The sequence below is a fragment of the Streptomyces sp. NPDC050264 genome, from assembly GCF_040655895.1.
Classification (GTDB): domain Bacteria; phylum Actinomycetota; class Actinomycetes; order Streptomycetales; family Streptomycetaceae; genus Streptomyces.
On sequence record NZ_JBFAKV010000003.1, the window covers coordinates 197,175 to 311,388 of the forward strand.

The 114,214-nt window shown below is 71.6% G+C and carries 95 protein-coding genes, 1 tRNA gene, 6 pseudogenes and 1 riboswitch (1 of these 103 running past the window's edge); of the genes and pseudogenes, 52 read left to right on the forward strand and 50 right to left on the reverse strand.

The features are described from left to right. Positions 1–73, reverse strand: partial view of a hypothetical protein gene (locus AB0J02_RS06060; RefSeq protein ID WP_363192364.1) — the 5' end (the start) only. It extends 254 nt beyond the left edge of the window; only the first 73 of its 327 coding nucleotides appear in the window; it begins with the start codon at positions 71–73; the stop codon falls past the left edge of the window. Between the two features lie 124 nt (positions 74–197). On the opposite strand from AB0J02_RS06060, the gene AB0J02_RS06065 reads away from it, so the two are divergent. Beyond that, a complete protein-coding gene (locus AB0J02_RS06065) occupies positions 198–1,382 on the forward strand; it encodes a pyridoxal phosphate-dependent aminotransferase (RefSeq protein ID WP_363192365.1) in 1,185 nt (394 codons plus the stop codon). Positions 1,383–1,451: 69 nt separating this feature from the next. Next, complete coding sequence (locus tag AB0J02_RS06070) at positions 1,452–2,645, forward strand: hypothetical protein (RefSeq protein ID WP_363192366.1); 1,194 nt, start codon at positions 1,452–1,454, stop codon at positions 2,643–2,645. Positions 2,646–2,655: 10 nt separating this feature from the next. Here AB0J02_RS06070 and AB0J02_RS06075 read toward each other — a convergent pair whose 3' ends face one another. Further along, entirely contained in the window at positions 2,656–3,195 is a 540-nt protein-coding gene (locus tag AB0J02_RS06075) for a YbjN domain-containing protein (protein WP_363192367.1), read from the reverse strand. Positions 3,196–3,331: 136 nt separating this feature from the next. Continuing rightward, positions 3,332–5,938, reverse strand: coding sequence for an ATP-dependent chaperone ClpB (gene clpB, locus AB0J02_RS06080; RefSeq protein ID WP_363192368.1), 2,607 nt, complete (start codon positions 5,936–5,938; stop codon positions 3,332–3,334). Between the two features lie 106 nt (positions 5,939–6,044). Between clpB and AB0J02_RS06085 the strand changes: the two genes are divergently transcribed. Further along, positions 6,045–6,464 (forward strand): TIGR03618 family F420-dependent PPOX class oxidoreductase, encoded by a 420-nt coding sequence (locus AB0J02_RS06085; protein WP_363192369.1) that lies wholly within the window; start codon positions 6,045–6,047, stop codon positions 6,462–6,464. 125 nt (positions 6,465–6,589) lie between these two features. Here AB0J02_RS06085 and AB0J02_RS06090 read toward each other — a convergent pair whose 3' ends face one another. Further along, positions 6,590–6,934, reverse strand: a complete 345-nt coding sequence (locus AB0J02_RS06090) for a hypothetical protein (protein ID WP_363192370.1) — start codon at positions 6,932–6,934, stop codon at positions 6,590–6,592. Next, entirely contained in the window at positions 6,931–7,524 is a 594-nt protein-coding gene (locus tag AB0J02_RS06095) for a hypothetical protein (protein ID WP_363192371.1), read from the reverse strand. Before AB0J02_RS06095 ends, AB0J02_RS06090 begins: the two co-directional genes overlap by 4 nt. Before the next feature lie 107 nt (positions 7,525–7,631). Here AB0J02_RS06095 and AB0J02_RS06100 point away from each other — a divergent pair, with 107 nt between their 5' ends. Next, positions 7,632–8,615: a helix-turn-helix transcriptional regulator gene (locus tag AB0J02_RS06100; RefSeq protein ID WP_363192372.1), complete on the forward strand. Its 984-nt coding sequence runs from the start codon at positions 7,632–7,634 to the stop codon at positions 8,613–8,615. Between the two features lie 46 nt (positions 8,616–8,661). Further along, positions 8,662–9,636, forward strand: coding sequence for a LuxR C-terminal-related transcriptional regulator (locus tag AB0J02_RS06105; RefSeq protein ID WP_363192618.1), 975 nt, complete (start codon positions 8,662–8,664; stop codon positions 9,634–9,636). Positions 9,637–9,686: 50 nt separating this feature from the next. Here the strand turns inward: AB0J02_RS06105 and AB0J02_RS06110 are convergent, their stop codons facing one another. The 3 genes from AB0J02_RS06110 to AB0J02_RS06120 form a co-directional block, all read right to left on the reverse strand. After that, positions 9,687–10,808 carry a substrate-binding domain-containing protein gene (locus AB0J02_RS06110; RefSeq protein ID WP_363192373.1) on the reverse strand — a complete coding sequence of 374 codons (1,122 nt, stop codon included), beginning with the start codon at positions 10,806–10,808 and terminating at the stop codon, positions 9,687–9,689. 182 nt (positions 10,809–10,990) lie between these two features. Further along, positions 10,991–11,380, reverse strand: coding sequence for a nuclear transport factor 2 family protein (locus AB0J02_RS06115; protein ID WP_363192374.1), 390 nt, complete (start codon positions 11,378–11,380; stop codon positions 10,991–10,993). Between the two features lie 139 nt (positions 11,381–11,519). After that, complete coding sequence (locus AB0J02_RS06120; RefSeq protein ID WP_363192375.1) at positions 11,520–12,245, reverse strand: alpha/beta hydrolase family protein; 726 nt, start codon at positions 12,243–12,245, stop codon at positions 11,520–11,522. A gap of 114 nt (positions 12,246–12,359) precedes the next feature. On the opposite strand from AB0J02_RS06120, the gene AB0J02_RS06125 reads away from it, so the two are divergent. Continuing rightward, entirely contained in the window at positions 12,360–12,713 is a 354-nt protein-coding gene (locus AB0J02_RS06125; protein ID WP_363192376.1) for a helix-turn-helix domain-containing protein, read from the forward strand. 8 nt (positions 12,714–12,721) lie between these two features. Here the strand turns inward: AB0J02_RS06125 and AB0J02_RS06130 are convergent. Continuing rightward, positions 12,722–13,550 (reverse strand): annotated as a pseudogene (locus AB0J02_RS06130) (helix-turn-helix domain-containing protein). A gap of 151 nt (positions 13,551–13,701) precedes the next feature. Beyond that, a pseudogene (locus tag AB0J02_RS06135) lies at positions 13,702–14,039 on the reverse strand (ATP-binding protein); the annotation flags it as partial. Between the two features lie 13 nt (positions 14,040–14,052). Between AB0J02_RS06135 and AB0J02_RS06140 the strand changes: the two are divergent. Beyond that, the gene (locus AB0J02_RS06140; protein ID WP_363192377.1) at positions 14,053–14,142 is read left to right on the forward strand and encodes a DUF397 domain-containing protein; all 90 of its coding nucleotides are present in this window, start codon (positions 14,053–14,055) and stop codon (positions 14,140–14,142) included. Positions 14,143–14,145: 3 nt separating this feature from the next. On the opposite strand, the gene AB0J02_RS06145 is transcribed toward AB0J02_RS06140, so the two are convergent. The 5 genes from AB0J02_RS06145 to dnaK all read right to left on the reverse strand — a co-directional run bounded on the left by AB0J02_RS06145 (position 14,146) and on the right by dnaK (position 19,038). Next, on the reverse strand, positions 14,146–14,670 hold the full coding sequence (locus AB0J02_RS06145) for a GNAT family N-acetyltransferase (protein WP_363192378.1): 525 nt from the start codon (positions 14,668–14,670) through the stop codon (positions 14,146–14,148). 107 nt (positions 14,671–14,777) lie between these two features. After that, a complete protein-coding gene (locus AB0J02_RS06150) occupies positions 14,778–15,227 on the reverse strand; it encodes a helix-turn-helix domain-containing protein (RefSeq protein ID WP_363192379.1) in 450 nt (149 codons plus the stop codon). Between the two features lie 5 nt (positions 15,228–15,232). After that, positions 15,233–16,435, reverse strand: a complete 1,203-nt coding sequence (gene dnaJ, locus AB0J02_RS06155; protein WP_363192380.1) for a molecular chaperone DnaJ — start codon at positions 16,433–16,435, stop codon at positions 15,233–15,235. A gap of 48 nt (positions 16,436–16,483) precedes the next feature. Continuing rightward, positions 16,484–17,173: a nucleotide exchange factor GrpE gene (gene grpE / locus AB0J02_RS06160; protein WP_363192381.1), complete on the reverse strand. Its 690-nt coding sequence runs from the start codon at positions 17,171–17,173 to the stop codon at positions 16,484–16,486. Next, positions 17,173–19,038 (reverse strand): molecular chaperone DnaK, encoded by a 1,866-nt coding sequence (dnaK, locus tag AB0J02_RS06165; protein WP_363192382.1) that lies wholly within the window; start codon positions 19,036–19,038, stop codon positions 17,173–17,175. The genes grpE and dnaK overlap by 1 nt, the downstream gene beginning before the upstream one ends. Positions 19,039–19,255: 217 nt before the next feature. Between dnaK and AB0J02_RS06170 the strand changes: the two genes are divergently transcribed. Further along, entirely contained in the window at positions 19,256–20,080 is an 825-nt protein-coding gene (locus AB0J02_RS06170) for a glycosyltransferase (RefSeq protein WP_363192619.1), read from the forward strand. A gap of 19 nt (positions 20,081–20,099) precedes the next feature. Here the strand turns inward: AB0J02_RS06170 and AB0J02_RS06175 are convergent, their stop codons facing one another. From AB0J02_RS06175 to AB0J02_RS06195, 5 genes are all read right to left on the reverse strand, one after another. Continuing rightward, complete coding sequence (locus AB0J02_RS06175) at positions 20,100–21,155, reverse strand: LCP family protein (RefSeq protein ID WP_363192383.1); 1,056 nt, start codon at positions 21,153–21,155, stop codon at positions 20,100–20,102. After that, complete coding sequence (locus AB0J02_RS06180; protein ID WP_363192384.1) at positions 21,142–22,296, reverse strand: glycosyltransferase family 4 protein; 1,155 nt, start codon at positions 22,294–22,296, stop codon at positions 21,142–21,144. The genes AB0J02_RS06175 and AB0J02_RS06180 overlap by 14 nt, the downstream gene beginning before the upstream one ends. Before the next feature lie 11 nt (positions 22,297–22,307). After that, a complete protein-coding gene (locus AB0J02_RS06185; protein WP_363192385.1) occupies positions 22,308–22,724 on the reverse strand; it encodes a hypothetical protein in 417 nt (138 codons plus the stop codon). A gap of 76 nt (positions 22,725–22,800) precedes the next feature. Further along, entirely contained in the window at positions 22,801–23,874 is a 1,074-nt protein-coding gene (locus AB0J02_RS06190) for an MraY family glycosyltransferase (protein WP_363192386.1), read from the reverse strand. Continuing rightward, entirely contained in the window at positions 23,844–24,626 is a 783-nt protein-coding gene (locus AB0J02_RS06195) for an NAD-dependent epimerase/dehydratase family protein (protein WP_363192387.1), read from the reverse strand. Before AB0J02_RS06195 ends, AB0J02_RS06190 begins: the two co-directional genes overlap by 31 nt. Positions 24,627–24,920: 294 nt before the next feature. Here AB0J02_RS06195 and AB0J02_RS06200 point away from each other — a divergent pair, with 294 nt between their 5' ends. From AB0J02_RS06200 to AB0J02_RS06220, 5 genes are all read left to right on the forward strand, one after another. Beyond that, complete coding sequence (locus AB0J02_RS06200; protein ID WP_363192388.1) at positions 24,921–27,203, forward strand: (Fe-S)-binding protein; 2,283 nt, start codon at positions 24,921–24,923, stop codon at positions 27,201–27,203. Positions 27,204–27,834: 631 nt separating this feature from the next. Beyond that, positions 27,835–29,121, forward strand: a complete 1,287-nt coding sequence (locus tag AB0J02_RS06205; RefSeq protein WP_363192389.1) for a VCBS repeat-containing protein — start codon at positions 27,835–27,837, stop codon at positions 29,119–29,121. Between the two features lie 224 nt (positions 29,122–29,345). Then, on the forward strand, positions 29,346–30,812 hold the full coding sequence (locus AB0J02_RS06210; RefSeq protein ID WP_363192390.1) for an FG-GAP-like repeat-containing protein: 1,467 nt from the start codon (positions 29,346–29,348) through the stop codon (positions 30,810–30,812). 85 nt (positions 30,813–30,897) lie between these two features. Then, entirely contained in the window at positions 30,898–32,412 is a 1,515-nt protein-coding gene (locus AB0J02_RS06215; protein WP_363192391.1) for an FG-GAP and VCBS repeat-containing protein, read from the forward strand. Between the two features lie 145 nt (positions 32,413–32,557). Continuing rightward, a complete protein-coding gene (locus AB0J02_RS06220) occupies positions 32,558–33,409 on the forward strand; it encodes a Yip1 family protein (protein ID WP_363192392.1) in 852 nt (283 codons plus the stop codon). Between the two features lie 78 nt (positions 33,410–33,487). Here the strand turns inward: AB0J02_RS06220 and AB0J02_RS06225 are convergent, their stop codons facing one another. Next, positions 33,488–33,985 carry a phosphoribosyltransferase gene (locus tag AB0J02_RS06225; RefSeq protein WP_363192393.1) on the reverse strand — a complete coding sequence of 166 codons (498 nt, stop codon included), beginning with the start codon at positions 33,983–33,985 and terminating at the stop codon, positions 33,488–33,490. 11 nt (positions 33,986–33,996) lie between these two features. Next, a complete protein-coding gene (gene dcd, locus AB0J02_RS06230; RefSeq protein ID WP_363192394.1) occupies positions 33,997–34,572 on the reverse strand; it encodes a dCTP deaminase in 576 nt (191 codons plus the stop codon). 513 nt (positions 34,573–35,085) lie between these two features. On the opposite strand from dcd, the gene AB0J02_RS06235 reads away from it, so the two are divergent. Beyond that, positions 35,086–35,159 (forward strand) — tRNA-Gly (locus tag AB0J02_RS06235). Between the two features lie 55 nt (positions 35,160–35,214). Here AB0J02_RS06235 and AB0J02_RS06240 read toward each other — a convergent pair. Next, complete coding sequence (locus AB0J02_RS06240) at positions 35,215–36,084, reverse strand: LysR family transcriptional regulator (protein WP_363192395.1); 870 nt, start codon at positions 36,082–36,084, stop codon at positions 35,215–35,217. A 90-nt stretch (positions 36,085–36,174) separates the two neighbouring features. Between AB0J02_RS06240 and AB0J02_RS06245 the strand changes: the two genes are divergently transcribed. After that, positions 36,175–37,386, forward strand: a complete 1,212-nt coding sequence (locus tag AB0J02_RS06245) for an MFS transporter (RefSeq protein WP_363192396.1) — start codon at positions 36,175–36,177, stop codon at positions 37,384–37,386. A gap of 149 nt (positions 37,387–37,535) precedes the next feature. Here the strand turns inward: AB0J02_RS06245 and AB0J02_RS06250 are convergent, their stop codons facing one another. Further along, entirely contained in the window at positions 37,536–37,763 is a 228-nt protein-coding gene (locus AB0J02_RS06250) for a hypothetical protein (protein WP_363192397.1), read from the reverse strand. 660 nt (positions 37,764–38,423) lie between these two features. Here AB0J02_RS06250 and AB0J02_RS06255 point away from each other — a divergent pair. The 4 genes and pseudogenes from AB0J02_RS06255 to AB0J02_RS06270 all read left to right on the forward strand — a co-directional run bounded on the left by AB0J02_RS06255 (position 38,424) and on the right by AB0J02_RS06270 (position 44,765). Next, positions 38,424–39,197, forward strand: coding sequence for a polysaccharide deacetylase family protein (locus tag AB0J02_RS06255; protein ID WP_363192398.1), 774 nt, complete (start codon positions 38,424–38,426; stop codon positions 39,195–39,197). A gap of 19 nt (positions 39,198–39,216) precedes the next feature. Further along, positions 39,217–40,695 (forward strand): annotated as a pseudogene (locus AB0J02_RS06260) (PTS ascorbate transporter subunit IIC); the annotation flags it as partial. A gap of 358 nt (positions 40,696–41,053) precedes the next feature. After that, positions 41,054–42,139 (forward strand): annotated as a pseudogene (locus AB0J02_RS06265) (silent information regulator protein Sir2); the annotation flags it as partial. A 133-nt stretch (positions 42,140–42,272) separates the two neighbouring features. After that, complete coding sequence (locus tag AB0J02_RS06270) at positions 42,273–44,765, forward strand: polysaccharide lyase family 8 super-sandwich domain-containing protein (RefSeq protein WP_363192399.1); 2,493 nt, start codon at positions 42,273–42,275, stop codon at positions 44,763–44,765. Here the strand turns inward: AB0J02_RS06270 and AB0J02_RS06275 are convergent. Continuing rightward, positions 44,750–46,732, reverse strand: a complete 1,983-nt coding sequence (locus AB0J02_RS06275) for an Ig-like domain repeat protein (RefSeq protein WP_363192400.1) — start codon at positions 46,730–46,732, stop codon at positions 44,750–44,752. The two genes, AB0J02_RS06270 and AB0J02_RS06275, sit on opposite strands and share 16 nt — an antisense overlap. Positions 46,733–46,955: 223 nt before the next feature. After that, positions 46,956–50,621 (reverse strand): cobaltochelatase subunit CobN, encoded by a 3,666-nt coding sequence (cobN, locus tag AB0J02_RS06280; RefSeq protein WP_363192401.1) that lies wholly within the window; start codon positions 50,619–50,621, stop codon positions 46,956–46,958. 32 nt (positions 50,622–50,653) lie between these two features. After that, positions 50,654–50,812: riboswitch (cobalamin riboswitch) on the reverse strand. Positions 50,813–50,871: 59 nt separating this feature from the next. Here cobN and AB0J02_RS06285 point away from each other — a divergent pair. Genes AB0J02_RS06285 through AB0J02_RS06295 form a run of 3 tightly spaced genes read left to right on the forward strand, consistent with a single transcriptional unit; the run spans position 50,872 to position 54,642 of the window. After that, on the forward strand, positions 50,872–52,467 hold the full coding sequence (locus AB0J02_RS06285; RefSeq protein ID WP_363192402.1) for a cobalamin biosynthesis protein CobG: 1,596 nt from the start codon (positions 50,872–50,874) through the stop codon (positions 52,465–52,467). Between the two features lie 13 nt (positions 52,468–52,480). Further along, positions 52,481–53,122 (forward strand): precorrin-8X methylmutase, encoded by a 642-nt coding sequence (locus tag AB0J02_RS06290; protein ID WP_363192403.1) that lies wholly within the window; start codon positions 52,481–52,483, stop codon positions 53,120–53,122. Beyond that, positions 53,119–54,642: a precorrin-2 C(20)-methyltransferase gene (locus AB0J02_RS06295; protein WP_363192404.1), complete on the forward strand. Its 1,524-nt coding sequence runs from the start codon at positions 53,119–53,121 to the stop codon at positions 54,640–54,642. The genes AB0J02_RS06290 and AB0J02_RS06295 overlap by 4 nt, the downstream gene beginning before the upstream one ends. On the opposite strand, the gene AB0J02_RS06300 is transcribed toward AB0J02_RS06295, so the two are convergent. Continuing rightward, positions 54,612–55,364: a cobalt-precorrin-6A reductase gene (locus AB0J02_RS06300; protein WP_363192405.1), complete on the reverse strand. Its 753-nt coding sequence runs from the start codon at positions 55,362–55,364 to the stop codon at positions 54,612–54,614. The two genes, AB0J02_RS06295 and AB0J02_RS06300, sit on opposite strands and share 31 nt — an antisense overlap. Positions 55,365–55,375: 11 nt before the next feature. Here AB0J02_RS06300 and AB0J02_RS06305 point away from each other — a divergent pair, with 11 nt between their 5' ends. Beyond that, positions 55,376–56,509 (forward strand): cobalt-precorrin-5B (C(1))-methyltransferase, encoded by a 1,134-nt coding sequence (locus tag AB0J02_RS06305; protein WP_363192406.1) that lies wholly within the window; start codon positions 55,376–55,378, stop codon positions 56,507–56,509. Between the two features lie 9 nt (positions 56,510–56,518). Here AB0J02_RS06305 and AB0J02_RS06310 read toward each other — a convergent pair whose 3' ends face one another. Both AB0J02_RS06310 and AB0J02_RS06315 read right to left on the reverse strand, forming a co-directional pair. Further along, entirely contained in the window at positions 56,519–56,806 is a 288-nt protein-coding gene (locus tag AB0J02_RS06310; RefSeq protein WP_363192407.1) for a hypothetical protein, read from the reverse strand. Further along, positions 56,803–57,084 carry a hypothetical protein gene (locus AB0J02_RS06315; RefSeq protein WP_363192408.1) on the reverse strand — a complete coding sequence of 94 codons (282 nt, stop codon included), beginning with the start codon at positions 57,082–57,084 and terminating at the stop codon, positions 56,803–56,805. Before AB0J02_RS06315 ends, AB0J02_RS06310 begins: the two co-directional genes overlap by 4 nt. Positions 57,085–57,275: 191 nt before the next feature. On the opposite strand from AB0J02_RS06315, the gene AB0J02_RS06320 reads away from it, so the two are divergent. Beyond that, on the forward strand, positions 57,276–57,566 hold the full coding sequence (locus tag AB0J02_RS06320; protein ID WP_363192409.1) for a GntR family transcriptional regulator: 291 nt from the start codon (positions 57,276–57,278) through the stop codon (positions 57,564–57,566). A 15-nt stretch (positions 57,567–57,581) separates the two neighbouring features. On the opposite strand, the gene cobM is transcribed toward AB0J02_RS06320, so the two are convergent. Further along, positions 57,582–58,331 carry a precorrin-4 C(11)-methyltransferase gene (gene cobM / locus AB0J02_RS06325; protein ID WP_363192410.1) on the reverse strand — a complete coding sequence of 250 codons (750 nt, stop codon included), beginning with the start codon at positions 58,329–58,331 and terminating at the stop codon, positions 57,582–57,584. 13 nt (positions 58,332–58,344) lie between these two features. Next, on the reverse strand, positions 58,345–59,595 hold the full coding sequence (cbiE, locus tag AB0J02_RS06330; protein WP_363192411.1) for a precorrin-6y C5,15-methyltransferase (decarboxylating) subunit CbiE: 1,251 nt from the start codon (positions 59,593–59,595) through the stop codon (positions 58,345–58,347). Positions 59,596–59,706: 111 nt separating this feature from the next. Here cbiE and AB0J02_RS06335 point away from each other — a divergent pair, with 111 nt between their 5' ends. After that, complete coding sequence (locus tag AB0J02_RS06335; RefSeq protein ID WP_363192412.1) at positions 59,707–60,117, forward strand: VOC family protein; 411 nt, start codon at positions 59,707–59,709, stop codon at positions 60,115–60,117. Between the two features lie 118 nt (positions 60,118–60,235). Next, complete coding sequence (locus AB0J02_RS06340; protein WP_363192413.1) at positions 60,236–62,083, forward strand: DUF6049 family protein; 1,848 nt, start codon at positions 60,236–60,238, stop codon at positions 62,081–62,083. A 17-nt stretch (positions 62,084–62,100) separates the two neighbouring features. Here the strand turns inward: AB0J02_RS06340 and AB0J02_RS06345 are convergent, their stop codons facing one another. From AB0J02_RS06345 to AB0J02_RS06355, 3 genes are all read right to left on the reverse strand, one after another. After that, positions 62,101–62,541, reverse strand: a complete 441-nt coding sequence (locus AB0J02_RS06345) for a hypothetical protein (RefSeq protein WP_363192414.1) — start codon at positions 62,539–62,541, stop codon at positions 62,101–62,103. 149 nt (positions 62,542–62,690) lie between these two features. Continuing rightward, positions 62,691–63,593: an alpha/beta hydrolase gene (locus tag AB0J02_RS06350; protein WP_363192415.1), complete on the reverse strand. Its 903-nt coding sequence runs from the start codon at positions 63,591–63,593 to the stop codon at positions 62,691–62,693. Positions 63,594–63,653: 60 nt separating this feature from the next. Beyond that, a complete protein-coding gene (locus tag AB0J02_RS06355) occupies positions 63,654–64,427 on the reverse strand; it encodes an SDR family oxidoreductase (RefSeq protein WP_363192416.1) in 774 nt (257 codons plus the stop codon). Between the two features lie 110 nt (positions 64,428–64,537). On the opposite strand from AB0J02_RS06355, the gene AB0J02_RS06360 reads away from it, so the two are divergent. Continuing rightward, positions 64,538–65,467 (forward strand): LysR family transcriptional regulator, encoded by a 930-nt coding sequence (locus AB0J02_RS06360; RefSeq protein WP_363192417.1) that lies wholly within the window; start codon positions 64,538–64,540, stop codon positions 65,465–65,467. Here the strand turns inward: AB0J02_RS06360 and AB0J02_RS06365 are convergent. After that, positions 65,457–66,425 carry a LysR family transcriptional regulator gene (locus tag AB0J02_RS06365; protein ID WP_363192418.1) on the reverse strand — a complete coding sequence of 323 codons (969 nt, stop codon included), beginning with the start codon at positions 66,423–66,425 and terminating at the stop codon, positions 65,457–65,459. The two genes, AB0J02_RS06360 and AB0J02_RS06365, sit on opposite strands and share 11 nt — an antisense overlap. An 82-nt stretch (positions 66,426–66,507) precedes the next feature. Between AB0J02_RS06365 and AB0J02_RS06370 the strand changes: the two genes are divergently transcribed. After that, positions 66,508–67,734, forward strand: coding sequence for an MFS transporter (locus tag AB0J02_RS06370; RefSeq protein ID WP_363192419.1), 1,227 nt, complete (start codon positions 66,508–66,510; stop codon positions 67,732–67,734). Here AB0J02_RS06370 and AB0J02_RS06375 read toward each other — a convergent pair. Together AB0J02_RS06375 and AB0J02_RS06380 are read right to left on the reverse strand one after the other, a co-directional pair. Next, complete coding sequence (locus AB0J02_RS06375) at positions 67,703–67,984, reverse strand: DUF397 domain-containing protein (protein ID WP_363192420.1); 282 nt, start codon at positions 67,982–67,984, stop codon at positions 67,703–67,705. The two genes, AB0J02_RS06370 and AB0J02_RS06375, sit on opposite strands and share 32 nt — an antisense overlap. Further along, a pseudogene (locus tag AB0J02_RS06380) lies at positions 67,944–68,791 on the reverse strand (helix-turn-helix transcriptional regulator). Before AB0J02_RS06380 ends, AB0J02_RS06375 begins: the two are co-directional and overlap by 41 nt. Before the next feature lie 112 nt (positions 68,792–68,903). On the opposite strand from AB0J02_RS06380, the gene AB0J02_RS06385 reads away from it, so the two are divergent. The 7 genes from AB0J02_RS06385 (at position 68,904) to AB0J02_RS06415 (ending at position 75,141) form a co-directional block, all read left to right on the forward strand. Beyond that, a complete protein-coding gene (locus AB0J02_RS06385) occupies positions 68,904–69,287 on the forward strand; it encodes an ATP-binding protein (RefSeq protein WP_363192421.1) in 384 nt (127 codons plus the stop codon). A 62-nt stretch (positions 69,288–69,349) separates the two neighbouring features. After that, positions 69,350–70,156, forward strand: coding sequence for a DUF4389 domain-containing protein (locus AB0J02_RS06390; protein ID WP_363192422.1), 807 nt, complete (start codon positions 69,350–69,352; stop codon positions 70,154–70,156). A 99-nt stretch (positions 70,157–70,255) separates the two neighbouring features. Continuing rightward, complete coding sequence (locus tag AB0J02_RS06395) at positions 70,256–71,047, forward strand: ParA family protein (protein ID WP_363192423.1); 792 nt, start codon at positions 70,256–70,258, stop codon at positions 71,045–71,047. Then, a complete protein-coding gene (locus AB0J02_RS06400) occupies positions 71,047–71,862 on the forward strand; it encodes a ParB/RepB/Spo0J family partition protein (RefSeq protein WP_363192424.1) in 816 nt (271 codons plus the stop codon). The genes AB0J02_RS06395 and AB0J02_RS06400 overlap by 1 nt, the downstream gene beginning before the upstream one ends. 28 nt (positions 71,863–71,890) lie before the next feature. Beyond that, complete coding sequence (locus AB0J02_RS06405; protein WP_363192425.1) at positions 71,891–73,282, forward strand: helix-turn-helix domain-containing protein; 1,392 nt, start codon at positions 71,891–71,893, stop codon at positions 73,280–73,282. Positions 73,283–73,382: 100 nt separating this feature from the next. Further along, positions 73,383–74,615, forward strand: a complete 1,233-nt coding sequence (locus AB0J02_RS06410) for a PP2C family protein-serine/threonine phosphatase (protein ID WP_363192426.1) — start codon at positions 73,383–73,385, stop codon at positions 74,613–74,615. A gap of 85 nt (positions 74,616–74,700) precedes the next feature. Further along, positions 74,701–75,141 (forward strand): hypothetical protein, encoded by a 441-nt coding sequence (locus AB0J02_RS06415; protein WP_363192427.1) that lies wholly within the window; start codon positions 74,701–74,703, stop codon positions 75,139–75,141. Between the two features lie 87 nt (positions 75,142–75,228). Here AB0J02_RS06415 and AB0J02_RS06420 read toward each other — a convergent pair whose 3' ends face one another. Continuing rightward, a complete protein-coding gene (locus tag AB0J02_RS06420; RefSeq protein WP_363192428.1) occupies positions 75,229–75,663 on the reverse strand; it encodes an SH3 domain-containing protein in 435 nt (144 codons plus the stop codon). A gap of 148 nt (positions 75,664–75,811) precedes the next feature. Here AB0J02_RS06420 and AB0J02_RS06425 point away from each other — a divergent pair, with 148 nt between their 5' ends. From AB0J02_RS06425 to AB0J02_RS06440, 4 genes are all read left to right on the forward strand, one after another. Then, positions 75,812–76,783, forward strand: coding sequence for a hypothetical protein (locus AB0J02_RS06425; protein WP_363192429.1), 972 nt, complete (start codon positions 75,812–75,814; stop codon positions 76,781–76,783). 16 nt (positions 76,784–76,799) lie between these two features. Next, positions 76,800–77,327, forward strand: coding sequence for a hypothetical protein (locus AB0J02_RS06430; protein WP_363192430.1), 528 nt, complete (start codon positions 76,800–76,802; stop codon positions 77,325–77,327). Between the two features lie 83 nt (positions 77,328–77,410). Then, positions 77,411–78,451: an endonuclease/exonuclease/phosphatase family protein gene (locus AB0J02_RS06435; RefSeq protein WP_363192431.1), complete on the forward strand. Its 1,041-nt coding sequence runs from the start codon at positions 77,411–77,413 to the stop codon at positions 78,449–78,451. 58 nt (positions 78,452–78,509) lie between these two features. Continuing rightward, positions 78,510–80,486 carry an FUSC family protein gene (locus AB0J02_RS06440; protein WP_363192432.1) on the forward strand — a complete coding sequence of 659 codons (1,977 nt, stop codon included), beginning with the start codon at positions 78,510–78,512 and terminating at the stop codon, positions 80,484–80,486. A gap of 107 nt (positions 80,487–80,593) precedes the next feature. On the opposite strand, the gene snpA is transcribed toward AB0J02_RS06440, so the two are convergent. Continuing rightward, positions 80,594–81,259, reverse strand: coding sequence for a snapalysin (gene snpA / locus AB0J02_RS06445; RefSeq protein ID WP_363192620.1), 666 nt, complete (start codon positions 81,257–81,259; stop codon positions 80,594–80,596). A gap of 171 nt (positions 81,260–81,430) precedes the next feature. On the opposite strand from snpA, the gene AB0J02_RS06450 reads away from it, so the two are divergent. Next, complete coding sequence (locus AB0J02_RS06450) at positions 81,431–82,381, forward strand: LysR family transcriptional regulator (protein ID WP_363192621.1); 951 nt, start codon at positions 81,431–81,433, stop codon at positions 82,379–82,381. Positions 82,382–82,403: 22 nt separating this feature from the next. Here AB0J02_RS06450 and AB0J02_RS06455 read toward each other — a convergent pair whose 3' ends face one another. Beyond that, a complete protein-coding gene (locus tag AB0J02_RS06455) occupies positions 82,404–84,500 on the reverse strand; it encodes a PhoX family phosphatase (protein WP_363192433.1) in 2,097 nt (698 codons plus the stop codon). Positions 84,501–84,735: 235 nt separating this feature from the next. Here AB0J02_RS06455 and AB0J02_RS06460 point away from each other — a divergent pair, with 235 nt between their 5' ends. From AB0J02_RS06460 to AB0J02_RS06470, 3 genes and pseudogenes are all read left to right on the forward strand, one after another. Next, positions 84,736–87,297, forward strand: coding sequence for a VWA domain-containing protein (locus tag AB0J02_RS06460; protein WP_363192434.1), 2,562 nt, complete (start codon positions 84,736–84,738; stop codon positions 87,295–87,297). Positions 87,298–87,451: 154 nt separating this feature from the next. After that, positions 87,452–89,176 (forward strand): methionine--tRNA ligase, encoded by a 1,725-nt coding sequence (metG, locus tag AB0J02_RS06465; RefSeq protein WP_363192435.1) that lies wholly within the window; start codon positions 87,452–87,454, stop codon positions 89,174–89,176. Between the two features lie 127 nt (positions 89,177–89,303). After that, a pseudogene (locus AB0J02_RS06470) lies at positions 89,304–89,828 on the forward strand (response regulator transcription factor); the annotation flags it as partial. On the opposite strand, the gene AB0J02_RS06475 reads toward AB0J02_RS06470, so the two are convergent. Together AB0J02_RS06475 and aspS are read right to left on the reverse strand one after the other, a co-directional pair. Further along, a complete protein-coding gene (locus tag AB0J02_RS06475) occupies positions 89,825–90,778 on the reverse strand; it encodes an intradiol ring-cleavage dioxygenase (RefSeq protein ID WP_363192436.1) in 954 nt (317 codons plus the stop codon). The pseudogene AB0J02_RS06470 and the gene AB0J02_RS06475 sit on opposite strands and share 4 nt — an antisense overlap. Positions 90,779–90,925: 147 nt before the next feature. After that, complete coding sequence (aspS, locus tag AB0J02_RS06480; protein WP_363192437.1) at positions 90,926–92,692, reverse strand: aspartate--tRNA ligase; 1,767 nt, start codon at positions 92,690–92,692, stop codon at positions 90,926–90,928. A 137-nt stretch (positions 92,693–92,829) separates the two neighbouring features. Here aspS and AB0J02_RS06485 point away from each other — a divergent pair, with 137 nt between their 5' ends. Further along, positions 92,830–95,022: a SpoIIE family protein phosphatase gene (locus AB0J02_RS06485; RefSeq protein ID WP_363192438.1), complete on the forward strand. Its 2,193-nt coding sequence runs from the start codon at positions 92,830–92,832 to the stop codon at positions 95,020–95,022. Here the strand turns inward: AB0J02_RS06485 and AB0J02_RS06490 are convergent. The 3 genes from AB0J02_RS06490 to AB0J02_RS06500 all read right to left on the reverse strand — a co-directional run bounded on the left by AB0J02_RS06490 (position 94,926) and on the right by AB0J02_RS06500 (position 97,741). Next, on the reverse strand, positions 94,926–96,047 hold the full coding sequence (locus AB0J02_RS06490) for an AI-2E family transporter (RefSeq protein ID WP_363192439.1): 1,122 nt from the start codon (positions 96,045–96,047) through the stop codon (positions 94,926–94,928). The two genes, AB0J02_RS06485 and AB0J02_RS06490, sit on opposite strands and share 97 nt — an antisense overlap. A gap of 132 nt (positions 96,048–96,179) precedes the next feature. Beyond that, positions 96,180–97,145, reverse strand: coding sequence for a pirin family protein (locus AB0J02_RS06495; protein WP_363192440.1), 966 nt, complete (start codon positions 97,143–97,145; stop codon positions 96,180–96,182). A 128-nt stretch (positions 97,146–97,273) separates the two neighbouring features. Beyond that, the gene (locus AB0J02_RS06500) at positions 97,274–97,741 is read right to left on the reverse strand and encodes an SseB family protein (protein WP_363192441.1); all 468 of its coding nucleotides are present in this window, start codon (positions 97,739–97,741) and stop codon (positions 97,274–97,276) included. A 305-nt stretch (positions 97,742–98,046) separates the two neighbouring features. Between AB0J02_RS06500 and AB0J02_RS06505 the strand changes: the two genes are divergently transcribed. The 5 genes from AB0J02_RS06505 to AB0J02_RS06525 all read left to right on the forward strand — a co-directional run bounded on the left by AB0J02_RS06505 (position 98,047) and on the right by AB0J02_RS06525 (position 105,696). Then, positions 98,047–99,885 (forward strand): acyl-CoA dehydrogenase, encoded by a 1,839-nt coding sequence (locus AB0J02_RS06505; RefSeq protein WP_363192442.1) that lies wholly within the window; start codon positions 98,047–98,049, stop codon positions 99,883–99,885. Between the two features lie 454 nt (positions 99,886–100,339). Further along, positions 100,340–101,641: a M18 family aminopeptidase gene (locus tag AB0J02_RS06510; protein WP_363192443.1), complete on the forward strand. Its 1,302-nt coding sequence runs from the start codon at positions 100,340–100,342 to the stop codon at positions 101,639–101,641. 100 nt (positions 101,642–101,741) lie between these two features. Further along, positions 101,742–101,966: a DUF6458 family protein gene (locus AB0J02_RS06515; protein WP_363192444.1), complete on the forward strand. Its 225-nt coding sequence runs from the start codon at positions 101,742–101,744 to the stop codon at positions 101,964–101,966. A gap of 126 nt (positions 101,967–102,092) precedes the next feature. Further along, positions 102,093–104,891, forward strand: coding sequence for a BTAD domain-containing putative transcriptional regulator (locus AB0J02_RS06520; RefSeq protein WP_363192445.1), 2,799 nt, complete (start codon positions 102,093–102,095; stop codon positions 104,889–104,891). Positions 104,892–105,006: 115 nt separating this feature from the next. After that, on the forward strand, positions 105,007–105,696 hold the full coding sequence (locus AB0J02_RS06525; protein ID WP_363192446.1) for a DUF4232 domain-containing protein: 690 nt from the start codon (positions 105,007–105,009) through the stop codon (positions 105,694–105,696). A gap of 29 nt (positions 105,697–105,725) precedes the next feature. Here the strand turns inward: AB0J02_RS06525 and AB0J02_RS06530 are convergent, their stop codons facing one another. Both AB0J02_RS06530 and AB0J02_RS06535 read right to left on the reverse strand, forming a co-directional pair. Further along, entirely contained in the window at positions 105,726–107,552 is a 1,827-nt protein-coding gene (locus AB0J02_RS06530) for an NHL domain-containing thioredoxin family protein (RefSeq protein ID WP_363192447.1), read from the reverse strand. A 3-nt stretch (positions 107,553–107,555) separates the two neighbouring features. Then, positions 107,556–107,963: a cupin domain-containing protein gene (locus AB0J02_RS06535; RefSeq protein WP_363192448.1), complete on the reverse strand. Its 408-nt coding sequence runs from the start codon at positions 107,961–107,963 to the stop codon at positions 107,556–107,558. A 52-nt stretch (positions 107,964–108,015) separates the two neighbouring features. Here AB0J02_RS06535 and AB0J02_RS06540 point away from each other — a divergent pair, with 52 nt between their 5' ends. Next, positions 108,016–109,104, forward strand: coding sequence for a helix-turn-helix domain-containing protein (locus AB0J02_RS06540; RefSeq protein ID WP_363192449.1), 1,089 nt, complete (start codon positions 108,016–108,018; stop codon positions 109,102–109,104). Here AB0J02_RS06540 and AB0J02_RS06545 read toward each other — a convergent pair. Continuing rightward, a complete protein-coding gene (locus AB0J02_RS06545) occupies positions 109,101–110,609 on the reverse strand; it encodes an FG-GAP-like repeat-containing protein (protein WP_363192450.1) in 1,509 nt (502 codons plus the stop codon). The two genes, AB0J02_RS06540 and AB0J02_RS06545, sit on opposite strands and share 4 nt — an antisense overlap. A gap of 84 nt (positions 110,610–110,693) precedes the next feature. After that, complete coding sequence (locus AB0J02_RS06550) at positions 110,694–111,644, reverse strand: SGNH/GDSL hydrolase family protein (RefSeq protein ID WP_363192451.1); 951 nt, start codon at positions 111,642–111,644, stop codon at positions 110,694–110,696. Positions 111,645–111,788: 144 nt separating this feature from the next. On the opposite strand from AB0J02_RS06550, the gene AB0J02_RS06555 reads away from it, so the two are divergent. Then, the gene (locus AB0J02_RS06555) at positions 111,789–112,286 is read left to right on the forward strand and encodes an LURP-one-related family protein (RefSeq protein WP_363192452.1); all 498 of its coding nucleotides are present in this window, start codon (positions 111,789–111,791) and stop codon (positions 112,284–112,286) included. 37 nt (positions 112,287–112,323) lie between these two features. Here the strand turns inward: AB0J02_RS06555 and AB0J02_RS06560 are convergent, their stop codons facing one another. Further along, positions 112,324–113,130 (reverse strand): carbon-nitrogen family hydrolase, encoded by an 807-nt coding sequence (locus tag AB0J02_RS06560; RefSeq protein ID WP_363192453.1) that lies wholly within the window; start codon positions 113,128–113,130, stop codon positions 112,324–112,326. Between the two features lie 169 nt (positions 113,131–113,299). On the opposite strand from AB0J02_RS06560, the gene AB0J02_RS06565 reads away from it, so the two are divergent. Beyond that, a complete protein-coding gene (locus AB0J02_RS06565; RefSeq protein WP_363192454.1) occupies positions 113,300–114,124 on the forward strand; it encodes a maleylpyruvate isomerase family mycothiol-dependent enzyme in 825 nt (274 codons plus the stop codon). Positions 114,125–114,214 lie beyond the last annotated feature (90 nt).

Below are 114,214 nucleotides of genomic sequence, written 5' to 3' on the forward strand. Positions count from 1 at the left end.
CCGCCTTCGCCGTCCCGACGACGATGGCGGCGACCAGTACCACGAAGACCACTGTGATGATCACTGCTCCCATCACCGGCCCTCCTCTCTCTTCCCCCGTATCCCCCGAGGGGCGCCCCGAGCGGGCGTGACAGGGGGATGCCCGGGCCCATACGCGGCCAAAGCAGAGTTGAGCAACTCCAGAGGTTGGGCGCAGGATGGCCGCCATGACCTCCAGCGCGCGCCCTCTGCTCAACCGCCGGCTCGCCGAGTTCGGGACGACGATCTTCGCGGAGATGTCCGCGCTCGCCCTGCGGACCGGCGCCGTCAACCTCGGCCAGGGCTTCCCCGACACCGACGGCCCCGAGCAGGTGCGCGAGGCGGCGGTGCGGGCGCTGCGCGACGGGCGCGGCAACCAGTACCCGCCGGGCCCCGGCGTCCCCGAGCTGCGCACCGCGATCGCCGCGCACCAGGAGCGCCGCTACGGCATCACGCTCGACCCCGACCGCGAGGTGCTGGTCACGGCGGGCGCGACGGAGGCCATCGCCGCCTCGCTGCTCGCGCTGGTCGAGCCGGGCGACGAGGTCGTCGCGTTCGAGCCGTACTACGACTCGTACGCGGCCTCCATCGCGATGGCGGGCGGCACCCGGGTCCCCGTGACGCTGCGCCCGCACGACGGGGCGTTCCGCCTCGACCTCGACGAACTGCGCGCCGCGATCACCCCCCGCACCCGGCTCCTCCTGATCAACACCCCGCACAACCCGACCGGCACCGTCCTGACCCGCGCCGAGCTCACCGCCATCGCCGGGCTCGCCGTCGAACACGACCTGCTCGTCGTCACCGACGAGGTCTACGAGCACCTCACCTACGACGACGCCGAGCACGTGCCGCTCGCCACGCTGCCCGGGATGCGCGAGCGGACCGTCTCCATCTCCTCAAGCGGAAAGACATTCTCGTTCACCGGCTGGAAGGTCGGCTGGGTGACGGCGGCGCCCGACCTCGTGGGCGCCGTCCGCTCGGCCAAGCAGTTCCTCACCTACGTCTCCTCCGGCCCCTTCCAGTACGCGGTCGCCGAGGCCCTCGCCCTCCCCGACGCCTACTTCGACGGCTTCCGCGCCGACATGACGGCCAAGCGCGACCTGCTCGCGGCGGGCCTGGCGGACGCCGGGTTCACGGTCTTCCGCCCCCGGGGCACGTACTTCGTGACGACCGACATCCGCCCGCTGGGCTTCGACGACGGCTTCGCGTTCTGCCGGGCGCTGCCCGAGCGCTGCGGAGTGGTCGCGATCCCCAACGCCGTCTTCTACGACGATCGGGAGGCCGGCGCCCCCTTCGTCCGGTTCGCGTTCTGCAAGCGGGACGACGTGCTGGCCGACGCCGTCGGACGGCTCAAGCGGCTGTAACGCCCGGGGCGCCGCCCGTCTGGCCGCACCCGGCTCGCGGGCACGGCACGGGCACCGCAAGGTTCGGTTGTGACCGAGCCCTCCGCCGCCGTCCTCGACGCCCCCTCAGCCACCGCCGCCGGACCCCGGACCCTGCCGCGCCTGCCCGCGTCCGGGGCGGTCCGCGCCCTTGGTCTCTTCGCCGCCGCCCGGCTCACCGGGATGCTCGCCGTCGCCGTCATGGCCTGGCTGAGCGGGCGGCTGCCCCTCGGGCTGCTCGGCCGGTCCTGGGACTCCCGCTGGTACCTCCACATCGCCGCGCACGGTTACGGTGCCCGCACCCTGCACTTCAGGCCCGGCATCGTCTACAGCGACCTGGCCTTCTTCCCGCTGTACCCGGGGCTGATCCACGCGCTGCACGCGGTCCTCCCGTTCAGCGCCGGGGCCTGCGCCCTGCTCCTGGCGTGGACCGCGACGCTCGCCGCCGCCCTCGGCATCTACCGGATCGGCGAGCACCTGCACGGCCGCGGCGTCGCCACCCTCCTGGTCGTCCTGTGGGGCCTGCTGCCGCACTCGGTCGTGCTGTCCATGGCGTACACGGAACCGGTGCTCACCGCGCTGGCCGCGTGGTCCCTGTACGCGGTGCTGAAGGGGCACTGGATGTGGGCGGGCTCGCTCGCCGCGCTCGCCGGACTGTCCCGGCCGAACGGATTCGCGGTCGCCGCGGCCGTCCTGGTCACCGCCGTGTGCGAGATCGTGCGGCGGCGCGGCCGGGTTCCCCACAGGCTGTGGACGGGCGCGCTGCTCGCGCCGGCCGGCTGGGCCGGGTACGTGCTCTGGGTCGGCATCAGGAAGGGCGATCCGCTCGGCGGCTACTTCACGGTGCAGCGCGGCTGGGGGTCGACGTTCGACCTCGGGGTCGGCGCGGCCCGGTTCACGCGGAAGATGCTGCTGCACGGGGACCGCTTCGTGTTCTCGATGGCGCTGGTGATCGTCGCGGTGGCGGTGCTGCTCTTCGCGCTGCTGCTCCTGGACCGGGCGCCGCTGCCGCTCCTCGTCTACAGCGGCGTGCTGCTCCTCGTCGCCCTCGGCGGCTCCGGCTTCTTCGAGTCCAAGCCGCGCTTCCTGCTGCCCGCGTTCCCGCTGCTGCTGCCGCTGGCGTGCGCCCTGGCCAGAACGGCGAGAGCCCGGCCTGTGCACGCCCTCCTGGTGGTGGGCGTACTGGCCGGGCTCTCGGTGTCGTACGGGACGTATCTGATCGTCTACGCCCGCATGCCGCTGTAGGCGGCCGGACTCACTCGGAGTCGTCGCCCTCGGGCTTCTCCTCGGCCGAGTCGACCTCGGACTCCAGGCCGAGCTGCTCCACGAGCCAGCGGTCGAACTCGATCGCGGCGCGCACCCAGCTGACGGTCGACGACACGAAGTGCTCCAGGGAGACACCGGTGCCGATCAGCATCTGGGCCTCGCCGATGAGGCGGACCGTGCCGTCGTCGTGCGTGTGGCTGTAGACCTTGGGCCACAGCGTCCGCCGGTTCCAGTCGTCGATGGACTCCAGGAGCTGCGGCTTCACCTCGATGCCGTGCGGTCGGTCGTAGAACGTCCGCACCGAGAAGACCTGCTGGTCACCCTCGCCGCGGAACATGAAGTACGTACGGAACTCTTCCCACGGCGCGGCGAGGTCACCCTCGTCGTCGAGGACGTACTTGAGCTCCATCTGCTCCAGGAGCTGCTTCACCAGGTCCTGGTCGGGGATGACGGGGCCTGCCGGTCCTGCCCCCTCCTGCGGTTCGGGCTGTCCCCCGAAATTGGGGATCGAGGACGGATCGATGCTCACGTGCGTGGTCCCTTCGTATGGCTGAGGCCCATCCTCTCCCACGGGGCCCCCCGGGGGGCAAGCCCGGAACCGCTCCTGCCAAGTTTCGGCCGTTCGCCGACTGCGGACAGCCGGCGAACGTCCACTACGGCGCCCGCTACAGCGTCTTGCCGGTGGCGGGTCCCACGATCAGGCCGTCGCCGAACGCGTCCACCCGCACCGTGTCGCCGTCCTTGACCTCACCCGAGAGGATCTCCTTGGCGAGGCGGTCGCCGATGGCCGACTGCACGAGGCGGCGCAGGGGGCGCGCCCCGTAGGCCGGGTCGTTGCCCTCGTCCGCGAGCCAGGTGAGCGCCGCGTCGCTGACTTCCAGGGTGAGGCGCCGCTCGGCGAGGCGCTTGGCCAGCCGGTCGAGCTGCAGCCCCGCGATGCGACGCAGCTCGTCCTTGTCCAGGGCGGAGAAGACCACCAGGTCGTCGAGCCGGTTGAGGAACTCCGGCTTGAAGGACGTCCGTACGAGGTCGAGGACCTGCTGCTTCTTCTCCTCGGGCGTCGTCAGCGGGTCCACCAGGTACTGGGAGCCCAGGTTCGACGTGAGGACGAGGATGGTGTTGCGGAAGTCGACGGTGCGGCCCTGGCCGTCGGTGAGACGCCCGTCGTCGAGCACCTGGAGCAGGATGTCGAAGACCTCGGGGTGCGCCTTCTCGACCTCGTCGAGCAGCACGACCGAGTACGGCCGGCGGCGCACCGCCTCGGTGAGCTGGCCGCCCTCCTCGTAGCCGACGTAGCCGGGCGGGGCTCCGACGAGCCGCGCGACGCTGTGCTTCTCGCCGTACTCGCTCATGTCGATGCGGATCATGGCCCGCTCGTCGTCGAAGAGGAAGTCGGCGAGCGCCTTGGCCAGCTCGGTCTTGCCGACGCCGGTCGGGCCGAGGAAGAGGAAGGAGCCGGTGGGACGGTCGGGGTCGGCGATCCCGGCGCGGGTGCGGCGCACGGCGTCGGAGACGGCGCGGACCGCCTCGGTCTGGCCGATGAGCCGCTTGCCCAGCTCGTCCTCCATGCGCAGCAGCTTCTGCGTCTCGCCTTCGAGGAGGCGTCCGGCGGGGATGCCGGTCCAGGACGCGACGACGTCGGCGATGTCGTCCGGGCCGACCTCCTCCTTGACCATGGTGTCCCTGGAGACTTCCTCCTCGGCCTCGGAGGCTTCCTCCAAGTCCCGCTCCAGTGAGGGGATTTCACCGTAGAGAAGCTTGCTCGCGGTGTCGAAGTCGCCGTCGCGCTGGGCCCGCTCGGCCTGCCCGCGCAGCTCGTCGAGCTTCTCCTTGAGTTCACCGACGCGGTTGAGGGACTGCTTCTCCTTGTCCCAGCGGGCGGTGAGCCCCCTCAACTCCTCTTCCTTGTCGGCGAGATCGCGGCGCAGCTTCTCCAGGCGCTGCCTGCTGGCCGGGTCGGTCTCCTTGCCGATCGCCAGCTCCTCCATCTTCAACCGGTCGACGGCGCGCTGGAGTTCGTCGATCTCGACCGGGGACGAGTCGATCTCCATCCGCAGCCGGGACGCGGACTCGTCGACGAGGTCGATGGCCTTGTCGGGGAGGAAGCGGGAGGTGATGTAGCGGTCGGAGAGCGTGGCGGCCGCGACGAGCGCGCTGTCCGCGATCTGGACCTTGTGATGGGCCTCGTACCGGCCCTTGAGGCCGCGCAGGATCGCGATCGAGTCCTCGACGCTCGGCTCGGCGACCAGTACCTGCTGGAAGCGCCGCTCCAGGGCGGGGTCCTTCTCGATCCGCTCGCGGTACTCGTCGAGGGTCGTGGCGCCGACCATGCGCAGCTCACCGCGGGCGAGCATGGGCTTCAGCATGTTCCCCGCGTCCATGGCGGAGTCGCCGCCGGCGCCCGCGCCGACGACGGTGTGCAGCTCGTCGATGAACGTGATGATCTGCCCGTCGCTCTCCTTGATCTCGGAGAGGACGGTCTTGAGCCGCTCCTCGAACTCCCCGCGGTACTTCGCCCCGGCGACCATCGCGCCGAGGTCGAGGGAGACGAGCCGCTTGTTCTTCAGGCTCTCCGGCACGTCTCCCTTCACGATGCGCTGGGCGAGCCCCTCGACGACGGCGGTCTTGCCGACGCCGGGTTCGCCGATGAGTACGGGGTTGTTCTTGGTGCGGCGGCTGAGCACCTGCACGACGCGGCGGATCTCCTGGTCGCGCCCGATGACGGGGTCGAGCCGTCCCTCGCGCGCGGCATCGGTGAAATCGGTGCCGAACTTCTCCAGGGCCTTGTACGAACCCTCGGGGTCGGGTGTGGTCACCCGGCGCCCTCCCCTGCTCTTCGTGAATGCCTCGGACAGCTTCTTCGTACTGGCCCCATTCTCGGCCAGTACGTCGCCCGCGGCCCCGCCCTTGGCGGCGATACCGATCAGCAGATGCTCGGTGGAGAGGAACTCGTCGCCCAGCGCCTTGGCCCGCTCGGCGGCGTCGGCGACGACGGCGAGCAGCTCACGGTTGGGCTGGGGCGGCGCCACGGTCGACCCGGTGACGCTGGGCAGGGAGTCGACCACGCGCTCGGCGCCGGCCCTGACCTGCGCCTGGTCGGCGCCGACGGCGGCCAGCAGGTCGGTGATGTTCTCGTTCTCTTTTCGGCCTCGCCCCTCCAGCAGAGCCAGCAGCAGGTGCGCCGGGGTCAGATCCGGGTGCCCCCCGGACACGGCCCGGCTGGTGGCCGCGTTGATCGCGTCGCGGCTCCGGTTCGTCAGCTCGGCGTCCACGTAACTGTCTCCTTCTCCTCCACGTCACGGACAACTCTGACCTTTAAAGCGTACACAAAGTTGAGTCTATTCCGCTCAAGGTTGTGGAGGGGATAGGTTTCGGGCCATGGCCAAGCAGATCGACCTGGACGCCCCCGGCACCACCTTTCTCGACTTCTGGCGGGAACGGCACCTGTGCACGCTGACGACGCTGCGCCCGGACGGCACGCCGCACGTCGTCCCGGTCGGCGTGACCTACGACGCCACGGAACGGGTGGCCCGGGTCATCACGGACAAGGCCAGCCGTAAGGTCGCCCACATCCTCGCCGCGCCGGCCGCGGCCCGGGTCGCGGTCTGCCAGGTCGACGGCCGGCGCTGGTCGACCCTGGAGGGCACGGCGACCGTCCGCACGGACCCGGCGCTGATCGCGGACGCCGAACGCCGCTACGCCGAGCGCTACTCCCGCCCTCCGCGCCTCAACCCGAACCGGGTGGTGATCGAGATCGCGGTGGGCCGGGGCACGGGCAACGCGGTCTTCGACGAGTAGCCCGCTTCCGCGCCCCTACACGGATCCCGCACACAAAACTGCAGCGGCGCCACCGTGTTCAGGTTCACGGTGACGCCGCTGCGGGGGGAAGCACCTGCGCGATCTACTACGACGGGGGAATCGCGTCAGGCACTGCGGGGGGTGGCAGAGGTGGTACTGGTGTGCGGGGCCTCGGGCCCCGCGTCCCCGACCAGCTGGTGATCACGCTGGTCGAGATTGACGAAGATCATCCCGTACCGGACGACGGTCCGCACCGGCTGCGGGGCGCCGCGCGGGCGACGCAGACACCGGTAGGCCCGGAGGTCGTCGTCGTCGTCCCGCACCACGATGATCGGCTCCCCGAACAGGGTGACCATGAGCGAGTCACCCGGGTTCGGGACGGCGGTCACGAGGTCGATCGTGTGCCAGCCGGACCGGTAGGCGATCGCCATCTCGCGGCGCAGGGTCCTGTCGTCGGGCGGGGTGATCATGCGTCTGCGTCCGTGGGTGTGGAAGTCCAGATCGGGTCGTCACTCGCCGTCTGCGCCGTGGGTGTGGAAGTCCAGATCGGGTCATTACTCGCCGTCTGCGCCGTGGGGGCGGCAGTCCAGATCGGGTCATTACTCGCCGTCTGTGCCGTGGGGGCGGCAGTCCAGATCGGGTCATTACTCGCCGTCTGTGCCGTGGGGGCGGCAGTCCAGATCGGGTCATTGCTCGCCGTCCGCGTCACCTGCACTGCCGGGGCGGCGTTCCAGATCGCATCGCCGGGCGCTGCCTGCGCTGCCGGTGCAACGTTCCAAATCGCGTCACCCGGCGCTGCCGGGGCAAGGTTCCAGATCGCGTCGGCGGGAGCCGCGTGCGCCGTCGGCGCCGAGTTCCAGATCGCGTCGGCGGGCTTCGCCTGTGCGGTGGGCGCAAAGTTCCAGATCGCATCACCCGGTGCCGCCTGCACCGTCGGCGCCGAGTTCCAGATCGCGTCCGCCGGGCCAACCGCACCGAAGACCAACCCGGCGGAGAAGGCGCCGGCAAGTGCGACACCAAGTATTCCCTTACGCATAGTGGGTTTTGTCCTCACTTCCATGGCTACTCTCCCCCGGCTCTCCATGACGATGGCTCATTCAGCCACGCAAACACCACAGGGTCGATGCATCATGTTCCTGCACGTTCAGGACCCTGGGGGGTGGAGCAATGCCATCAACGAGCTCAAACCGGGCACATCCACACGCCGCTACCGAGTTGTGTGACGCGGGAAAACGGTTGTACGCGGCCGCACTCCGGTCAGGACGTGTAGCCCGCACCGAAGTAACCGCAGCTCCCTGTCTCCTGGACCTCGCGCTCCTGCACCCCGACGCGGAGGATCCCGCGTGGCTCCTCCCGGTGCCACCTTCCGCGGCGCTTTCACAGCGGCTCCAGCCCCTTGAACGTGAAATCCGGGAGCGGCGCCTCCTCACGGTCGAGCTGACCGACACCTTCGAGCCATTCTTGGCCATCAGCGCCCAGGCACAACCCACCACCCAGACGGTCACCGTCCTCGAAGGCAAGGACCGGATCAACGCGGCCATCGAAATGGCCCTCGCGGACTGCACCTCCGAGCTGCTCACGGTCCAGCCCGGCGGCGGCCGGGACGAGCACACTCTCACCAAAGCCCTGCAGATGGGCAAGGAGATCACCGACCGCGGCATCACCATGCGTACGCTCTACCAGCACACCGCCAGGCACAGTCACGGCACCCTCGCCTACGCGGAGGCGCTGGCCCAGGGCAACGTCGAGATACGCACGCTGGAGGAGCTGATCGAGCGGCTGATCATCATCGACCGCTCGGTGGCGTTCATTCCCGCACGCGAAGACCGGCACGCCGCGCTGGAACTGCGGCACGCCGGCCTCGTCGAGTATCTGGCCAGTGTCTTCGAGCAGCTCTGGCAACGGGCGGTACCGCTGCTCGACGAAGCTCCCTACGCCCCGCCGACCGATGGCATCACCGGGGTACAACGTTCCATCGCCAAGCTCCTCATCGAAGGCCACGTCGACGAAGCCATCGCTCGCCGCCTGGGCATGAACGTACGTACCTGCCGTGCACATATAGCCAAACTGGCCGCCGCCCTCGGCAGCGGCAGCCGCGCTCAGCTCGGCTATCTGATAGCCAGGTCAGGAATTCTCGAACGGGAGAACTGACGCTCCTGCCAGGAACCCCACAGCCGGTCGAAGAGAGTCACACGTGATCCCAGTCGCCCATCAGCACGGACCCGAAGAGCTCTGCGAGGCCGGATCGAGTCTGTATGCACGGACACTGCGTGAGGGGCGTGTACGACGCGACGAAGTCGAGCCCGTCCCGTGCCTGGAGGAATTCGGCCTGCTGCGCCAGGATGCCGACGACCCGCAGTGGCTGCGCCCGGTCCCGCCGGCGGTCGTGCTCCCGGATCTGCTGAAGGCCGTCGAGGACAGCATCGCGCAGCAACGCCGCAAAGAGGCGCGGCTGGCGGAGACGTTCGCCCCGCTGATCGACCTCGCCGCGCAGCGCGCCGCGATACCGAGCACCCCGATGATCGACGTCCTGCTCGGCTTCCAGCGGATCAACGACGCCATCGGGGACGCCGCGGCCGCCTCCTCCAAGGAGCTCCTGACCATTCAGCCCGGCGGGTCCCGGCCGCCCGATCTGCTGGCCGCGTCACTGCCGCGCGAGCAGGGGCTGCTGGCGCGCGGCTGTCGCATGCGCACCCTCTACCAGCACCCGACACGGCACTCGCCGGCCGTGCTCGCGCACTTCGAACAACTCGTGGGTGACGTGGAGGTCCGCACTCTCGACGAGGTCACGGAACGCCTCGTCATGCTGGACCGGACGGTGGCCTTCATCCCCGCCAACCCCGACCGCACCGTCGCCCTGGAGATCCGCCACCCGGCCCTGATCTCCTACCTCGGCACCACCTTCGAGCGGCTGTGGCGGCTGGCCACGCCCATGTTCCCGACGGACAATCAGCCCGCGCCGCAGCAGAACGAGGTGTCCGACCGGCAGCGCACCATCGCGGGCATGCTGATCGAGGGGCACACCGACGCCGTCATCGCCGAGCGCCTCGGCATGAACATCCGCACCGTCCGCGTCCACATCGCCAAGCTCGCCGCGACGCTCGGCAGCGACAGCCGGGCCCAACTCGGCTATCTCATCGGGCAGTCGGGGATTCTGACGCAGGAGGACTGACCGGGCGGGATGGTCGGGTCCCGCACCGGCCGAGGGTGATGGAGGGAGGGCTACTTCAGGCCCGCCTCCGCGCACGCCTGGGCGTACTTCGTCGTGCAGATCTCCTTCACCTTGAAGATCCCGTCCTTCACCACGGTCTGCTTGATGTTGTCGCGCGTCAGCGCGACGACACTCACGCTCGCCGTGCGGACCTGCTTGGTCGTCGGGCTGTCGGTCCGGCCCATCGCGAGGGCCTCGAACTCGATGGTCCGGCCCTGCGAGACCCGTACCGCCATCTCGGCGGCCGTCGCGGCCTCCTGCGGGTACGGCTTGTAGACGCTCATGTACTGATCGCCCGTCAGAATGCGCTGCACGGCGGCGAGTTCGGCGTCCTGGCCGGTGATCGGCGGCATCTTGGTGATCCCGGCCTCCTTGAGCGCGGCGACCACACCGGCCGCCATACCGTCGTTCGCCGAGTAGACCCCGGCGATGTTGGAGGCGCCGAGCGCCGCGATGGCCTGCTCCATGTTGGCCTTGGCGTTCTGCGGCTTCCAGGCCACCGTGTCGTACGACTTCGCGATCGTCACGGCGTCGGCGAGCTCCGCGCGGGCGGCTTCCTTGAAGTCGGCCGCGTTCGGGTCGGTCGGCGAACCGTTGATCATGACGATCTTGCTGTCCTTGGTCGCCTTGTCGCCGAGCGCCTGGACGAGTTCCTTGCCCTGGGTCTGGCCGACGAGCCCGTTGTCGAAGCCGACGTACGCGTCCACGGGACCCTGGGCGAGACGGTCGTACGCGATGACGTGGATGCCGGCGTCCTTCGCCTTCTGCACCGAGGCGGCGATCACCTTCGCGTCGACGGCGTCGACGATCAGCGTGTCCACCTTCTTGGCGATCATCTGCGCCACCTGCTGGTTCTGCAGCTCGGCATCCTGCCCGGCATTGGCGTAGACCAATTGCCCCTCACCGTCGGTGAGCTTCGCTATCTGTCTCTTGATGATGGGGTAGTCGAATTTTTCGTAGCGTGCCGCCTCCTTCTCCGGCAGCAGCAGACCGATCTTGACGTCGTTGCCCTTGCGCACGGCCGTGCTGGTGTCGCTGTCCCCCCCGGGCAGCACACCACCGCAGGCCGAGAGCGAGACCACTAGGACGGATGCGACTCCGGCCAGACCGGCGCATCGCATACGCGTGTTCATTCCGGATACCTCCCTGACGTGGCCGCAACGTTGCGGCCGAGGTGGCTCGAAGCCAACTCGGCCGCCCAAGTCGCGTCAAGAGGTGAAGCAACACCGCAACGAAACCGCATCCGTTACTTCCCCACATGAAGCCAGATACGACGAATACCGGACATCTGTACCCGGCGGTAACACCCCTGGTGTCAGGCTCCGTCGGGCACCCGGTCGAGGAACCCGTGCACGGCCCGGATCCGGCCGTCCTCGGCGAGCTCGATCACGTCGAACCCGGCCACGGGCGCCGAACCGTCCGCCTCCGACACCAGCTCCCAGCCGAACCGGGCGATCCCGTGATGCCCGTCGACCGCCCCGAGCGGCCGGAAGAAGAACCCGGGGAACCGCTCGTGCGCGGCGCCGATGACGGCCGCGATCCCCTCGTGCCCCGCGACCTCGGCCAGCGGGTCGGTGTACGTGCCGCCCTCGGCCCAGGCGGCGGCGACGGCCTCGCCCCGCTCCTCGGCGTCCGCCGCGTTCCAGGCCTCGAAGTAGCGGGCGACGGCGGTCTCGTGGCTGGTGTTCTGTGCCGTGGCGGTCATATCTCTCGGCCTCCTGAAGCCCGTGTCGGTCAACACTTGGACCCGGAGCCCGAGCGGAGTGCGCCGCCCGGGTTCCGGTGACCTCAGGGTGCCGGGAGGCGCTCACCCGGTCGATTACGTCGGAGGTAAGGGCGCCGGCCTACGAGAGCTTCAAAAGCAGGTCGCTGAGCTCGTCCGGCATGGTGATCATGCAGTCGTGGCCGGTCGGCAGCTCCCAGATCTGGGCCGCGGCGCCGTTGGGCTGGACCGGGGGGACGGGGCGCCGGGTGACGCCCTCCGGCGCGGCGCCGACATTGTGGATGTGCGTGCGCGGGATCGCGTGCGCGGCCGGGTTGTCCAGGCGCACCGGCTGCTGCAGACAGCGCACCGGCTGGTCGGAGAGCATCCCGCGCAGCCACGCGACGTCCGCCGGGTCCGTGACGCCGAACAGGCCGAAGGGCGCGGGCTGCTCGGGCATCGGCGGCACGCGCCAGCCGCTCCCGGACTTCTCGGCAAGCTCGATCAGGTGCCGCGTCACGGGCATGACGTCGACCGCCGATTCGCCGTCCTCCGGGACCATCGCGTCGAGGTAGACGAGGTGCGCGATGCGTTCCGGGACCCGGTGGGCCGCGGAGGAGATCACCAGCCCCGCGTAGCTGTGGCCGACGAGTACGACGTCGTCGAGATCTTCCTCGGTGATCAGCCCGACCACGTCGTCGACGTGCGTATCGAGCCCCACCTCAGGACCGGCCAACTGCACCTTGTCGCCATAACCGGTCAGGGACGGCGCGAACACACGGTGCCCGGCGGCCTCCAGTAGCGGCACCACGCGCTCCCAGCACTGTCCGCTGTGCCAGGCGCCGTGTATCAGCAGGAATGTGGCCATGGTTGGTTCCCTTTCGTGCCTCGGTACTCTTTGAGTACTAAGAACACGCTGGTGCATACCGTGCGCCGAAGGCAATAAGGCACTTTTCAGTGCCTCGGTTCTCTGGAGGTAACCATGGAGAGCACGGGCGACGCGTGCCGGACCCGGGTGGTGCTCGACATCGTCGGCGACAAGTGGTCGCTGCTGGTCGTGCGCAATCTCAGAGACGGACCGCGCCGTTTCACCGAGCTCAAGAGGTCCATCGACGGGATCAGCCAGCGCATGCTCACCGTGAAGCTGCGCAGCCTGGAGCGGGACGGGATCCTCACCCGCACCGTCCACGAGGTGATGCCGCCGCACGTCAGCTACGAGCTGACCGGGATGGGCATCACCCTGCGCGAAGCCACCGCGCCCCTGCTCGAATGGAGCGTCGCGCACCTCACCCGCATCGACGAAGCCCGCGGGGCGTATGACGCCCGGCAGGACTGACGCGCGGGTCAGTGCGGTGTGGGGCGGCAGCCCGGGCAGTGGTGGGGGTCGGGGCCCCGGTAGGCGCGGTCGCAGGTGTCGCAGTTGCGGAGGGGTGCCGGACGGGCGGCGGCGCGAGAGGTGCTCTGAACGCGGCGCCCCGAGGCGGCAGTTGGGCCGTCAGCCGGTGCGCGAGGAGGGCCGTCGGGCTGTGGATCGGGCGGTCCTGGGGCAGGTCGCGGATGAGGGCGTGGCGGACGGCGGCGGGGGTCAGGTCGCGTTCCAGCCAGGCGGCGACTCCGGGCGTGAGGCGTTCGGCGTCGCGGGTGGAGAGGGCGAGGCGGGCGTCCACGCGGTGCAGGCCGGCGAGGAGGTCGGTCGCCGCCTGGAGAAGGGCGGGCGGCACGGGGTGCTCCGGGTGGGGGACGGCGAGGGGCCGCGGCTTCTTCGGCGGCGGCGGTCGGCGCCTCGCGGGGGCTTCGGGGGCGGTGCCCGGCTGGTTGCAGGAGACCGTGCGCGTACGGACCCGTCCGTCGGGGGTGCGTCGGCGCTCGCGCCGCAGGTAACCGTGGTGTTCCAGCTCGCGCAGGGCGGCGGCGATACGGGTGGTGCCTCCGGGAAGCGGGCCGCGAGCGTTCTGACGTCGGCGCGGGCTCCTGCCGGGAGGGACTGGATGTGGACGGCGAGGCCGATCGCGAGGCCGGAGAGTTCGCTGTGCTGGGCCAGGTGGTTGCCGACGACCGTGAAACGGGTGTGGTGCCGGGTGTTCTCGTGAGCGATGCCGTACCCGTCCGTGGGGGCGTTTGTGGCAACTCCGGACTGGGCGGGCGGGGGCGCGCTAGGGTGCTCGGTATCCATCAGGAAGGTCTCTTCTTCCTCGGCGGTCAGGCCCTCGCACTGGGATTGCAGTCCCAGCGGGGGCCGTCGCATGTCTGATGTTGTGGTCGGTGCTGCTGGGCGTGAGCGTAGAGGTCGCAACCGGGCGCGGCGCAAGCCGAGTTGATGATGTTCACCCGACCGTGTCGCGGGAGGTGGGGTGGGGCTTGGTCTGGTTTCTTTCCCTCTCGACCGTTCCTTTGGTGTTGTCGTCCCCGCCACCGGAGTACGGGTTTCCGTGCCCCGGCCGTCGCCCGAGATCGAGGTCGGCCCAGACCGTTTCACGGGGGCTCGGACCTGCGGTGACGCCCCAGCGGTCGGTGAGGGCCACTACGAGGACGAGGCCGCGCCCCGACTCGGCTTCGGCGGGCGGCAGTTGAGGTTTCGGGACGGCTTCACCCCGCGCGTCGGTGACTTCGACGCGCAGGGCGCCCCAGTGACGTACAGGCTGAGGCGGAAGTCGCGGCCGGGCGCACCGGCGTGCGTGACGTCCAAGGACCCCGGGCGCCGCCACCTCACGGTCACCGACACCGCCTGGGCCGGGTTCGTCGGCTACGCCGCTCGCGAGAGCTGAAGCTCAGCCCTCGAACTCGGTCAGGTCGATCGCGTACAGCAGGGCCCTCCCGTCCTGCGCGGAGCCCGTGGCGGCCATACCGAGCTTGTCCAGTACCTTCGCGGAGGACGTGTCGTCCGGGGCGGTGATCGCCACGACCCGGTCGATGCCGCGGTCCTGGAGGGCGAACTCCAGGGTGGCGTGGGCCGCCTCCGAGGCGTACCCCTGGCCCCAGAACTGACGCCCGAGCCGCCACTGGATGCCGATGTGGCCCGCGATCTGCGCCGGGGCGTCGGGCACGTACAGACCCACCGCACCCGCCAGCTCTCCGGAGCCGAGGAGTTCGACGGCGAAGAGGCCGAAGCCCTCCTCGTCCCACTCCTCCTCCCAGCGCTCGATGTCCTCGGCGGTCTCGTCGAGGGAGCGCGGGGCGCCGTCGCCGATGGTGCGCATCACGGACGGGTCGGCCTGGATCTCGGCCAGCGCGGCCAGGTCGTCGTCGGGCAGCCAGCGGCGCAGGAGGAGCCGGGGGGTATGGATCTCGGTCATGGGTCCATCCTGCGGCATGGGCGGGAACGGGCACGTGATGGGGCCCCGGCGGTGATCGACTCACCTCCGGGGCCCCATCAGCACGGATCAGTACGGATCAGTACGGGTCAGTCCTGCGACCGCTTGGGCCGCCACACCACCAGCGCGCTGGTGTGCTGCACCTCCTGGTACGGGACCAGGTCGCGGCGGTACGAGGCGTGTACCGCCGCCTCACGTTGCTGCATGGTCGCGGCGGCTCCCTCCACGGCGGCGGAGAGTTCCGCCACGCGGGACTGGAGTGCCGCTACCTGGTTCTCCAGCTCGATGATGCGTTTGATGCCGGCGAGGTTGATGCCCTCGTCCTGCGACAACTGCTGGACGGTGCGCAGCAGTTCGATGTCGCGGGCCGAGTAGCGCCGGCCACGCCCGGCCGTGCGGTCGGGCGAGACCAGGCCGAGGCGGTCGTACTGGCGAAGGGTCTGCGGATGCAGGCCGGATAGCTGGGCCGCCACCGAAATGACGTACACCGGGGTTTCTTCGGTGAGTTCGTACGGGTTGGTGCGACGCCGGCCGTCCATCTCGCTCAAGCTCCCTTCGCGGCCTGAAACAGTTCTGCCCGCACATCGGTGTCCTCAGTCGCCTTGCGGAACGACTCGAGGGCCGAACGGGCCTCGTCGGTCAGGTCCTCCTCCTTGGGGACGGCCACCTCGACCGTCACCAGGAGGTCGCCACGCGTGCCGTCCTTGCGGACGGCGCCCTTGCCGCGGGCCCGCATCGTCCGCCCGTTCGGCGTGCCCGGGGGCAGCTTCAGGGTGACGGACGGGCCGCCGAGCGTGGGCACCTTGACCTCGCCGCCGAGCGTCGCCTCGGTGAACGTGACGGGCACGGTCACCGTGAGGTTGTCGCCCTTGCGGCCGAAGACGGGGTGCGTGTCGACGTGGACCACTACGTACAAGTCGCCCGCGGGACCGCCCCGTTCACCGGGAGCGCCCTTGCCGCGCAGGCGGATGCGCTGCCCGTCCGAGACACCGGCCGGGATGCGGACCTGCATGGTGCGGGACGACTTGGCACGGCCCGAGCCCTTGCAGACGTCGCAGGGGGTCTCGGCGATCAGGCCGCGGCCCTTGCAGTCCACGCACGGGTCGGTGAGGGAGAAGCCGCCACCGCCGCCGCGCGAGACCTGCCCGGTGCCGACGCAGGTCGGGCACACGCGCGGTGTGCCGTTCTTGTCGCCGGTGCCGGAGCACGCCTTGCAGGGGGACTGGGACGACATGCGCAGGGGAACCGTCGCGCCGTCCACGGCCTCGGTGAAGCTGAGCGACACCTCGGACTCGATGTCCTGGCCGCGGCGCGGCTGGACACGGGTGCCCGCGCCGGCGCCGCCCCGGTTGAACAGGCCGCCGAAGACATCGCCGATGCCGCCGCCGAACCCGCCGGAGCCGCCCTGCCCCTGGCTCTGGCCCTGGGCGCCGCCTCCGAAGAGGTCGCCCAGGTCGAAGTTGAACGTGCCGCCGCCGCCCCCGCCGGGTCCCGGACGGAACCCGCCGTTGCCGAACAGGGCGCGCGCCTCGTCGTACTCCTTGCGCTTCTTGGGGTCCCCGAGGACGTCGTTCGCCTCCGAGATCTCCTTGAAGCGCTCCTCCGCCTTCTCGTTGCCCTTGTTGGCGTCGGGGTGGTTCTCCCGGGCGAGCTTGCGGTACGCCTTCTTGATCTCGGCGTCGGTGGCGTCCTTGGGGACGCCGAGGACCTTGTAGTAGTCCTTCTCGATGAAGTCCTTGGTGCTCATCGGCCTCGACGTCCCTCCTCACTCACATCGGTTGTCACGCGGATGACGTCAGCCCTCGTCCGGGCCACCGCTCTCCTTCTCCGCGTCCGCCTCGGGGGCGTCGGCGGCGTCGGACGTGCCCGCCTGCGCGCCGGGCTGCGGCTCGGCCACCGCCACGCGCGCGGGACGGATGGTCCGCTCGCCGATCCGGTAGCCGGGCTGCAGGATCGCCACGCAGGTCGTCTCGGTGACGTCCGGCGCGTACGAGTGCATCAGGGCCTCGTGGATCGTCGGGTCGAAGGGCTCGCCCTCCTTGCCGAACTGCTGGAGTCCCAGCTTGGCCGAGACCGTCTCCAGCGATTCCGCGACGGACTTGAAGCCGCCGACGAGCTCGCCGTGCTCACGGGCCCGGCCCACGTCGTCGAGGATCGGGAGCAGCTCGGTCAGGAGGCTCGCGACCGCGATCTCCTTGACCGTGACCCGGTCCCGCTCCACACGGCGCCGGTAGTTCTGGTACTCGGCCTGCAGGCGCTGGAGGTCCGCGGTGCGCTCGTTGAGCGCGGTGCGCACCTGGTCCAGCTGGGCCGTCAGGCCCACGTCCTGCGCGGATACCTTGCTTGCGTCCCCGGCCGGGGACGCCGGGGACTCCTGGGCGGAGTCCTCGGCGGCCTGCGGCGCGGCGTCATCGGGGGTGGCGCCGGAGGGGACGTCGGGCTGCTCGGCGTTCTCGCCGCCGAGACCCGGGGTCTCCTCTGTCATCAGGCGGCGCCGCCCTTCGCGTCGGGCTTCTCGTCGTCGACGATCTCGGCGTCGACGACGTCGTCGTCCTTGGACATGTTCGGCGACTCGGCGCCGGGCGCGGCACCCTCGGCGCCGGCGGCCTGCGCGCCCTGGGCGTCGGCGTACATGGCCTGGCCCAGCTTCTGCGAGACGGCGGCGACCTTCTCGGTGGCGGTGCGGATCTCGGCCGAGTCGTCGCCCTTGAGCTTTTCCTTCAGCTCGGTGACGGCTTCCTCGACCTCGGTCTTGACGTCACCGGGGACCTTGTCGGCGTTGTCGGCGAGGAACTTCTCCGTCTGGTAGACGAGCTGCTCGCCCTGGTTGCGCGACTCGGCGGCCTCGCGGCGGGCGTGGTCCTCCTCCGCGTACTTCTCGGCCTCTTCGCGCATCCGGTTGACCTCGTCCTTCGGCAGCGAGGAGCCACCGGTGACGGTCATCTTCTGCTCCTTGCCCGTGCCGAGGTCCTTGGCCGTGACGTGCATGATGCCGTTGGCGTCGATGTCGAAGGCGACCTCGATCTGCGGGACACCGCGCGGGGCCGGCGGCAGACCGGTCAGCTCGAACATTCCGAGCTTCTTGTTGTACGCCGCGATCTCGCGCTCGCCCTGGTAGACCTGGATCTGCACGGACGGCTGGTTGTCCTCGGCCGTCGTGAAGATCTCGGACCGCTTGGTCGGGATCGTGGTGTTGCGCTCGATGAGCTTGGTCATGATCCCTCCCTTGGTCTCGATGCCGAGGGAGAGCGGGGTGACGTCGAGGAGCAGGACGTCCTTGACCTCGCCCTTGAGGACACCGGCCTGCAGGGCGGCGCCGATGGCGACGACCTCGTCCGGGTTCACGCCCTTGTTGGCCTCGTTGCCGCCGGTCAGCTCCTTGACGAGCTCGGCGACGGCCGGCATACGGGTCGAGCCACCGACGAGAACGACGTGGTCGATCTCGGAGAGCTGGATGCCCGCGTCCTTGATGACGTTGTGGAACGGCGTCTTGCAGCGCTCCAGAAGGTCGGACGTGAGCTGCTGGAACTGGGCGCGCGTGAGCTTCTCGTCCAGGTGCAGCGGGCCCTCGGCGGACGCCGTGATGTAGGGCAGGTTGATCGTGGTCTCGGTCGAGGACGAGAGCTCGATCTTCGCCTTCTCGGCGGCCTCGCGCAGGCGCTGGAGCGCCATCTTGTCCTTGGCGAGGTCCACGCCGTGGCCGTTGTTGAACTGCTTGACCAGGTAGTCGACGACGCGCTGGTCCCAGTCGTCACCACCGAGGTGGTTGTCGCCGTTCGTGGCCTTCACCTCGACGACGCCGTCGCCGATCTCCAGGAGGGACACGTCGAAGGTGCCGCCACCGAGGTCGAAGACGAGGATCGTCTGGTCGTCCTTGTCGAGGCCGTACGCCAGGGCGGCGGCCGTCGGCTCGTTCACGATGCGCAGGACGTTCAGGCCCGCGATCTCGCCGGCCTCCTTCGTCGCCTGGCGCTCCGAGTCGTTGAAGTACGCCGGGACGGTGATGACCGCGTCGGTCACCTTCTCGCCCAGGTAGGACTCCGCGTCGCGCTTCAGCTTCTGCAGGATGAAGGCGCTCATCTGCTGCGGGTTGAAGTCCTTGCCATCCAGGTTGACCTTCCAGTCAGTGCCCATGTGGCGCTTGACGGAGCGGATGGTCCGGTCCACGTTCGTGACCGCCTGGCGCTTGGCGACCTCGCCGACGAGCACCTCGCCGTTCTTGGCGAAGGCGACGACGGACGGCGTGGTCCTGGCGCCCTCGGCGTTGGTGATGACGGTGGGCTCGCCGCCTTCGAGAACGCTGACGACGGAGTTAGTCGTGCCCAGGTCGATGCCGACCGCACGTGCCATTTCGATTCCTCCAGCTGATACTTGAGTGGAACTGACTCAAGACTGCAACACCACCCCCCTCCCCGTCAACAGACATGAGTCCACCACACTCAACTTTTATCCTGCGCTTATGGGCAGTCCTCTCGGACACCAGCCCTGACCAGCCTCTTTTACGAAGCTGTCAGCGGCCCGTACGACGGAAGGAGCCCCCGTGGAGCCGCCCCGGGTAGCCGTTCTGATGACCGGCCACAACCGCCGAGTCACCACACTCGCCACTCTCGACACCCTGGCCACGCAGCGCGGCCTGCCGCCCGGCACCCGGATACGGGTCCATCTGGTCGACGCGGGCTCGACGGACGGCACCGCACGGACGGTGCGCCGCGCCCACCCCGACGTCCAGGTGACGGTCGTGGGGTCCGACGTCTACTGGGGGCACGGCATGCGCCTCGCCAGCCGCAACAGCCGCGCGGCGGGCAGCCCCGAACCCACGCACCAGCTGTGGCTGCACGACGGCGTCCGGCTCGCCCCGGACGCGGTGGCCCGGCTCCTGGGCGTATCCCGGGAACTCGACGATCAGGCGGTCGTCGTGGGCGCCGTCCGGCACCGCGGTGTCACCACCCACTCGGGGCGCCGCCGGCACGGCCGCGCCCTCGCCCTCGTCGAACCGGCCGACGGGCCCGAGCCCTGCGACACGTACGACGGCCACGTGGTCCTGCTCCCCTGGGCCGTACGCGAGCGGGTCGGCGACATCGACAAGGTCTTCCGGCACGGCATGGGCGACCACGACCACGGCTTCCGGGCCCGGCACGCGGGCGTCGCCGCGTACGTCGCCCCGCACCACGTCGGCGACGGCCCGGCCGAACCGGTGCGGCGCGGCTCCCGCGAACCCGGCATCGGGGTACGCGAGGCGCTGCGGCGCAGGGCCTCGCAGCCCGAACTGCCGGTGTGGCAGTGGTGGGTGTACTGCTGGCGGCATACGGGGGTGCGGGCCCCGGTGCTGATGGTGTCGCCGTACGTGGTGACCGTGGCACGCGCCCTCGCGGCCAGCCGCGCCACCCCGTGAAGGTTCCGGTGGCCCGCCGTCAGAGCTCGTCGTTGGCCGGGTCGTACGCGTTGTAGAGGCGCTTCGGCAGTGCCCTGTCCTGGCGCAGCGCCTCGAACAGCTTGTCCGTCTGGTCCTCGACCGGCATGTAGCGCCCCCAGTAGTCGGGGTGCTCCACGCTCGGCACGGTGACCATGGCCGTACGGCCGTCCGGCACCTTCGCCGCGCCCTCCGCCAGCCCGTACAGCTCGCTCAGCGAGTCGAGGCCCTTGTCGGCGGTGAGCGAGGAGGTCACCGCGTGCAGGACCGGGTACAGGCGCGTCGTGTGGTCGAGCAGCCCCGCACCCCGGACCTTGGCCATCAGCTCGCGCACGAACTCCTTCTGGCGCTCGATGCGTTGCAGGTCGCTGCCGTCTCCGACGCCCGTGCGGCCGCGCACGAAGACCAGGGCCTGGGCGCCGTTGAGGTGCTGCTCGCCCTTGTGCAGGACGACTTTGCCGTGGGGCACCCGCATCCGCTCGTGCACCTCGACGTCCACGCCGCCGAGCGCGTTCACGACCTTCTTGAACCCGGTGAAGTCCAGGACCAGATGGTGGTCGACGCGGACACCGCTCAGATCCTCGAAGGTGCGGACCGCGCAGGCCGCGCCCCCGCGCTCGAAGGCCCAGTTGAACTGCGCGTACTCCGGCTCGCTGCGCTCCCCGTCCGGCAGCCGGCAGGCCGGGATGTCCACCATCAGATCGCGCGGCACGCTCACGAGCGCGGCCCGCTTCCGGTCCGCGGACAGGTGCAGCAGCATCGTCGTGTCGGAGCGCTGGCTGTCCTTGGTCGCCTCGATGTCCGAGCCCATGACCAGGATGTTCCGCGCGCCGGGCCGCAGCGCCACGGGCCGCTTTCCGTGGTCGGCGTCGAGGGCCCGGTCGGCGTCCGAGTCGGTGCGGATGTTGCCGTTCAGGAGCGCGTACGCGAGACCGCCCGCACAGACGGCGGCCACCAGGAGCGCCCCGGCGCCCAGGGTGCTCCAGCGCATCCAGCGGCGCGTGAGCAGCTTCCTGAAGAAGAGCCGCGGTCGGCGGAGAACATCACGCGGTGCCATGCGAGGCCCCTTCCGCGGACCGGACGACGGAGTCGTACAGCTCCTCGGACCGTTCGACCCACACCGCCTCCCCGTACCGCTTCGCGTAGATCCCGCGGCAGTGCTCGCGCAGCGTGGGGAAGATCCGCTCGGCGGCGGCCAGCGCCGCGGGCAGCGGGGCGTCCCAGGCGGTGACGGTGCCGGTGCCGTCGGCGCGTACGGCACGCGGCGCGGCCGACCCCTCGAAGGCGAGCACGGGGAGCCCCGCCGCCAGGGCCTCCAGGTAGCCGGGGGGCAGCGCGCCCTCCGGCCGGCGGCCGGGCAGCACGAGCCCACGGTAGCCGGACAGCGTGCGGCGCAGCGCGGTGCGCTCGACGGTGCCGAGGAACCGCACGGACGCGGGCGCCGCCGCCCGGCACGCGCGCTCCAGCGGGCCCTCGCCGACGACGTCCAGGCGTTGTCCCGCGGGCCAGCGGCGCAGCAGGTCGAGGATGCCCTCCTCCGAGGTGAGCCGGCCGTCGAAGACCCAGACGTGCCCGTCGTCGTGCGTCTCCGCAGCGGCCGAACTCCGCGCCACCGGAACGAAGTTGGGTACCACGGCGAGCCGCTCGGCCGGCAGACCGGCCCGCGCGTACGTGTCCCGGCTCAGCTCCGAGAGGACGACCACGCGATCGGCGCGCCGCAGCAGCGGGTCCTCCCTGACCCCGCCGCGGGAGGCCCACGCGAGCGGCAGCGTGGCGAGCCGCGAGCCGCGGTAGCACCCGTGCCGCACCCCCGCCCACCGGTCGCCGTCCACGCAGCGGGTGCACGGCGCGCCGTCCCGGTACAGGTCGGCCGCCGCGCACAGCGGGCGGTAGTTGTGCAGGGTCGCCACCAGGGGGCGGGTCCACTCGGCGGCCCAGGAGCGGCCGAAGTCGGGGAACAGGTTGTGCACGTGGACCACGTCCGGCGCGAAGGCGCACAGCGCGGGCAGCGGGCTGCGGCCGTGCCCGGTGGCGACGGTGAACGCGCAACGGGCCGCGTACCAGGGCGGGTTCCGCAGGCCGTCGGTGCGGGTGGCGACGAGGCGCACCTCGTGGCCGGCGCGGCCGAGGGCGGCGGCCTGGTCGAGGACGGCCTCGTTCTCGCCGCCGAGCACGGCCGGGCCGTGGAAAGCGTGCACGAGCGCGATCCTCACGCGAGCACCGCCCCGTGCGACACACCGGACCGTACGAGGGCCAGGTCGCGGCCGAACTCCCCGGCCCCGGCGAGCACCTGAGGCAGTTCAGGCGCCGAGTCGACCTGTAGCAGCACCCGTTCCCCGGGCGCCACCACGTCCTCCCACACCCCGTCCAGGCGCCGCACCCACGCGCGGTCCCGGTCGCCGAGCGCGTACGGCAGCACGTGCCAGTCCACGTCGCGGGCGGCGACCCTGCGCACGGGGGCGCGGGCTCCGCCGAACGGCTCGAAGGAGACGATCCGCCCCCGGTAGCCGCGGCGCCGCAGCGCCCGCCCGAAGGCGCCGTCCTGCCCGCCGGCGTCCAGCACCAGGTCGATCTCACGGTGGGCGAGTTGCCGCACCAGCTCCCGCATCCGGCCGAGGCTCGTCATGCGTCTGCTCCCTTGCGTGTACGTGGACCTGTACGTGGCGTTCACGTGGACGGGGCCGGCCCGGGCTCCGTCCACGTCAGGCGTCGGCCCGCACCAGGTCGACCGTTTCGACCCGCGCCGCCCGCGCCCGTCTGCGTCCCCCGTAGACCGGCACCCGCAGCAGCAGCACCACCGCCACCAGCGCCGCCCCGCCCAGCCACCACACGACCGACGCCCCTACGGCCCCGCGGTGCAGCAGCACCCCGGTGGCCGCGCCGAGCCCGGCGGCGGCACCGAGCACCACCGCCACCCCGGGCACGGTGATCCCGAGCCGGCGCAGGCGGTGCGCGATGTGGTCCGGGCCGCCGCGCAGCACCCCGCGCCCGGCCCGGCGCCGCGACACCACGATCAGCACCGTGTCGGCGCTCGCCACGACGGTGACCGCGAACAGCGCGGCCGGGGACGCGGGGGCCTGGTGCCCGGCGTGCGCGAGCAGGGCCGCGCACGCCACGAGGAAGCCGGTGAACAACGAGCCGCAGCCGCCCAGGACGACCCGGGCCGGATGCCAGTTGTGCACCAGGAATCCTGCGAGCGAGGCGGCGAGCAGGCCGAGGAGGACGGCGAGGGAGCCGAGCCCCTCCGCTCCCGCGCTCACGCACAGGCCGAGCGCGGTGACGACGGCCACCACGCCCATCGCCCCGTCGGAGTGGTCGAGGAGCTTGAAGGCGTTCGTCACGAACACGATCCACAGCACCGCCAACGCACCGGTGCTGAAGCCGAGTTGGGTGCCGTGCACCACCACACTGGCCGCCCCCGCCTCCACGATGACCTGCGCCCGCGCCCCCATCGGCCGCAGGTCGTGGAGGAACCCGAGCAGGGCGACGGCGCCCGCCGCGAGCAGCAGGGTGCCCGTGGTGGAGCCCAGCGGGACGAATCCGGTGACGGCCCCCGTCCCCGCGACGAGGCCGGTGGCGCCGGCCACGGCGACCCCGCCGAGGTGCGGCACGGTCCGGCCGCGCGCCGTGCGCCCGGCGGGTCCGATGCCGAACGAGGTGCGCAGCGCCAGGGCCCGCAGCGCCGCGGTCAGTGCGGCGGCGAGCAGCAGCGCGGTCGCCGCGGCGGCGATCCCGTACAGCACGCTCAGACCCGCGCCGCGGCGACGGGCGCGCACAGCGCCGGGCCCGCTTCGCAGAGGGCCGCGTCGGAGAGGGCCGCGTCGACGATGTCCGTGATCCCGAGCGCGGGTTCCCAGCCGGTGGCTTCGCGGAGCCTGCACGGATCGGGGAAGCCGTGGTCGCCGGCGCCCTCATCCTCGTAATCCTCGTAATCCTCGTACGGGAGGAAGCGCACCGGTGCACCGGAGCCGGAGCGCTCCGCGACGAGGGCCGCCAGAGCTCCGACGGTGATCTCCTCGGCGCCGCCGATGTCGAAGGCCGCGCCGCTCGCGCCCGGGTGGTCGAGCAGCCGGACCAGCGCGTCGACGACATCCGTGACGTGCGTGAGGGCCCGGCGCTCGGCGCCGTCCCCGTGGACGGTGAGCGGCTGCCCGGCGACGGCCTGTGCGGCGAGGCGCGGCAGGAGGGTGCCGGAGGCGGGCGACTGGCGCGGCCCGACGGTGTCGGAGAAGCGGACGGCGGTGGTCCGGCCGGTTCCCACGGCGAGGCGGGTGTCGCTGCCCGCGGCCAGGTGGACCACCGCGTCGCAGCGGCCGGTCAGCTCGTCGAGCAGGCGCGTGTCGCGGGCCGAGCCGCGCACGAAGCGCAGTCCCGGGTCGGGCCAGGCGGCGGCGAGGTGGTCGCGGCGGCCGGTGGACAGGTCGTCGAGGACGACGACGGTGTGGCCCCGGGCGAGCAGCGCGTCGGTCAGGTGCGAGCCGATGAAGCCCGCGCCTCCGGTGACCAGGTACGTCAGGGGTGCGGTCATCGTGTGGGCCCCTCGGTGAGTTGCGGTATCGGGGTGACACCGGCGGGTATCGGGGTGACACCGGTGGGGCACGCCCGTCCGGAGCCCTACATAAGCTATTCCGTTATGTCCAAATATGGCGTGAATAACACGATCTGCTTTGGCGAGGGCACCCTCAGCGACGCAGATCACGACCCGGGCGACTACATTGCGATCGCGTAAGTGGGTAGTCTCAAACGGACTGCATAAGTTACCGCTTAGTAATCACTAGTACGTCAACGAAGAGACCACCTCGCAGGCCCGAGGAGCCCCCAAATGCAACTCGCCGCGATCATCGTGTCGCTGGTTCTGATCGTGGTCGGCGTGGCCCTGTTCGCCCGCGCCCTCCTGCAGATCTACAACTTCATGCGGCTCGGCCAGAACGTGCCCGCGGGCACCCGCACCGACGAGCCCGGCCGGCGCACCGTCACTGTGGCCAAGGAGTTCCTCGGCCACACCCGGATGAACCGCTGGGGCATCGTCGGTGTCGCGCACTGGTTCGTGGCGGTGGGCTTCTTCTCGCTGCTGCTGACGATCGTCAACGCCATCGGCCAGCTGTTCCAGGCCGACTGGCTGCTGCCGGTCATCGGCGAATGGGCGCCGTACAACATCTTCGTCGAGTTCATCGGCACGATGACGATCCTCGGCATCGCCGTCCTGATCGTGATCCGCCAGCTGAGCCGGCCGGACAAGCCGGGCCGCAAGTCCCGCTTCGCCGGCTCCAACTTCGGCCAGGCGTACTTCGTCGAGGCCGTCATCCTCATCGTCGGCGTCTGCATCTTCATGCTGCACGCCCTCGAAGGCGCCCAGCACCACGTGGACAGCTACGAGGCCTCGTTCTTCATCTCGTACCCGGTGATCAACTGGCTCGAGGGCATGGACGTCTCCACGCTCCAGAACCTCACCTACTTCTTCGCCGGCCTGAAGATCGCGACCTCGTTCATCTGGATGATCACGGTCGCCCTGAAGACCGACATGGGCGTCGCCTGGCACCGCTTCCTCGCGTTCCCCAACATCTGGTTCAAGCGCAACGCCGACGGCGACACGTCGCTGGGCGCGCTGCTCCCGATGACCTCGAAGGGCGAGGCGATCGACTGGGAGGACCCGGCCGAGGACGCCGTCTTCGGTGTCTCCCAGGTCGAGCAGTTCTCCTGGAAGGGCCTGCTCGACTTCTCCACCTGCACCGAGTGCGGCCGCTGCCAGTCGCAGTGCCCCGCCTGGAACACCGGCAAGCCGCTCTCCCCCAAGCTCCTCATCATGTCGCTGCGCGACCACGCGCACGCCAAGGCGCCGTACCTGCTCGCCGGTGGCGGCAAGGACATGGAGGGCAACGAGAAGGCCACCGAGGAGCAGCTCAAGGACGTCCCGGCGGCGGCCGTCGCCGAGGCCGAGCGCCCGCTGATCGGCACCCTCGAAGAGAACGGCGTCATCGACCCGGACGTCCTGTGGTCCTGCACCACCTGCGGCGCCTGCGTCGAGCAGTGCCCGGTCGACATCGAGCACATCGACCACATCGTCGACATGCGCCGCTACCAGGTGATGATCGAGAGCGCGTTCCCGTCCGAGGCGGGCACGATGCTCAAGAACCTGGAGAAGAAGGGCAACCCCTGGGGCCTGGCGAAGAAGCAGCGCCTGGCCTGGCTGGGCGAGCTCGACTTCGAGGTGCCGGTCGTCGGCAAGGACATCGAGGACCTCACCGAGGTCGAGTACCTCTACTGGGTCGGCTGCGCCGGTTCGCTGGAGGACCGGGCCAAGAAGACCACCAAGGCCTTCGCCGAGCTGCTGCACATCGCGGGCGTCAAGTTCGCGATCATGGGCGGCGACGAGAAGTGCACCGGTGACTCCGCCCGCCGCCTCGGCAACGAGCCGCTGTTCCAGCAGCTCGGCCAGGAGAACGTCATGGCGCTGAACATGGCGTTCGGCGAGGAGCTCGACGACGACGGCAAGGTCACGCCCGAGTCGGCCAAGCCGAAGACGGCGAAGAAGATCGTCGCGACCTGCCCGCACTGCCTGAACACGATCGGCAACGAGTACCCGCAGCTCGGCGGCGACTACGAGGTCATCCACCACACGCAGCTGCTGCAGCACCTCGTCGACGACGGCAAGCTCGTCCCGGTCACCCCGGTCGAGGGCCTCATCACGTACCACGACCCGTGCTACCTGGGCCGCCACAACAAGATCTACTCCCCGCCGCGCGAGATCATCGGCAAGGTCCCCGGTCTGCGCAACGAGGAAATGCACCGCCACAAGGAGCGCGGCTTCTGCTGCGGCGCCGGCGGCGCGCGGATGTGGATGGAGGAGCGGATCGGCAAGCGCATCAACAACGAACGTGTTGATGAGGCGCTGTCGTTGAACCCCGACATCGTCTCCACCGCCTGCCCGTTCTGCCTCGTCATGCTGACCGACTCGGTCAACGGCAAGAAGAACGACGGCAAGGCCAAGGAGTCCGTCCAGGTCGTGGACGTGGCCCAGCTGCTGCTCGACTCCGTCAAGACCCCGGCCGACCCGGCGGGCGAGGCGGAACCGACGGACGCGCCGGAGCCTGAACCCGTGAAGTAGCCCGCCCAGTACGCCACTTGGGGCGCCCCGTGCTTACCGGCAGGGGCGCCCTTCGTGCGTTTCGGCCGGGGCCGCGCCCGAGTGGGCCTGGTCCCGGCGACGCACCGAGCGCGCTTCAGCCCGGCGACGCGTCGGGTGCGCCTGGGCCCGGCGACGCACCGAGCACGCCTGAGCCCGGTGTCGCACCCAGCGCGCTTCAGCCCGGCGACGCACCGAGCACGCCTGAGCCCGGCGTCGTACCCAGCGCGCGCTTCAGCCCTACGACGTACCAAGTGCGCCTGCCCCGGCGACGCACCGAGCACGCCTGAGCCCGGCGACGCACCGAGTGGTGCTTCGGTCCGGCGACGCACCGAGCACGCCTGGGCCCGGTGTCGTACCCAGCGCGCGCTTCAGCCCTATGACGTACCAAGTGCGCCTGAGCCCGGCGACGCACCGAGCGCGCCTGAGCCCGGTCGCGCACCGAGTGCGCTTGGGCCCGGTGAGGCATCGGGCGCGCTTCAGCCCGGTGACACCGAACGTGACCAACCCGGCACTCCCCGCCCCTTAACGAGCCCTCGTCCCGTCGGCATCATGAAGCGGACGGACTCTCACGACACACACGGCCGGTACACGGCGGGGCGGGGCATCGCGGATGACGGGCACACGCAGACACGGCTGCCGCGGCGGAGCGACGGGCGCACTGTTGCTCGCCGGAACGCTGTCCGCCGCGCTCACCGCCTGCGGCGGCACGGGCGGCAGCGACGCCACCGCCTCCCATCACCCGGTGGCCATGGCGGGCAAGGAGAAGAGCGCGGCCCGGCCCGTCCCCCGCGGCGCCGGCAGCAAGGTGCCGTCCGATTTCAACGGTGACGGCGCCCCCGACCTCGTACTCGACGAGCTGGCGCACGAGGGGCTCGGCGACGACGCCGGGATCGGCATCGTGTACGGGCGCAAGGGGCATGGACTCGACGCGGGGACACGGCAGTTGCTGTCGCCCGCGAAGTACGCGGCGCCGACGAAGGGGCAGGTCCCGGCGGCGTTCGGCTCCGAGGCGACGTGCGATCTCGACCGGGACGGGTTCGCGGACCTCGTCGTGTCGACGGACCCGCCCTACGACGGGCAGGGGCAGCCGCCCGTCCCGCTGCAGATCCTCTTCGGCTCGCCCACCGGCATCTCCGGCAAGGGCGTCAAGCTGCGCATCCCCGCGCAGGCACGTTTCGGCAATGATTGGCCTGACCAGCCGGTGTGCGGCGACTTCGACGGCGACGGCACGAACGACCTCGTGGTGCACGCGAGCGACGGCCGACTGACCTTCCTGCCGGGCCCGTTCACCCGCACCGGCGCCGCGCGCGGCACACCCCGCGTCGCGCAGGCCGCGGGCAACGTCCCGGCGGGCCCGGCCGCCGACCTCGACGGCGACGGGACCGACGACGTCCTGGTCCGCGCCCACAACGGCACCGCCCGTTCGGCCCTCGTCCTCGGCGGTCCGCAGGGCCCGGACCGGCCCGGCGCGGCCTACCCGGCGGGCTCGGACGTGGCGTTCGGCCGGTTCGGCGCCGCGAAGACGCGGGGCGCCGCCGTGCTGACCACGTCGGGGCTGCGCACGGCAACGGGCGCCGCCCTGAAGGTCGCCGGCACCGCGCTCGACGCCGGCGACCTCGACGGCGACGGCCGCACCGACCTGGTCGTCTCGGGCGGCGCGACCGTACGTCTGGTGCGCGACGGCTCCCGGATCGTGCCCGGGACGCTCGGCGCGGGCCGGGTCGTGGCGGTCGCGGACTTCGACGGCGACGGCCGCGACGACGTGGTGCTCCAGCGCACCTCCGGGGCGGGGGCGGGGGACGGCAAGGACACGGTCGTGGTGCTACGGGGCGCGCGCGCCGCGGGCCTGGTGACGAAGCGGCCCGCGCTCAGCTTCTCGACGACCGAGTTCAGCTGACGCCTCGCACCCCGCACACCCCACACGCCCCAAGAGTCCAAATCCCCCTCTCCCGCTGCTGATTACTCTCCGATCCCGTACAACCCTTGCACCCCCCAACGAGTCTCCTGTTCGCCAACCGACGGGTCATGTCCGGGACAACTCCCGGCAAACGCCCGCGGAACGGCACCTCATCGACGCGGATGTCCGCCAGACATCCCCTTCCCGCCGCAGGAGCCCACCGCATGCCCCAGCACAGACGCACCCCCGCCCCGTCCCCGGCCCGCATCCGCCTCGCCACGGCGACGGCGGCCGCGGCCGCGCTGACCGGGGGCCTGCTCGTCGCGTCCGTCGCTCCGGTCTCCGCGGCCACCGCCACCGAACGCCCCGCCACGGACTTCAACGGCGACGGGTACGCCGACCTGGTCTCCACGGCCCCGGCCGCCACCGTCGGCTCCGCGAGCCGCGCGGGCGCCGTGGTCGTCCTGTACGGCTCCGCCTCCGGCGTCGGCACGAGCCACCGCAAGGTGATCAGCCAGAACACCTCCGGTGTGCCCGGCGCGGCGGAGAAGAACGATGTCTTCGGCGATGCCGTCGCCACCGGCGACTTCAACCGCGACGGGTACACCGACCTCGCCGTGGGCGCCCGGGGAGAGGACGTCGGCTCCGACGCCGACGGCGGCACGGTCGCCCTCGTGTGGGGCTCGGCGAGCGGCCTCGGCAGCGCCACCACCGTCTCCGATCCGTCCCCCTCCTCGCACGACGGTTACGGCCAGGCCCTGGCCGCCGGTGACTTCGACGGCGACGGCGACACCGACCTGGCCGTGGGCAGCAGCGCCACCTCCGTGACGATCCGCAAGGGCCCCTTCACCAAGTCGGGCTCCACAGGCGGAACTTCGACCCGGAGCACCGCGGTTCAGGGCAACGGCCACGGGGTCTACGACCTGGCGGCCGGCGACGTGAACGGCGACGGCACCGCGGATCTCGCCGTCGGCGGCATGTTCACCGGCTTCGTGTACCAGAGCGGCCCGGACGGACTCGCCCTCGCGGCCACGCTGAACGACGGGGACCAGTCGGACCGCCGCGGCTTCGCCTTCGGCGACGTCACCGGCGACGGCTACGACGACTTCGTCTTCGGCGACCCGTACGACCTCAACGACTCACCCGAGGGCGGCGGCAGCGTGAGCCTCTACCGCGGTGGCGCCGACGGCATCTCCGCCGACCCCGACCAGCACGTGGACCAGGGCACGGCCGGGGTCCCGGGCGCCGACGAGTACGAGGACGCGTTCGGCGGTGCCGTCTCGGTCGGGGACATCGACGGCGACGGGTACGCCGACGTGGCGGTCGGCTCCTCCGACGAGTCCATCGGCGCCGCCGCGACCACGGGCCAGGTCCTCGTCCTCAAGGGCGCCCCGGCCGGCCTCGCCACATCCGGCATCCAGGTCGTCCACCAGAACACGTCGGGTGTCCCTGACACCAACGACGACCTCGACCGCTTCGGCTGGGCCGTCTCCCTCACCGACGTGAACGCCGACGGCCACGCCGACCTGTTCGTCGGCGCCCAGCACGAGAACGCGGGCAACGGCGCCCTCTGGTACCTCAAGGGCCGCTCCTCCGGCATCACGACGAGCGGCGCCGTCAGCTACGGCCCGTCCACCGTCGGCGTCTCCACGGCGGGCACCCCCGCCTTCGGATCGGGCCTCACGGACTGACCCGGGGACGCCCCCGTCACACATCGCAGAGCCACCTCTCGCACCTCCCTCACACTTCACACTCACGACCGCAGGAGCCCACCGCATGCTCAAGCACAGACGCTTCTCCGCCTCCTCCGGCGCCCGCCTCCGCCTCGCCACGGCGACGGCGGTGGCCGCGGCGCTGACCGGCGGTCTTCTCGCCGTGTCCGCCGGTACGGCAGGGGCGGCCGACTCCGTCACGCACCACGAGGCGGACTTCAACGGGGACGGCTACGGGGACGTCGCGTTCGCCGCCGGCTTCGCCACCGTCGCCGGGCAGAAGCAGGCCGGTGAGATCGTCGCCCTGTACGGCTCGGCGACCGGCATCACCTCCACCAAGCGGGCCACCATCAGCCAGAACACCTCCGGCGTTCCGGGCAGCGCCGAAGCGGGCGACTACTTCGGCTGGGTCAGCGCCTACGGCGACTTCAACCACGACGGCTACGACGACCTGGCCGTCGCCGCCGAGCACGAGAAGGTCGGCACCGACGTCAACGGCGGCACCGTCGCCATCCTGTGGGGCTCGGCGTCCGGCCTGTCCGGCGGCACCACCATCGCCGACCCGGCCGTCTCCTCCCACGACCGCTGGGGCCGGACCCTCGCCGCGGGCGACTTCGACGCCGACGGCGTCGAGGACCTGGCCATCGGCTCGTCCACCAGCACCCTCTACGTCTACAAGGGCGGGATCTCCAAGTCCGGTACGGCGGGCGGCCGTTACACCGTGAAGCCGAACATCATGAGCGGCGGCGACGCGGGCCCGATCAACCTCGTCGCCGGTGACGTCAACGGCGACGACAAGACCGACCTCGTCGTCAACGGCTACGAGAACGACGGCGAGTACGGCTGGAACACCAACTACTACGTCCCCGGCTCCGCCTCCGGCCTGACCACGAGCGGCGCCAAGCAGCTCAAGCGCGGCGTCATCACCGGCATCGGCGACATCAACGGCGACGGCTACGGCGACATCGTCACCGGCCAGGACTGGGACCCGGCCAAGTCCGGCGCCTCGGAGCCGTCCGTGCCCGAGTCCGTCACCGGTGGCCAGGTCCACATCCTCTACGGCTCGCCCTCCGGCCCCGCCGCGGGCGTCAACGTCACCCAGAACACCGGCAACGTCCCCGGCTCCTCCGAGCGCGGCGACTTCTTCGGCGGCGAGGTCTCCCTCGGCGACATCAACGGCGACGGCTTCCAGGACCTGGTCGCGGGCGCGTCCGGCGAGAACCTGGGCAGCCCCTCCGTCGTCAACGCCGGTTCCGTCACGGTCCTCTACGGCTCGGCGAACGGCATCGACACCGCGTCCGGCGCCCAGTTCCTCGCCCAGTCCACGCCCGGCGTCCCCGGCGACGACGAGGCGTACGACTACTTCGGCGGCGAGGTCAAGCTCACCGACGTCAACAAGGACGGCAAGTCCGACCTCACCGTCGGCGCCTTCGGCGAGAACGACGGCAACGGCGCGCTGACCTACCTGCCGTCCGACGGCACGAAGATCACCACGACCGGCTCGCGCGGCATCTCCGCGACGGCGGCCGGCGTACCGACGGCCGACTACCCGGAGTTCGGCGCCAACGCGGCCAACTGACGTACGCGGGTACGCGACAGCACCCGCGCGTCCTGCGGTCCCCCTAAGGGTCCGCCCCGTAAGGGATGTCACAGGTCAGCCGCAATGCCGGGCCCGACCCCCCGGGCCCGGCCACCCGCCCGGCGAAACCAGGTACGTTCGACGCGTGGCTGGATTCAGGAACGGACGCGGCCGGGACAACCGCGAAGCGCCGCAGGGGCGACCTCAGGGTCAGCCCCAAGGGCAACCGCAGTACTACGGGGGACAGCAGCAGTGGCCCCAGAACGGCAGCGGGCACGGGAACGGGCACGGTGAGCCGGAGTACTTCGGTGACCCCGGCACGCCCCCGCCCCCGCAGGGCGGCTACGACCCCTACGCGGCGAACAACCCGGGCCACACCCAGGCGTTCTCGGTGAACGAGGACGCGTACACCCAGGGCGCCGTCTACCAGGCGGGCGCGGCCCCGGGCCCCGTCGGCCCCCGCCTGCACTGGAAGCAGCTGCTCAGCGGGGTCATCCTGCGCCCCGCCCCCACCTACCTCCAGATGCGCGACTACGCGATGTGGGGCCCGGCCCTCGTCGTCACGTTCCTCTACGGCCTGCTGGCGATCTTCGGTTTCGACGGCGCGCGCGAGGACGTGATCAACGCCACGCTCTCCTCGGCGATCCCCTACGTCCTGACCACGGGCATCGCGATCACGCTCAGCTTCTTCGTGCTCGGCGTGGTCACCCACACCCTGGCCCGCCAGCTCGGCGGCAACGGCGCCTGGCAGCCCACGGTCGGCCTGTCCATGCTGATCGCGTCCCTCACGGACACCCCGCGCCTGATCGTCGGCATGTTCCTCGGCGGCGACGAGGGCTTCGTACAACTCCTCGGCTGGGCGACCTGGCTGGCCGCGGGCGCCCTGCTCACCACCATGGTCGCCAAGTCGCACGACCTGCCGTGGCCGAAGGCCCTCGCGGCCTCGGCGATCCAGCTGGCCGCCCTGCTGTCGATCATCAAGCTGGGCACGTTCTGACCCTGCGGTCCCGATACGTGAAGGAGGGGCCCCGAGGGGCCCCTCCTTCACGTACATACGGCAGCTACTGCCCGCCGCTCAGGCGTCGAGCACCTGCCCGGCCCGCTTCACGACAGGCTCCTCGACACTCCACGGGAAGTTGATCCAGTCATCGGTCCGCTTCCACACGTACTCGCACTTCACGAGCGAGTGGGACTTCTCATAGACGACGGCGGACCGCACCTCGGCCACCGTGTCGAGGCAGAAGTCGTGCACGAGCTTCAGCGTCTTGCCGGTGTCGGCGACGTCGTCGGTGATGAGCACCTTCTTGTCGCTGAAGTCGATGGCGTTGGGGACGGGAGCGAGCATGACGGGCATCTCCAGCGTCGTCCCCACCCCCGTGTAGAACTCGACGTTCACCAGGTGGATGTTCTTGCAGTCGAGGGCGTACGCGAGCCCGCCGGCCACGAACACCCCGCCCCGCGCGATGCTCAGCACGACGTCGGGCTCGTAGCCGTCGTCGGCGATGGTCTGGGCGAGTTCGCGCACGGCGACGCCGAACTTCTCGTACGTAAGGTTCTCGCGCACGTCACTCATGTCGCTGCTGCTCACACCTGTGTCCGATGGAAATTGAGGAAGGAACGGGAGGCGGTGGGACCGCGCTGCCCTTGGTAACGCGACCCGTACCGCTCGCTCCCGTACGGGAACTCGGCGGGCGAGGACAGCCGGAACATGCACAGCTGCCCGATCTTCATGCCGGGCCACAGCTTGATGGGGAGCGTGGCGAGATTCGACAGCTCCAGCGTCACGTGGCCGTTGAACCCCGGGTCGATGAACCCGGCGGTGGAGTGCGTGACAAGCCCCAGCCGCCCCAGCGAACTCTTTCCCTCGAGCCGCGACGCGAGATCGTCCGGCAGCCCGATGACCTCGTACGTCGACGCGAGCACGAACTCACCCGGGTGCAGGATGAACGGCTCGTCGCCCTCCGGCTCCACGAGCCGCGTGAGGTCGGCCTGCTCCACACTCGGGTCGATGTGCGGGTACTTGTGATTCTCGAACACCCGGAAGTAGCGGTCGAGTCGTACGTCGATGCTCGACGGCTGCACCATGGATTCGTCGTAGGGATCGATCCGGACCCGCCCGGCGTCGATCTCGGCCCGGATGTCCTTGTCTGAGAGAAGCACGTAGCGAGGATACGCAGAGCGCGCGGGCCCACCACAATCGGCGGCCCCGCGCGCTTCACGTGCTCTTACTTCTTTTACCGCTCCCCAGGTCCCACAGGAACGGCATGTCGCAGTCGAGCACAGCGCGGACACCGAATGAGCCGACTGGGACCGAGACGGTCCGCCTGCTGCATCGGGAACGAAGCGGTGCTGAACACGTGCCCTTCGGCACAGCGGACGACGGTGCGTTCCATCGAGTCCATCAAAGTCCCGGGATCCCTTCCCCACGAGCCATTGGGCCAGTTTCCTGGCCGACGACGAAAGCCACATTACGGGATGAAAGGGACGGCATTCCAGGCGGCACTCCGACCCTGGACAACCCTCTGGCGGTGTCTCCACCGTACGCCTCAACTCCCTTTACCCGCAGTCACATCCACGCCCCACAACGCAGCCGGGCCCCACGGCGCAAGCGCCCGGGACCCGGTATGAGGTAGAGTGACCGCCAGTACAGAGCCACTTCAGCGGCCGTACTGTGCGGGTGTAGTTTAGTGGTAGAACATCAGCTTCCCAAGCTGAGAGTGCGAGTTCGATTCTCGTCACCCGCTCCATGGCCAAGGCCCAGGTCCTCGTCGACCGGGGCCTTTTTGCTGCCGGGAACAGGGGTCAGTAGGCCGCGAGCAACTGCTCGAGCAGAGCCGCGGTGGCTTCGCCGGTCGAGGTGCGCGTGACGACGTTGAACTCCCAGGTGATGTGCTCGTTCAGTGGGACGACTGCGATGCCTTCGCTTGGCGGGATCAGCAGTTCGGGAAGCAGCGCGATGCCGAGGCCGTTGGCGACGAAGACCGGGATGGAGCTGGTCTCGGTCACCTCGGCTCTGACGTGGCGCACGACCCCGCGTGCGCTGAGCGCGGCGTCGAGGACGTCCCGGTTGCCGAAACCGGCAGGCGCGTCCACGAAGCGCTCACCCGCGAGGTCCTTCAGCGACAGTCCCTCGCGCGATGCGAGTTCATGGTCGGTCGCGAGGACGACCGCGTAGGGCGTTGTGGCGAGCCGGTGCACGGCAAGGCCGGGGGCGCTGGCCGCCGGGAGCCCGTACAGGCTGAGATCGAGCCGCCCCCGCCGCACGGCGTCGGCGAGCTCCGCCGAGCCGGACGGAGACGCGCGCAGTTGGAGGTCGACGAGCGGGTGTTCGCGGTGGAAGGCGCCGATGACGCGCGGGATCGCGAGGTAACTCACGCTGGAGAACACCCCGATGCGCAGCTCGCCCCGCAGTTCACCCCGCGGGTCGGCCGCGGTGCGGGCGCGTGCCTCGGCGTCGGCGAGCGCGCGAAGCGCAGGCAGCACCGCCTGTCCGGCGGCGGTGATCCGCACCCCTCGCTGGTCTCGCTCGAAGAGCGCAGTGCCGAGCTCTCGTTCCAGCGCCCGAACACCGGCGGAGACGGTCGACTGTGCTGCGTAGACCCGTTGCGCGGCACGGGTGAAGCTCAGCTCGTCGGCGACCGCGATCGCGTACTCGATCAGTCGGGTTTCCATCTCTCCGCCTCTTGCTCCATCGCTCACGTCGATAACTGTGACCAAGAGTATGCGTTGGACACGATGACAGGAGGCGCCGAGCATTCAGGAATGACGACAACCACGGCTCCCGCCCGCCCTCCAGCCACCGAACGAATGCCGCACGGGGCGGGGTTCTGGATCATCGCGCTCGCCTTCGCCACCGAGCTCGCGTTCTGCGCCGTCCCGACGCCCCTCTACGCGATCTACCAGCAGCGCGACGGCTTCCCGACGATCGTCCTCACCGTCATCTTCGCCTCGTACGCGGTCGGGGTCATGCTGAGCCTGTATCTCGCGGGCCATGTCTCCGACTGGCTCGGACGCCGACGCGTGATCCTCGGCTCGCTCCTCATCAATCTGCTGGCCGCGATCCTCTTCCTCTTCTGGAACGACGTCGCCGGCCTCATCGTCGCCCGCTTCATCAGCGGACTCGGCATCGGCATCCTCACCGCCACGGCGACCGCACACCTCTCCGAGCTCGGCGCGGCGGCCGACCACGCCAAAGGCCGCGTCGCCCTCGTGTCGACCTTCGCCAACCTCGGCGGCATCGGCCTCGGCCCTCTGATCGGCGGCTTCATCGCGACATGGTCCACGCGACCGCTCATCACGCCCTACGTGGCCTTCGCCATCCTCCTGGTCGTCGAGGGGATCCTGGTCGCCTTCGTTCCCGAGACGGTCGAGCGCCGTGAGGAGCGCCCTGCCTACCGGCCGCAGCGCGTCGCGGTGCCGGCGGCGGGGAGGAGCGCGTTCTGGGCGGCCGGAGCGGCGGCGTTCGGGGCGTTCGCAGTGTTCGGCACATTCATGGGACTGTCCTCGACCTTCCTCGTCGGTCTCCTCGGGCTGCATTCGCACCTGCTCGCCGGCCTGGCGCCATTCGTCGTCTTCATGGCGGCGGCCCTCGCGCAGATCGTCACGGTGCGGCTGGCGACGCGCCCTCAGATCGGGTACGCCATCGCGCTCGCCGCGCTCGGGCTCGGGAGCATCGGTGTTGCCGCCGTCGTCGCCTCGCTGCCGCTCTTCCTCATCGGCGGCGGGGTCGCGGGCGCGGGGATCGGCATCCTGTTCCGAGCCGCCCTCGGCACCGTCGCCGCGGTCGCGGACGCGGAGCGTCGAGGCGAGGCGCTCTCCGGCATCTTCCTCATCGCCTACGCCGGCATGACCATCCCGCCGCTGCTCACCGCCGCCGCGCTCAGGGTCTGGCCCACCGTCGCCGTGCTTGTCGGCCTTGTCACCCTCGCCGCGATCCTCGTCGCGACCTCCGGCTCCCGGATGCTTCGCCGCTGAACAGAGAGTGCGGGGTCCGGCCTGTGAAACGGATTGACTGTGTTGACCCTCCAACGGTGCTTCCACCGTCACGGTTCCTGCCGGCGTGCCGGTCGGGCATCCGCGAGGTTCACGCCCTTGGGCCGACAATCGCCTTCGTGGTCGCGCCGTCAGGCGAGGGACGACCGGATCCGGTCGATGGCGCGCAGCACCTCATCCCTGTTCTTCGCGCTCTTGATCCAGGTCGGTAGCCGCGCGACGAGCGTCATCTTTTTCACCTGCGCGTCCCATGGGGCTCTCTCGCGCAACGGTGCCTGTACGAACTTCCCGATCAGTTCCAGGTGTTCTGGGTTGTAGGCCCACAGCCAGCCGAGTCGCATCTCTGTCTGCAACCACAACGGCAGACCAAAGTAGGGATCTGCCGCTTCGCCTCGCCCTCGGAAGAGGCCGAACCCTTTCCCCGCAGCATCTCGCGACAGACCGCACGCCCTACAGACGAGACGGCGGCGCGCGAACATTGAGGGAGCGGCGCCCTCAACCGCAGGCGCCACCGGGGCAACGTGTGCAATCCGCGCGCACCTCGGGCAGCTCACCAGCACGTGATCGATGAAGTGGTACTTCGTGTGCTGGGCGTCTCGGAACCGCTGGGGCGGGAGCATGACGCCAGTATGCGATCCCTCTGCTCGACCGTGCTCGTGCACGGAAGGGCCGCGCCCCTTCCGTGCACGATCAGGCGGGGTCCTCAACCTGGCCAATGGGTGCGGAAGGTGAACCCGCGGTGGCTCTCGCCACACGCTTCGCCTTCAGTCCGCCGGGCACAGAGCTGGGTCGGCCCCGGGAAGCGCGGGTGCCGAGGCAGTTGTTCCGATGTGCGCCGATGTTCCCGGACAGCGTCTGTGGTGGCCCCTTTCCGGGTGCGTTCGGTGAGTGTCCGCGATCTTCGCCGGGAACGTCCGCGATCAGTAACAGACGCATCCAACAGGCACCGTTCCTCGTCCTGTCAGGTGGTCGCACGGTGACCGGGGATCTGTGGAGCACGGCGGGAGAGCGGGGCGGACATGACGCGGCACGGTGGCGGTCGGGGCTGGTACGGCAAGGTGATCGGGGCGGCTCTCGGGGTGACGGTGCTCGCCGCCGGCGTCGGGGCGTGGAGTGCGCAGGCCGGTGGTGTGGGTGCTTCGGCGCCCAAGGCGAGCGCGTCGGCCGGGGCGGGCGGTGACATCAGGCCGGTCGCGGTGAGCATCGCGCACGCCTCGGACAAGGGGGCGAAGGGCGTCAACATCACCATCGACGACGGCCCCGACCCCGTGTGGACCCCCCAAGTGCTGGATGTGCTGCGGGAGTACGGGGTGAAGGCGACGTTCTGCATGGTGGGGACGGCGGCGAAGGCCCACCCCGACCTCGTGAAGAAGGTCGTCGCGGACGGGCACCGGCTGTGCGACCACACGGTGTCGCACGACACCGCCATGGACAAGAAGTCCCCGGCCTACCAGTCGCGGCAGATACTCGACGCCGAGCGCATGATCACCGAGGCGTCCGGCGGCGTACGGCCGATGTACTACCGGGCCCCCGGTGGCGCCTTCACCCCCTCCAGCCGCAAGCTCGCCGCCTCCCGCGGGATGCGTCCGCTGGGCTGGAACGTGGACACGAAGGACTTCGAACGGCCGGGCGCGGACGCCATCGTCGCCACCGTCGAGCAGGAGCTGTCCAACGGGCCGACCGTCCTCTTCCACGACGCGGGCGGCGACCGCTCCCAGACCCTCGAAGCCCTGCGCCGGATCCTTCCCCGGCTCGAAGAGCAGGGCCGCACCTTCGGCTTCCCGGTGCGCTGACCCCGACCGGCGGCACATCGCCCTGAAGAAGAGCGCGGGCCAGATCATCGGCGGCGCCATCAAGGCGACGCTCGGCTTCCTGCTGATCGGCGCCGGCGCGACGCTGGTCACCAACTCACTCGCCCCGCTGGGCACGATGATCACCGGCGCGACCGGTTCGCACGGGGTGATCCCCACCAACGAGGCCATCGTCGGCATCGCGCAGGCCGAGTACGGCTCGCGCGTGGCCTGGCTGATGATCCTCGGATTTCTGATCAGTCTGCTGCTCGCGCGCTTCACACCGTTGTCGTACGTGTTCCTGACCGGGCATCACATGCTGTTCATGGCAACGCTGTTGACCATGGTGCTGGCCACCGCGGGCCAGGACTCGTGGGTGGTCGTGGTGGTCGGCGCCGTGCTGCTCGGCACCATGCTCGTCGCCATGCCCGCCTTCGCGCATCCCTGGACCAAACGCGTGACCGGCAACAACACCGTCGCCGTCGGGCACTTCGGGACCGCCGGGTACATCGTGTCCGGCGCGACCGGGCAGGCCGTCGCCAAGAAGAGCCGCTCGACCGAGGAGATGAACCTGCCCGAAGGGCTGCGGTTCCTGCGGGACTCGATGGTCGCCACCGCCCTCTCGATGGTCCTCATCTACATGATCATGGCGATCGTGTTCCTCGCGAAGGCGGGGAAGGCGGAGGCGTTCAAGGCGTTCGACACGGGTGGCGGCGGCGCCTCCACAGGCGTGGGCAACTACCTGATGGCGTCCCTCGGGCAGGGCCTGCAGTTCGGTATCGCCGTCGCCGTGATCCTGTTCGGCGTGCGGACCATCCTGGGTGAGCTGGTGCCCGCCTTCCAGGGCATCGCGCAGAAGGTCGTGCCCGGCGCGATCCCCGCTCTGGACGCGCCGATCGTCTTCCCGTACGCGCAGAACGCCGTGCTCGTCGGCTTCATCTGCTCCTTCATCGGCGGCCTCGTTGGCCTGGGCGTGATCGCGGGGGTCTTCAACCCGGCGTTCGGCACCGCGCTCGTCCTGCCCGGCCTGGTCCCGCACTTCTTCACCGGCGGCGCGGCGGGCGTCTTCGGCAACGCCACCGGCGGCCGGCGCGGGGCCGCGATCGGCGCCTTCCTCAACGGCGTACTGATCACCTTCCTGCCCGCGTTCCTGCTGGGCGTGCTCGGCTCGTTCGGGACGGCCGACACCACTTTCGGCGACGTCGACTTCGGCTGGTTCGGACTGCTCATCGGCAACGCCGCGAAGGCCGGGAAGGCGGGCGGGATCGTCCTCATGCTGCTCATCGGGCTCGCCGTGCTCGCCGCGGCCATCGTGTGGCAGAAGCGGGTCGTCGAGACGGGCTGGGACCCGGGCGCCAAGAGGGCCGCGCTGTTGCCCCCGGAGGACCGGCCCGAGCAGCACGACGAGGCCGCGGCCGGGGAGACGCCGGTCTCCCGTACGTACGCGAGGATCGCGCCGCCCGCGGGCGCGCCGGTGCCGCCGCCTCCGCCGGAGAGCTGAGAAGCCTGCGCCGGAGAGCCTAAACGCCTCGTCACCTCGACGGGCCCCGGGTCCCCCTGCGGGACGCGGGGCCCGTTTCGTCGCGTTCGTCACGCCCACAGCACAGGGAAAGGTTCATGTATTTGATTAACAGATACATACATGAACCTTGACGCGTACACGCCACAGCTCTACCTTCCAGCGGAGAGAGCGCTTTCTACCGTAGGCCCATCGGTGCCATCGAGCACCCCACCCGCGCCCCACACATGGAGACCGAACCATGGAACTGAGACCTCTCGTCGCCTCCCTCGGCCTGCTGGCCGGCACCCTCGCCACCGTCGCGTCCGGCACCACGGCCCAGGCCTCCGCACAGGCACTGACGACGGTGTACGTGGCACCGTCCGGGACCGACTCCGCCGCCGGCACCCAGTCCGCCCCCACGACGCTGGCCTCGGCGATCAGCCGCGTCGCCGCCGGCGGCACCATCTATCTGCGCGGCGGGACGTACGCGTACGCGCAGACCGTCACCGTGCCCGACGCCGCCGACGGCACCTCCGCCGCGCGCACCAACCTCATCGCCTACCCGGGCGAGAAGCCCGTCCTCAACTTCTCGGCGCAGAGCGAGAGTTCGACCAACCGGGGGCTCCAGCTCTTCGCCTCGTACTGGCGCGTCGCGGGCATCGTCGTGGAGCACGCCGGGGACAACGGCATCTACGTCGGCGGCAGCGACAACGTCATCGAGAAGACCGTCACCCGCTTCAACCACGACACCGGGCTTCAGCTGGGCCGGATAGCCTCCAGCACGCCCAAGAGCGCGTGGCCGGCGAACAACCTGATCGTGAGCGCCGAGTCGCACGACAACGCCGATTCCGACGGTGAGGACGCCGACGGGTTCGCCGCGAAGCTCACCACCGGGACCGGCAACGTCTTCCGGTACGCCGTCTCGCACAACAACATCGACGACGGCTGGGACCTCTACACCAAGACCGACACCGGGGCCATCGGTCCGGTCACCGTCGAGGACTCGCTGTCGTACACCAACGGGACCCTCTCCGACGGGACCGTGAACACCAACGGCGACCGCAACGGCTACAAGCTCGGCGGCGACGACATCGCCGTCAACCACGTCGTGCGGCGCTCCATCGCCTACGGCAACGGCCACCACGGGTTCACGTACAACTCCAACCCGGGCACGATGGCCATCTCCAACAACCTCAGCATCGACAACGCGGAGCGCAACTACTCGTTCGACAAGGGCACTTCGGTGTTCAAGAGCAACACCTCGTGCCGCTTCTCCGTCGACGGGTCGAACGACAAGACCGTGGGCACCGCCGACAGCACGAACCAGTTCTGGACGGGCACGAACGGCTCCCGCTGCTCCTCCTACAGCGGCGCCCTCAAGTGGTCGTACGCCGCGGACGGCAAGCTCGTCGTGACGCTCGGCGGCAAGACCGTGACCCTCTAGTCCCGGCGCTTCCACACGGAGGCGGTGGAGGCGGCGGGGGCGACCGCCTCCGCCGCCTCTTGTCGGCGATCAGCCCGTCTGCTTGACTCCGGCGGCGCGCCCGTCAGTCGTCCACCCAGGCGGAGGTAGCCCGATGGAGATCACTCGCAGACGTCTGCTCGGCGCGCTGGGCGCCGCCGGAATCCTGGCCGCCGTGCCCGTCGAGTGGGCGAGCGCCGCCGACGCGGCGGACGGGGCGGCCCGGCTGATCGCCAACACCGTCGACATATTCGCGGGGACGGCGGACTCCAACTCCCGTACGGAGACGGCCGCGAAGCTCGCCGCCGTCGAGAGGACGGCCCGCGCGAACCTGGCGTCGATGGACGCGGCGGCCGGTGACGGCGAACTGTTCGCCGGGGTGCCGCTCGGGACCAGCGACCCCAACCTCAACACCAGCTACCAGCGACTGTACGAGATCGCCCTCGCCACCCGTACGGAAGGCATCTCCCTTGATCTGTATGGGAGTTCAGCGGTCCAGGACCGCGTACTCGACGGCCTTTCGTGGCTGCACGCGCACTACTACGGCGACCAGTCCACCGGCTACTACGGCAACTGGTTCCACTGGGAGATCGGCCTCTCGCAGCACATCAGCAAGACGCTGGTGCTGCTCGCCGACCGCGCGCCGGCCGCACTGGTCACCACGTACATCGCCTCCATGGACGCCTACCTGCGCAACGGCAAGGACAGCGACGTCGACCTCGACTCCCGCTTCCACACCGGCGCCAACCTCGCCGACATCACCACCAACCGCATCCTCCAGGGCGCCCTCACCGCCGACGAGGCACGCATCCGCAAGGCGCTGACCGACCAGCTGACCGTCTTCGCGACCATCGACCCGTACGCGCTGGAGCACGGGGTGACGGACGGGTACTACGCCGACGGGTCCTTCATCCAGCACGCCTCCGTCGCGTACACGGGCTCGTACGGGAAGGGGCTGCTGAGCCGGGTCGTGCAGACCCTGAAGCTGCTCGACGGGACCGGGTTCGCGCACGGCGAGGAGCTGGTGCCGACCGTGCACGGGTGGGTGCGGGACGGGTTCGCGCCGCTGATCTTCGAGGGCTGGATGATGGAGGCGGTGAAGGGGCGGGCGGTCTCGCGCACCGGCACCGGGTACGCGGACGTCGCCACGATCGTCGAGGCCGTCGTCGACCTCGCGTCGCTGGCCGACGGGGACACGGCGGCCGCCCTCGCCTCGTACGTGAAGCACATACGTGCCACGTCGCGGGCCGCGCTCGACCCGGCCGGCTTCGTCTCCCCGCTCAGCATCGTGCGCTACGCCGATCTCCTCGCCGACGCGTCCGTGCCCGCCGCCGATCTCAACCCGGCGGCCCGTTCGGTCGCGTTCCACGCCATGGACCGCACGGTGCACCGGCGCCCCGGCTACGCGTTCGCGCTGGCCCGCAGCTCGCGGCGGATCAGCAAGTACGAGTACATGAGCGGCGAGAACCTGATGCCCTGGTTCCAGGGCGACGGCGCGCACCACCTGTATCTCTCCGGGCAGGACCAGACGCAGGCGTACGGCGTCGATTACTTCACGACCGTGTCGCCGTACGGCCTCGCGGGCGTGACCGCGCCGGCCGAAGTACACGGCACCGTACCGGAGTTGTACGACGGCAAGCTGTTCTACGACAATCCGGGCCATCCGCTGGGCTTCACGGCGTCGAGCGAGTCCCAGAACACCTACGTCTACTTCCCGACGGCGACCCAGGACCACTCGGGCGGCGCCGTGCTCGGCGCGTACGGGGCGGTGGGCTGGGTGCTCTCCGACGACGTGCCGTGGCGGGACAAGCGGGCGGGGATCCTGCCGGACGACTTCGTGGTGTACCGGAGTGCGCGGGCCACGAAGTCCTGGTTCCTGTTCGACGACGAGATCGTGGTGGTCTCGGCGGGCGTCGGGGACGCGCCGGGCGGCGGCCGCGCCGTGACGACGACGGTCGACGCGCGGATCGCCGCCGCGGGCGACCGGGTGGAGGTCTCCGAGGGCGACGGCTGGACCCACTGGGCGAACACCACCCGGAACGTGTCCGTCGGCTACCGGCGCCTGGCGGGCCCGGCGCCGCAGGTCCGCCTCGACACGGTGACCCGGAGCCGTCGCGTCGTACGCACCACCAACCCGGACACGGCGGTCACCAAGCAGGTCTTCTCGGTGACGGTGAAGCAGCCGGCCGGGGACCGGCCGGCCGCGTTCGCCTACGCGTTGCTCCCGAACGCCTCGACGGCGAGGGCCCGTGGCGCCGCCCCCGTGCGCGTCCTCGCCAACACCCCGCGCCTGCAGGCCGTACGCCATCGCGCGCTCGGCATCACCGCCGCCAACACCTTCACGTCCGGCGCCCACCGCACGGCGGGTCTCACCGTCGACGGTCCGGCGTCGGTCCTGGTGCGGCAGGGGGCGAAGGAGGTGACGGTCGCCGTCTGCGACCCGACGACCGCCCGCTCAACGATCACCGTGCTCCTGCACGGCCGCACCCTGCGCAAGACGTCCGGTGACGACGCGGTCCAGGCGCGGCGGGTGCCGGGCGGCACCCTCCTGACCGTGCGCACGCGCCACGCCTACGGTCGGAGCCTCACCGCTCAGTTCGTCGAGTAGAAGTACTTCCAGCCGCTGTACTTCGTCGAGTTGACGTTGTCGCCGGACGACCCGTTGACGTACACGGAGCGGACGCGGAACTTGTAGCCCGCGCTGCCGACCGCTCCCATGTTCACCTTGGTCGCGCCGCCGCTGCCGAGCTTGATGTACTCGCTGTCGCCGGAGCGCCAGGCGCCACCGCTGTACACCTGGAGGTCGAGGCGGAACTTGCGGCCCGTGTAGTAGTTCATCGAGGCCGTCGCGTAGACCTTCGCGCTCTTGTGGAAGTAGGAGTACTTGTGCGAGCCGATGGTGCCGGTCTTGTAGTGGTTGGAGAGGGCGACCGAGGTGCGGGCCCGGGTGTAGACGGTGTTGGTGACCGTCTTGGGCTTGTAGCGGGCGTCGCCGGCGAAGACCGCGGAGAGCGTGACGTCACGGGTCAGGCCGAGCTTGACGGAGAGGTTGCCGCCGGAGTTGACCGTGCCGGACTTCACCAGCTTGTTCGGCTTGTCGCTGCCGTAGGGGTTGGCGTAGATCTCCACCTTGCGGTTCTTGTACGTGGTGCCCAGGTGGGCGGTGAACGTGACGTCGGAACCGTAGTCGTAGACGCTCTTGTTCTTGTTGAGGGTCAGCGTGCTGTTGCTGCGGGAGACCTCGACCGCGTCGGACGTGCTGACGGCGGCGTGGTCCGTGTCGCCCGCGTAGGAGACCTTGTAGGTGACCTTGCCGCCGACGGCGGGGGTGTCGGTGAAGGAGTACGTGCCGTCGGCCGCGGTCGTGACGGTCTTGAGGGCCTTGCCCGCCGGGTTGTCGAGGTCCGTCTTGGTGACCGCCAGCTTGACCGGCCCGGTGAACGCGACCGCGGAGCCGATCCGCCCCTTGACGGTCAGGGACTTGGCGCGGGTCGCGGTGGCCGGGGCGTTCACCGTCAGGGTGGGAACGGTCCGGTTCGGGTCGGTGTAGGCGTGGAACCGGATCTTGCCGTCGTAGTTGTCGGAGACCGCGAACAGGGTGGAACCGTCCGGGGACCAGGACAGCACCCCGTCGATCAGGGTGTCGCCGCCGGTGGTGGTGGAGGTGTTGCCGAACTCGTAGGTGCGGATCGCCTCGGTGCCGCCCTGCCGGTAGAGGTGCAGGTCGTCGCCGTACCAGGAGGAGGTACCCGCGGCCACCGTGCCGGAGTTGGAGATGGCCACGCCCGCGCCGTAGTCGCCGGACGGGTAGGTGTGCACCCGGGAGAGGTCGGTGGTCGAGTACGCCGGGTGCTCGTACGGGTAGCCGCTGGCCGTGACCAGCTGGGTGCCGTCGGGGGAGAAGGCGAGCTGGTCGTAGAAGGAGCCGTCCAGGCCCTTGAGCGCCCGCTGGGTGGCGGTGGTGCCGGACAGGTCGTAGACCGCGACGACACCGCCGCTGCTGTTCTTCTCGCCCGCGGCGAGCTCGGTGCCGTCCGGGGACACGGCGAGGACCGGCGCCCCGTAGAAGGAGAAGGCGGACTGGCCGAGGGAGGCCTTCGGCGTCTCCTGCGTGGGGTCGATGGAGCCGATGGAGCCCTCGGCGGCCGCGCCGTAGCTGAACCACAGGGTGGAGCCGGCCACCGCGAGGTCCAGCGGGGCGTCCGCCCCTGCCAGGTCGTAGGAGGCGACCTTCGTGTTGCCGGCGGTGTCGATCGCGGCGATGGTGTCCGTGTTCTGCACGGCCGCGTACAGCCGGCCGGAGTCGGCGGACAGGGCGAGGCCGTTCACCCCGTCCAGGCCGGTGATGCGCTGGACCTCGGTGCCGGAGTAGTCGGTGACGACGATGGCGTCGTCCTGCGGGGCGGAGAGATAGACCCGCTGGTGGACCCCGTCGACGGCGATGTCGGCGATGGTCCTGACGTTGAGGGCCTTCGCGGAGTCGGCCGTCGCGGTACCGGACACGGCCACGCTGAGCGCGGCCGATCCCGCGAGGACCGCGAGGGCGGTCGCGGTGGAGAGAGCGCGTCTGCGCATGGGTGGTGAACCCCCCTGGGCGGACCGGCCGCCTGGCAGCCGGTACGGGTGTGGCAGCACGCGGACGCCCTGGCGCCGGAGGAACCCCCCACCGGAAAAGCCACTGGTCAACGCGGGCTGGAAGAGGGCTCATCGTAAGTCACCCGGTCGGCCCGCGGGTAGGGAGATCACCGCGGTACAGCTGTGACATCTTTCCCGCGGGCCGCGTACAACCTTTTCCCGTCTACTCGTCCGACTCCAGGTCGCCCTCGGTCTCCAGGTAGACCTGGCGCAGCGCCTCCAGGACCTGCGGGTCCGGCTTCTCCCACATGCCGCGGGACTCGGCTTCCAGGAGCCGTTCGGCGATGCCGTGCAGGGCCCAGGGGTTGGCCTCGGAGAGGAACTGACGGTTCGTCTCGTCGAGGACGTACGTCTCCGTGAGCTTGTCGTACATCCAGTCGGCGATGACCCCCGTCGTGGCGTCGTAGCCGAACAAGTAGTCCACGGTGGCGGCGAGTTCGAAGGCGCCCTTGTAACCGTGGCGGCGCATCGCCTCGATCCACTTCGGGTTCACGACCCGGGCGCGGAAGACACGGGAGGTCTCCTCGACCAGGGTGCGCGTGCGGACCGTCTCCGGGCGGGTCGAGTCGCCGATGTACGCCTCGGGGGCCGTGCCGCGCAGCGCGCGGACCGTCGCCACCATGCCGCCGTGGTACTGGAAGTAGTCGTCCGAGTCGGCGATGTCGTGCTCGCGGGTGTCCGTGTTCTTCGCCGCGACGGCGATGCGCTTGTACGCCGTCTCCATCTCCGTGCGGGCCGACTTCCCGTCCAGGCCGCGGCCGTACGCGTAGCCGCCCCAGACCGTGTAGACCTCGGCGAGGTCCGCGTCCGTGCGCCAGTCCTTGGAGTCGATCAGCTGGAGGATGCCCGCGCCGTACGTGCCGGGGCGCGAGCCGAAGATGCGGGTGGTGGCCCGGCGTTCGTCGCCGTGCTCCGCGAGATCGGCCTGCGTGTGCGCCCGTACGTGGTTCTGCTCGGCCGGCTCGTCGAGGGAGGCCGCGAGGCGCACCGCGTCGTCGAGGAGGCCGATGGTGTGCGGGAACGCGTCGCGGAAGAAGCCGGAGATGCGCAGGGTGACGTCGATGCGGGGGCGGTTCAGTTCCCCGTACGGGATGGGTTCGAGGCCCGTCACGCGGCGCGAGGCGTCGTCCCAGACCGGGCGGACACCGAGGAGGGCGAGCGCCTCCGCGATGTCGTCTCCCGCTGTGCGCATGGCACTCGTGCCCCAGAGGGAGAGGCCGACCGAGGTGGGGTACTCCCCGTCGTTGTCGGTCTTGTAGCGCTCGACGAGGGAGTCGGCGAGGGCCTGGCCCGTCTCCCAGGCGAGGCGGGAGGGGACGGCCTTGGGGTCGACGGAGTAGAAGTTGCGGCCGGTCGGCAGGACGTTGACGAGGCCGCGCAGGGGGGAGCCGGACGGGCCCGCCGGGACGAAGCGGCCTTCCAACGCCCTTACGGAGTTGTCGAGTTCGGCCGTGGTCGCGTCGAGTCGGGGGACGACCTCGCGGGCGGCGAAGTCGAGGATCGCGCGGACCTGGTCCGAGACGTCGGAGGGGAGGGACGCCGGGTCCCAGTCCGCCGCCTCCATCGCCTCGACCAGCGCGCGGGCCGTCTCCTCCGCGGCGTCGGCATTCGTGCGGGTCGCGTTCGCCTCGTCCAGGCCGAGGGCCTCGCGCAGGCCGGGCAGGGCCTGCGTGCCGCCCCAGATCTGGCGGGCGCGCAGGATCGCGAGGACGAGGTTGACGCGGTCGGCGCCGGCCGGGGCCTGGCCGAGGACGTGCAGGCCGTCGCGGATCTGGGCGTCCTTGACCTCGCACAGCCAGCCGTCGACGTGCAGCAGGAAGTCGTCGAAGCCGTCGTCGTCCGGCCGGGCTTCGAGACCCAGGTCGTGGTCGAGCTTCGCGGCCTGGATCAGGGTCCAGATCTGGGCGCGGATGGCGGGCAGCTTCGCCGGGTCCATCGAGCTGATCTGGGCGTACTCGTCCAGGAGCTGTTCGAGGCGGGCGATGTCGCCGTAGCTGTCGGCACGCGCCATCGGCGGCACCAGGTGGTCGACGAGCGTGGCGTGCACGCGGCGCTTGGCCTGCGTGCCCTCGCCCGGGTCGTTGACGAGGAAGGGATAGACGAGCGGCAGGTCACCGAGGGCGGCGTCCGGCGCGCAGGCGGCGGACAGGCCCGCGTTCTTGCCGGGCAGCCACTCCAGGTTGCCGTGCTTGCCGAGGTGGATCATCGCGTCGGCGCCGAAACCCCCGTCGTCGGCCGACGCGGCGATCCAGCGGTACGCCGCCAAGTAGTGGTGCGAGGGCGGCAGATCGGGGTCGTGGTAGATCGCGATGGGGTTCTCGCCGAAGCCGCGCGGCGGCTGGATGAGGATGAGGAGATTGCCGCGGCGCAGGGCGGCGAGCACGATGTCGCCCTCGGGGTTGCGGGAGCGGTCCAGGAACATCTCGCCGGGCGGCGGACCCCAGTGCCGCTCGACGCCGTCACGCAGTTCCTGCGGCAGGGTCACGTACCAGCGCTTGTAGTCGGCGGCCGGGATGCGCACCGGGTTCTTGGCGAGCTGCTCCTCGGTGAGCCACTCCTGGTCGTGACCGCCCGCATCGATGAGCGCGCGGATCAGCTCGTCGCCGTCACCGGAGGCGAGACCGGGGATCTCGGCCGTGTCCCCGAAGTCGTAGCCCTCCTCGATGAACCGCTTGAGCAGGACGATCGCGGACGCGGGGGTGTCCAGGCCGACCGCGTTGCCGATACGGGAGTGCTTGGTGGGGTACGCCGACAGGACGAGCGCCAGCTTCTTGTCCCGCGCCGGGATGTGCCGGAGGCGGGCGTGGCGGACGGCGATCCCGGCGACGCGGGCGGCGCGCTCGGGGTCGGCCACGTAGGCCGGGAGCCCGTCCTCGTCGATCTCCTTGAAGGAGAACGGGACGGTGATGAGGCGCCCGTCGAACTCCGGCACCGCGATCTGGCTCGCGGCGTCCAGCGGCGAGACACCCTCGTCGTTCTCCGCCCAGTCCGCACGGGACGAGGTCAGGCACAGGGCCTGGAGGATCGGCACGTCGAGGTGGGTGAGGGCGCCCGCGTCCCACGACTCGTCGTCACCGCCGGCGCTCGCCTCCGCGGGGCGCGTGCCGCCCGCCGCGAGGACCGTCGTCACGATCGCGCCGACGGGGCGCAGCGCCTCGATGAGCTCCGGTTCGGGGGCGCGCAGCGAGGCCACGTACAGCGGCAGTGGCCGGGCCCCGGCGCGCTCGATCTCCTCGCACAGGGCGTGCACGAAGGCCGTGTTGCCGCTCATGTGGTGGGCGCGGTAGTAGAGCACGGCGATCGTCGGACCGTCGCTCCGCGAAGGGGTCCGCTCCAACGGGCCCCAGGTCGGCGCGGGCGCCGGGGCCTCGAAACCGTGGCCGGTCAGCAGCACCGTGTCGGAGAGGAAGCGCGCCAGCTGGCCGAGGTTGGCCGGGCCGCCGTGCGCCAGGTACTTGTGGGCCTCGGCGGCGATGCCGACCGGGACGGTCGAGGCCGCCATCAGCTGGGCGTCCGGCGCCTGTTCACCACTGAGCAGCACCAGCGGGATTCCGGCCGCGGTCAGCCGGTCGATGCCGTCCTGCCAGGCACGGACCCCGCCGAGGAGCCGTACGACGACGAGGCCGACACCGTCGAGGAGCGCGGGAAGCTCCGTCTCGACGTCGAGCCGGGAGGGGTTCGCGAAGCGGTACGTGACCGGGCCGTCGGCGGCGTCCGCGACGGCGGCGTTCGCCGCGCGGGCGCTGAGCAGGTCGGTGTCGGACGTCGAGAGGAGCAGGAGCTGCGCGGGCTCCGGGGACTGCGAGGGCTCCGAGGGCTGCTGGGGCATGCGTCGTCTGGCCTTCCTCGGGGTGTCCGCGCCCCGGGTGGTCGTTGGACGGCGGGAGTTCCTGGCTCACCCTCATGTATGAGAGGGCTCACAGTGGCGGGACCGCGCCGGAATCGCACCGGGCTTCCTCCCCTGTCGCCGTCGCTGGCGATGGCGGCGGGCCGGACGGGACCGCCGCGGTTCATCGTACGGGGCGGGGGCGTGACCTGGTACGGGATGCCCGTCACAGGCGGTGGGTATGCTCCGTCGCATGCCCGCCTCCCCCATACCCGACGATCCCGGTGCGCCCGGAACATCCGGAACGTCCCGGGATGACGCCTGCCCCGGCGCGCTGCGGCTGCACGCGGCGGACGACGGGTTCCTGGCGCGGATCCGGATCCCCGGCGGGGTCCTCGACGTGGCACAGGCGCGGGCCCTGGCCGACGCGGCCGGGCGGCTCGGGGACGGGACGCTGCATCTCACCTCGCGGGGCAACGTGCAGTTGCGCGGCTTGCGGGGCGGGTGCGGTGGTGAGCTGGCGGAGGTTCTCGTCGGGGCCGGGCTGCTGCCCTCCGCCGCGCATGAACGGGTCCGCAATGTGGTGGCCTCGCCGATGTCGGGGCTCGACGGGGGCGGGTTCGTCGACGTACGCGGATGGTTGACCGGGCTCGACGCGGAGCTCTGTGCGAGTTCCCTCACCCCCGAGCTGTCCGGGCGGTTCCTCTTCGCGCTGGACGACGGGCGGGGGGATGTGGCCGGGCTCGGGCCCGACGTTCTGCTGCGCGGGCTTGCGGGGGGTGGGGGCCTGCTCTCCGTCGGCGGGGCGGGGTTCTTTGTGCGGTACGCGGAGGGGGCGCGGGCGGCGGTTGTCGCCGCCGAGGTCTTTGTGCGGGCGGCCCGTACGGTTTCCGGGCGGCGGGTGTGGCGGGTCCGTGAACTGGGCTTGGCCGAGGCGGAGTTGGCGACTCTGGTCGCCGAGGAGCTGGCTGCGGCGGGGATCGCGGCGAGCCCCCTCAGGGGCGCGAGCAGCCACGACGGCGCCGCACCCGCGAACGCTCCGCAAGCCCCTACGGCGCCGAGGCCACGGGGCTCCGCCCCGGACCCCGCTCCTCAATCGCCGGAGGGGCTGGATTTCGCGGACCCCGCACTCCACCCGCCGAAGCAGGTGAACTTGGCCGGCTCCGCGCCCCAACCGCCGAAGAAGATGAACTTGGCGGACTCCGCACCCCAACCGCCGGAGAAAGTGAACTTGGCCGGCTCCGCGCCCCAACCGCCGAAGAAAGTGAACTTGACGGACTCCGCGCCCCAACCGCCGAAGAAAGTGAACTTGGCGGACTCCGCGTTTCAACCGCCGGGGAGGGTGGACTTGGGCGGCTCTGGAGCCCAAGCGGCCGGAGAGACGGAATTTTCGGACTCCGCGCCCCGCGCCCCGGAGGGGCTGGACACGGGGCTGGTGGGGTCGGTCACTGTCACCGCCCCGTTCGGGGCCGTCACCGGTGATCAATGGGGCGCCCTCACCGACCTCGTCGCCCAACTTCCCCCCGGGGAAATCCGGCTCACCCCGTGGCGGGACATCGTGATACCCGGCGCCACCCCGGCCCAGGCCGAACAGCTCACCCGTACCGGACTCGTCACCGACCCCGCGTCCCCCTGGACCCGCACAGGCGCATGCGTCGGCCGCCCCGGATGCGCCAAGGCCAACGCCGATGTGCGGGCCGACGCGACCTCGCGGCACCCGCGCCTGCCCACCTACTGGTCCGGCTGCGAGCGTCGCTGCGGGCATCCCGTCGGGCCGTACGTGGACGTCGTGGCGCGCCCCGACGGTACGTATAACGTCACCAACCCCCCTACCTCGCAACCCACTTGAGAGAGCCGAACCCGTGTATGACTACGAGAAGGACGGCGCGGCCATCTACCGCGAGTCCTTTGCCACCATCCGAGCGGAGGCCGCGGAGGGACTCGCGGCGCTGCCCGCCGACGTCGCCCAGGCGGCGGTCCGCATGATCCACGCCTGCGGTCAGGTGGATCTCGTACAGGACATCGGCCACTCGGCCGGGGTCGTGGCGAAGGCCCGCGCCGCGCTGCGGGCCGGTGCGCCGATCCTCTGTGACGCGCGGATGGTCGCCAGCGGCGTCACCCGCAAGCGGCTGCCCGCCGACAACGAGGTGATCTGCACGCTCAACGAGCCCGAAGTGCCCGCTTTGGCGGCCGAGTTGGGGACCACGCGCAGTGCCGCCGCGCTGGAGCTGTGGCGGGAGCGGCTCGACGGTGCCGTCGTCGCCATCGGCAACGCGCCGACCGCCCTCTTCCATCTCCTGGAGATGATCCGCAAGGGCGCGCCCCGGCCGGCGGCGGTTCTCGGCATCCCGGTCGGGTTCGTCGGGGCCGCCGAGTCCAAGGACGCGCTGGCCGCGAACGAACTCGGCCTGGAGTACCTGATCGTCCGCGGGCGCCGTGGCGGCAGCGCCATCACCGCCGCCGCGATCAACGCCATAGCGACCGAGGTGGAGATCCAGGCATGAGCAACCCTCCCGTGAAGACAGGCAAGTTGTACGGGGTCGGGCTCGGGCCCGGCGACCCGGAGCTGATGACCGTCGCCGCCGTGCGCGCCATCGCCGGGGCGGACGTCATCGCGTACCACTGTGCCCGCCACGGCCGTTCCATCGCGCGCTCCATCGCCGCGGAGCACATCCACGAAGGGCAGATCGAGGAGCGGCTGATGTATCCGCTCACGGTCGAGACGACGGACCACCCCGGCGGCTACCGCGGGGCACTCGACGACTTCTACGCCGAGGCCGCCGCCACGCTCGCCGCCCACCTCGACGCGGGCCGCACGGTCGCCGTGCTCGCGGAGGGCGACCCGCTCTTCTACGGCTCCTACCAGCACATGCACAAGCGCCTCGCCGACCGGTACGACACCACGGTCATCCCCGGTGTCACGTCCGTCAGCGCGGCGGCGGCCCGGCTCGGCGAGCCGTTGTGCGAGGACACGGAGACGCTGACGATCATCCCGGGGACGCTGCCCGAGGACGAGCTGACCGCGCGGATCGCCGCCGCGGACTCGGCGGTGGTGATGAAGCTGGGCCGTACGTTCACCAAGGTCCGTACGGCGTTGGAGAGTTCGGGCCGCCTCGACGACGCCCGCTATGTCGAACGCGCCTTCATGGACGGCGAGCGCACCGGCCGCCTCGCCGACATCGACCCGGAGTCGGTGCCGTACTTCTCCGTCGCGGTCCTGCCCTCCCGGATCGACTCCGAGCCCGCCGAGACGCCGGGCCGCGGCGAGGTCGTGGTCGTCGGCACCGGTCCTGCCGGGGCGCCCTGGCTGACCCCGGAGTCGCGCGGCGCCCTCGCGAACGCGGACGACCTCGTCGGCTACACCACTTATATCGACCGGGTGCCGGTCCGGCCGGGGCAGCTGCGGCACGGCTCGGACAACAAGGTGGAGTCCGAGCGCGCCGAGTTCGCCCTCGACCTGGCGCGGCGCGGGCGGCGGGTGGCCGTCGTGTCGGGCGGCGACCCGGGCGTCTTCGCGATGGCCACGGCCGTGCTGGAGGTCGCCTCGCAGGACACCTACTCGGACGTGCCCGTACGCGTACTGCCGGGCGTGACCGCCGCCAACGCGGCCGCGGCGAAAGCAGGGGCCCCGCTCGGCCACGACTACGCCACGATCTCCCTGTCCGACCGGCTCAAGCCGTGGGAGGTCATCGCGGAGCGGCTGCGCACGGCGGCGGCGGCCGATCTGGTCCTGGCGCTCTACAACCCCGGTTCGCGCAGCCGTACCTGGCAGGTCGGCAAGGCGCGTGAACTCCTTCTGGAACTCCGCCTGCCCGACACCCCGGTCGTCCTCGCCCGCGACGTCGGCGGGCCCGAGGAGAGCGTCCGCACGATCCGCCTCGGCGACCTCGACCCGGCCGTCGTCGACATGCGCACGCTGCTGATCGTGGGCTCGTCGCAGACCCAGGCGGTGGTCCGGGCGGACGGGTCCACGGTGACGTGGACGCCGCGCCGCTATCCGGAGGCGGCGCCGGACAGCGCCTGAACCCAGTCGGCGGCCTCCGCGACGGTGGCCGCCACCGGGACGCCGCCGGGGGCGGGCGGGCGGCGGACCACGATCACCGGAACGGCCGCCTCGCGGGCCGCCGTCAGTTTGGGGGCGGTCGCGGCGCCGCCGCTGTCCTTCGTCACCAGCACGTCGATGCGGTGGCGGGCCAGGATCTCCCGTTCGCCGTCGAGCGTGAACGGGCCCCGGTCGAGCAGCAGCTCCATGTGCGGCGGACCCGGCGGTTCGGGTGCGTCGACGGAGCGTACGAGGAAGAACGCGTCGTCGATGTGGGCGAACGTGGCCAGACCCATTCGGCCCGTGGTCAGGAACACCCGCCGGCCCGTGTCCGGTACGGCCCGCGCCGCCTCGGCCAGCGAGGCGACCTCCCGCCAGTCGTCGCCCTCACCCGGGACCCAGCCGGGCCGGCGCAGCGCCAGCAGGGGAACATGGGCGGTGGCGGCCGCCCCGGCCGCGTTGAAACTGATCGTCTCGGCGAAGGGATGCGTGGCGTCGATGACCGCGCTCACGGCGTGCTCGCCCAGCCAGCGCGCCATGCCGTCGGCCCCGCCGAACCCGCCGATCCGCACCTCGCCGGGCGGCAGCCGCGGCGCGGCGACCCGGCCCGCGAGCGAACTGGTGACCCGCAGCCCGGGGCGTGCGTGCAGGGCCTCGGCGAGGCTCCGGGCCTCGGTGGTCCCGCCGAGGACGAGTACATGCATCGGGGAACTCCATGAGCGAATCGGCTGAGCCCGAGCCGAAGGGCGGGCGCGGGGCCCAACTCAAGCACACCGGTCTGCGGCCCGGCTGGACGACCGGGGCCTGTGCGACGGCCGCGACGACCGCCGCGTACACGGCGCTGCTCGGCGGCGACTTCCCCGACCCGGTGACGATCACCCTGCCCAAGGGCCAGACCCCGTCCTTCGCGCTCGCGGTCGAGTCGTACGACGGGGACACGGCGACGGCCGGGGTGGTGAAGGACGCGGGCGACGACCCGGACGTCACGCACGGAGCACTGGTACGGGCCACGGTGCGGGCGCTGCCCGCCGGGTCCGGCGTCCTCTTCCGGGCCGGTTCCGGCGTCGGCACGGTCACCCGGCCCGGGCTGCCGCTGGACGTCGGGGAGCCCGCGATCAATCCGGTGCCGCGTCAGATGATCCGCGACCACGTGGCGCGGGTCGCGGCCGCGCACGGCGGCAGCGGCGACGTCGAGGTCACCGTCTCCATCGACCACGGCGAGGAGATCGCCCGCTCCACCTGGAACCCGCGCCTGGGCATCCTCGGCGGCCTCTCGGTCCTCGGCACGACGGGCATCGTCGTGCCGTACTCCTGCTCGGCGTGGATCGACTCGATCCGCCGGGGGGTGGACGTGGCGCGGGCCGCGGGCCGCACGCACGTCGCCGGGTGCACCGGCTCCACGTCCGAGAAGACGGTCGTACGCGAACACGGCCTGCCCGAGGACGCGCTGCTGGACATGGGCGACTTCGCGGGCGCCGTCCTGAAGTACATCCGGCGCCACCCGGTGGACCGGCTCACGATCTGCGGCGGCTTCGCGAAACTGTCGAAGCTCGCGGCGGGCCATCTGGACCTCCACTCGGGCCGCTCGCAGGTCGACAAGGGATTCCTCGCGGAACTGGCCGTACGGGGTGGTGCGTCCCCGGGCCTCGCGGCATCGATCGCCGACGCCAACACCGGCCTCGCCGCACTCCAGCTGTGCGCGGCGGCCGGTGTCCCGCTGGGTGACCTGGTGGCTCAGGAGGCCCGCGACCAGGCCCTGCTCGTGCTGCGCGGGGCGCCGGTGGCGGTCGACGTGATCTGCATCGACCGGGCGGGCAATGTGGTGGGCCGGAGCGAAGCGCGGGGCTGACCTCCGCCCTCACACACCGGGAAAGGCCGTCCGCGAAGCGATGCGCAGTGTGTCGGCCAGTGCCTGTGTGAGCTCAGCGGCCAAGTGGCGCAGCTCGGTCGGGCCCGCCTCGTCGACGAGCTGACGGGCGTGCCCCAGCAGCACGCTCGCCCTCTCCAGCTGGACAGCCTCGACCGCGTCCGCACGGCGTGAGAGCGGGCCCGGACGGTCCGGGTCCCCGACGACGTACACGGCCTTGCCGTCCGCACCGGTCCACGGCAGGCGGCGCGGCTCTTGCGGGTCCTCATCCGCACTCATGCGACCTCCAGTCCGTGGATGACGTACGGGCCCGGGCCGTCGTAGCCGAGGTCGGCGAGCAGCAACTCCGCTCTACGGTCTGCCTGTTCGGCGGCGACGACGTAAGGACGGACCAGGCGGGACTCACCCGCGTCGAGCACGTGTTCCGGGCGGCGGGGCGAAGTCGGCCAGGGCCGGGGGACGGTTTCCGTGAGGCGCCGATGGCGTCCGTTCGGCACGGGAAACGCGGCCCGCGTCAGGGATACGAGGACCGCGACCGAGGCAAGCAGAAGGCTCATCCAAGGAAGCGCGGGAGGGATATGGTCGGCCATGCGTCAGCTCCTTCGAAGCTGGTGCCATGCCCCGGGACGTTGCGAGCGTCGCCGGGGTTTTTACTGCCGCTGACCGTACACCTGGATGCAGACCTCTGTATACAAGTACAGAGGGATCTATCCAAATATGCAGGTCAGAGGCGGTCTACGGTGGAGGGATGACCGAAGCAGAGAAGCCCGACAAGGCCCCCGGGCCCTTGGACCCGCACAGTGCCACGCCGCTGTACGTCCAGCTCGCCGACGTCATCGAGGCGGGCATCCGCGCCGGATCGCTGGCGCCCGACCGTCCCATCCCCTCCGAGAACGCCATGGCCGACGAGTACGGCGTGGCCCGCCTGACGGCCCGCCGCGCCGCACAGGAACTCCGCGAACGCGGCCTCATCGTCACCGTGCGCGGCAAAGGCTCCTTCGTCGCCAAGAACCCTCCCGTGGCGGGTGGGGCGGGCTGAGCCCGGTGAGCCGGGTCAGCAGTCGTGCCGGTCCCGCTCCGACGAGTACAGGTGGCTGTCCCTGAACTGGGAGGCGGCGAGCGTGCGGCCCACCAGGATCACCGCCGTGCGGAGCACACCCGCCTCCTTCACCTGGTCCGCGATGTCGCCGAGCGTGCCGCGCAGGACGAGTTCGTCGGGGCGGCTGGCGTAGGCGACGACCGCGGCGGGGCAGTCCGCGCCGTAGTGCGGGAGCAGCTCCGCGACGATCCGGTCGGCGTAGCGCGCGCCCAGGTGCAGAACGAGGAGCGCCCCGCTCGCCCCGAGCGTGGCCAGGTCCTCGCCGGGCGGCATCGGCGTGGCCTGCTGCGCGATACGGGTCAGGACGACGGTCTGGCCGACGGTCGGCACCGTCAGCTCCCGCTTCAGGGCGGCGGCCGCCGCCGCGAACGCCGGGACGCCGGGGACCATCTCGTACGGGATGTCCGCCGCGTCGAGGCGCCGCATCTGTTCCGCGACCGCGCTGAACACGGACGGGTCGCCCGAGTGCAGCCGGGCCACGTCGTGGCCCGCCTCGTGCGCGGCGGCGAACTCCCGCTCGATGGCGTCGAGATCGAGGTTCGCCGTGTCGACGAGCCGCGCGTCGGGCGGGCACTCGGCGAGCAGTTCGCGGGGCACGAGCGAACCCGCGTACAGGCACACCTGGCAGGAGGCGAGCCTGCGCGCGCCGCGCAGCGTGATCAGGTCGGCGGCGCCGGGGCCCGCCCCGATGAAGTACACGGTCATGGCTGTCCCGCCTCTAGAGTTCCGCTGTCTTCGTCACCGACCACTGCGTGACCGGCATCGCCTGCCGCCACCCGGTGAACCCGCCGACCGGCACGGCGTGCGCGACGGCCAGCTTCACCAGTTCGCCGCCGTGGCGCCGGTACCAGGTGGCGAGCAGCGCCTCCGACTCCAGCGTCACGGTGTTCGCCACCAGTCGGCCGCCCACCGGCAGCGCGTCCCAGCACGTGTCGAGGAGACCGGGCGCTGTCAGGCCGCCGCCGATGAACACCGCGTCGGGGGTGGGGAGTTCGGCGAGCGCGGCCGGTGCCGGGCCCGTCACCACAGTCAGCTGCGGCACACCGAGCCGCGCCGCGTTCCGCCCGATCCGCTCGGCCCGCCCGGTGTCGCGTTCGACGGCGTACGCCCGGCAGGAGGGATGTGTCCGCAGCCATTCGACGCCGATCGATCCCGAGCCGCCGCCGATGTCCCAGAGCAGTTCGCCGGGGGCGGGCGCGAGCGCGGCGAGGGTCGCTGCGCGCACATGTCGTTTGGTGAGCTGGCCGTCGTTCTCGTACGCGGTGTCCGGCAGTCCGGGCACCGCGCCGAGCCGCGCCGCGTCCGGGGCGCGGCGGCACTCGACGGCGATCACGTTCAGCGGGTCGCCGGGCGGGTGGTCCCACCGCGCCGCCGTGCCGTCGTACGCCGTCTCGGCGTCGCCGCCGAGCTGTTCCAGGACGGTCAGCCGGCTGGGTCCGAAGCCGCGCTCGGTGAGCAGTGCCGCGACCTCGGCCGGGGTGTCCGCACCGGCCGAGAGGACCAGGATGCGGCGGCCGTCGTGCAGCGCGGCGGTGAGCCGGTCCGCGGGACGGCCGACGAGGGTGACGACCTCGGTCTCCTCGACGGGCCAGCCGAGCCGCGCGCACGCGTAGGAGGTCGAGGACGGGTGCGGCAGGACCCGTACGGCGGCCGCGCCGGCGATCTCGGTGAGGGTGCGGCCGATCCCGTAGAACATCGGGTCCCCGCTGGCCAGCACGGCGAGGCGGCGTCCCGCGTACCGGGCGAGCAGCCCCGGCACGGCGGGCCGCAGCGGTGACGGCCACGGGACCCGTTCCCCGGCGCACTCCGTGTCCGGCAGCAGTGCGAGCTGGCGCGGTCCTCCGATGACGGCCTCGGCGGCCCGCAGGGCGGAGCGGGCGGTCTCCGGGAGGCCCGGCCAGCCGTCGGCCCCGATCCCGACGACGCTCACCGCGGTCGGGACGGGAGTCGGGGAAGCCGGGGGAGTCACTGCCTGGTACCTCGTACGTGGTGCGTCATGCTCGGGAGGGTTACGTGAAGTCAAGGGAGCCGCACTCTATCGGGCGACACCGGTTCCCCCGCCGACGCCCCTGGAGCGCCGATGTCCCGCACCGTCCTCACCGGCCGTCTCGCACCGATCATGCCGAGCCGCGAGCTGTCGCGGACCATCGCCTTCTACGCGGATCTCGGCTTCGCGGCGGACGCCCACTACCCGGACGACGGCTATCTGATCCTTCTCCGCGACGAGGCCGAACTGCACTTCTTCCACGCCCCCGACACCGACCCGCTGAGCACCGCGCACGCCGTGTACCTGCGGCTCGGCGGGGGCGCGCATGTCGTGGACGCGCTGTACGAGGAGTGGCGGAGCGCGGGCCTGAGCCCGGATCCGTACGCGACGCCGCGCCTCGTCGAGCCCGACGACACGGTGTACGGGATGCGGGAGTTCGCGGTGGTCGACCTCGACGGGAATCTGCTCAGGATCGGCTCCGTACTGGAGGCGACGGAGGGCTGAGAGACGGTCGGCCGGGGGCCGCTGCCGACGCGCCGCCGGGCCGCGCGGTCCCCGAAGCGGCCTCCCGCACGGTGTTACCTCAGAGGCGGGTGACAGCAAGCTGGAGGTACGGGACGACATGACGGGATACGGGGCGGCGCGGGCCTGGGTCGTGTCCGCCGTGGTGCTCGGGGCGTCGGCCCTGCCGGGGGGACCGGCGCGGGCGGCCGACGAGGAAACGGTGCACGCGGCCGTCGTCTGGCCGGTCGTGGCGACCCCGCACATGACGGCGGCGGCCCTCGGCTCCGGGCCGGGCGCGCAGGCCGTCTTCGACGACGACGTGCTCGCCGGTCTGTTCGCGTCCGGCGGGCGGTTGCGCGAGGTCGTGGACGCGGGCAGGGGCCGCGACGTCAGCTGGGTTCTCGATCCGGATCTGGTGATCGCCGCGCAGGCGATGGCGAACGGCTACCGCGTCGCGGACAGCGCCGACTCCAGCAATCCGCAGGACAGCTCGCCGGGCACCGGGCAGAGTGCCGCGCGGTCCTGGCTGACCGCGCTCAAGAACGCGGTCAAGGGGCGCGATGTGTGGCTGCTGCCGTACGCGGACGCGGATCTGGCCTCGCTCGCCCACCATCCGGGCACCGACACCGACGATCTGACGGAGGTCGTCGCGGGACTCTCAGCCGACACAGGCGACACAGCCGACTCGGATGACACGGACGACTCTGGCGACGCGAAGGACCGGGTCGATCAGATCCTCGGCGTCGGCACCCGGTCCGGGCTCGGCTGGCCCGCGGACGGCGCGCTGGACGACGACGTCACCCAACTGGGGATGAAGTGGGGGATGACGCGGGTCCTGGCTTCCGGCGAAGGTCTCACCCCGGCGGGCGCCGATCCGGTGACTCTAGGCGGCGACGGCGGTGGTGGCGACGGCGACAAGGTCACGGCGCTCCCCTACGACGCGAGCATCACGACGGTGCTGGCCCACATCAAGGACCCCGCCTCGCAGGCCTCCCCCTCCCCGTCCCCCTCCCTCTCCCCGTCCGTGACCGGCTCGCCGAGCCCCAGCCCCTCGGCGTCCGCACCGGCGTCCGCGTCCGGGAGCGATGACACCCCCGACCCGGCGACGGTCAAGCGGCTCACCGGGCTCCTCAAGGCGAACGTCCGCCCCGTCCTCGTACCGCCGCGCGACCTGTCCGGTACGGCGGCGAACGCGCTCGGTGCCGCCCTCGACTCCGGCACCGACGAGGGCTGGCTGGACCTGGAGGGCATCCGCAGCGCCGACAACGATCCGGTGCCGGGGCGGACGGCGGCCGGCACGGTGTACCCGTCCAAGCTGCGCGCGGGCGAGCTCACGGCCGCTCAACTCAAGTCCGTGGCAGGCGACTTGGACGGGCTTGCCACCCTCACGAAGGTGCTCGCCGATCCGAAGGCCACCACGGCGTCCGTGCACGCGGCCATGGCGCGGGCCCTGTCCACGGCCTGGCGCCTGGAGGACGATGCCGCGCAGCAGACGTTCCAACAGCGCACGTCCTCCTTCCTGTCGACGTCGGCGACGTCGCTGCGCCTCGTCCCGAAAACCACCGTCACCCTCACGGCAGGCGACTCGACGATCCCGGTGACGGTCGACAACGGCCTGCAGCAGCCGGTGTCGGGGCTCGAACTGCGGGTCTCCTCGGCCGACTCGGAGCGGCTGAAGGTCAACGACGCGAAGCTCTCGGTGGAGGCGGCGGGCTCCGCGAGTCACACCACCCACATCGGCGTCACGGCGAAGGCCAACGGCAAGGCGCGGATCACCGCGCAGCTCTACACCAGGAGCGACGGCAAGCCGTGGGGCAGGCCGATGGAGTTCGACGTCGACGTCACGTCGGTGTCGGTGGGGTCGATCGCCGTGGTGGGGGCGGGAGTCGTCCTCATCGTGCTGGCGGCGGCGTTCCGGATGCGGCGGGTACGCAGGCGCCGGGGGCCGCAGCCCCCGGCGGAGTAGACAGCGGGACGGGCCCTTCACGCGGGAACGGCGCTGCGCCGCAGTGTGCGCAGGACCAGCCACTGGTCGCCCCAGGCCATCGCCGTGCCGAGGGCGGCCATCAGGATGCCGACGAACAGCCCGCCGGTGGCCGACCCCAGGGCGAAGCCGACCGCGCCGAGCCCGGCCCGCACCGCGAAGCGGACACCGACCAGGCCGATCGCGAGGAAGCGGGTGCGCTTGTTCTTCCACAGGGCCCGCATCAGGCGCATCCGGGTCCGCAGCACGGTCAGTGTCAGGGTGATGTTGATGATGAGGACGATCGGGATCGCCCAGTAGGCGGCCGGGTAGGCGCGGGCGATGTCGAAGACCCCGGCGAGGCAGCCCATGACCGGGAAGTACCAGGTGGGCAGCCCCTGGAAGTCGGTCCCCCGCGCGATCTGCCGCGCCTGCTCCGCCGTCACCTTGTTCGCGCCCATGGTCCTGCCCCCGTCGTGATCCGCTGTGTCCGTCTGCGTCCGTGGTCGTCGTTTCCGACATCACCGAGCTTCGCGGAACGGGGGTGGTACCCGGCAGATCAAGGCGTCCCGACCCTGCCGGTACAAATGTCACTCGGGCCTGTCGGACCTCACCCGGCCTGCCGCACATGGCTGTTGACGAACGCGGCGGCCTGGTCGAGGGCCTGGGCGGCTTCGTCGGCGATCGCGGCGAAGCCCTGGAAGACGTGCGGTGCCCCGGGGAAGGTCCGCAGGGTGACCGGGACGTCGGCGTGTGCGGCCCGCGCGGCCAGGCGCAGGGCGTCGTCGAGCAGGATCTCCCGGCCGCCGACCTGGATCAGCAGTGGCGGGAGTCCGCGCAGATCGGCGTGGAGCGGGCTGGCCAGCGGTGTGCGCGGGTCCGCTCCGGCGAGGTAGTCGGCGGCCCGGGTCCGCAGCGCGCCGCGGGTGAGCACCGGATCGTCGTCGGCCCGGGTCTCCATGGTGGAGCCGGTCAGGGCGAGGTCCGTCCATGGGGACATGACGGTCGCGGACGACGGCTGCGGCAGTCCCGCGTCGCGGATCGCGAGGAGCAGGGCGAGCGCGAGGCCGCCGCCCGCCGACTCGCCCGTGACGGCGATCGACCCGGCGGGTACGCCCTGTCCGAGCAGCGCGCGGTAGGCGGCGAGGGCGTCGTCCGTGGCGGCCGGGAAGGGGTGTTCGGGGGCGAGCCGGTAGTCGACGGAGTAGGCGGTGGCCCCGGTGCGGCGGGCGATCTCGGAGACCAGGCCGACGCCGGCGGCGGCGGAGCCGATCGCGTAGGCGCCGCCGTGGAAGTACAGGACGGTGGTGGCCGTCGGCCCGGCGGTCCCGGCGCGCACCTCGACGGCGGGCACCCCGCCCAGCTCGGTGGTGCGGGTGCGGACGTCGCCGGGCAGCGGCGCGGAGCCGAGCATCTCGTCGAAGACGACACGCATCTTCTCCACGTCACCGCCCAGGTCCAGCGGCGCGTGACGCAACAAGTCGGATATGGAGTCCAGTTGACGCCGGGTCATGTCATCGGTTCCTTGCGCTGAGAGGCGGGGGAGGAGAGAGGAGACGGAGAAGGGCCGGGGTCAGGCGATGCCGCCGTTGCTGAACAGCACCTGGCCGTTGATCCAGCGGCCGCCCGGCCCGGCGAGGAAGGCGACGGCTTCCGCGATGTCCTCGGGGGTGCCGAGCCGCTCCAGGGGCGCGGCGGAGGCGATCTTGGCGATCAGTTCCTCGCTCTTGCCCTCGACGAAGAGCGGTGTCGCGGTCGGGCCGGGGGCCACGGCGTTGACGGTGATGTCCCGGCCGCGCAGTTCGCGGGCGAGGATCAGGGTCATGGACTCGACCGCGCCCTTGGTCGCCGCGTAGCCGCCGTAGGTGGGCTGCTGGAGGCGGGTCACCGAGGTGGAGAAGTTGATCAGCGCGCCGCCGGGGCGCAGGCGGCGGGCGGCGAGCTGGGAGACGACGAAGGTGCCGCGGACGTTGACGCGGTGCATCCGGTCGAAGGTGTCGATGTCCATCTCGGTGAGCGGGGCGAGCAGCATGATCCCGGCGGTGTTGACGACCGCGTCGACGCCGCCGAAACGGCTCTCCACGGTGTCGAAGAGACGGGTCATCGCGGCCGGTTCCGCGACGTCGCCGGAGAGGGCGATCGCTGTTCCGCCGGCCGCGGTGACGGATTCGACGACCGCCTCGGCCTTCGCCGCGCTGCCCGCGTAATGGACGACGACGGTCATGCCGTCGGCGGCGAGGCGGTGCGCGACCGCGCCGCCGATGCCGCCCGAGCCGCCGATCACCACGGCCACCCTGGGCCGGCCGGATTCGTCCGGCGCCACCGCACTCGCTTCCGCACTGTTCATGACCGCTCCGTGATCCGATCCGGCCCGGACGGGGTGCCCCGGCGATGGGGTCAACCCTCCGACTCGGGCCACTATTTGTCCAATGCATCACAAATATGTACGTTATTCAGGTGACGCATATCGAACGGGTCGACCTCAACCTGCTGGCCCCGCTGGCCGCGCTGCTGGAGGAGCGGCACGTCTCGCGCGCCGCCGAGGTCGCCGGGCTGAGCCAGCCCGCGATGAGCCGGGCGCTGCAGCGGCTGCGGGACACGCTCGGCGACGAGCTGCTGGTGCGCACGCCGCGCGGCTACCGGCTCACCCCGCGGGCCGAGCGCGTCCAGCGCGAGGTGCGGGCGGTTCTGCCGCGCCTGGAGAGCCTGTTCTCACCGGAGGAGTTCGACCCCGCGGCGGCCGCCGAGGCGTTCCGGGTCGCCGGGACCGACTACACCCGGGTGTTCGCCCCCGCGGTCTTCCAGCGCGTCTTCCGGGAGTCGCCGCGCTCCACGCTGCACTTCCGCTCCTGGCACGACGCGATCCACGACGACCTGGACCGGGGCGTCGTCGACCTGCTGTTCTACGCCAGGTCGGAGCCGCTGACCGCGCTGCGCACCGAGCGTCTCTTCGACGACCGGTTCGTGTGCGTGCTCTGCGCGGACCACCCGCTGGCCGAGCGCCAAGAGCTCACCCTGGACGCGTACCTGGAGGCCACGCACGTGATCGTCGGCACCATCGGCGAGCGCCAGACCGCGATCGAGCGGCGCCTGGAGAAACTCGGGGCGCGCCGCCGGGCCGGGCTGACCGTGCCGTACCACTCCCTGGCCGCGCAGTCGGTCCCCGGCACACGGCTGATCCTCACGCTGCCCGCGCGGCTGCTCACGGAGGAGCGTCCGGCCCCCGGCATCCGGATTCTGCCCGCGCCCGAGGAGATCCGCCCGCTGCATTACGAGATGGCCTGGCACCCCCGGCTGGACGGCGACCTGGGGCAGCGCTGGCTCCGGGACGCCATCCGGTCCGTCACCGCCGAACTGCCGGACCTGGAGCGGGAGTTCACGGGCTGAGGGGACCGATGGGACTGGTGGGGCTGATCGCGGCCCAGCCCGGCACCCAGGAATCGGCGCTCCCCGGACGGTCGCGGGCGCGCAGCAGGTGCTCCCGCAGGGCCGCGAGAGCCGGGTGCGGGTTGTCGGCCCGCCACAGCAGGGAGTGCGGGTAGACCGGCGTCGGGTGGCGTACGGGGATCGTGCGCAGGTCCAGGCCCGCGGGGTACGCGAGCGGGGTGCGCGGGCCCATGAACGTGGCGACCGTCGACGAGTCCGCCACCGCCTGCAACAGGTGGTCCGCACCGAAGTTGGGCCCGGCCACATCGATGTCGAGCCCGAAGTCGCGCGCCAACTCCGCGTAGTACGCGCCCCATTCGGTGCCCTCGGCCAGGCCCGGCATCCAGATCCGGTGCCCGGTGAGGTCGGCCGGGGTGACGGAGTCCGCGCCGGCGAGGGGGTGCCCGGTGCCGGTGACGAGCAGGATCGGCTCGTCGGCGACGCGCTCGCTGCGCACCTCCGGCGGCAGCTGGTCCTCGGGGATGCGGCGGGCCCAGAACGCGGCGTCGAGGCTCCCGTCACGGACGGCGGCGAGCACGGCCCTGCCCGCGGCGCCGAGGGCCACCACGTCGAGCGCGATGCCGGGGTGGTCGCGGTGGAAGTCCTGGAGGAGCCCGGCGGTCATGACGCGGGTGCCCATCACGTCGACGCGGAGCGGGCGCCGCCCCGGGCGCACGGACGCGGCGGCCTTGTCCAGGGCGCGCAGTACGGCCTTGGCGTGCGGCAGGAACGCCTGCCCGTCCAGGGTGAGCCGTGCCCCGCGCGGCACCCGCGTGAACAGCCGCACACCCAGCTCGCGCTCCAGGGCGGCGACGCGCTTGGACACGGCCTGCTGGCTGACGCCCAGCTCGTCCGCGGCGACCTGGAACTGGCCCTCGCCGGCGACGGCGACAAAGGTGCGTACGGCTTCGAGATCCACCTCGCCATACAACCACGCGTTGTACCGCTGCCCGTGTTCGGTTGTTTGATCGGGTGCTGCCGCACCGCTTGGATCCCAGGTCATGAAGCAGATGAGGCTCGGCCGGGATTTCGGATGGTTGTGGGCCGCGTTCGCGGTGAGCACGGCGGGGACGTGGCTGGCGCTCGACGCGTTCTCCCTGATCGCGGTGCTCGTCCTGCACAGCAGCACGGCGCAGGTGTCGTTCCTCGCGGCCTGCGGGCTCGCCGTCGGGGCGCTGCTCGCGGTGCCGCTCGGCCCGTGGGTGGAGTTCCGCCGCAAGCGGCCCGCGATGATCGGGGCGGACCTGGTGCGGTGCGCGGCACTGCTCACGCTCCCGATGGCATTCGCCGTCGACGCCCTGAGCTTCACGCAGCTGGTCCTCGTCTCCGTGGTCGTCGCGACCGCCGACATCGTCTTCAAGTCTGCCAGCGGCGCCCACTTGAAAGCGCTGGTCCCGGCGGACGGGCTGCTCGTCGCGAACGCCCGTTTCGAGACGACGATGTGGACGGCCACGGCGATCGGGCCCACGCTCGGCGGCGCCGCGATCTCGGCCCTCGGGCCGTTGACGACGGTCGTCGGGGACGCGCTGACCTACGTCCTCTCCGCGATCGGCGTCCGCGCGATCCGCTCGCCCGAGCCGGTGCCCTCCGGGGGCGGCCGGAGGAAGGTCGGCTGGGCGGATGTGGGTGAGGGCTGGCGGTACGTGTGGGCCCACCCGGATCTGCGCGGGCTCTTCCTGAACAGCGCCCTTGTGAACGGTCTGATCATGGTCGGCGCCCCGCTCATGGCCGTGCTCATGCTCCGCGAACTCGGCTTCCCCGTATGGCAGTACACCCTCGCGTTCGGTGTGCCGTGCCTCGGCGGACTCATCGGAGCGCGCCTGTCGCCCCGCCTCGTCGAGCGGTACGGGGCCCTGCGGGTGCTGCGGGTCAGCGGGGTCGCGCGGGCGTGCTGGCCGCTGGGCCTGGCGTTCGTGGGCCCCGGCCCCGCCGGGCTGCTCACCGTGATCCTGGTCGAGCTCGGCCTCATCACGTGCTGCGGCGTCTTCGCCCCGGTCATGGCCCGCGAACGCCTCCAGCGGACCGAGTCGGACCGGGTGGCCCGGGTTCTGTCGGCCTGGAACATCACGAGTACGGCGGTGACCGCGGCCCTGACCCTGGCGTGGGGCGGGCTCGCGGCGGCGACCGGCACGCGTGCCGCGCTGGCCGCCGCCGGGGTTCTCCTGCTGGGTACGCCGATTCTGCTGCGGTCTGCGTCTACAGGGTCCCGAGTGCCGCAGCTGCCTTGAATGCGTTGAACGCGGCCGGGGTGGTGGTGAAGGCGCCGCCCCGGGGGTTCTTCGAGTCGCGGAGTGCGATGAGGTGGCCTGCGGGGGTGGCGGCGACCTCTAGGCAGTCGCCGCCTTCGTTGCCGCTGTACGAGGACTTTTGCCAGGCCGCGCCGTTGAGAGGAGCGCACTCTACGCACTGGCCTCCGGTGTCGCTGCTGTAGCTCGACCTACGCCACGCCGCGTCTGTCAGCTCCCAGGTCTTCCCCATAGCTCTCCTCCATTACGCGGCTGATCAGTGCCCCTGACACCTCCACAGAGAGGGCGGTGGCCTGCATTTGAGCGTAACGGAGTGAACCAGCCCTGATTGCTTGTGGGTTGGCGGTTGCATGTCCCTGGACGAAGTCCTCGGTGTAGGCGACGTCCGGGTCATTTTCGAACCGCATAAGCGTGAAGGTTCCTGGCAGGCCATGGTGCGCCCCGGCCGCGAACGGCATCACCTGAACATTTACGTCATCCCGTTCCCGGAAGCTCAACAGGTGGGCAAGTTGGTTCCACATCACCTCGCGCCCCCCGATGTGACTGTGCAGCGCAGCCTCGCTGAGCACGACCCACAGCGCGGGTGAGTCGGCCCGGTCCAGCACGCGCTGCCGCTCCATGCGAGCCGCAACCCGCTCGTCGAGCTGGTCAGGCTTGGACACCTCAAGTACCGCTCGCGCGTACGCCTCCGTCTGAAGCAACCCGTACACCAACTGCGCCTCGTACACGGAGATGTACGTCGCCCGCGCCTCCATCCGCGCAACTTCCTGGAACCACGACGGCAACTGGCTCCGCAACACCAGCCCCGCCAACCGCCCGAACGCGCCCCCGTACCCAGAACCGAATCAACCCGCTCGGCGAAATCGCGGGTCGGCACCTTGTGCGCGGTCTCGATCCGGCCCACCAAAGACCCGGTACAAAACAGCTTCGCGCCGAGCTGGGGCTGGCTGAGGCCCGCCGCCTCGCGCCAGTGGCGCAGCTCGGAGCCGAAGTGATCGAGCGGCGACGCGCTCGGATCGAGTTCCCGGATGTTGGCCATGGCTCCCCCAACGGCAGTGACTGTCCGCTTCCGCGCGTAGCCGAGAGTAGCGATCAGCCGTCACTCTCGTACCGCGAACGACTCAACTCGTCGCCCTTGAGCAGGAGTTGTCATGAACTGTCACGCCATGAACTTCACGGTCGGCGATCACTCGGCCCACCACATCCGCCGGATCGTCCGGGCCTACCTACGGCAGTGGGACATGGCGGAGCTGTCCGACGCGGCCGAGCTGGCCCTCACGGAACTGCTGACGAACGTGATCCGGCACGTTCCGGGGCAGCGCTGCTCGCTGCTGATCCTGCGGCAGCACAGAGGCGTTCGCGTCGAGGTCGGGGACCCCGACCCGCGTACGCCCGTCGTGGGGGACGCGGACGAGTGGGACGAGGGCGGCCGGGGCCTGCTGCTCGTGGAGGCGGTGACGGACCGGTGGGGCGTGGACCTGAGCCCGCCGGGCAAGACGGTGTGGTTCGAGTGCGACGCGAAGGCCGCCACCTGAAGCCGCCACCTGAACGGCTGCCAGCGGATGCCGCGCCCTGAGCCCATGGGCAGAGTTGCCCTATGGCCGCCTCCCCCCACTTCGGCGCCGTCTCCCTGCTGCCCGGCGCCGAACCCCTGCCCGAACTCGACATCCCGCCGCCTGCCCGACAGCACCGGCTCTCGGTGCTGCTGCGCCTGCTGTTGCTGCTGCCGCACGCGATCGTGCTGGCCGTGCTCTCCGTCGTCACGGTCTTCGCGGTGGTGGCCGCGTGGTGCGCGGCGCTGGTGATCGGCCGGGTACCCGACCCGCTGGAGCGCTGGCTCGCGGGCTATCTGGGCTACGAGACCCGGCTTTCGGCCGCCGCGATGCTGCTGACCGGCCGCTATCCGCCCTTCGAGTTCGGCTCACCGTTCGCCTGTCCCGTACGACTGCGGCTGCATTCCCATGCGCTCAACCGGGTCGCGGTGCTGTTCCGGCTGCCGCTGGCGCTGCCCGCGGCGGTGGTCGGCGGGCTCGTCACGGCCGGCTGGTGGGCCGTGTCGTTCCTGTCGTGGCTGGTGGTGCTCGTCCTCGGGCGGATGCCGCGACCGTTGTTCGAGGCGACGGCGGCCGTGCTGCGGTTCCGGATGCGGGTGTCGGCGTACGTGCTGCTGCTGACGCCCGCGTACCCGAAGCGGCTGTTCGGGGACCAGACGGCGGCGGACTCGGCGATCGGCATGGTCCGCAGCCCCTCGGCGACCCGGCCGTTGTTCGTGGGCGGCACCGGAAGGGTGCTGGTGGGCGCGTTCCTGCTGCTGGGGATCGTGGGCTGGGCCGGGAACGCGGTGCGGTACGAGTACGCGCCCGCGCCCGCCGAGGCGGGGGTCGGGGCCGACCGGGCTCCGTAGCGGGTTCGGCTCCGTCGGCGTGTACACCGCCGCCTCGGGCGCCGCGCTGCCACAGTGACCACGAACCTCCGCCCCAAACGCACCAGTTAGGGAGCATTCGTGGCCCATGTACATGTGATCCTCAACCAGAAAGGCGGCGTGGGTAAGTCCACGCTCGCCGTGAACCTGGCCGCCGTCACCGCCGACGTCCTCGGCGCGGGCGACCAGCAGGCCGGTGAACGCCCGCCCGTCGTCGCCGTCTCCATCGACCCGCAGGGCTCCGCCGTGTGGTGGTCCGAGCGCGTCGGCGAGGGCCTGCCCTTCGACTTCGTCCAGGCCCACAACGACCTCGCGGGTCTCGCCGCCCTGTCCCGCATCCCGTCCGCGCAGCACGTCTTCGTCGACACCCCGGGCTGGCTCGACCTCGCCGAGAACGACGGCACCGACCCCCTCGGCAAGGGCGCCGCCGCCGACGCCCTGCGCGCGGTCCTGTCCAACGCCACCGACGTCATCGTCCCCATCGAGCCCGAGCCGCTCGGCTTCCAGCCGACGCAGCGGACGGTGGAGCGGGTCGTGAAGCCGCGCGGCCTGCCGTTCCGCGTCGTCATCAACAACTGGGACCCGCGCGACGGCAAGGCCGACCTGGAGCAGACCCGCGCCTTCGTCCGTGCCCAGGGCTGGCCGCTGGCCCGCACCGTCGTCCGCCACTACAAGCTGCACACCCGGGCCAGCGCCGACGGCCTGGTCGTCACGCAGTACGGCGCCAACCGCGTCGCCCTCCAGGCCCGCGAGGACTTCTTCCGGCTCGCCCTGGAAGTGGGGCTCGCCGCGATCCCGAAGCCCGCGCGCGGCAGCGCCAAGGGCACGAGCACGAGCACGAAGTCCCGTACGAAGAAGAAGGTGAAGGCCTGATGGGGCGGCGCACCGATCTGTCCTCGCTGCTCGGCGCGGCGGACACGGACAAGGCGCCCGCCGCGCCGAAACGGCCCGACACCAAGCCGCTGACCGTCGCCGTCGCCGACCTCGCCGAGAACCCGGACAACCCGCGCCACGAACTGCGCGACCTGGACGGTCTCGCCGAGACGGTCCGCGAGCGCGGCGTGCTCCAGGCCCTCGGCGTCGTCCCCGCAGCCGTGTTCGTCGCCGCGCACCCGCACCACAAGAAGGCCGTCGGCAAGGCCCCGTACGTCGTGCTGCACGGCCACCGGCGGCTCGCCGCGGCGAAGATGGCCGGGCTCGACGAGGTGCCCGTCCTCGTCCGCGACGACGCCACCCGCTCCGACGAGGACGCGCTCATCGAGAACGTCCAGCGCGACGACCTCACCGAGCTGGAACAGGCCCAGGCCATCCAGGGCCTGATCACCTCCTACGGCTACTCGCAGCGCCAGGTCGCCGGCCGCATCGGCAAGACCCAGGGCTTCGTCTCGCAGCGGCTGTCCCTCATGAAGCTGCGCACCGATCTCCAGGAAGCCCTCGCCGACGGCCGTGTCTCCGTCGAGGACGCCCGGCGCATCGCCCGCCTCCCCCACGCGGACCAGCAGCTGCCCGGCCAGTACGGGGAGCTGCCCGCCGCGGCCGTGCCCCCGGCACGCAAGGGAGGGCGCGGGCGTGATTACGGCGTAATCAGGATCGACAGCCGCGGGACGCCGGAGGACGTGGTGGACGCGCTGCGCCGGCACCTGGCCCCGGCCGCGCTCGACCGGGTCGTGGAGCTGCTGCGCAACTGACCGTGCCCCGGTCGCTTACCGTTGCCCCGTGCTTCCCGTGCCGTCCCCGTCCGTGACCCAGCCGCCGCCCGCCGAGGCCGTCACCCCGCTGATCCGCGGCCTCGACGTGCTGCGGCGCCTCACGGACGCGGACGGCACCCTCGCCCTCGCCGAACTCGCCCGCGCCAGCGGCCTCGCCCGCTCCACCGTCGACCGGATCTGCGCGACCCTGGCCCACCTCGGCTACGTACGCCTCGACGGGCGGGACGCGTCCCTCGCGCCGCCCCTGATGGCCGTCGCCAACGCCTACCTCGACGCGCTTCGGGTGCCGGAGCTCCTCGGACCGCTTGCCGACCGGCTCGCCGACGAGCTCGACGAGTCCGTCTCCCTCGCCGTTCCCGACGGACCCGACATCCGTTTCGTCCACCAGGTCCTGCGGCGGCGGGCCCTGTCCATCAGCTTCCGGGTGGGGGATGCGCTTCCGGGGGGCGGGTCGGCGCCGGGGCTGGTCTTCCGTGACGGTGTGCCGCTGGCGGTTGACGACCAGTTGGTCGAGCGGGGGCTCATCGCTGTGGCCGTGCCGGTGCGGGGGCCGGGCGGGGATGTGGTCTGTGCGGTGAGTGTGGTCAGCCATACGTCTCGGCACGGGGTTTCTTCGTTGCGGGGGGCTGTTCTTGGGGCTCTGGGTTCTTGTGTCGCCGAGATGGAGGCAGTGCTGGCCCGTCAGCCCCAGGTCACGGGGCTCCGCCCCGGGCCCCGCTCCTCAATCACCGGAGAGGCTGGATCTGCCCCGATCGTCTCGCTCGCCAGAGGGCTGAGTGTGCTGACCGCCTTTGACGGTGCGGGGCCCGCCCTGAGCCTCACCGAGATCGCCTCCCGGACCGGGCTCGCCCGGGCCACCGTTCGGCGGGCCCTCATCACGTGTGCGTACCTGGGCCATGTCGATCAGGACGAACGCGTGTACCGGCTCACGCCCCGCGTGCTCGCCCTGGGCTGCGCCCCGCTGTCCCGTACGACGTTGCCGCGTATCGCCGCCCCTCACCTGGCCGCGCTGTCGGAGCGGCTCGGGGAGTCCGTGGGGCTGTCCGTGGCCGACGGGGACCGGGTGCGGTGCACCGCCCGGGTCGCCCCGCGCCGGGTCATGAGCGTCGACATCGGCGTCGGCTCACGGCTGCCCGCCGACGTCACGGCCGCCGGGCGCGTGCTGCTCGGCGGGGAGTGCGCGGGGGCCGCCGTCGTGGACGGACCCGAGGACGGGCTGCGGTCCGTCGCCGTGCCGGTGCGGGACCGGGACGGGCGGATCGTCTCGGCGCTCGACGTCACGGCCCACCAGGGGCGCGGCGACACCGACGCCTGGACGGACGCACTGCGGACGGCCGCCGCCTCCGTCGCGGCCGATCTGCACGTGACCTCGCGGTTCGTGCCGGTGCCGGTGCTCTGACCCCACCGGCGCCCGAGGGTGCCCAGTCGTGCACGTCACGCGGCATACGGACCTTCGACCCTACTCCGGGCGCTGAATGCCCCTGCACTCTTTATGTGCCATGCCTTTTCGCAGCTCGAGCAGTTACTACCAGCCTCCCGCGAACCGTGACGCCCGGCCCGGAGCCGTACGCCCCGCGGGCGGCTGGCGTGCCCTCGTCCTGGTCGTCGCCGTGCTGGTCACGGCCGTCGTCACCCTCGACGTGGCCACACCCACGGACTTCCGGGCGCGCGCCCTGCTCGGCCTGGTGCCCATCGCCGTGGCGATGCTCGCGCCGGTCGTCGCGACGGCCGTCGTCACGGGGCTGCTCCTGATCACGTACATGGTGCTGCAGTCGCTCTCCCCCATCCCGTCCGGCGGCCTGGCCGTGCTCGGCCCCCTGATGATCGGTACCGGCGGCCTGCTCGGCGTGCTCATCGCGCGCCGCAAGGAGGAGCAGCTGGCCCGGCTGCAGGCCGTCACGGACGTCGCCGAGGCCACCCAGCGCGCCGTGATGCGCGCCCTGCCCGACCGGGTCGGGCCGCTGCACATCGCCGACTTCTACCAGCCCGCCGCCCGCGCGGCCCGGATCGGCGGCGACTGGTACGACTTCCAGCCCTCGCCGCACGGCATCCGCGCCGTCCTCGGCGACGTCAGCGGCAAGGGCCTGCCCGCGGTGTCCGCTTCCGCGTCGCTGCTCGGCGCGTTCCGCGAGGCCGGCTACCACGCGGCCCGCGCGGAGGAGATCGCCGAGCGCCTGGAGACCGCCATGCAGCGCTACAACGCGTGGACCAGGACCATGCGGGACAGCGAGCACCCGGACGCCTTCTCCACGGCGCTGCTGCTGCACTTCCCGCCGGGCGAGGAAGCCGTCGACATCGTCAACTTCGGGCACGAACCGCCGCTCGTCGTCTCCCCCGACGGCCGGGTGCACACCCCGGACGTACCGCCCGGCCTGCCGCTCGGCATGGGCACGCTCGGCGCGCCGCCACCGGAGCCGGTGCGGCTGCCGTTCCGGCCGGGCGACACCCTCGTCCTGTTCACCGACGGCGTCACCGAGTGCCGGGACCAGGGCGGCGACTTCTACCCCGTACGGGAACGGCTGCCGCGCCTGGCCACGGAAACGGCGGCCGCGCAGGGCCCGCCCGGTGAGCTGCTGCGTCTCATCGCCGAGGATCTGCACCGGCACCGGCACGGCGCCCCCCACGACGACGCGGCGATCACCGTGATCCGGCGGACGGCGACGGAGGTGGCACCGTTCGCCACCGCGGCCGACGCCGCCCTGTACGGGCCGCGGTACGCGCACGCTCTGTGACGCGACGCGCCGCCGCGTTGCGCATCGAACGCCGCGAGCCGTCAATGGAAGGACGGGACAGGGGGACACCTGAAAGGAGCCCGTCATGGCTCACGCGGCACCAGCACCTGCCCGGTCCACCGGCGCCGGACGCCCCGCCACCCCGTCGGTGACCACCCTCGCGAAAGTCCTGCCGGTGGTGACCGGCGCCCTCTACGGATTCTGGGCGGCGAACATCCAGCGCTTCGGCCAGGAAGTGACCGGCGGCAACATCGCGCTCGGATTCATCACCGGCATTCTCGTGGCGGCGCTCTGCTTCGGCATCCATCAGTGGTGCGGTCGCCAGGCCAGCCGCCACATCGGCGTCCGTGCCATGGTCTGGGGCGCCTTCGCCGGCATCGCCGTCGGCTTCCTGCAGAGCCTCGCCAACGGCGCGATCCTGTGGTCCGTCGTGCTCGGCGCGGTCGTGGGCGGCTCGACCTTTGTGGCGGTGTACTACCGCTACTACTCGTCGAGCGAGTACGCGCCCGAGCACGTCGGTTCCTGACCGTCGGATCGTGAGCGGCAGTTCGTGATCGGCAGTTCGTGAGCGGCAGTTCGTGAGCGGCAGTTCGTGAGCGGCAGTTCGTGAGCGTCAGTTGGTGACGCCGAACTCCACGCGGTAGTCCGAGCGGAACCAGTATCCGCTCGGGCTGCCGCCGTCGCGCTTCTGCTGATGCTGCTGCTTGTGCGGCGTGGAGCAGTCGGGCACGCCCCGGCCGTTGGTGTCCACGTACGAGGCGCTGGCCCAGCCGTGGGCCCCGGTGAACCAGAACCAGGTCGAGGTGCCGTTCACCGACGACCCGTGGGCCGCGCACTGGAGACGGTCCTGGCTGCCCGGCGCGAGCCGGTCGACGACGGCGGACGACATGCTGGGACTGGCGCGCAGATTGAGGTCGGAACGGGAGACGACCGTCCCCCAGACGACGTCCTTGCCGTGGTCGGCACTGGCCGGAGCGGCCGCGCTCACCGCGAGGATCCCGCCCGTCAGAAGGGCGGCGGCGGTGAGTGCAGGAGTGGTGCGGCGCATGATCGGCCTCCTAGCTCCCCCCGTCCAGGAAACACCCGTTCGGCGCAGCGCTCCACCGGAGCCCCGGTAGCCCGTACGCAGTCCGCGTTTAGCCCTTATGCAGGCATTCCGGTCGCGTCCCGGGCGGCCGGGACCTTGCCTTGGAAGCGTGATCCGCACCGTCCGCACCGTCGTCGTGCCCGTCCTCCTGGTCCTCGCCTGTCTCCTCGTGCCCCTGGGCACGCTGTCCACCTGGGCGAAGTACGAGATCGGCGACAGCGACCGCTACGTGTCCGCGATGGCGCCCCTCGCCACCGATCCGGCCGTGCAGAACTCGGTCGGATCGGCGGTGACCACCGGGATCATGCAGAACATCAGCGTGGGCCCGCTGCAGTCCACCGTCGAGCAGTACCTGCACGACGCGGTCGTCTCGTTCACGGGCACCACCGCGTTCCAGAACGCCTGGAACACCGCGAACCGGGCCGCCCACGACGCGGTGCAGAAGGCCCTCGACGAGGGCAGCACCGACGCCGTCACCCTCGACCTGGCACCCGTCACCCAGCAGGTGAAACGGCAACTGCAGGACGACAACGTGCCGTTCGCCTCCCAGATCCCGGTCACCCACACCCGGATCACCCTGCTCTCCTCCGGTGACCTCGCCAAGCTGCGCCAGGTGTTCCACCTGCTCCAGACCGCGGGACTGTGGCTGCCCCTCGCCGCCCTCGTCCTCACCGTCGCGGGCCTGCTCCTCGCCCGGCGCCGGCGCCGCGCCCTCATCGCGACGGCGCTCGGCATGGCCCTCGGCGCGGCCGCGCTGCTCATCGCCCTGACGATCGCCCGCTCCCTCACCCTCGGCGACCTCGACAGCGACGCGGACAAGGCGACGGCGGGCGCTGTGTACGACGCCCTGACGTCGTCGATGCGGACGGCGTCGTGGGTGATCGTCGGCGTGGGCGCGGCCGTGGCGCTCGTGGCGTGGCTGACGGGCCGGTCCGGCCTCGGGCGCCGCCTCGGACGCGTGGGGCGCTCCGGGCGCCTGGGGCGTCGCTCTCCGCAGGCGGGGGACCGGCCCGTCGACGAGCCACCCGTTCGGCCGCGCGCCGAGTGCCGCGAGGCCGCGCCGGGGCGAGCATTCCCCTGACACGAGGAGGCACCCCATGAGCGAGACGACACCCCCCGGCACACCCCCGAACCACACACCCCCGACCACCGAACCCGGCGCGGCCGGCTGGTCGACGGAGCACCGGGGCCGCACCCCCGGCCCGGCCGACGGCGACCGCCCCGACGACGGATGGGCGAGCGGCGGCTCCGTATTCGCCGGGGTCCTGATGCTGGTCAGCGGCATCTTCGGAATCCTCAACGGCATCGCGGGCATCGCCAAGGACGACGTGTACGGCCGGATCGGCGACTACGTCTACTCCTTCAACCTCACCACGTGGGGCTGGATCCACCTGATCATCGGCATCCTCGTCGCGCTCACCGGCTGGGGCATCCTCAAGGGCGCCGACTGGGCGCGCGGCGCGGGCATCGGCCTCGCGGCGCTGTACATCATCGAGTACTTCATGTTCCTGCCGTACGCGCCCGTCTGGTCGATGATCGCCATCGGCATCGGCGTCTTCGTCATCTGGGCGCTCGCCACCGACCCGGGCCGCTCCACCAGGCCCGGCACGGCCGAGCGCGCCTGACAACCATCTGGCCCACGGTTCCGTCTTTCCTGGAGGATTCGGGAGAACTCCCAACGGAAGGCCGGGCCTTGACCCAGCGGCACATGACGGACGAGACGCCCGACGCCCTGCGGTACGAACCGGAGGGCGCCGGGCGCCGCCGTGTGCACAGGACCGGAGCGTGGGCGGCCGCGCTGCTGCTGGCCGGGGTGAGCGTGGTGGCCGGCTGCCGCGCGGCGGACAGCGACGGCATCACGCCCGTACCGCAACTGCTCGCGTTCCTGCCCTGGCTGACCGTCCCCACCGTCGCCGCGCTGCTGCTGGCCCTGCTGTCCCGGTGGCGCACCGGGATGCTGTGGAGCGTCGTCGCGCTCGGCGCCCTGGCCTGGTACATGGAGCCGTACGGGACGGACTCCGAGGCCCAGGGGCCGCCCGTCTCCGGAATGCGGGTCCTCTCCTCGAACGTGGAGTTCGGGCGCGGAACCGACGCGCTGATCGACGCGATCGCCCGGCACGAGCCGGACATCGTCTTCGCCGAGGAGTGCGACTCCGCCTGCCAGGACGCGCTGGGCCGCAGCTCCCTGGAGGCCGCGTACCCGTACCGGCAAGCGGTGCGCGCGGACGGCTCGGAGGGCTCCCTGATCCTGAGTACCTTCCCGCTGAAGGCGGCGCCGACCGTGCCCGGCACGATGGGCATGCCGGGTGCGACCGCCGACGTACGGGGGCACTCCGTACGTCTCCAACTCGCCCATCCCATGCCGCCGTTGCCGCGCCAGGTCGGGCTGTGGCACCGCGAACTGGGCCGGCTGCGGGACTTCGCCGCCGCCGATCCGGGGGCCGCGACCATCCTGGCCGGGGACTTCAACGCGACGCAGGACCACGCCGCGTTCCGCCACATCCTCGACGCGGGCGCACTCCGCGACGCGGCCCGCCTCACCGGCCACGCACGCACCCCCAGCTGGCCCTCGGCGGCGCCGCCGCCGCTGGGCACGCAGATCGACCACGTGCTGGTGAGCGGCGAGTTCTCGGCGGACAAGACCCGTTTCCTGAAACTGCGGGACACCGATCACCGGGCGCTGCTGGTGGATCTGACGCTGCACACGTCCAGGCCGGGCTCCTCCCGCTCAAGCCCCTCCGGCGATTGAGGAGCGGGGGCCGGGGCAGCGGCCCCGTGAGGGCGACCGAAGATCGCATACTGGCCCTATGCCGCCCCACCTGACGCCCCCGGACTGGCTGATCAGAACGCTCAGACCGCAACGCGCCCCGATCCCCTGGGCCGCGGCCGCGAGGGCGTCCGTGGCCATGGCCGCACCGCTCGCGGTGGGCCTGGCCACAGACCACCCCGCCTACGGCGCCCTCGCCTCCATGGGCGCCCTCAGCGGGGTGATCGGCGACACGGCGGACGCGTACCGCATGCGCATCTTCAACATCGCCGTCCCCCAGTTGTTCGGCGCGGTGGGCGTGACCGTCGGCTCCCTGGTGTTCGGCCACGGCTGGCTCGCGGTCGTGGCCGTCACGGCCGTCGCCCTGATCTCCGGGATGATCTCGACGATCGGCGCGGTCGCCTCCGTCGCCGGGCTGCTGCTCCTGCTCAACTGCGTGGTCGGCGCGGGCCTGCCGATGCCGGGCGACTGGTGGCTCGCGCCGCTCCTGATGACCAGCGGCGGCGCGCTGGTCCTCCTCCTCGCGCTCCTCGCCTGGCCGCTGCGCGGCGGGGTCCCCGAGCGGGCCGCGGTCGCCTCCACGTACCGCGGCGTCGCCCACCTCCTCGAAGCCGCGGGCCAGGACCCTCTCACGTACGCCGAGACCCGTATCGCCGTCACCCAGTCCCTGAACCAGGCCTACGACCTCGTTCTCGCCCGGCGCGCCCGTGCGCACGGCCGCAACCCCGAACTGGTGCGTCTGGTCAGCCAGTTGAACGCCGTGACGCCCGTCGTGGAGGCCGCGCCCGCCGCCCATGAATGCGGGGTGCCGCTGCCGCCGCAGGTGCCCGCCACCCTGCGCGCCCTCGCCGACGCCATCGCCTCCGGGCGGGCCGCGGCCGACGACGGCCCCCTCGAACTGCCCGAGCCCGACGGGCCCGCCGCCCGCGCCCTCGACCACGCGGTGCGGCACGCCGCCGAAGTCGCGGCGCGGACCGGGGACAGCGAGTTCACCAACGTCGACGACCGGCTCGGCCACCCGGCCGCGCTGCGCGTACGCGCCCGCCGGGGCGCCCGCAACGTGATCCTCTCCGGCGCGTCCTGGCGCTACGGCCTGCGGCTCGCCCTGTGCATCGGCATCGCGCAGGCCCTCGTGTCGATCGTGCCCGTGCCGCGCTCCTACTGGGTGGCGCTGACCATCACGTTCGTCATGAAGCCCGACTTCGGGTCGGTGTTCTCACGGGCGGTGCTGCGCGCGCTCGGCACCGCGGTGGGGCTCGTCGTGGCGGCGGCCGTCCTCGCCGAGGTGCCGCTCGGCCGGTGGGACGTGCCGGTGATGCTGCTGCTCGCGCCGCTCATCCCCGCGCTCACACCGCGCGGTTACGCCTTCCAGACCGCGGCCATCACCCCGGTGATCCTGCTGCTCTCCGACATCCTCAACCACCAGGGCACCGCGCTGCTCGGGCCCCGGCTCCTGGACAGCCTGATGGGCTGCGCCATCGCGCTCGTCGCGGGGTATCTGCTGTGGCCGGAGAGCTGGCACACGCGGATCGGCGACCGGCTCGCCGGCGCGGTGGCCGACACGGCGTCGTACGTGGAATGCGCCTTCGGGACCACGGCGGACCCCGCCGCCCGGGCCCGGATGCGCCGCCGCCTGTACCGGGACCTGTCCGTGATCCGCACCGAGTTCCAGCGCGCGCTCACCGAGCCGCCGCCCACGGGGAGGCGGGCGGCGGCCTGGTGGCCCCTCGTCGTCGCGGTCGAACGCATCGTGGACGCGACGACCGCGGCGCGGGTGCGGGTCCGCCATGGTTCCCCTCCGCCCTCATCGGCGGAGGTGACCCAAGTGGCCTCGCAGTTGCGGGAGTTGGCGCAGGGCCTCCGGGACTCCGTGACGCTGGAGGAAGTGCGGGCCGATTTCGGCGGCGCCGCCGGGTCCCAGGACGGAGTTCTGGAGCACGTACGTCAGGAGGTGGCGGCGGCGCGGGCGATCGGGGTGCGTGGGGGGCCTACAGGTGATGCGCCGGCCGCGGAGTGAGCGGGGCTGGTCGCGCAGTTCCCACCGGCCCGCAGGTGCGGGCCGTCAGGGGCGCGGGGAACTGCGCGACCAGCGGCCACCGACCCGCGCCCCTGCACCGCACCTGATCAGCCGAGCTCGGCCTCGGCCTTGCGGAGCGCCTTCGCGAAGCCGTTGGCCCAGAGCGAGTTCACCCGGGACTTCTCATTGGCGTCCGGGTAGGCGTTCGTGCAGGACGGGCCCGGGCCGCCGCCCGACATCAGCTCGCTGCACGGCCCCTCGTAGTGGTCCGGCAGACCGAGCACGTGCCCGGTCTCGTGCGTGGTCACCCGCGTGGAGTCGTACTGCTGGTTCTGCGCGTAGTCGAGGAAGACGTAGCCGCTGCCGTGCCCGTCCGTCGACGCGTACGAACCGCGGGAGTCGTTGCCCTCGTAGTACGCGAAGTCGCCGCCGCCGGACGACGACTGGAGCTTGACGTTGGACACCGACGAGTTCCAGATGGACGCGCTGTTCGCTATCTGCTGCTGGAACGTCGGCGCGCCCGACGCGTCGTACGTGACGGTGACCTGCGCGGCGCCGGGGTGCGCGGCCCGCTTCTCGGCGACGGACTTCATGACCGCCTCGAAGAACGCCTTGTTGGCGGCGGCGTCCTCCGCGGACCCGGCGTAGTGGGCCCGGGCGGGGGTGGGGGCGGGGGTCTGCGCGGTGGCGGGGCCGGCCGCGAGCGCCGTGACGGTGAGCCCCGCGCCGAACGCGCACGCGAGGAGACGGATGACTGTGGGGGGTGCTGTCATGGTCATGCAAGCGAGTGTGGGGGCGCGAGAGGCGCCTGGGAATGATGGCACTTGGCGATAACACCGTGCTATCCCCCCGCGCATTGGGGAGGCAGCGGAGGTGTGGAGAGACTGCTGAGACTCATGAGGCGTACTGGTGTGTCCCCCGTGACCGCCATACTCTCGACGCCCATGGAGCTGGACGTGCGGCACCTGCGCGCCCTGTGCGCCATCGACGACACCGGCAGCCTGCACAAGGCCGCCCGCCAACTCGGCATGACCCAGCCCGCGTTGAGCACCCAGCTGCGCCGCATCGAGGACTTCCTCGGCGGCCGCCTCTTCACCCGCGAACGCACCGGCTGCCGCCCCACCCCGCTCGGCCGCGTCCTGCTCACCCGCGCCCGCCCGCTCGTCGACGGCCTGCGCGGCCTCGTCGAGGAGACCCGCGCGGCCGCCGCCGCCACCGCCGAGGGCCCCGGCCGCCTGCGCATCGGGTCCACCGCGAGCCGCGCCCTGCCGGGCTGGCTGCGCCGCCTGCGGTCCAACGCCGCGTTCCTCGGCACCGAACCGACCCTGCGCGTCGACGTCTCCGCGCACGCGCTGCTGCGCCTGGCCGCCGAGGGCGGGCTCGACGTGGCGTTCGTGCACGAGGTCGAGGGCAGCCCGCTCCGGGTACCGCCCGGCCTGATGTGCCGGGTCCTGGTCGAACGCGAGCCGCAGTTCGTGTCCCTGGCCACCGACCATCCCGCCGCCCGGCGCAGCGTCGTACGGCTCAGCGACCTGGCCGGCGACCGGTGGATGGTCGACCCCACCGTGGACGGCGAATGGGACGGCCTGCTGCGCGCGCTGCGCTCGGCCGGCCTCGAACCCCGCGTCCTGCACGGCGACTACCTCACCGCCGCGTCCCTCGTCGCCACCGGCGAGGTCGTCGCCCTGTGCCAGCCCACCTCCCGCTCCCGTACGGACATGGCGATCCGGCCGCTGCACGGCGACCCCGTGGGCGTACGACTGCTGCTCGCGGCCCGCAGCGAAGCCCTGCTCGACGCCGTGCTGCCGGATCTGCGCGCCGCGTACGAAGAAGCGGTGCACCAGGCCCCCGTGTACCGCGAGCGGCTCGGGACCGAGGTCCGGAACCCGGCCTGACCGGACCGCTCGCGGGCCGCTTCTAGACGCCGATGTCGCGGCCGTCCTCACGCCACACGGAGACCACGGACGGCCGCACGATGCGGCCGGGGCCGTCCGGCCAGGCGCTCGCGGGCTTCTCCACGGAGGCGCCGTCGACCTCGCCCGGGTGCTGCACGGCGACGATCACCCGCCGGTCCTGTACCAGCGGACCGCAGGTCTCGGCGCCGGTCGGCATGGTCAGGAACTGCTTCAGCTCGCCGCGCCGCTCACCCCGGGTGGCGACCCCGAACAGGCCGTCGTGCGAGCCGAGTTGATTGCCGTCGGTGGAGATCCACAGGTTGCCGTGCGGGTCGAAGGCGACGTTGTCGGGGCAGGAGATGGGGCTGACCTTCTCCTTCGGGAACCCGGCGAAGTACGTGGCGGGGTCGTCCGGATCACCGGCGACCAGGAACAGCGACCATCCGAAGGTCGTCGCCTCGGCCCGGCCCCGGCGCTCGGTCAGCTCCAGGATCTGCCCGTGCTTGTTGAGGTTGCGCGGGTTGGCCTCATCGGCGCCGGCCTTGCCCGCCTTGCCGCGGTCGGTGTTGTTGGTGAGCGCGACGTACACCTTGCCGGTGCGCGGCGACGGCTCGATGTCCTCGGGCCGGTCCATCTTGGTGGCGCCCACCGCGTCGCCCGCGAACCGCGTGAAGAGGTACACCTCGTCGGCGCTCATGCCGTCGACGTGCGAGACGGCACGGCCGTGCGCATGGGCGGTGGCCAGCGGAATCCACGTACCGCCGCCGTCGAACCCACCGTCGGAGGGCAGCTTCCCGGACCCGTCGATCTCGGCGGCCGGCGAGTTGCCGTGCAGCTTGGCGACGTACAGGGTGCCCTCGTCGAGGAGGGTGAGGTTGTGCTCGTGCGCGGCGCGCGAATGACCCTTGGCGACGCGCTTGCTGCTCACGAACTTGTAGAAGTAGTCGAAGCGCTCGTCGTCGCCCATGTAGACGACGGGCCGCCCGTCGTCGGTCAGCCGCGGCTGGGCGGCCTCGTGCTTGAAGCGGCCGAGAGCGGTGCGCTTGCGGGGTGTGGACCGCGGGTCGTACGGGTCGAGTTCGACGACCCAGCCGAACCGGTTGATCTCGTTCGGCTCCTTGGTGAGGTCGAAGCGCTCGTCGAACCGTTCCCACTTGCGCTCGGAGGCGCCGCCGCCGACCCCGTACCGCTTGAGGCGGGCGGCGACGACCGGGTCGGTCACGTCGGCGGCATGCGCGAAGTACTGGTTGAAATTCTCCTCCCCGTGGAGCGTGGTGCCCCAAGGGGTGGTGCCGCCCGAGCAGTTGTTGAGGGTGCCGAGGACGGTGGTGCCGCGCGGGTCCGCCTCCGTACGGACGTGAGCGCTGCCCGCGACGGGCCCGGTGAGGCGGAAGGGGCTGGTGGCGGTGAGCCGCCGGTTGAGCTGATGACGCGGAACGGCGCTCAGCGCACCGCTCCTCCTGGCCTCCTCCACCACGACGACGGAGAGACCGTGCGCGGCCCAGGCCACCTCGACCTGCGCGCGCGTGGGGTTCTCCGGGTCGTACCCCCGGAACATCAGGATCTCGTCCGTGTACTCGTGATTGGCGACGAGCACCTGACGGTTCTGCCCACCGTGCTCCCCGCGCAGCGGAAGCAGGCTCAGGAAGTCGTTGTTGTACCCGAACTGCCCGGCCTGGGCCTTGCCGCTCAGCTTCTCCGGGTCGAAGGAGGGGGCGCCGCGCAGGATCGGTTCGCCCCAGCGGATGACGACGTTCTGGGCGTGACCGCGGGGAATCGTGACGGTGTCGGCGGTGTTCGGCGCGACGGGCGCGAACCGCAGCCCGCGCGCTCCGCTCTCACCCTTCTTGTACGTGGCCGGGGTGGCGGCCTGCGCGGTCTGCGTGCCGGCGCCGACGACGGCCGGGCCCGCGGCGGCCGCGACAGTCACCACGGCGGCGGCGCGCAGCATCGAACGGCGGCTGAGAGCACCGGCGATGACATCGCCGACGTACTCGTTGTCGCTGGTGTTCGGCACCTCGTGGAAACAGGCGTCACCACACCGGAACCGGCACGTCAGTGCCGAACGTCCCCCGGCGTGACCCCCGTTGACCGTGACCAGCGGCAGCGTTTTGCGCACGCTTTTCCTCCCCTTTGCGATTCGTATGGGCGTGACGCTAGGGGCGTACGGGTGCGTGCGGGAGGACGTCGAATGAACGCGGGGTGAACCTGTCCGGGGAGGGCGGCAGTTGCCCGCGCGGCCGATCGGACCGACCCTTCCCAAGATCACGCTCGGTGGCGGCTAACCTTACGTGTCCGCCCTGGCCAGGGGTTCCAGGGACTTTGGGGACCAACTCATGCGGAAGGTTGCGCACATGGGCATTCTGGATCTGCTGCGGAACGCGTTCGGGCGGTCCCGGAAGCGGGACACGGAAGCCGCTGCCGCGGAGGAGCAGGAGGTCACGCTGCCGGCACCATCGCCGGAACCGGCCCCCTCCGCCTCCGCCACCACGGAGAAGCCGAAGGTTCCCGGGCCGTCGAAGGGCGAGGCGGACGATCTGGTGGCGGCGGCGTTCGACAACGTGGCCGTACCGAAGCCGTCCCGCCCGGTAGGCAGAGAACGCGTGGCTTCCGCCCCGGACCCGGACACGACGGAGCCCGGCACGGGCGCGGAGCATCCGGTCGCGCCGGTCACGTCTGAGCAGGCGGCGGAGGCAGAGGTGCCGGGCAAGGTGGAAGCCCCGGCTGAGCAGGTAACAGGGACCGAGGTTCCGGTCGAGGCGGAAGCCCCTGCTGAGTCGGAGACCCCGGCGGAGACCAAGACTGCGGGCAGGACCGCAGCCGCGGCGAAGTCGAAGACCGCGGAGAAGGCCGAGGCCTCTGCCAAGGCATCGGCGAAGACCGAGGCGGATGGCGAGGCCGAGAGCCCCGCCAAGACCGAGGCCGCGGCTGAGCCGGAGACCCCGAAGACCAAGACCGCAGGCAAGACCGAGGCCACCACGAAGACCGAGGCCGAGGCCACGGCCGAGCCATCGGCGAAGACCGAAGCGGACGCCGACGCCGAGAACCCCGCCAAGACCGAGACCACGGCTGACTCGGAGATCCCGAAGACCAAGACCGCGGCCACGAGCCCGGCCGGGACGAAGACCGAGGCCGAGGCCACGGCCGAGCCATCGGCGAAGACCGAGGCGGATGGCGAGGCCGAGAGCCCCGCCAAGACCGAGGCCGCAGCTGAGCCGGAGACCCCGAAGACCAAGACCCCAGGCAAGACCGAGGCCCCGGCCGGGACGAAGGCTGCGGGCAAAGCCGCGGTCGCGGCGAAGACCACGCTGCCGACCGAGGACGAAACCCCGGCCGGGGCCGAGGTGAAGAGCACGGTTCCAGCAGAGGCCGACGCCTCCGCGAAGACCGAAGCCGTGACCGGGGCGCCGGCCACGAAGAACGCCAAGACCCCGGCGAACTCCAGGGCCACGACCAGGACCACCGCCCCGGCGAAGCCGAAGTCCAAGGCTGCCGGAAAGGCCGGGGCCCCGGCCGAGCCGTCGGCGGAGACCGAGGCGGACGCCGAGAGCCCGGCGAAGACGAAGGCGGCAGGCAAGGCCGCGGCCGTTGAGGCGCAGAAGGAAACTTCGGCCGAGACTGAGGCCCCCGCGAAGACCAGGGCCGCAGGCAAGACCGCGGCCACCACGAAGACCGAGGCCGAGGCCACGGCCGAGCCATCGGCGAAGACCGAGGCGGACGCCGACGCCGAGAGCCCCGCCAAGACCGAGGCCGCCGCTGAGTCGGAGACCCCGAAGACCAAGACCGCGGCCACGAGCCCGGCCGGGACGAAGGCTGCGGCGAAGACCACGGTTCCGGCAGAGGTCGACGCCCCCGCGAAGACCGAGGCCACGACCAGGGCCACTACCCCGGCGAAGCCGAAGTCCAAGGCCGAGGTACCGGCCGAGGCCGAGGCCGGAAGCCCGGCGAAGGACAAGGGCAAGGCCGCGGCCGACGCCCCCGCGCAGACCGAGAGCCCGGCGGAGCCGAAGGCGGAGCCGAAGGCGGACGCCGCTTCGACCGCCGCTGCGGCGAAGGCCGAGGCCGAGGCGCCGCGCAAGACCAAGGCCGCGAGCCCCGTGGAAGCTGAGGTCCCCGCCCAGGCGGAGGCCCCGGCCGAAACCGGGGTGCCGGCGAAGCGGAAGGCTCCGGCCAAGGAAAAGGCAGCCGCCAAGGCGGACACGGAGCTGGTCGCCGCCAAGGCCTCCACCCCGCCCGCCGAAGGCAAGCGCGCAGCTCACGACCTCGATGACGTGAAGACCCGCGCCCCGGGTCTCGTCGCCGCCTACAAGGCCGCCGGGGACGCGCTGAAGGCGCGGGACCTGGCCGGGGCCCGGGCCACGGTGTACCTCGTGCTCGACCGGTCCGGGTCCATGCGCCCGTACTACAAGGACGGCTCGGCGAACGGCCTGGCGGAGCAGACGCTCGCCCTCGCCGCCCACCTCGACGACCGCGAGACCCCCACCGTCCACACGGTGTTCTTCTCGACGGACATCGACGCGACCGGCGACCTCGCCCTCGACGACACGTACGAGGGCAGGATCGACGAGTGGCACGGCGCGGCCGGCCGGATGGGCCGCACCAGTTACCACCGCGCCGTCGAGGAGATCGTGGCGCACCACGAGAAGAGCGCGGACCCGACGGCCCCGGCCCTGGTCGTCTTCCAGACGGACGGCCCGCCGGACACCCAGCGCCCGGCGACTGAGGCCCTGGCGAAGGCGGCGAGCCGCCCGCTGTTCTTCCAGTTCGTCGCGTTCGGCGAGCACGACGCCAAGGGCTTCGACTACCTGCGCAAGCTGAAGGCGGACAACGCCGCCTTCTTCCACGCGGGCCCGACCCCGCGCGAGCTGACCGACGCCGAGCTGTACGAGGGCGTGCTGGCGGCCTGGCGCCCGTAACCCCCGCACGCCCCCAGTCACGTACCACCATGGCCGTCCGCGCAGTAAAACACCGCGCGGGCGGCCACCCCATGTCGGATACGATTTCTAGATTCCGCAGCCGAAACCCGTCACTGCGCGCAACAACATCGTCACGACTTGGGAGCAGCCCCCGATGGCTCGACACCTCATCACCAGCGCCCTTCCGTACATCAACGGGATCAAGCACCTGGGCAACATGGTGGGGTCCATGCTCCCGGCCGACGTGTACGCCCGTTACCTGCGTCAGCGCGGCCACGACGTCCTGTACATCTGTGCGACGGACGAGCACGGCACCCCTGCCGAGCTGGCCGCGAAGGAGCGGGGCCTGCCGGTCGCCGAGTTCTGCGCGCAGGCGCACGACGCGCAGAAGGCGGTCTACGACGGGTTCGCGCTCGCCTTCGACCACTTCGGCCGCTCGTCCTCCCCGCAGAACGCGGAGCTGACCCAGCACTTCGCCCGCCGGCTGAACGAGAACGGGTTCATCGAGGAGCGCGCCATCCGGCAGGTGTACTCGCCCGCCGACGGCCGTTTCCTCCCGGACCGCTACGTCGAGGGCACGTGCCCGCACTGCGGCTACGACAAGGCGCGCGGCGACCAGTGCGAGAACTGCACCCGCGTGCTCGACCCCACCGACCTGATCGAGCCGCGTTCCGCGATCTCGGGCTCCACCGAGCTGGAGATCCGCGAGACCAAGCACCTGTTCCTGCTCCAGTCGAACCTGCAGGGCGAGGTCGAGGCGTGGATCGACGAGGTCGCCGACGAGTGGCCGCAGCTGTCCTCCTCGATCGCCCGCAAGTGGCTGACCGAGGGCCTGAACGACCGCGCGATCACCCGTGACCTGGACTGGGGTGTCCCGGTCCCGGCCGACACCTGGCCGGAGCTGGCGGCCGACGGCAAGGTCTTCTACGTGTGGTTCGACGCCCCGATCGAGTACATCGGGTCGACGAAGGAGTGGGCCGACGAGGACCCGGCGAACCGCGACTGGAAGTCGTGGTGGTTCGAGCCCGACGGTGCCTCGGACGTCCGGTACACGGAGTTCATGGCGAAGGACAACGTGCCGTTCCACAGCGTGATGTTCCCGGCCACCGAGATGGGCATCCGGGAGCCGTGGAAGAAGGTCGACTATCTCAAGGCCTTCAACTGGCTGACGTACTACGGCGGCAAGTTCTCCACCTCGCAGAAGCGCGGCGTCTTCACCGACCAGGCCCTGGCGATCCTCCCGGCCGACTACTGGCGCTACTTCCTCATCGCCAACGCCCCGGAGTCGGACGACTCGTCGTTCACCTGGGAGCACTTCACGGCGACGGTGAACAAGGACCTGGCCGACACCCTCGGCAACTTCGTCAACCGGGTCCTGTCCTTCTCCCGCAAGCGTTTCGGCGACGACGTCCCGGCGGGCGGCACGCCCGGCGAGGCGGAGTCGAGGCTGGGCGAGCAGATCGCCGAGCTCCTCGCCGACTACGAGACCCAGATGGAGGCGCTCCAGTTCCGCAAGGCCGCGGCCGCGCTGCGCGCCCTGTGGTCCGCGGGCAACTCCTACCTGGAGGAGAAGGCCCCCTGGCTGGAGATCAAGACGGACCCGGAGGGCGCCGCCCTGACCCTCCGTACGGCGATGAACCTGATCCACCTGTACTCGGTGGTCTCCGAGCCGTTCATCCCGTCGTCCGCGGCCGCGATGCGCGCCGCGTTCACCCTGGCCGACGACACCCGCAACTGGGTGAGCGCCGACGAGGCGAAGGCGCTCACCACGGTCCCCGCGGGTACCGCCTTCACCGTCCCGCCGGTCCTCTTCGCGAAGATCACCGACGAGGACCTGGAGTCGTACAAGGAGCGCTTCGGCGGCGAGCCCGCCGCCTGACGCGACCGGGCGCTACGCGTCGCGGACGCGCAGCGCCCCACCCAGCCGGCGGCCAGTGCCGCGGCGGCGTATCGGGCGAGCACCGTGATACCCGCCGCGGGGCCCAGCGGCGCCGTCCCCGGCCCGCCCGGACCTGGTCCTGATGGACGTCCGTATGCCCGGCATGGACGGCATCGAGGCGACCCGGCGGATCACCCGGGACCTGCCGGGCACCCGCATCGTGATGCTGACGACGTTCGACCTCGACGAGTACGTGTACGACGCGCTCGCCGCCGGTGCCAGCGGCTTCCTGCTCAAGGACATGCTCGCCGAGCGGCTCTTCGAGGCGGTCCGGATCGTCGCCGCGGGCGAGGCGCCGCGGGCGCCGACGGTGACCCGCCGGCTGATCGCGGAGTTCGCCCGCCTGCGCCCGCGTTCCGTGCCCCGACAGGCCCTCGCGACCGACACGTTGACCCCGCGCGAGCGTGAGGTGCTGCGTCTGATCGCCGAGGGCCTGTCGAACCAGGAGATCGCGGCACGCCTGGTGGTCGGCGGCGAGACGGTGAAGACCCATGTCAGCCGGATCCTCGCCGAGCCGGGCGTGCGCGACCGGGCGCAGGCGGTGGTGGCGGCGTACGAATCCGGCCTGGTCGTGCCGCGCTCCGGCCTTTAGGAGGCGGAGGGTGAGGGCGAGCCGGTCACCCAGTCCTGTCCCTCGTTGGTCTCGTCCGGGTCCACGCCGACCGTGATGGTCGCGACGACGCCGCGCGCGATGTCGTCCTTCTTGTAGCGCAGCCGCAGCAGTCCGCCGCTGATCCCGTTCTGGTCGTAGATGGTGTCCTCGGTGAGCGTGGTGCGCTCGGTGGTGCTGGTGGAGTACGGCTCGGCCTCGGCGGAGGCGAGGACCGCGGCCTCGTCGAAGAAGAACTGGCCGGTGTGGCAGGTGTGCCCGCCCTCGTACCCGGTCTCGGTCAGTTTCCCGCCGACGTGCACCTTGGTGTGGATGTGCACGGCCCGGCCGCGGTACCAGCCGGGGAAGACGGTCCTGAAGTCTACGTGGCCGTGTGCGTCGGTGAGCCAGGTGCCGCGCAGGTAGCGGTTGTCGTCGGTGGGGTCGGTCTTGCCGGGGCCCCCGCCGCCGGGCGGGCCGGTGGGCGCGTCCGTGGGGATGCCGGTGGGGGTACCGGTCGGGGTGCCGCCGGGCTCTCCGCCGGGGCCGCCCGGGCCGCCGGGTCCGCCCTGGGACGCGTCCTCGTACCCGGAGTAGATGCCGAGCGCGTCGCAGTGCCAGATGTCGACGGCGGCGTGCTTGAGCGGACGGCAGGTGTCGCTGTCGATCACCTTGACGCGCAGGGCCAGGGGGATGCCCTCCCGGTCCTCGGTGACGTTCCGGCGGATCTTGTCGGCGTCGATGTAGTACGGGCCCTCGGTGGTCTCCGCCGTGAGCCGGTAGCACTCCTCCCGCGCGGGGCCGGCGCCACCGCCCTTCCCGGGCTGTCCGGCGAAGGCGACTCCGCCCCCGACGGTCACCGCCGCGAGCGCCGCGCCCCCGGCGGCAACGACCTTACGACGTGTCAACTCACCTGTGTGCGCGGCCTCTTGGGGTTGTTCGTCATCCGTCATGGGCGAGGAACCTAGGGGCGGATGCTGTCGACGAGATGGGTGAGAGCTGTGTGTTCCCTGAGAAACGGCGAGCACGGCACAAACGGCTGAAACGCGCGGGGCCCGGAACCGATGGACGGTTCCGGGCCCCGCGTCGTGCGGTCGGCGCTACTTCTTCTCGACGGGCTTGCGCAGCTGGATGTTGAGCTCGCGCAGGCGCGACTCGTCCAGCTCGGTGGGCGCGCCCATCATCAGGTCCTGCGCGTTGCCGTTCAGCGGGAAGCCGATGGTCTCCCGGATGTTCGGCTCGTCGGCGAGGAGCATGACGATGCGGTCGACGCCCGGGGCGATCCCGCCGTGCGGCGGGGCGCCGAAGCGGAACGCGCGGAGCATGCCCGCGAACTCGGCCTCGACGGTGTCACGGTCGTAGCCGGCGATCTCGAAGGCCTTGAGCATGATCTCGGGCTCGTGGTTACGGATCGCGCCGGAGGACAGCTCCGTGCCGTTGCAGACGATGTCGTACTGCCACGCCAGGATGGACAGCGGGTCCTTCTCCTCCAGGTCCCGCATACCGCCCTGCGGCATGGAGAACGGGTTGTGGGAGAAGTCGATCTTCCCAGTGTCCTCGTCCTTCTCGTACATCGGGAAGTCGACGATCCAGCAGAACCGGAAGACGCCCTCCTCGAAGTGCCCGGCGCGCTTGGCGGCCTCGACGCGGACCGCGCTCATGATCTTGGAGACCTCGTCGAACTCGCCCGCGCCGAAGAACACGGCGTGACCGGCCTTGAGGCCGAGGCGGTCGGTCAGGACCTTGATGTTGTCCTCGGTGAGGAACTTGGCGATCGGGCCGGCGAACGCGCCGTCCTCGCCGACGCGGATCCAGGCCAGGCCCTTGGCGCCCTGCTCGACGGCGTAGTCACCCAGGCCGTCGAAGAACTTGCGGGACTGCGAGGCGGTGTCCGGCACCGGCAGCGCGCGCACGTGCTTGCCCGCGAACGCCTTGAACTCCGAGCCCTCGAACACGTCGGTGATGTCGACGAGCTCCAGCTTGGCGCGCAGGTCCGGCTTGTCGTTGCCGTACTTCAGCATCGACTCGCGGAACGGGATCCGCGGGAACGGGCTGGTGACCTCGCGGCCGCCGCCGAACTCCGTGAAGATCTCCGTCATGAGCTTCTCGATGGGCCGGAAGACGTCTTCCTGCTCGACGAAGCTCATCTCGATGTCGAGCTGGTAGAACTCGCCCGGCGAACGGTCCGCCCGCGCGTCCTCGTCGCGGAAGCACGGCGCGATCTGGAAGTAGCGGTCGAAGCCGGAGATCATCAGCAGCTGCTTGAACTGCTGCGGCGCCTGCGGCAGGGCATAGAACTTGCCCGGGTTGAGGCGGGAGGGGACGACGAAGTCACGGGCGCCCTCGGGGGAGGTCGCGGTGAGGATCGGCGTCGCCATCTCGTTGAATCCGAGGTTGACCATCTTCGAGCGGATCGAGGCGATCACGGCGCTGCGCAGCATGATGTTGCGGTGCATGCGCTCGCGGCGCAGGTCCAGGAAGCGGTACTCCAGGCGGCGCTCCTCGCCGACCCCGTCGTCCTGGTTGATCTGGAACGGGAGCTGCTGGGCGGCGCCGAGCACCTCGATCTCCGCGGCCTCGATCTCGATCTCGCCGGTGGGCAGCTCCGGGTTGACGTTGTCCGCGCCACGGGAGACGACCTTGCCGTCGACGCGGACGACCGTCTCCTTCGTCAGCTTGTCGAGGACCTCGGCGGCCTTGGTGCCGGGGCGGGCGACGAGCTGCGTGATGCCGTAGTGGTCACGGAGATCGATGAAGAGGATGCCGCCCAGGTCTCGGCGATTGTGCAGCCAGCCGCTCAGCCGGACGTCGGTGTCGACGTCAGAGGCGCGGAGCTCGCCGCAGGTGTGGGACCTGTACCGATGCATCGTCGTTCATCCAGCCTTTGCGTTTCGGGGTTCCCGGGGAGACAACCCGGATCTCCCCAAGGGTACCGGCCGCCCCAAGATCGCTTTGCGAATAGTCTCGGTGGCCGTATGCGTTCACCTCTTCTTAGAGTGGGGCCATGCGCACTGGTGAGCCCCTCCCGCCGGTGGAGGACGTCCTCGCCGCTCTCGCGACCGGCCTGTGGCGGTGGGACAACCGGGCAGGCCTCGTCACCTTCGACGTGGAGGCCGCCCGGCTGATAGGGATGCCCTCGCCCGACGGGAAGCCGGTCACCCTGACGGAGTCGGGGGTCCGGGCCCGTTTCCACCCGGTCGACTGGAACGAGATCGACGGCGTCGTCCAGCTCGCCGTCGCCGAGGGCACCCTCGCCGAGGCCCGCCTGCGCATCATGGACGAGCGCGGGCACGTCATCCGTACCGTGCGCAGCCGCTCCAGGCCGGTACTGCACGGAGACAGCCCGGACTCCTACGAACTGATCGGCACCCTCCAGGAGGTCGCCGAGCCCGGACCGGGCGCCGCCTCCCGCACCCCGCTGACCGGCGACTGGCGGCGCTCCCGCGAGGCGTTCCTGCTGGACGCGGGAAGGGCGCTCGCCGAGGCCGGGTCGACGGAGGAGGTGCTGCGGGTCGCCGCGGGCCTGTCGATGCCGGGATTCTCGCCGGACGGGCTCGTGGTGTTCGGCGTCGCGGGCGACCGGCTCACCATCATCGGCCACCACGGCCAGCAGACGGACGCCGTGAGCCCCTTCACCGACATGGACCTGGCCACGGACTATCCGGCGGCCGAGGTCGTGCGCACCGGGCGCGCGGTCTATCTGTCGTCGCCGGACGAGTACCACCACCGCTATCCGGCGGTCTGGCCGCTGGCGGCACGGTTCGAGCGGCAGTCCTGGGCGTTCCTGCCGCTGATCGTCGCGGGCCGCACGATCGGCGCGTGGATGGCGGGCTTCGCCTACCCGGTGTCGTTCACCCCCGACGAACGCTCGGTCCTGACGACGGTCGCGCGCATGCTGGCGCAGGCACTGTCCCGAGCCGTGGTCACCGAGTCCGAGCGCGAGCTGACGGACGGCCTGCAGCAGTCGATGCTGCCGAACCTCGGCCCCGAGATCCCCGGGATGAGCGTCGCGGCACGCTACGTCCCGACCGGCGGCGGCCTCCAGGTGGGCGGCGACTGGTACGACATGATCCCGCTGCCCACCGGCCGGATCGCCCTGGCCATCGGCGACGTCCAGGGCCACGACGTGCGCGCCGCGGGCCTGATGGGTCAGCTCCGCATCGCCCTGCGCGCCTACGCCTCCGAGGGGCACCGCCCGGACGGGGTCCTCTCCCGCGCCTCGCGCTTCCTGCACGGCATCAACGACACCGCCCGCGGCGAGAACTCGGCGGACCCGCGCTTCGCGACCTGCCTGTACGTCGAGGCCGACCCGGCGACCGGCGTCCTGGAGATCGCCCGCGCCGGGCACCCGGACCCCGCCATACGCATGGCCGACGGCACGGTCCTGATGCGGCCCACCGCCGGGGGACTGCCGCTCGGCATCGACCCGGACGCGGACTACCCCATGACCCGGCTCGTCCTGGAGCCCGGCGAGACGCTGCTGCTCTGCACCGACGGCCTGATCGAGACCGGCGGGCACGACCTCGACACCGGCTGGGCCCGGCTGCGCAAGACGCTGGAGACGGGCCCCGCCGACACGCTGGAGGAGCTGGCCGACGCCCTCGTGCAGGCCGTGCACGGCCCCTCCTCGCACCACAGCACGGGCCCGCTCGCCGACCGCCGCGAGGACGACATAGCGCTGCTGCTCCTACGGCGTACGCACCTGTCGACCGCACCCTCCTCCGCCCGCCGTATGGCGATGACGATCGCGCAGGCCGAGCCGGAGCGGATCGCGGCCGCCCGTCAGCAGCTGCGGGAGCTGCTGCACGACTGGGCCGACGACGACCAGGTCGATTCGGCGGTGCTGCTCGTCTCCGAGATGGCCACGAACGTCCTGGTGCACACCGACGGCGACGCGCTCATGGTCGCCGAGGTCGCCAGGAGCTCCGAGGGCCCGCGCCGGCTGCGCGTGGAGGTCGCGGACGCCTCGGACGACCTGCCGCACAAGCGCCGGCCCGGTGAGCTCGCCTCCTCGGGGCGGGGTCTCGTCCTGATGGAACTGCTCGCGCAGCGGTGGGGCGTGGACCCGCAGGGCAACGGCAAGTGCATCTGGTTCGAGCTCTACGAGCCGTCCGGGCTGGACGAGCCGCCCGCGGCCGAGGAGGACCCGGCGGCTGTTTCACGTGAAACAGAGCCCCCGGCCCCTCCGGTCCCGTAGCGGCCGCGCAGTTCGCTCACGATGCCGAACGCGGCCGCGGTCAGCGGCACCGCGAGCAGCATGCCGAGGATGCCGGCGACGGAGGCGCCGCCCGTGATGGCGAGCAGCACCACCGCCGGGTGCATCTGCACCGTGCGGGACTGGATCATCGGCTGGAGCACGTGCCCTTCGAGCACCTGCACCGCGAGCACCACGCCGAGCGCCCACAGGGCGATGACGAACCCCCGGTCGGCGAGGGCGACGAGGACGGCGACCGCGCCGGAGATGAAGGCCCCGAGGTAGGGGATGTAGGCGCCGACGAAGACCAGGGCCGCGAGGCCGACCGCGCCGGGGACGCCCAGGATGAGCAGGCCGACGCCGATGCAGGTGGCGTCGATGAGGGCGATGAGCGTGGTGCCGTGCATGAAGCCGGCGATCGAGTTGAAGGAGCGGCGGGCGATGGCTTCCAGGGTCTCGCCGCTGCCCGGCGCGGCCTGCCGCAGGGCCACCCGGAAGCGCCCGGCGTCCCGCAGGAAGAAGAAGCAGAGCAGCAGCGCGAGGACGGCCATGGCCACCACCTCGCCGACGACGCTGAGCCCGCTGAGCACCCCGGACGCCGCGCTGCCGCCGTACTTCTTGAGCAGGTCCTGGGCGTTGTCGGCGAGGTGGTCGAGGTCGAGCGCGCCGGTGCCGAACCGGTCGGAGAGGTCGGCGGCGGCCTGCTTCACGGAGGCCACGATCTGGTCCCCGGTGTCGATGAGCGCCGCGACCACGATGTATCCGGCGCCCCCGACGACGACCAGGATCACCGCGCAGGTGAGGCCCGCCGCGAGCGACTGCTGCACCTTGGCGCGGCGCAGGGCGAGGTGGACGGGGCGCAGCAGGGCCGTGCCGAGCAGGGCGAGCAGCACCGGCACGACGGCCGTCTTGAGTTCGACGCACAGCCGGATCCCGACCCAGGCGACACCGGCGGCGAGCAGTACCACCAGACACCAGGCGGCGACGCGGCGGGCGGGTTCGGGCAGGAGCTGCGTAGGGGGCTGCACCCGGCCACCCGATCATGACCTGGGAATCCTCACCCGCCGGGCGGGTCCAGGTGGGTGATGGGGCGTCATATATGGGTGACGGCCCGCCGGGTGCAGAATCGGCGGGCCGTCACGATCAGGGGCGCACACGCATCACGTGTGCGGCAGGCGCTCCTTGGTGGGGACGACGCCCAGGCGGCCCGCCTGGAAGTCGTCGAAGGCCTGCTGGAGTTCGGCCTTGGTGTTCATCACGAACGGGCCGTAGTGCGCCATGGGTTCACGGATCGGCCGGCCGCCGAGGATGACGACCTCCAGGTCCGGTTCGTTGCCGTCCTGGGCCTCGTCGGCCCGCACGGTCAGGGACGAGCCCGCGCCGAAGACGGCGGTCTGGCCCTTGTGGACCGGGCGCCGGTCGGGGCCGACGGTGCCGCGGCCCGCGAGCACGTACACGAGGCCGTTGTAGTCCTCGCGCCAGGGCAGGGTCGCCTCGGCGCCGGGGCGGACGGTGGCGTGCACCATCGTGATCGGCGTGTGCGTGATGCCGGGGCCCTCGTGGCCGTCGAACTCGCCGGCGATGACGCGCAGCAGCGCGCCGCCGTCGGCCGTGGTGAGCAGCTTGACCTGGCCACCGCGGATGTCCTGGTAGCGGGGGTTCTGCATCTTGTCCTTGGCGGGCAGGTTCACCCACAGCTGCAGGCCGTGGAAGAGGCCGCCGGACATGACGAGGGACTCCGGCGGCGCCTCGATGTGCAGCAGGCCGGAGCCCGCCGTCATCCACTGGGTGTCGCCGTTGGTGATGGTGCCGCCACCACCGTTGGAGTCCTGGTGGATGAAGGTGCCGTCGATGATGTACGTCACGGTCTCGAAGCCGCGGTGCGGGTGCCAGGGCGTGCCCTTGGGCTCTCCCGGCGCGTACTCCACCTCACCCATCTGGTCCATCATGATGAACGGGTCGAGGTGCCGGTAGTTGATCCCGGCGAAGGCGCGGCGCACCGGGAAGCCTTCTCCCTCGAAGCCACCGGGCGCGGTCGTCACGGTGAGCACGGGTCGTGCCACGGCATCCGCCGGCGCGGCCACACGGGGCAGGGTCAGCGGGTTCTCGACGGTCACAGCGGGCATTTTGGGGACCTCCTTGGCGTCCTCGTGCCTCGACTTTAGTTGAACGTAGAACTTTCTGCCAGTCCGAACGCCGAACGCCCGGAGGGAATTCCCTCCGGGCGTTCGGTGGTGTCGGCGAAATCCGCAGGTCAGCCGTACATACGGCGCATCGCGAAGTCGACCATCTGCTCGACCGCCTTCGCGTCGAAGACCATCCGGTGCTCGCCCTCCATGTCGAGGACGAAGCCGTACCCGGTGGGCAGCAGGTCGATCACCTCGGCGCCGGTGATGACGAAGTACTTGGACTCCTTGCCCGCGTACCGGCGCAGCTCCTTGAGCGTGGTGAACATCGGGATCACCGGCTGCTGGGTGTTGTGCAGCGCGAGGAAGCCCGGGTTGTCACCGCGCGGGCAGTAGACCTTCGACGACGCGAAGATCTGCTGGAAGTCCTCGGCGGACATCGAGCCGGTGGTGAACGCGCGGACCGCGTCGGCGAGCGAGGGCGGCGACGGCTCCGGGTACAGCGGCGGCGCCTGCTGCCCGTACCCGCCCTGCTGCGGCGGCGCGTACTGCTGCCCGCCAGCGGCTCCCCCGGCGTGCTGCTCGTATCCGTACATGGGGGCAAGAGTACCGAGGGGCCGCGGGGCGGTGGACCGGGTCGCCGAACCGGCGGCGGGGCGGCGGAAGTTGCCGTCGGGGTTCTTGCGCGGGACGGGGGCGCGGGAGGAGTCTCGGGACGCGGCACCGGGTCCGGTGCGGGGGTGCCTTCGTCACACTTGGCCCGCTGGGGGTTGCATTTTGTTACCGACGGGTAGCATCCTATTGGTTACTAGTTGGTACGCGTACGAGGACGATCCCGGAGCCCGACAAGACAGGGCCCCCGCAGCGGGTCTTTCTCCCAAGCCTTTACGGAGCCGTCGCCATGGGGCACTACAAGTCGAATCTCCGCGACATCGAGTTCAACCTCTTCGAGGTGCTCGACCGCGACAAGCTGTACGGCACCGGCCCGTTCGGGGACATGGACGTCGAGACCGCCAAGAGCATCCTCGAAGAGGTCGCCCGCCTCTCCGAGAACGATCTGGCCGAGTCGTTCGCGGACGCCGACCGCAACCCGCCGGTCTTCGACCCGGAGACCAACACGGCGCCGGTCCCGGCCAGCTTCAAGAAGTCCTACAAGGCCTTCATGGACGCCGAGTACTGGCGCCTGGGCCTGCCCGAGGAGATCGGCGGCACCACCGCGCCGCGCTCCCTGATCTGGGCCCACGCCGAGCTGATCCTGGGCGCCAACCCGGCGGTCTGGATGTACTCCTCGGGCCCCGCGTTCGCCGGCATCCTCTTCGAGGAGGGCAACGAGCAGCAGAAGAAGGCCGCCGCTGTCGCCGTCGAGAAGCAGTGGGGCTCGACGATGGTGCTGACCGAGCCGGACGCCGGTTCGGACGTGGGCGCCGGCCGCACCAAGGCCGTCCAGCAGGACGACGGCTCGTGGCACATCGAGGGCGTGAAGCGGTTCATCACGTCCGGTGAGCACGACATGTCGGAGAACATCCTCCACTACGTGCTGGCCCGTCCCGAGGGCCACGGCCCCGGCACCAAGGGGCTCTCCCTCTTCCTCGTGCCCAAGTTCGAGTTCGACTGGGAGACCGGCGAGCTGGGCGAGCGCAACGGCGTGTACGCGACCAACGTCGAGCACAAGATGGGCCTCAAGGCGTCCAACACGTGCGAGATGACCTTCGGCGACAAGCACCCCGCCAAGGGCTGGCTGATCGGCGACAAGCACGAGGGCATCCGCCAGATGTTCCGCATCATCGAGTTCGCCCGCATGATGGTCGGCACGAAGGCGATCTCGACCCTGTCGACGGGGTACCTGAACGCCCTCGAGTACGCCAAGGAGCGCGTCCAGGGCCCCGACCTGGCCAAGTTCATGGACAAGACGGCGCCCAAGGTCACCGTCACGCACCACCCGGACGTACGCCGCTCGCTGCTCACGCAGAAGGCGTACGCGGAGGGCATGCGCACCCTGGTGCTCTACACCGCCTCCGTGCAGGACGCCATCCAGGTCAAGGAGGCCGCCGGCGAGGACGCCTCGACCGAGCACGCGCTGAACGACCTGCTGCTGCCCATCGTCAAGGGCTACGGCTCGGAGAAGGGCTACGAGCAGCTCGCGCAGTCGCTGCAGACGTTCGGCGGCTCCGGGTTCCTCCAGGAGTACCCGATCGAGCAGTACATCCGTGACTCCAAGATCGACACGCTGTACGAGGGCACCACGGCCATCCAGGGCCAGGACTTCTTCTTCCGGAAGATCGTCCGCAACCAGGGCGCCGCGCTGAACGGCCTCGCCGAGGAGATCAAGAAGTTCCTCGCGGTCGAGACCGGCGGCGACGAGCTGAGCGCGGCCCGCGACTCCCTCGCCAAGGCGGCCGTCGAGCTGGAGGCCATCGTCGGCGTCATGCTCACCGACCTGGCCGCCACGGAGCAGGACGTCAAGTCCATCTACAAGGTCGGCCTCAACACCACGCGCCTGCTGATGGCCTCCGGTGACGTCGTCGTCGGCTACCTGCTGCTCAAGGGTGCGGCCGTCGCGGCGGAGCGGCTCGCCGCGGGTGCCACCGGCAAGGACGTGGCGTTCTACCAGGGCAAGGTCGCGGCGGCCAAGTTCTTCGCCGCGAATGTGCTGCCCGGGGTTGTCGGGGCGCGGAAGCTTGCGCAGGCCACGAGTGAGTCCGGGCTGGATGTCATGGAGCTGGACGAAGCGGCGTTCTAGGCTCCGCCGAGCCGGATCGTGCCTCGGGCCCGTCGCTCCCCCCGGGGGGAGCGACGGGCCTTCTCGCGCGCCCATCTACCCCGACACGCTCACCGGGCGCCCGCGGCTCTCGTCGCGGCCGAGCGCGCGGTTCCCCGCGCCCAGTGAGGACCGAACGCGCAATTCCCCGCACCCCTGAGATGCGCACTTCGTGCGCCATCTCCAGGGGCGCGTACAGCGCGCTCTCATGGGGCTGCGGCGCAGCCGCATGTCCCAGGGGCGCGGGGAACTGCGCGACCAGCCACGACGAAAGCCGCACCCACTAGACGAGCGGAACCCGGCAGACGCTCAGGGGCGCGGGGAACTGCGCGCTCGGCCCCCACCGGGCCCGCGGGCGAGAGACATACGCACCCGGCAGACGAACGGCGCCGGGCCACCAAAGGCCGGCCAGAAGGACCCGCACTATTCTGGCCGCATGCGCACACCCTCCGGCCCCTTCGATCGTGGGCACACCGACGACCTGATGACCTACCTGGCGGCCAGCCCCACGCCGTACCACGCCGTGGCGAACGTGGCCGCGCGCCTGGAGGAGGCCGGGTTCAAGCAGGTCACGGAGACCGACGCCTGGGACGGCACCAGCGGAGGGAAGTTCGTGACGCGCGGCGGCGCCGTGGTCGCCTGGTACGTGCCGAACGGAGCGCAGCCGCACACCCCGTTCCGTATCGTCGGCGCGCACACCGACTCCCCGAACCTGCGCGTGAAGCCGCAGCCCGACCTGCACAGCAACGGCTGGCGGCAGGTCGCCGTGGAGGTCTACGGCGGCCCGCTCCTCAACTCCTGGCTCGACCGGGACCTGGGCCTCGCCGGACGGATCTCGCTGCGCGACGGCAGCGAGCGGCTCGTCGACATCGACCGGCCCCTGCTGCGCGTACCGCAGCTCGCCATCCACCTGGACCGCTCCGTCACCGCGGACGGCCTCAAGCTGGACAAGCAGCGGCACATGCAGCCGGTCTGGGGCCTCGGCGACGACGTGCGCGAGGGCGACCTGCTGGGCTTCGTCGAGGACGAGTACGGCCTGGAGCGCCGTGAGATCACCGGCTGGGACCTGATGACGTACCCCATCGAGGCGCCCGCCTACCTGGGCCGCGACCGGGAGCTCGTGGCCGGTCCGCGGATGGACAACCTGCTGTCCGTGCACGCCTGTACCGCCGCGCTCGCCGAGGTGAGCAGAGGTGACGGGGCGCTTCCGTACATCCCGGTGCTCGCCGCCTTCGACCACGAGGAGAACGGGTCGCAGTCCGACACCGGCGCGGACGGGCCGCTGCTCGGCAGCGTCCTGGAGCGTTCGGTGTTCGCGCGCGGCGGCTCCTACGAGGACCGGGCGCGGGCCTTCGCCGGGACCGTGTGCCTGTCGTCGGACACCGGGCACGCCGTGCACCCGAACTACGCCGAGCGCCACGACCCCACGCACCACCCGCGCGCGAACGGCGGCCCGATCCTCAAGGTCAACGTCAACAACCGCTACGCGACGGACGGCAGCGGCCGGGCCGTCTTCGCCGCGGCGTGCGAGAAGGCGGGCGTCCCGTTCCAGACGTTCGTCTCCAACAACGCGATGCCGTGCGGCACCACCATCGGCCCGATCACCGCGGCCCGGCACGGCATCAAGACCGTCGACATCGGCGCGGCGATCCTCTCCATGCACAGCGCACGCGAACTGTGCGGCGCCGACGACCCGTTCCTCCTGGCGAACGCGCTGACCGCGTTCCTGGAGGGCTGAGTTCGGCTGTCCTCCCCCCGGCTGTGTGACGTCGAGGCCTCCGGGTACCCGGAGCTCTCAAGTACCCGTGGATCACACAACTGTTGGGAAGGAAGACCTCATGAGCTTGGGAGGTTGCATCATCCTGGTCGCCGTCGGGGCGATTCTCAGCTTCGCGACCGACTGGCACATGAAGGGGGTCAACCTCGACCTCGTCGGCTGGATCCTGATGATCGTCGGCCTGATCGGCGTCTTCGTCTTCCGCAGCGTCGGACGGCGCAGGGGCGTGGTCGTGCCGCCGGCCCAGACGACCGTGGTCGAGGACGAGCGGCACCGGCGCATATAGGCGCGAAACCGCCGGATACGGGCACGGAACCGGTGTGAACAAGCCGGACCGCGCCGACCGGCCCCCCGGCCCGCACTCCTCGGTGTCCCCTCCACGTACCCTTGATCGCATCAGCTTTCGGGGTATGTGGGGGGCACTTTCGTGGAGTTCCGGCTGCTCGGCACGGTCGCCGTGGACACGGGGAGCGGTGAGCTGCCGCTCGGTCCCGCCAAGCGGCGCGGCCTGCTCGCGGCGCTGCTGCTGCGGCCCAACACCGCCATGCCGCTGGACCAGTTGATCGACGCGCTGTGGCCGGAGGGTCCGCCCGCCCGGGCCAGGACCGTGGCGCAGGGCCATGTGTCGCGGCTGCGCGCGCTGCTCGCGCAGGGCGGCGCCGACATGTGGGGCGTCCAGCTCGTGACCCACGGCGACGCGTACGTCCTGGAGATGCCCGAGTCGCTCCTCGACGCGTACCGCTTCGAGGAACTCGTGCGGCATGCCCGCGTGCAGCGCACCCCCGACGACGCCGCGGCCCTGCTGCGCGAGGCGCTCGCCCTGTGGCAGGGGCCCGCGCTCGTCGGCATCGCCACCGACGGCCCGCTGCGGGTCGCGGCCGACGGCCTGGAGGAGTCGAGGCTCTCGGCCGTCGAGCAACTGGCGAACACCTACGGGGAGTTCGGCGAGCACGCCCGCGCCGCGTCGCTGCTGCACGCGGAGGTCGTCGCCCACCCGATGCGGGAGACGCTGGCCGCGGCGCTGATGCGGGCGCTGTACCGCTCCGGCCGCCAGTCCGACGCCATCGAGCAGTACCACCGCACCCGGGCGCTGCTCGCCGAAGAACTCGGCGTCGACCCCGGCTCCGCGCTGCGCGACGCGTACGCGGAGATCCTGGCGGGCGACGAGGCCCAGCCGGCCGCCGCCCCGACCTCCGCACCGGCCCCCGCTGCCGCACCGGAACCGGCGGCCGCCGTCGTCGAACCGACGGCCACCGCCGCACCGGCGCCCGTGGCCGACGCCGCGGCCGGGCCCGATCTGCTGCCGCGGCCGCCGCGCGGCTTCGTCGGCCGGGACTCGGAGCTGGCCGCGATCGGCGCCGCCGCCCACCGCGAGCAGGCCGTCGTCGTCATCACCGGACCCGCCGGGGCCGGCAAGAGCGCGGCCGCCGTGCACTGGGCGCACACCGCACGCGAGCACTACGACGGTGTCCTCTTCGTCGATCTGCACGGCTTCAGCGACGAGGCGACGGGGGACGCCGACCCGGAGACCACCGACGTGCTCCGCGAGTTCCTGATCGCACTCGGTGTTCCCGGACGCGAACTCCCGGAGACGCCCGGCGCGCTGGCCGCCGCCTACCGCAAGCGCACCGAGCGCCTGCGCCCGCTCGTCGTCCTCGACAACGCCCGCTCCGCGGCCCAGGTACGCCCCCTGCTCCCGGCAGGCCCCGGCAGCGTCGCCCTCGTCACCTCCCGGCTGCGGCTCGACGGCCTCGCGGTCAGCGAACTCGCCCGCACCATCGACCTCGGCGTCCTCGACGGCGCCGCCGCCGCCGCGCTGCTCGCCGCCGCCACCGGGGCCGAGGACCGCCTCGCCGCCGAACCGGCCGCCGCGGCCCGGCTCGCCGAACTCTGCGCGGGCCTCCCCCTCGCCCTGCGCGTCGTGGCGGCCCGGATCAACGCCCGGCCGAACCTGCCGCTGACCTCACTCGCCGACGAACTGGCCGACGAACAGCGCCGGCTGGCCCTCCTCGACCTCGACGACACCGGGGTCGCCGCCGCGCTCCGGCTCACCCTCCTCGCCCTGCCCGCCGACGCCCGGCTGCTCTTCCGCCGGCTCGGCGACCTGCCCGGCCCCGACCTCGACCGTTACGCGGCCGCCGCCCTCACCGCGACGTCACCCGCCGACGCCGCCGCGGCCCTGGACCGGCTCGCCGCCGCGCACCTGGTGACGGAGCGGGCGCCCGGCCGGTACGGGATGCACGACCTGGTACGCCTCTACGCGCGCGGCCTCGCCCGCGACGACACGGGGACGGACCCCGCCGACACCGCCCGCGAACCGCTGGTCCGCCTCCTCGACCACTACGTCCGCACCGCGCTGCACGCGGCCGCCGTCGCCGAACCCGACGACCTGCCCTGCTGCACGCCGCCCGCGGACGCGCGGCCCGACCTGGGCGGACCGCCGCTGCCCGACCGGACGAGCGCGCTCGGCTGGCTCGCCGCACAGCGCGAGAACCTCACCGCCGCCGCCGCTGCCGCACACGCCGCGGGCCTCGACGACCGGGCCTGGCGGCTCGTCGTACTGCAGTGGCCGTCCATCGTCGAATACGTACGCGACGACTGGATGCCGCTGCTCGAACAGGGCCTGGCCGCGGCCGTACGGCTCGGCGAACCGGACGCCGAGGCGCGGCTGCGCGCCCTGTGCGGCTGGGTCCTCACCGAGGAAGGGCGCCTCGCACAGGCCCTGGAACACCTGGAGCAGGCACCGGCACTCGCCGCCCGCGCGGGCGACCCGTCCGGCGAGGCCACCGCGCTGGTCAACCTCGCCGTCGCCCTGGACCGCGACGGGGCCACCGGCCCCGAGCCCCTCGCCCACATGACGCGCGCCGCCGAACTGGCCCGCACCGCCGGCGACGTACTGACCGAACTGCTCGCCCTGGAACACCGGGCCCGCCACCTGCTCGCCCGCGACGACCACCGCGCCGTACTCGCCTGCACGGAGCGCGGACTCGCCCTGCGCGGCGCCGGTCCGGAAGGCCTCGTCCCGCTGCGCCAGACCCTGCTGCGCGTCTCGCGCGGCGCAGCGCTGCTCGCCCTGGACCGGACCGAGGAGGCCCGCGCCTGTCTGCGCCGGGCCCACGAGGACGCGCTGCGGCACGGCTTCGAGGAAGGCATACGGAGGGCGAAGGCGCAGCTCAAGCGGGCGGACAGCCCGACGGCGACGGGGCGCTAGCGCGCGGCGACGAGGCGCTAGCGCGTCGGTAACCGGACGGCGATCACCGCGGGCACGGTAGGACACACAGCAGCCCACCGGACCAGGCGGGCGCACCGGAACCGTGGAGCACGCCATGAAGCGCACCATCGCCCGTACGACCGTCCTCGCCGCCGCCGTCATGGTGGCCGGCCTCTCGATGACCGCCTGCTCCGGCAGCGGCACCAGCAACGAGGGCGCCGCGTCGAAGGCGAACCTGAGCAGCAGCGGCGGCGGCACCACGTCCGACGGCGCGAAGGCGGGCGCCGGTGCGCAGGCCGGCACCGCGTCCAAGACGGACGCCACGAAGAACGACACCGCGGCCCAGAGCACCACCGGCACCTCGGCCCCGAAGTCGGCCCCCGAGTGCAAGGTGACGTCGCTCGGCTACACGCTCCAGCGCGAGAACCCGGAGCAGCAGGGCGACCACCTGCTGATCATCGCGACCAACGACTCCGGCACCGCCTGCACCCTGCAGCAGCACCCGGTCGTCACCCCGGAGGGGGCCAACGGCGACGTCCCCCTGGCCAAGGACGACGAGCAGCCCGCGCAGCCGGTGCTCGTGCAGCCCGGCGGCACGGTCTACTCCGCGCTCCCCGTCTACCAGACGGTCAAGGCCGAGGACAGCTACTTCAAGTCGCTGCGGCTGTCCCTGGTGATGAACGACTCCGACGCCTCCGGCGAGTCCGTCACCCTGGAGACGCCCGGCGAGGTCGAGTACGCGGGCAAGTCGGCCGACGGCATCGAGGTGCTCTCCTGGAACCTCCAGAAGCCGTACGACTACTGATGGCGCGTCAGGCCGGCGTCCACGATGTCTCAGGCCTGCTGTTCGTCCATCCCGGCGAGCACCAGCGGCAGCCGGACCGCCCCGCCCTCGGCGACACGGACCGGCACACCCCAGTCCTGCTGGTGCACATGGCACGCCGGGTACTCGTTGGCCGGGTCGTCGTCGCAGGACGCGGCCATCGCCGACACATGCAGGACACCCTCGGTGACCCGGGGGTCCAGGACCAGCTCGCGGGCCAGGTCGGTGCCCGCGCCGTCACCGGACGCGAGCAGCTCGGGCGGCGTCGCGGAGACCAGGAGCCGGGTCGAGGGCCCGTACCGGATGTCGAGCTTCTGTCCGGCCGGCGCCTGGAAGATGACGTCCAACTCCAGCCTGCCGCCCGCCACTTCGGTCGCCGCACGCTGCGTGCGATGGGCGACCGACTCGACGCGCACGGCCTCCTCGGGCAGCCGCAGCCGGGTCAGCCGGTGCCGCGCGGACTCCACGACGACGATCTCCCCGGACTCCCCGGCCAGTACGGCATCGCTGGGCTCGCGCAAGTCCGTTGCCAGCGTGGTGACCTGGCCGGTCGCCGGGTCGAAGCGGCGCAGGGCGTGGTTGTAGGTGTCGGAGACCGCGACCGAACCGTCCGGCAGCGCGGTCACCCCCAACGGGTGCTGGAACAGCGCCTGTTCGGCAGCACCGTCCCGGTGCCCGAAGTCGAAGAGCCCGGTCCCGACAGCCGTGTGCACATTCCCGTCGGTGTCGACGTACCGCAGCGAACTGGTCTCCGAGTCGGCGACCCACAGCCGCTCCTCGGTGGCGGCGAGCCCCGAGGGCTGCGCGAACCAGGCATCCGCGCCGGGCCCGTCGACCAGCCCCTCGTTCGTGGTCCCCGCCGCGACCTCGACCGTCCTCGCCTGCGGGTCGTACGTCCACAGCTGGTGCACGCCGGCCATGGCGATCCACACCTTGCCGCCGAAGACGGCCACGTCCCACGGCGATGACAGGTCGACCTCCAGGGCCGGGCCGCTGGTCGGCGTCCCCTGCCACCACTGCCTGCCGGTACCGGCGAGCGTGCTGACCGCCCCGCTCGCCAGGTCCACGGCGCGCAGCGCGTGGTTCACGGTGTCGGCGACGACCACGGTGTTCTCGTCGAGCAGCGCGAGACCCTGCGGCTCGCTGAACGCCTCGGGCCCGAAACCGCGCTCCCCGCTCCCGATCCGCCGCACGACGCTCTCCCCGTCGGCCGCCAGCTCCACGAGCTGATGCCTGGTGGTGTCGCTGACCAGGAAGTTCCCGGACGGCAGCAGCAGCGCCTTGCCGGGGAAACGCAGATCGGTGGCGACCGGCTCGGGCGCGACGTACGGGCCCTCGCCGCGGTGCAGCGTGCCCTTCGCCCCGTGCTCGGCCTCCAGCTCCTCCACCAGCTTCGCGATGGCGTGCGCGTGCCCCTCACCGGCGTGCTGCGCGACGACGTACCCCTCGGGGTCGATCACGACGAGCGTCGGCCAGGCCCGCACCGCGTACTGCTTCCAGGTCGCGAGCTCGGGGTCGTCGAGCACCGGGTGCGCCACCCCGTACCGCTCGACGGCGTCGACGACCGCCCCGTGCTCGGCCTCGTGCACGAACTTCGGCGAGTGCACACCGATGATCACGACGGTGTCCCGGTGCCGCTCCTCCAGCTCACGCAGCTCGTCGAGAACGTGCAGGCAGTTCACACAGCAGAATGTCCAGAAATCGAGAATGACAATGCGCCCGCGCAGGTCGGCGAGGCCGTAGTCCTTGCCCCCCGTATTCAGCCAACCGCCCTTCCCGACCAGTTCGGGAGCACGGACACGGGCACGGCGGGCCGCTGCGGGCACGAAGTCGTTCATATTTCAAGGGTGCCACGCGTGCCCCACGGTCGAGTCCACGTGGTCCGGTACCGGGTCGTGGTCGTCGCCCGTCGTGGGCGTGCCGGTCGGCTCCAGGAGGAGGATCGCCGTGCCGGGGGTCGCGGAGGGCTTGTGCCAGGTGCCGCGGGGGACCGTGAGGACGGAGCCCCGCGGCAGCACGACCGCGCGCTCGCCCGCCAGCTCGCGCAGCCCGATCGTCAGCTCCCCCGCGACGACGAGGAAGAACTCGTCGGTGTCCTCGTGGACGTGCCAGACGTGCTCCCCCTCCACCTTGGCGAGGCGGACGTCGTAGTCGTTGACCGTGGTGACGATGCGCGGGCTCCACAGGTCGTCGAAGGTGGCCAGGACCTCGGGCAGGGACACCGGCAGGGGCACGTTCGTGGGTTCCATGCCCGTCATCCTGGGCCTGTCCGGCGCCGGGTACGAGTGCTAGGAATCGCATATGCCGCAAGGATCCTCGCAGCGCCCAGGCCGCCCGCACCACGTCGTCGTACTCGTCGACGAGGGCGTCAACCCCTTCGAAGTCGGCGTCGCCACCGAACTGTTCGGGCTGCCACGGCCCGAGCTGGGCAGGACCATGCCCCTGTACGAGCTGACGCTGTGCGCCCCGGCGCCGGGCATCCGGATGAACCACGGCTTCTTCACGCTGAGCACGGCCGCCGGGCTCGACGCGGTCGACGCCGCCGACACCCTGATCGTGCCGGGCCGCCCGGACAATGTGGTGCCGCGCACGGAGCCGGTGCTCGCCGCCGTCCGGCGCGCGCACGCACGGGGTGCCCGGATCGCCAGTTTCTGCACCGGCGCGTTCGCGCTCGCCGAGGCGGGGCTGCTCGACGGGCGCCGCGCCACCACGCACTGGCGCTGGGCCGACGAGTTCCGCGCGCTGCACCCGAAGGTGCTGCTCGAACCGGACGTGCTGTTCGTGGACGGCGGCGATGTGCTGACCGCGGCGGGCAGTGCCTCCGCCCTCGACCTGGGCCTGCATCTCGTACGCCGTGACCACGGCGCCGAGGTCGCCAACTCGGTCTCGCGGCGCCTGGTCTTCGCGGCCCATCGCGACGGCGGGCAGCGGCAGTTCATCGAGCGGCCCGTCCCCGACGTGCCGGACGCCTCGCTGGCGCCGGTCCTCGCCTGGGCGCAGGAGCGGCTCGGGGAGCCCCTCGCCGTACCGGACCTGGCCGCCCGCGCCGCCGTCAGCCCGGCCACGCTGCACCGCCGCTTCCGCGCCGAGCTGGGCACGACGCCGCTGGCCTGGCTGCTCGGCGAGAGGGTCGCGCTGGCCTGCCGGCTCATCGAGCGCGGCGAGGACCGGCTCGACGTGGTGGCCGGGCGGAGCGGCCTGGGCAGCGCGGCGAATCTACGGGCGCACCTGAAGCGGGTGACGGGGCTGAGCCCGTCGGCGTACCGCAGGAAGTTCGGGCATCCCGTCGGCTCGCGGCCGCTCGGGGATGTGGGGGTGGAGCGTGGGGATCGCCGCCGGGTGCGTCGTCGGACGGACTCGGCGGCGGAGGGAACCCCCGGTCCGTACTAGCGGAGCGGGTTGCCGAGGAGCGCCTTGGTCGCCGGGGCGGCCAGGTCGGTCGGGTTGAAGGCGATCGAGCCGGTCGCGGTCACGCCGGTCGCGGTGCCCGGGAAGGACCAGACAGCGCCTTCCTGCGCGTTCTCCTCGGTCGAGGAGACGGCGAGGTCGCGGTGGCCGTCACCGTTGACGTCGAGGAGCTGGCAGCCGGCGCCGAACTGGTCGCCCGCCTCGGCGACGCCGGGGACGTCCGCCGAGTTCTGGTTGAAGACCTGGGAACCGGTGCCGGTCACGCCGTCCGCGGTGCCCTGCAGCAGCGCGAACGAGCCCGCGTCCGTCTTGCCGCCGAAGTCCTCGCCGGAGATGCCGAGGGCGACCTCCGCCTTGCCGTCGCCGGTGACGTCGGCGACGGAGACGCAGGAGCCGAGGCGGTCGCCGTCCTCCTGGGCGCCGTAGAAGCCGGGCAGGCTCTGGTCGAAGGTCTGCTTCTTGGCGCCCACGAGGCCGTCCGCCGTGCCGAACGTGATGCTGACCTTCTGGTTCGTCTCGCCGATGTCGGACTCCGCGGGGTCGGAGCCGATGACGAGGTCGGCCTTGCCGTCGCCGTTCACGTCACCGAGGGCCAGCTCGCCCTGGGTGTCGTCCGCCACGCCCCGCGTGAAGCCCGTGGCGCTGCCGTACAGGACGGTGTTGTTCCACATGCCGTCGCCGTTGTAGGAGCGCAGGGCCATGTCGTCGCGGCCGTCGCCGTTGACGTCGCCGACCGCCTTGGAGATCACCGGGCCGGTCGTCGAGGACGGGCCGTCGACACAGCCGTACTCGTCGTCGACGCAGGTCGCGTCATCCGCGCCGTACCCGTACCAGGTGGACTTGTCCATGAAGTCCAGGGTCTTGGTGGGGGCGCCCGCGCGCGAGATCGGGCCCTTCCACAGCGCGGCCTTCTGGGCCTCGGGGTCGTCGCCGTAGCTGCTCAGGCCGCCGAGGAGGGCCAGGTCGGCCTTGCCGTCGCCGTCGAAGTCGCCGATCTGCGGGGACTGGCCGTACGTGGCGATGTTCGTGCCGCCGGTCAGGCCGGAGGCCGAGCCCCACAGGATGACCGCGCCGGTCGTCGCCTTGTCGCTGCCTATGACGAGGTCGCTGTAGCCGTCCCCGTCGAGGTCGCCCTTGGTGACGTAGGTGCCGAACTTCTCCTTGGCGACGGCCGAGCCGGGCACGCCGGTGGTGGAGCGGCTGATCAGCTTCTTGTCGGACGGGCTCAGGCCGTTCGCCGAGCCGTAGGTCACGGCGACGTAGCCCGCCTGGGCCTTGCCGGAGATGGTGCCGCCGGGCGCGCCCGCGACGAGGTCGGCGTATCCGTCGCCGTTGAAGTCGTCGGCCTTGGCCGCCTTGCCCACGGGTGCGGCCGATGCGCCCGGTGCGAGGGACAGGGCGGCGGCACCGCCCGCGATCAGGGTGGCGGCGATCAGCGGGGCGGTGAGCCGGCTACTGCGGACAGAGTGGCGTCGTGCGCTCGACATGAGCAGTTCCTTCGGTCGTAAGGTCACGTCCACCACACAAGACCCACGAATACCGTTGGCGGTTGCACACATCGGCTAACTGATCTATTTCCGCAGGACGTTGAGGACGCTCCGTGCCTGGTGAGTGGCGCCGAGCTTGTTCGGGTGCAGGGGCACGGCGAGCCCCGGCGGGTCGGTGGAGAGCGGGATGAAGCCCTCGACCCACTTGGTTCCCGGCTTCTGGCACACGTCGTGCCCGACGCTGCCGCGGTACGTGTCGACGTACCCGGCACCCGCCTTCTTCGCCGCCGAGCGGAGCATCGCGTCCAGCTCCTTGAGCTTCGCGCCCAGCCACATCAGATCGCCGTCGTGGGCCTGCACGTAGGGGTAGCAGCCGCGGTCGGTGGGCACCCCGGCGAGATAGTCGACGACGAGCACGGTCGCGCCCGGCGCGGCGGCCGCCCGCACATCCCTGACCGCCTGGACGATCTTCGGTTCGGCCTGCGCGATGCGCTGCGACATCAGGTCGGTCCCGTCGGCCTTCACCCAGCCCGACCGGCACTCCCCGCCCAGCGGCGCGGGCAGGCCGGGCAGCAGCTTGATGGACGGCAGCAGGTTGAAGCAGCCGCCGGCCGCGCGCGCGAGCCCGACGTCATTGCCGCCGAACCCGAACGTGACCAGGTCGGTCTTCTTCGAGACCCGGCTGATCTGCGGCTTGTTGACCCCGTCGAGCCGGCCCGACACGTAGGACACGTCCTGCGCGGCCCGGACGTTGCCGGAGGTCGCGGCGCCGCACGTGGCGTCCTTGAACGACGGCACCTTCAGGGCCGCGGCGACCTGGCGCGGATAGTTCCACGCGGACTGCGCGCAGCCGCTGGGCGCCTGGTCGGTGCGGATGCCGGTCGGCGTGACGTCCGCGCTCCAGGAGTCGCCGAGCGCGGCGTACTCCCGATAGCGCGGCCCCGGGTCCGTGGCGGACGCGGCCGCGGACGGTACGAGCAGCAGAGGCAGGGCCGCGAGCGCGGCGGCGAGGAGTCGGCGGGAACGGTGTCGCACGGGGCGTAACCTCCGGGCACAGTGGGTGACGGTTTCTCCGCATCCACTCACCCGGCAGCGCGCAGGCGCACCGACTTCGCGCCGTTTTCACCCGCCCGGCCCCCAGGAGCGTCCGGGCGGCGGCTTCCGGGCACTCATCGACGTATGCGCTACGAAGTACGAGAACGGCTCTTCGCCATCGGCGAGGACTACTGGATCGAGGACGAGAACGGCCGCAAGGCGTTCCTCGTCGACGGCAAGGCGATGCATCTGCGGGACACCTTCGAACTCAAGGGGCCCGACGGACGTGTCCTCATCGACATCCACGAGAAGATGTTCGCCCTGCGCGACACGATGGTCATCGAGCGCGGCGACGAACAGCTCGCCAAGATCAAGCGCAAACGCCTGTCGCTGCTGCGCAACCACTACCGGGTGGAGCTGATCGACGGCACCGAACTCGACGTCAGCGGCCGCATCCTGGACCGCGAGTTCGCCGTCGAGTACGAGGGCGAACTCCTCGCGGAGATCTCCCGCCGCTGGCTGCGCGTGCGCGACACCTACGGCGTGAACGTGGTCCGCGAGGACGCCGACCCGGCCCTGATCATCGCCGTCGCGGTCTGCGTCATCCACCTCGCGGAGAAGGAACGGGGGGACGCCGACTGACAACGCCCAGGTTGCCGGTCCTCGCCCCGCCCTCCGGCTACCGCTGCGGCGGGGCGAGGCCCAGCAACCGGTCCTTGAGCGCCGGGAACTGCTCCCGGGTCGCCCCGACCCGCGCCGGGTCGAACTCCACCCGCAGCACCTCTTCACCGGCCCCCGCCTCGGCGAGCACCTCGCCCCACGGGTCGACCACGATGCTGTGCCCGGCCTGGGGGACACCCGCGTGCGTCCCGGCGCTCCCGCAGGCCAGCACGTACGCCTGGTTCTCCACGGCGCGCGCCTGCGCGAGCAGCGTCCAGTGGGAGCGGCGCCGCTCGGGCCAGCCGGCGGAGACGACGAGGGTCTCGGCGCCCCGGTCGACGAGGCCGCGGTACAGCTCGGGGAAGCGCAGGTCGTAGCAGGTGCTGACGCCGAGCGTCGTCTCCGGCAGCCTTACGGTCACCAGCTCCTCGCCCGCGCTCATCAGCACGGCCTCGCCCTTGTCGAAGCCGAACCGGTGGATCTTGCGGTAGGCGGCGGCGAGTTCACCGTCGGGGGAGAAGACGAGCGAGGTGTTGTAGAGGGGGCCCTCGGGGTCCCTCTCCGGAATCGACCCGGCGTGCAGCCACACGCCCGCGTCGCCCGCCGCCTTGGCCATCGCCTGGAAGGTCGGCCCCTCCAGCGGCTCGGCCTCGTCCGCGAACAGCTCGTACGCGAAGGCGCCGGTCGTCCACAATTCGGGCAGCACGACGAGATCGGCGGATCCGGCTTGATCACGCACCAGCGAACTGACGCGCTCCCGACGCGCGTTGACCGATTCGGCGGCTTTGTCGTCGTTTACCGCGATCTGGATGAGGGAGGCGCGCACACTACCACCGTCCTGGCATTCGAGCCGTCAACACGGGCCTACGATCGTCACACGAAAGCACTGCAGGGGTGCCTCGGGGCAGCGTAACTTAACGTTCCAAGACACCCAGTGCTCGCGCCCGCCGCCTAGTCCACGCCCGTGTAACACACCGCTCGAGGGGTCCCTTTCCGTGAGTCTCCACCCCAGCCTTCAGTCCTACGCCGACGCCTGGACCCACTCCGTGGAAGCGATATCCGAGCTGGTGACGCCACTCGTGGAGGGTGAGTGGAGCCGCGCGACACCCTGCCCCGGCTGGTCGGTGCGCGACATCGTCTCCCACGTCATCGGGCAGGACTGCGAGATGCTCGGCGACCCGCGCCCCATCCACACGCTGCCGCGCGATCTGTACCACGTACAGACCGAGACGCAGCGCTACCACGAGGTGCAGGTCGACGTCCGCCGCCACCACACGGCGCCGGAGATGGTCTCCGAGCTGGAGTACACGGTCATCCGCCGCTCGCGTCAGCTGCGCAACGAGAGCCGGGAGCCCGGGGCCAAGGTGCGCGGTCCGCGGGCCGTCGAGGAGACCCTCGAATTCGCCATGCGCAGGCGGGCGTTCGACATCTGGGCACACGAGCAGGACCTGCGCTGGGCCCTCGGCCGTCCCGGCAACCTCGACTCGCCGGGCGCGTACGTCACGCGCGATCTGCTCCTCGAGGCCCTGCCCAAGATCGTCGCGAAGGACGCGGGTGCCCCGGCGAACTCGGCGGTCGTCTTCGACGTGCACGGCCCCGTCGAGTTCCTGCGCACGGTCCGCGTCGACGCCGACGGCAAGGGCACGATCGACGGCGCCCCCTCGCTCGGCCCGGCGGCGACGCTCGCGATGGACTGGGAGACCTACGTGCGGCTGTCCTGCGGCCGCGTCACCCCGGAAGCGGTCGCGGACCGCATCAAATCAGAGGGCGACACCGACCTGGCCACGGCGATCGTCGCGGCGCTGCGCATCACGCCGTAGGCAGCCCCCGCCTCCGCTCGGCCGCCTCTGAAGTCCGGCACGGGTGGGCAAGGCGGCCCCCAGCGCCGGGCACGCATCCAGGGGGCCGCC

Bases quoted from the DNA above. Each gene is read 5' to 3' on its own strand.
- AB0J02_RS06065 (WP_363192365.1), top strand. From the start codon at position 198: ATGGCCGCCATGACCTCCAGCGCGCGCCCTCTGCTCAACCGCCGGCTC.
- AB0J02_RS06085 (WP_363192369.1), top strand. From the start codon at position 6,045: ATGGCCAAGCAGATCGACCTGGACGCCCCCGGCACCACCTTTCTCGAC.
- AB0J02_RS06090 (WP_363192370.1), bottom strand. From the start codon at position 6,934: ATGATCACCCCGCCCGACGACAGGACCCTGCGCCGCGAGATGGCGATC.
- AB0J02_RS06095 (WP_363192371.1), bottom strand. From the start codon at position 7,524: ATGGAAGTGAGGACAAAACCCACTATGCGTAAGGGAATACTTGGTGTC.
- AB0J02_RS06100 (WP_363192372.1), top strand. From the start codon at position 7,632: ATGCCATCAACGAGCTCAAACCGGGCACATCCACACGCCGCTACCGAG.
- AB0J02_RS06110 (WP_363192373.1), bottom strand. From the start codon at position 10,808: ATGAACACGCGTATGCGATGCGCCGGTCTGGCCGGAGTCGCATCCGTC.
- AB0J02_RS06115 (WP_363192374.1), bottom strand. From the start codon at position 11,380: ATGACCGCCACGGCACAGAACACCAGCCACGAGACCGCCGTCGCCCGC.
- AB0J02_RS06120 (WP_363192375.1), bottom strand. From the start codon at position 12,245: ATGGCCACATTCCTGCTGATACACGGCGCCTGGCACAGCGGACAGTGC.
- AB0J02_RS06125 (WP_363192376.1), top strand. From the start codon at position 12,360: ATGGAGAGCACGGGCGACGCGTGCCGGACCCGGGTGGTGCTCGACATC.
- AB0J02_RS06145 (WP_363192378.1), bottom strand. From the start codon at position 14,670: ATGACCGAGATCCATACCCCCCGGCTCCTCCTGCGCCGCTGGCTGCCC.
- AB0J02_RS06150 (WP_363192379.1), bottom strand. From the start codon at position 15,227: ATGGACGGCCGGCGTCGCACCAACCCGTACGAACTCACCGAAGAAACC.
- dnaJ (WP_363192380.1), bottom strand. From the start codon at position 16,435: ATGAGCACCAAGGACTTCATCGAGAAGGACTACTACAAGGTCCTCGGC.
- grpE (WP_363192381.1), bottom strand. From the start codon at position 17,173: ATGACAGAGGAGACCCCGGGTCTCGGCGGCGAGAACGCCGAGCAGCCC.
- dnaK (WP_363192382.1), bottom strand. From the start codon at position 19,038: ATGGCACGTGCGGTCGGCATCGACCTGGGCACGACTAACTCCGTCGTC.
- AB0J02_RS06170 (WP_363192619.1), top strand. From the start codon at position 19,256: ATGACCGGCCACAACCGCCGAGTCACCACACTCGCCACTCTCGACACC.
- AB0J02_RS06175 (WP_363192383.1), bottom strand. From the start codon at position 21,155: ATGGCACCGCGTGATGTTCTCCGCCGACCGCGGCTCTTCTTCAGGAAG.
- AB0J02_RS06185 (WP_363192385.1), bottom strand. From the start codon at position 22,724: ATGACGAGCCTCGGCCGGATGCGGGAGCTGGTGCGGCAACTCGCCCAC.
- AB0J02_RS06195 (WP_363192387.1), bottom strand. From the start codon at position 24,626: ATGACCGCACCCCTGACGTACCTGGTCACCGGAGGCGCGGGCTTCATC.
- AB0J02_RS06200 (WP_363192388.1), top strand. From the start codon at position 24,921: ATGCAACTCGCCGCGATCATCGTGTCGCTGGTTCTGATCGTGGTCGGC.
- AB0J02_RS06205 (WP_363192389.1), top strand. From the start codon at position 27,835: ATGACGGGCACACGCAGACACGGCTGCCGCGGCGGAGCGACGGGCGCA.
- AB0J02_RS06210 (WP_363192390.1), top strand. From the start codon at position 29,346: ATGCCCCAGCACAGACGCACCCCCGCCCCGTCCCCGGCCCGCATCCGC.
- AB0J02_RS06215 (WP_363192391.1), top strand. From the start codon at position 30,898: ATGCTCAAGCACAGACGCTTCTCCGCCTCCTCCGGCGCCCGCCTCCGC.
- AB0J02_RS06225 (WP_363192393.1), bottom strand. From the start codon at position 33,985: ATGAGTGACGTGCGCGAGAACCTTACGTACGAGAAGTTCGGCGTCGCC.
- AB0J02_RS06240 (WP_363192395.1), bottom strand. From the start codon at position 36,084: ATGGAAACCCGACTGATCGAGTACGCGATCGCGGTCGCCGACGAGCTG.
- AB0J02_RS06245 (WP_363192396.1), top strand. From the start codon at position 36,175: ATGACGACAACCACGGCTCCCGCCCGCCCTCCAGCCACCGAACGAATG.
- AB0J02_RS06255 (WP_363192398.1), top strand. From the start codon at position 38,424: ATGACGCGGCACGGTGGCGGTCGGGGCTGGTACGGCAAGGTGATCGGG.
- AB0J02_RS06270 (WP_363192399.1), top strand. From the start codon at position 42,273: ATGGAGATCACTCGCAGACGTCTGCTCGGCGCGCTGGGCGCCGCCGGA.
- AB0J02_RS06275 (WP_363192400.1), bottom strand. From the start codon at position 46,732: ATGCGCAGACGCGCTCTCTCCACCGCGACCGCCCTCGCGGTCCTCGCG.
- cobN (WP_363192401.1), bottom strand. From the start codon at position 50,621: ATGCCCCAGCAGCCCTCGGAGCCCTCGCAGTCCCCGGAGCCCGCGCAG.
- AB0J02_RS06285 (WP_363192402.1), top strand. From the start codon at position 50,872: ATGCCCGCCTCCCCCATACCCGACGATCCCGGTGCGCCCGGAACATCC.
- AB0J02_RS06295 (WP_363192404.1), top strand. From the start codon at position 53,119: ATGAGCAACCCTCCCGTGAAGACAGGCAAGTTGTACGGGGTCGGGCTC.
- AB0J02_RS06300 (WP_363192405.1), bottom strand. From the start codon at position 55,364: ATGCATGTACTCGTCCTCGGCGGGACCACCGAGGCCCGGAGCCTCGCC.
- AB0J02_RS06305 (WP_363192406.1), top strand. From the start codon at position 55,376: ATGAGCGAATCGGCTGAGCCCGAGCCGAAGGGCGGGCGCGGGGCCCAA.
- AB0J02_RS06310 (WP_363192407.1), bottom strand. From the start codon at position 56,806: ATGAGTGCGGATGAGGACCCGCAAGAGCCGCGCCGCCTGCCGTGGACC.
- AB0J02_RS06315 (WP_363192408.1), bottom strand. From the start codon at position 57,084: ATGAGCCTTCTGCTTGCCTCGGTCGCGGTCCTCGTATCCCTGACGCGG.
- AB0J02_RS06320 (WP_363192409.1), top strand. From the start codon at position 57,276: ATGACCGAAGCAGAGAAGCCCGACAAGGCCCCCGGGCCCTTGGACCCG.
- cobM (WP_363192410.1), bottom strand. From the start codon at position 58,331: ATGACCGTGTACTTCATCGGGGCGGGCCCCGGCGCCGCCGACCTGATC.
- AB0J02_RS06335 (WP_363192412.1), top strand. From the start codon at position 59,707: ATGTCCCGCACCGTCCTCACCGGCCGTCTCGCACCGATCATGCCGAGC.
- AB0J02_RS06340 (WP_363192413.1), top strand. From the start codon at position 60,236: ATGACGGGATACGGGGCGGCGCGGGCCTGGGTCGTGTCCGCCGTGGTG.
- AB0J02_RS06345 (WP_363192414.1), bottom strand. From the start codon at position 62,541: ATGGGCGCGAACAAGGTGACGGCGGAGCAGGCGCGGCAGATCGCGCGG.
- AB0J02_RS06350 (WP_363192415.1), bottom strand. From the start codon at position 63,593: ATGACCCGGCGTCAACTGGACTCCATATCCGACTTGTTGCGTCACGCG.
- AB0J02_RS06355 (WP_363192416.1), bottom strand. From the start codon at position 64,427: ATGAACAGTGCGGAAGCGAGTGCGGTGGCGCCGGACGAATCCGGCCGG.
- AB0J02_RS06370 (WP_363192419.1), top strand. From the start codon at position 66,508: ATGAAGCAGATGAGGCTCGGCCGGGATTTCGGATGGTTGTGGGCCGCG.
- AB0J02_RS06375 (WP_363192420.1), bottom strand. From the start codon at position 67,984: ATGGGGAAGACCTGGGAGCTGACAGACGCGGCGTGGCGTAGGTCGAGC.
- AB0J02_RS06385 (WP_363192421.1), top strand. From the start codon at position 68,904: ATGAACTGTCACGCCATGAACTTCACGGTCGGCGATCACTCGGCCCAC.
- AB0J02_RS06390 (WP_363192422.1), top strand. From the start codon at position 69,350: ATGGCCGCCTCCCCCCACTTCGGCGCCGTCTCCCTGCTGCCCGGCGCC.
- AB0J02_RS06400 (WP_363192424.1), top strand. From the start codon at position 71,047: ATGGGGCGGCGCACCGATCTGTCCTCGCTGCTCGGCGCGGCGGACACG.
- AB0J02_RS06410 (WP_363192426.1), top strand. From the start codon at position 73,383: ATGCCTTTTCGCAGCTCGAGCAGTTACTACCAGCCTCCCGCGAACCGT.
- AB0J02_RS06415 (WP_363192427.1), top strand. From the start codon at position 74,701: ATGGCTCACGCGGCACCAGCACCTGCCCGGTCCACCGGCGCCGGACGC.
- AB0J02_RS06420 (WP_363192428.1), bottom strand. From the start codon at position 75,663: ATGCGCCGCACCACTCCTGCACTCACCGCCGCCGCCCTTCTGACGGGC.
- AB0J02_RS06430 (WP_363192430.1), top strand. From the start codon at position 76,800: ATGAGCGAGACGACACCCCCCGGCACACCCCCGAACCACACACCCCCG.
- AB0J02_RS06435 (WP_363192431.1), top strand. From the start codon at position 77,411: ATGACGGACGAGACGCCCGACGCCCTGCGGTACGAACCGGAGGGCGCC.
- AB0J02_RS06440 (WP_363192432.1), top strand. From the start codon at position 78,510: ATGCCGCCCCACCTGACGCCCCCGGACTGGCTGATCAGAACGCTCAGA.
- snpA (WP_363192620.1), bottom strand. From the start codon at position 81,259: ATGACAGCACCCCCCACAGTCATCCGTCTCCTCGCGTGCGCGTTCGGC.
- AB0J02_RS06450 (WP_363192621.1), top strand. From the start codon at position 81,431: ATGGAGCTGGACGTGCGGCACCTGCGCGCCCTGTGCGCCATCGACGAC.
- AB0J02_RS06460 (WP_363192434.1), top strand. From the start codon at position 84,736: ATGGGCATTCTGGATCTGCTGCGGAACGCGTTCGGGCGGTCCCGGAAG.
- metG (WP_363192435.1), top strand. From the start codon at position 87,452: ATGGCTCGACACCTCATCACCAGCGCCCTTCCGTACATCAACGGGATC.
- AB0J02_RS06475 (WP_363192436.1), bottom strand. From the start codon at position 90,778: ATGACGGATGACGAACAACCCCAAGAGGCCGCGCACACAGGTGAGTTG.
- aspS (WP_363192437.1), bottom strand. From the start codon at position 92,692: ATGCATCGGTACAGGTCCCACACCTGCGGCGAGCTCCGCGCCTCTGAC.
- AB0J02_RS06485 (WP_363192438.1), top strand. From the start codon at position 92,830: ATGCGCACTGGTGAGCCCCTCCCGCCGGTGGAGGACGTCCTCGCCGCT.
- AB0J02_RS06495 (WP_363192440.1), bottom strand. From the start codon at position 97,145: ATGCCCGCTGTGACCGTCGAGAACCCGCTGACCCTGCCCCGTGTGGCC.
- AB0J02_RS06500 (WP_363192441.1), bottom strand. From the start codon at position 97,741: ATGTACGGATACGAGCAGCACGCCGGGGGAGCCGCTGGCGGGCAGCAG.
- AB0J02_RS06505 (WP_363192442.1), top strand. From the start codon at position 98,047: ATGGGGCACTACAAGTCGAATCTCCGCGACATCGAGTTCAACCTCTTC.
- AB0J02_RS06510 (WP_363192443.1), top strand. From the start codon at position 100,340: ATGCGCACACCCTCCGGCCCCTTCGATCGTGGGCACACCGACGACCTG.
- AB0J02_RS06515 (WP_363192444.1), top strand. From the start codon at position 101,742: ATGAGCTTGGGAGGTTGCATCATCCTGGTCGCCGTCGGGGCGATTCTC.
- AB0J02_RS06525 (WP_363192446.1), top strand. From the start codon at position 105,007: ATGAAGCGCACCATCGCCCGTACGACCGTCCTCGCCGCCGCCGTCATG.
- AB0J02_RS06530 (WP_363192447.1), bottom strand. From the start codon at position 107,552: ATGAACGACTTCGTGCCCGCAGCGGCCCGCCGTGCCCGTGTCCGTGCT.
- AB0J02_RS06535 (WP_363192448.1), bottom strand. From the start codon at position 107,963: ATGGAACCCACGAACGTGCCCCTGCCGGTGTCCCTGCCCGAGGTCCTG.
- AB0J02_RS06540 (WP_363192449.1), top strand. From the start codon at position 108,016: ATGCCGCAAGGATCCTCGCAGCGCCCAGGCCGCCCGCACCACGTCGTC.
- AB0J02_RS06545 (WP_363192450.1), bottom strand. From the start codon at position 110,609: ATGTCGAGCGCACGACGCCACTCTGTCCGCAGTAGCCGGCTCACCGCC.
- AB0J02_RS06555 (WP_363192452.1), top strand. From the start codon at position 111,789: ATGCGCTACGAAGTACGAGAACGGCTCTTCGCCATCGGCGAGGACTAC.